Genomic DNA, 113436 nt, shown 5'->3' on the forward strand with positions numbered 1-113436 from the left:
GTCGGTCAGCGCCTTCAGGTAACCGGGCAGGCCGGTGTAGCCGAGACGCTCGTTGTACGGGCCGAAGTTCGGATAACGGGCGGCCGGATTCGGCCCGTCGCGCAGCGTGAAAGTCATGTCCTTGGCGTAGGACGACAGGAGACGCGCCTGCAACCGGGAAGTGCGTACCTCTTCCATCCCGACGACCCCCAGCCCGCCCACCAAGGCCAGCGTGGAGATGCCGAGAAGCGTTCGCCGCCAGAAAGACCGTGTCATCGGGGACCAGCCACACCGCGATTTGGTTAAAATACCACCCAAACCCTTGGGCGATATGGCTGGAAAATAAGTTTCCGATGGTTAACAAGCGGTGTAGTCCACGTCCCCTTCCGGCCCAAAAATATCCGCGAAAAAGCTTTACTCATAAATTGTTGGGTGGCGTGGCAGCGATGTCACGAAATCGCGTTAAAGTGGTGGGGTCTTTCCGCCGGTGACTCGGGTGGTGATTGGGCGGCGGCGCTAGATGCGTCCGCGCGGGCTGTCCCAATTATCGCCGCACAGCCCCATCAGGTCCACGGACACGCCATGCTTTTCCAGCAGGCTCTGGGCATAAGTGGAGTACAGCCGGCCGAGCAGCATCGGCATGTCGGCCCGTGACGTGGCGGCCATCCCGGAGCATTCCTCCAGGGCGTCGATGGCGCTCCGCAGCGCTGCATGATCGACCATGGGCCCTCCCGCGCCGTTCAGTGGCGCGATTATTTAGCCTCTAACTTTACGTAATGTGCAACTTTTTGCCCTTGAAGGCAATCACCCTAAGTGGCCTATGGACAAAGGTGCGCCGCGCCGCGGCAGTAGCGGCGGGGCGCGATCGGTGTGGATTGCTGCGCCGGTTGGGCAACGAGCTGGCGTGTGACCGGCGGCGGCAGGCCCCGGCGGCAATTCTCACCCCGAGCGTTCAAGCGATCGCCTTGGGGCGCAAAGATCGAAACGGCTGTTCTCTTCATGTCGCTTTCGGGTACCTTCGGCTCCGTCGTCAACCGTTGCGTCTCCCTTTCATGACTGCCGAGCGTCTTTTCCAACGGGCGCCGTTTCTGGCCGTCGCCGTGTGTCTGGTGCCGCTGTACGCCTATCTGACGACCCTCGGCTACGGCGCCAACTATGATACCTACCGGGTCTTGGAAGCTTGGCAGAGCACGATTGAACTCGGCCGCTACGTGCCATCTCGCGGGCAGGGTTACATCATCCCGGAGTTCGCCATCGGCGCGCTGGCGGCGTGGGGCGGGTCGGTCGCGTCCAACGCGCTGTCGATGGCGTTGTCCCTTGCCGCGGTCTTGATGTTTCACGATGCGCTGCGGCGGATCGCGGGGGCGGCGGCGCTGCCCGCGGCGCTGTTCGTGATGGCGAACCCGCACTGGATCATCGCCGCGACCACGTCGATGGACTACATCTACGGTGCGTTCTTCTTCGTCCTGGGTGTCTGGTTGCTGGTGCGCGGCTGGCTGGTGGCGGCGATGCTGATGCTGGCCGCTGGAACGGCAAGCCGCATCGTCTACGGCCCGCTGGGCTTCGGCGCGCTGGCCTTCGCCCTGGCGGCCGCCCCGCCCGAGGAGCGTCGGCGGAACCTGGAATGCCTCGTGGGGTTCTGTCTGGTGTCCGGCCTGTTCTATCTGCCGGCCTTCATCTGGGCGCGAGCGACGCTCGGCTTCCTGACGCACACCGAGCCGGCCAACAACTATCTCACGGCTCAACTCGTGCGCTTTGCGTTCAAAAGTGTCGGCATGTACGGGATGGTGGGCGCGGCGCTGGTGGCGTGGGCGCTCGGCCCGCGGCTCTGGCGGCTTTGGCGCGGCGGGGAATGGCGGATGCTGCCGGCGCCGCGGCGCATCGCGGTGTCGGGCGCTCTGGCGACGCTGGCCTACAGCACGGCCATGTTCCTCTATCTGCCGGCGGAAGTGGGCTACCAAATCCCTTCGCTTTTGGCGGTGGCGGCCCTCTTGGCGCTTCTCGACGTGCCGGCTGTGCTTCGCTCCGCCCTGGTGGCAAGCCAACTGCTGCTGATGGCGGTCAACCCGGACATCCTCATGGTGCGCTACGCGCCACACGGCTGCATGGAACCGAAGAACGCCGTCGACGCCGATCTGGGGCTGTATCTCAAGCCGGGCGTCCTCGTCGAGCATGCCCGGGAGGTGCGCTTGTCGGACTGCGGGCTCGCCAAGGTGCTGCGCTTCCCGCCCCCCGATCCGTGGACGCCGTTGCCCATACGGCGTGGCCGGGGCTCCCGGGGGTGACGCCTTGACCGTTGCCGATGTTCGGCATGCCTGCTAGGATCAAAGTCCTGAGACGCGAGCGCAAGGAGTCCGCGGGTTGGCACAGGGCGGGAGTGCACCACGTTCGTACGCTGAACAATCCCGCCAAGTCGTTGACGCGTCTCGGAAAATCACTGTTTTCGGCCATTGTGCAGCCGGCGGGGTGTGCACAACGGTGCACAATGGTGCTGGGAGCTTTGATGAGACCTTGCCCCCACCCATCCTCCCCCGCCGGGGGCGGGGGAGGGGGTGTCGGCGAATGCAACGCTCAGCCAAAGAGCGTTTCATAGTGTTACATTCCGTTTCATCCGTGCCCGAGCAGCGCCTTCACCCGGTCGGCCAACTCGGCCAGCGGCACCTCGATCTGTTCGCCCTTGACGAGGTGCTTCACCGTGGCGGTGCCGCGGGCCTTCTCGTCGGAGCCCATGAGGACCACCACCGGGATGCCGGCCTTGTCGGCGTACTTCATCTGCTTGGCGATCTTGCCGCCTTCCAGCTGGATTTCGGTGTTCAGCCCCCCGGCGCGCAGGTCGGCGGCCATGCGGAAATAGTCGGGGGCCAGCGCCGCGTCCATCTGCGTCACCAGCACCTCGGCCGTGGCGCCGCCCTCGGGGAACAGGCCGGCTTCCATCAACTGGTAGAACAGCCGCGTGGCGCCGATGGAGATGCCGACGCCAGGCAGCTTCGACTTGGTGTAGTGGCTCGCCAGATTGTCGTAGCGCCCGCCCGAGCAGACCGAGCCGATGCCCTTGTGATCGTTCAGGAAGGTCTCGTAGACGGTGCCGGTGTAGTAGTCCAGGCCTCGGGCGATGGCGAGGTTGATGCGCACGAAGCCGTCCGGCACCTGGAACGCCTTCAGGCCCTCGATGACGGTGGTCAGCTCATCGACGCCCTTGGCGAAGGTCTCGTTGTCGATGCCCAGCGCGCGGAGTGCCGCCAGGGTCTCGTCGTTGGACTTTTCCTCGGCGATCAGGCCGAGCAGCGTGTCGGCGACCGCGGCCGGCACGTTCAGCGTCTCGCCGGTCAGGTTGGCGCGCACCTTGTCGCGGCCGATCTTGTCGAGCTTGTCGATCTCGCGCAGCACCAGCACGCGGACCTCCGCGTCCGACAGGCCCAGGCCGTCCAGCAGGCCCAGCAGGATCTTGCGGTTGTTGACGTTGATGGTGAAGCCGCCGAAGTCCAGCTCGCGGAACACGTGGTAGATCACCGCCGGCATCTCGGCGTCGTAGTGCAGCGACAGGCTGTCCTTGCCGATGACGTCAATGTCGCACTGGTAGAACTCGCGGAACCGTCCGCGCTGGGCGCGCTCGCCGCGGTAGACGCGCTGGATCTGATAGCGGCGGAACGGGAAGGCGAGGTCGCGCTCGTGCTCGGCGACATAGCGGGCCAGCGGCACCGTCAGGTCGAAGCGCAGCGCCATGTCGGGCTTGTGGCCCTGCGAAATGGCGCCGGTGGACTGCACGAAATAGACCTGCTTCTCGGTCTCCCCGCCCGACTTGGTGAGCAGCGTGTCCACCGTTTCGAACACCGGGGTTTCGACCGGCACGAAGCCGAAGCGCTCATAGCCGCGGCGGATGGTGTCCAGCATGCGCTGAAAGGCGACCTGCTGGCGGGGCAGCAGTTCCATCACGCCGGGGGGAGTGCGGGGGGTGATCAGGCTCATGTGATCGGACTTTCGGGGGTCAATTTCCGGTCTCGGGAGGTCGCCGTTTTTAGCGGCTTTCCCGGCGGGCGTCACGCCCCCCGTGCGGAGCGGCCATCGACGAGATTGAAGCGTGAGGGGGCGAGCGTCTACAACACGCGGGTTCACCGCGCATCCGGAGCCTTGCCGCCATGCCCAACGACCGCCTGATCCTGCGCCGCCCCGACGACTGGCACGTGCATCTGCGCGACGGCGCCATGCTGAAGGCGGTGCTGCCGTTCACCGCGCGCCAGTTCGGTCGCGCCATCGTCATGCCGAACCTCCGGCCGCCGGTGGTCACCGCCGCCGACGCCCGCGCCTACCGCGAGCGCATTCTGGCCGCGCTGCCGGTAGGGGCTGATTTCACCCCGCTGATGACCGCCTACCTGACCGACACCACCGACGCCGACGACCTGGCGCAGGGGGCCGCGGAGGGGGTGTTCACGGCGGTCAAGCTCTACCCCGCCAACGCCACCACCAACAGTGCGCACGGCGTCACTGACCTCAAGCGCGTCGAGGGTGTGCTGGAGCGCATGGCGGACATCGGCCTGCCGTTGCTGATCCACGGCGAGGTGACCGACCCGGCGGTGGACGTCTTCGACCGCGAGGCGGTGTTCATCGACACCGTGCTGGCCCCGCTGCTGGAGCGTTATCCGACGTTGCGCGTCGTGCTGGAGCATGTGACGACCGAGGAGGCGGTGCGCTTCGTGCGCTCGCACGCCGGTTCGGGCCGGCTGGGGGCGACGATCACCGCGCACCATCTGCTGATCAATCGCAGCGACCTGTTCCAGGGCGGCATCCGCCCGCACCTCTACTGCCTGCCCATTGCCAAGCGCGAGAAGCACCGCCGTGCCCTGGTCGAGGCCGCCATCTCCGGCGAGGGTCCGTTCTTCCTGGGCACCGACACCGCGCCGCACACGATCAACGCCAAGGAGGCGGCGTGCGGCTGCGCCGGCTGCTTCACCGCGGCCAACGCGCTGGAGCTGTACGCCCTGGCCTTCGACGCGGCGGGGGCGCTTGATAAGCTGGAGGCCTTCGCCAGCTTGAACGGCCCGCGTTTCTACGGCCTGCCCGTGGCGGAGGAGAAGGTGGTGCTGGAGCGGACATCCGGCCCGGTTCCCGACATCATCCTGCTCCCCGACGGAGATGGCGTCCTGCCCTTCAAGAGCGGCGAGACTCTGGGCTGGCGGTTCGAGGGGGTGGTTTAGGGGGGCTCGATCCAGGCTCGGGTGCGGGCGATAAGGCCACGGATCTCGGCGAGGTCGCCGTTCAGGGTGTCCTCGGCCGGCGGCGGGGCGAGGCGCCCGCCCGGAGCCGGGTAGCGGTATCGGGTTGCGGCCGGCGACATGCGGTCGAGCTGCATGAGCAACGGGCGCCACTCATGGTCGGCCGGGAGCGCCGCCGCCATCTGCCCGAGGTTGTGGCTGGTGCCGAACGGAATGCCTGCATGCGCCAGGACGGCGCGGGCCACTTTCTCCGCGGCTTGCTGAAGTTGATAGGCGGCCTGACGCGGGAAGGCGTCGATGAGCCGCTCGGCGGCGCCCGCCTCTTCCTCGGCGAGGATCAGGAACGCTTCGACGCGGCGCTCCATGCGTGTCTACCGCCCGCGCCGGTAGACGACCCGGCCACGGGCCGCCTCGTATGGCAATGTGCCGGGAAGGTCTCGCTCGGCATCGAAGTCGCTTTTCAGGCAGGGGACGACGTCGCAGCCGATGCCGAGCCCAAGCAGGGGGGCATAAGCCCGGTCGTAATCGAGTGCTCCGTCGCCGACCGCGTCATCGAAGACGACCAGCAGGTCGAAGTCGCTGTCGGGCCGGCTTTTTCCACGGGCTCGCGAGCCGAACAAACGAATCTCCAGCGGGTCGAGGCGGACGGCCAGCCGGTCGCGCAGAGCAGCGAGCGTCGCGGCCTCGTTGCCGAACCGCCCGTAATTGTGCTGGCCGAGGGTGCCGGCATCCGCCGGTAAAGCCGCGTGGCGCATGTCGTTCTCCGCCCCAAGGACTGCCTGACAGATACGCCTCTCCCGTGGTTGCGGCAAGCCGGCTCAGAACAGGTTCCCCTGCAACGGAGCCCGCACGGGCTTCTTCGGCTCGGCGGGCCTTGGCTTCTCCGCCTTTGGCGGCGGGGGCGGCGATTCGGCCTTCGGTGCACCACCCTCGATGACGGCCCCGGCCGAGCCGTCATGGAACTGCAAGCTGACCGGCAGCCCCGGCGTGGCCGCCCCAGCGTCGGTCAATGGCCGGCCATCGGCGCCGCGCACCACCGCATAGCCACGCTTCAGCACGCCCTCGTAGGAATAGCTCTCCAGCAACTGGCCCAGCGCCTGAACCCGTGCCGCCCGTTCGGCGAGATCCTTGCCGTAGCCGCGCTCGACCCGCGGCGCCAGATCGGCCAGACGGCGGCGACCCTCGTCGATCTTGATGACCGTCGGGCGCAGGCTGAGCCGACCGGCGACGCGCTCGAACTTGCCTTCGGCCGCCACCACGGCGTGGCGCAGCGCGCCGGCCAGCGCCCGCGACTCCGACGCCAGCCTGGTCTCTGCCTGAGCCAGCTTCTCGCGCGGGTGCCGAAGCTTGGCCCCCAACTCGCCGACACGGGTGCGCCGACGCTCGACCAAGGTCCGGGCGGCGAGGCCCAGGCGCTCGGCGCGGTCGTCCAGGCGCTGGGCATGCCCCTCCAGCAGCGAGCGCGGGTCGCCGAGGCCGCGCGCCAACCCTTCCACCCGCGTGCGCCGCTCGGCGATCCCGCGGTGGGCGCTGGCCAGCAGGCGCCGCTCGTCGTCGAGCACCTGCGCCAGCAGTTCGGAGCGCACCGGCACGGCCATCTCAGCCGCTGCGGTGGGGGTGGGGGCGCGCTTGTCGGAGGCGAAGTCGATCAGCGTGGTGTCGGTCTCGTGCCCGACCGCCGAGATCAGCGGGATACGGCTGCTTGCGGCGGCGCGCACCACCACCTCCTCGTTGAAGGCCATCAGGTCTTCCAGCGAGCCACCGCCGCGCGCGACGATGATCAGGTCCGGCCGCGGAACGCGCCCGCCGGCTGCCAGCCGGTTGAAGCCCTCGATGGCGGCGGCCACCTGCGCCGCGGCGCTGTCGCCCTGCACGGCCACCGGCCACAGCAGGACATGCCGCGGGAAGCGGTCCGCCAAGCGATGCAGGATGTCGCGGATCACCGCTCCGGTGGGCGAGGTGACGACGCCGATGACCGCCGGCAGGAAGGGCAGGGGGCGCTTGCGACTCTGGTCGAACAGGCCCTCGGCGGCGAGGCGCCGCTTGCGCTCCTCCAGCATCTTGAGCAGCGCGCCCTCGCCGGCCAACTCCATCGACTCGATGATCAGCTGGTACTGCGAGCGGCCGGGGTAGGTGGTGATCCGGCCGGTGACGATGACCTCCAGCCCCTCTTCGGGCTGTACGGCCAGTTTGGACACGATGCCGCGCCAGCACACCGCCTCGATCACCGCGGTCTCGTCCTTGAGCCGCAGGTAGCAGTGGCCGGAGCTGTGCCGCTTGGGCTGCGAGATCTCGCCGCGGACGCGCACGAAGCCGTAGGAGTCCTCGATGGTGCGCTTCAAGGCGCGGGCTAAGTCGCCCACCGAGAATTCCGGCAGGTTGGAGCCGGGACGTGGCGGCTCGGCGATCAGCGGGGTGCTATCAACGTCTTGAGTCATGGTCGCGCCATGATACAAGGCTGCCCGTCGGCAACAAGCATGGAAGGACGGGGTCCCATGAAAGTCCTGGTCGTCGGGTCGGGTGGGCGCGAGCACGCGCTGTGCTGGGCCATCAAGCGCTCGCCGCTGTGCGACCGGCTGTACTGCGCCCCCGGCAACGCCGGCATCGCCGAGGTGGCGGAATGCGTCGCCATCGGCGCCGAGGACGTGGACGGCCTGCTGCGCTTCGCCCAGGACAACGCCATCGACTTCGTGGTCGTCGGGCCGGAGGGGCCGCTGGTCCTCGGCCTCGTGGACAAGCTGGAGGCCGCCGGCATCAAGGCCTTCGGGCCGAGCGCCAAGGCGGCGCAGCTGGAAGGCTCCAAGGGCTTCATGAAGGACCTGCTGGCCAAATACGAGGTGCCGACCGCCTTCTACCAGCGCTTCACCGACGCCGACGCCGCCAAGGCTTACGTCCGCACGCACGGCGCCCCCATCGTGGTGAAGGCGGACGGTCTCGCGGCCGGCAAGGGCGTCACCGTGGCGCGCACCCAGGAGGAAGCCTTCGCCGCCATCGACGAGGCGCTGGTGGGCGGCCGTTTCGGCTCGGCCGGCGCCGAGATCGTCGTCGAGGAGTTCCTGGACGGCGAGGAGGTCAGCTTCTTCGCCCTGGTGGACGGCACCACCGCGGTGCCGCTGGCCTCGGCGCAGGACCACAAGGCGGTGGGCGACGGCGACACCGGCCCCAACACCGGCGGCATGGGCGCCTACTCGCCGGCTCCGGTGCTGACGCCCGAGCTGGAAGCCCAAGTCATGCGCGAGATCGTCGAGCCGACGGTGCGCGGCCTCGCCGCCGAAGGCTGCCCGTTCAAGGGCGTGCTGTTCGGCGGCCTGATGATTTCGACAGCGTCGGACGGGACCAAGGTGCCGAAGACGCTGGAGTTCAACGTCCGCTTCGGTGACCCGGAGTGCCAGACGCTGATGATGCGCCTGAAGTCCGACGTGCTGGCCGCCCTGCTGGCGTCCTGCGACGGCACGCTGAAGCCTGAGGACGTGCAGTGGCACGACGCGGCGGCGCTGTGCGTGGTCATGGCTGCCAAGGGCTACCCCGGCGACTACGTCAAGAACACCGAGATCAAGGGCTTCGCCGAGGCCAACGCCGTGGAGGGCGTCACCGTCTTCCACGCCGGCACCAAGCGCGACGCTGGTCGCGTCCTGGCGACCGGCGGGCGCGTGCTGGGCGTGACCGCCATGGCGCCGACCGTCAAGGAGGCGCAGGCGCGGGCGTATCAGGCGGTGGACCGGCTCGATTGGCCGGAAGGCTTCTGCCGGCGCGACATCGGCTGGCGGGCGGTGGAGCGTTAACCCCGCCGCTCCTTGAAAAACCCCTTCAGCAACGCCGCCGCCCGCGTTTCGTCGATGCCTCCATACACATCCGGGGCGTGGTGGCAGGTGGGTTGGCCGAAGAAGCGCGGGCCGTGCTCCACGCCTCCGCCCTTCGGGTCGTAGGCGCCGAAATACACCCGGCGCAAGCGCGCGAAGCTGATCGCCGCGGCGCACAGCGCGCAGGGCTCCAGCGTCACGTACAGGTCCAGACCGGGCAGGCGCGGCTCGCCGACTGCGGCGCAGGCCTGGCGGATCGCCAGAACCTCGGCGTGCGCGGTGGGGTCGTTCAACTCCTCGGTGCGGTTGCCGGCGCGGCCGAGCACTGCGCCGGTCGACGGGTCCACCACGACGGCGCCCACCGGCACCTCGCCGCGCGCAGCGGCGGCTTCGGCTTCGGCCAGGGCGAGGGCCATGGGGGATACGCTGGACATGGCGGCGAGCCTGCCCCGCGGCATTCTGCCGGTCAAGGTCCGGTTGATCCCGGCGGCGTTCGGGGTCAAGCTGGTGGAGGAAACGCCACCAACCAAGGACTCGCGCCATGGAAAACCACGTCTACAAGAAGGTCGAGATCGTCGGCACCTCGGAGACCACCATCGACGACGCCATCAAGAACGGAATCGAACGTGCCGCCAAGACGCTGAAGCACGTGGACTGGTTCGAGGTCACCGAGACCCGCGGCAACGTGCGCGGCGGCAAGGTGGCGCAGTTCCAGGTGGTCATGAAGGTCGGCTTCCGCCTGGAGGAGTGACCCTCCCTCGTCACCTCCCTTCTGCCGTTGCGGGCGGGCACGGCAAGCCCTATGGTCCGCCTATGGACATCACTTCCGATAACACTTCCGACTCTGGCGCGCCGCCCGAGGGATCGGGCGGCGAACGCATCGCCAAGCGTCTGGCGCGCGCCGGCCTGTGCTCGCGCCGCGACGCCGAGCGCTGGATCGCCGAGGGCCGCGTCGCCGTCAACGGCAAGCTGCTCGACAGCCCGGCCTTCGTGGTCAAGCCCGGCGACGACGTGGTCGTCGACGGCAAGCCCGTGCCCGAGCCCGAGCCGACGCGCCTGTGGCGCTACCACAAACCGGCCGGGCTGGTCACCACCGCCCGCGACGAGAAGGGCCGCGCCACCGTCTTCGACAGGCTGCCGGCGGACCTGCCGCGCGTCGTCTCGGTCGGCCGCCTCGACCTCACCACCGAGGGGCTGCTGCTGCTGACCAACGATGGCGAGCTGGCGCGCTTCCTGGAACTGCCGGCCACCGGCTGGACCCGGCGCTACCGCGTGCGCGTGCACGGCACGGTGGACGAGGCGCGGCTGGCCGGGCTGATGAAGGGCGCCACCATCGACGGCGTCCAGTACGGTCCCATCGAGGCGATTCTCGACCGCGTCCAGGGCTCCAACGCCTGGCTGACGGTCGCCATCAAGGAAGGCAAGAACCGCGAGATCCGCAAGGTCATGGAAAGCCTGGAGCTGTCCGTGAACCGGCTGATCCGCACCGCCTATGGCCCCTTCCAGCTCGGCAAGCTGCCGGAGGGCGAGGTCGAGGAGGTGCCGAAGCGCGTGGTCCGCGACCAGATCTCCGGCTTCTTCACCGAACGCGACGGCGTGGCTGAGACGCCGAAGTCGGCCGGCGGCACCGCCAAGGCGGCGCCCAAGGCGGCCAACCGCGGCCCGCACAAGGCCGGCCCGAAGCCGGAACCCAAGCCGCCAAACTCGCCGATCCGCGCGCCCAAGCCGAAGCCCGAGGCCAAGGCGGCCGACGCGGCGGCCCATGCAGTGGACGAACGGCCCGCCCGGACCTTCCCGGCCCGGCGTTCCGAGGAACGCGGCGACCGGCCGTTCGGAAAGGCCCGCACCTCGGCCCGTCCCTCGGCCAGGGCTGAGGCCGAAGCGGCCGACCGGGCGGCGCGAGCGCCCGGCGGTCGGCCCAAGCCAAACCGGCGTTCCGAAGAGCATGGCGACCGGCCCTTTGGAAAACCCAACGGCGAGCGTGCCGGCAAGCCCGCGGGCAAACCGGGCCGTGCCGAAGCGGCCCGTGCCGAAGCAGGACGGCGCCCGGACGAGCGCGGTGACCGGCCGTTCGGCAAGCCGGCGGGCAAGCCCACGGGCGGCAAGCCGGCCGGGGCGGCACCGGGGCGGCGCTCCGAGGAGCGCGGCGACCGACCCTTCGGCAAACCGACAGGCGAGCGTTCCGCCAAGCCGGGAGGTAAGCCGCCGGTGAGCGGCAAGGCCGGCGCCGGTCCAAAGAGCGCTGGTCCAAAGGGCAGCGGTCCGAGGGGTGACGGCCCCAGGACCGCCGGGCCGGGGGGCGCCGGCCGTGCGGATCGTCGCCGGTAAGCACCGGGGGCGGCGGTTGCAGGCACCGGCCGGGCGCGACACCCGGCCGACCACCGACCGCACCCGCGAGTCCATCTTCAACATCCTCGCGCACTCCGGCTGGGGAGCGGACGGCGGCTCCCCGGTGGAGGGCGCTGTGGTGCTCGACGTGTTCTGCGGCACCGGGGCGCTCGGGCTGGAGGCGCTGTCGCGCGGCGCCGAGCGCGCGCTGTTCTTCGACCTCGGGCGCGCCGCCCTCGACACCGTGCGCGCCAACATAGCCGAGCTGGGCGAAGGCGGGCGGACGGCCGTGCTGCGCGCCGACGCCACCAAGCCCCCGGCGGCGCGCGAGGCGGCGAGCCTCGTCTTCCTCGACCCGCCCTATGGGCAGGATCTGGCGCCCAAGACGTTGGCGGCGCTGGTCCGTGCCGGCTGGCTGGCGCCCGGCGCCGTGGCCGTGGTGGAAGAGGCGGCGGGGGCCGCCATCGTGCCGCCCGATGGCTTTGCGGAACTGGAAGACCGCCGCTACGGCGACACGCGCGTGCTGTTCCTGATGTACGAGGGCTGAATGGCCTGGGTCTATCTGCTGATCGCCGGCCTGTTCGAAACGGGCTGGGCCATCGGGCTGAAATACACCGAAGGCTTTTCCCGGCTGTGGCCGTCGCTGCTGACGCTGGCCGCCATGGCGGTGAGCTTTCTGTTCCTGTCGCTGGCACTGAAGACGCTGCCGGTGGGCACCGGCTACGCGGTGTGGACGGGCATCGGCGCGGTCGGTACGGTGATCCTCGGCATCGTCCTGTTCGGCGAGCCGGCGTCGCTGGCCCGGCTGGCCTGCATCGGTCTGATCGTCGCCGGCATCCTCGGGCTGAAGCTGGTCAGCGCCGACTGAGGCGGGGTGGCCGTTGTGCTTCGCGTGCGAAGCGCTCCTGCCTGCCGCCAAATGGAACGCCGTGAAACACTATGGAACAGTGTGCAGGGCGTGTTCCGTTCGCATCCCCGGCGACCATGAACCCTGAACGCACCTCGGGCGTTTAAGGACTATTATCCTATTTCATAGCCCTGCGTTCGTCAAGCGCTCAGGCCGTGCTGCGGCGCAGGCCGTGGACGATCTCCAGATAATCCGGTTCCTCGGGCTTCAGCCAGCCGTGGCGGACCAGGAAATCGATGACCACGAGGTTGACGTTGAACTTCCAGTCCAGCGTGTCGCGCACCGATGCCGCCACCTTGTCCAGCGGCCAGCGCTCGAACGACTCGACTTCGCCGTCGGTGTTCTCGGGGACGAAATCGGCGTCCAGTTCCAGGTCGTAGAGGAACAGCGTGTCCGGCTTCAGGCCGTGCTTGCTCTCCATCAGGTAGGTCACGGCGCCGACCGGGACGGCCTGGCCGATCAGTTCGGGGCCGATGTCGGCCTCTTCCTTGGCTTCCTTGATCAGGTTCTCGGCCAGCGTCAGGCCGATGGGCTGGCCGCCGGCGATCAGATTGTCGAACTGCCCCGGCGCCACCCCGCGGTCGCGGGCGCGGCGGCCGACCCACATCTCGATGCCGTTCCCGGTGCGCACGAAACCGTTGACGTGCAGGCCGTAGGCGGCGACGCCGAAATGCGACACCGCGGCGCGGTCGATGCGCATCAGCGGTTCGGCCCCCCATTTCGGCAGGACGGGGTAGAACTCGCCGCGCAGCTTGCGGGCCAAGCCCCGCTCGACCACGTATGCGGCGGCGTGCTCCAGCACCGCCGAGCGCGCCTCGAAGTCGCGCACCTCCGGCGCCAAGGTGACCCGCTCGCGAGTCACCACGAAGCCGGGATCGACGCCGGGCAACTCCTCGGCCAGTGCGTGGCGAATCCAGCCGATGCGGATGCCGTCCACCTCGAACGGGCGGTAGGCGCTGAAGTCGTGCGCGTTGCACGCGCGGATGCGGTCGAGGAAGGACATGGCAGCGAGTTTAGGGCTGGCGCGCCGCCGCGCAATAGGTCTTCCCGCCGCAGGCCGTATGCCGCAGGCGCCGATGGTTGCATTGCCGGCCGTGCGCGGCGTAAACACAGCGGAACGTGCTGGAGGAGAGCGGGTATGGCGTCCAACGGGTTCGGTGACTTTTCGGTGCTCGTCATCGAGGACGAGGCGTTCACCCGGATGGTGCTCGCCAAGATGCTGTCCACTTTAGGTTTCAAGGCCGTGCATCAGGCGCAGGACGGTGAGAGCGGGCTGGCCGCCGTGCGCGCCCATGCTCCCGACGCGGTGCTTTGCGACGTCGAGATGGCGCCGGTGGACGGGCTGGGCTTCCTGCGGGCGCTGCGCGCCAGCGACGACCCGCGCCACAAGGTGTTGCCGGTGCTGTTCATGACCAACCGCGCCGACCCCGCGCGCGTGGCCGAGGCCGGCACGCTCGGCGTCAACACCTTCCTGGTCAAGCCGGCCACGCCCGAGGCGCTGCGCGAGAAGCTGGGCGAGCGCTTGGGCTGATCCCCGGCGCCGGGCGCGAAGGCGGTTTGAACCACGGCGGTTTGAACCACGAAAGCATGGTTCATCACGGGGATGTGTTCTCCCGTGTGTCCGAAATGCACCGGCTTCCGGGTGTGGCGCCAATCACATACCCGGAGATAAAAATGTGGCCTGCTGCAGGTGCGCTTGGGTAACCCCGAAGGAGACCAAACGCCACCTCGGCCTTCACCTTTGGCATGCACCCCAATGCGCCCCCTGCCGTCGAGTTGATGGTGTGGGATAAGGCTCCCCATCTCTCTTAGGGATGGCCGGATCAATGGGCGGCGTCCGTGCGTTTATGTCGGTGGAGGCGTCAGCGCTTAGGCGCGGCGGCCGGTGATGTGGCAGGGAGTTGTTAACACTTGGGTTCCAAGCTGGGATTAACCCGAGCGCATCCGTCGGATGATGGCGCGGGGGAACGTTGGAGGATGATGGCGTGAGACGCGGCGTCAACCTTGTTCTGACGGAGCGGCAGGCGGGGAACCTCCCCGGTGCCGATGAGCAGGATCTGCCGCATTTCATGGGGGCCTCGGCCGGCGGGCCGGGGATTGGACGAACGGCCTATGGGCCGGGTGTCGGAATGGCCGAAACGGGGAGAACTCCCGAATGCCTGGAAAGACTTGAACCGGGCATTACATTGAAAACTGGCGCCCCTGCGGGTTCGCCGCATTTTACAGGCAATCTCATTCGTTTGGGCTTCGATGGTGAGAGGGGTCGGTACGGGGCTTGTCCACCCGTGCCAGCCCTTGGAACGCGGTGTCTTCCGCCTGCGCCGAGTCACGGCCGCATCGGCAGCGCCGACGCATCGGACTAAGGAATACGGAGCGAGGCATGTTCCCGAGCGACGAACTGTTCAGCCGATACACGCAGTCCTACGAAGGCCGCCGTGAGAGCGAGATGACCCTCACGGAGTACCTGGAGGGTTGCCGCAACGATCCGATGATGTACTCGACCGCTCCGGAGCGGATCCTGGCCGCCATCGGCGAACCGGAGGTGGTCGACACCGCGCGCGACCAGCGCCTCGGGCGGATCTTCATGAACCGCACGATCAAGGTGTACCCGGCCTTCTCCGACTTCTACGGCATGGAGGAAACGATCGAGCGGATCGTCGGTTTCTTCCGCCACGCCGCGCAGGGGCTGGAGGAGCGCAAGCAGATCCTGTATCTGCTGGGTCCGGTCGGCGGCGGCAAGTCGTCGCTGGCCGAGCGGCTGAAGTCGCTCATGGAGAAGTGCCCGGTCTATGTGCTGAAGGCCGGCAAGGACATCTCGCCGGTGTTCGAGAGCCCGCTGGGCCTCTTCAACCCGGAAGAGATGGGCGAACTGCTGGAGGAGCGCTACGGCGTGCCGCGGCGCCGGCTGACCGGGCTGATGAGCCCGTGGGCGGTCAAGCGCCTGGACGAGTTCGGCGGCGACATCTCCAAGTTCCGCGTCATCAAGGTGCATCCCTCGAAGCTGCGGCAGATCTGCGTCACCAAGACCGAGCCGGGCGACGAGAACAACCAGGACATCTCGTCCCTGGTCGGCAAGGTCGATATCCGCAAGCTGGAGGTCTTCAGCCAGAACGATCCCGATGCCTATTCCTTCTCGGGCGGCCTGAACCGGGCGTCGCAGGGCATCATGGAATTCGTCGAGATGTTCAAGGCGCCGATCAAGATGCTGCACCCGCTGCTGACGGCGACGCAGGAGGGCAACTACGTCGGGTCGGAGAACATCGGCGCCATCCCGTTCCAGGGCATCATCCTGGCGCACTCCAACGAATCCGAGTGGCAGACCTTCAAGAACAACAAGAACAACGAAGCCTTCATCGACCGCATCTGCGTCATCAAGGTGCCGTACTGCATGCGCGTCATGGAGGAGCGGCACATCTATGAGAAGCTGATCTCCGGTTCCGACCTCGCCACGGCGCCCTGCGCCCCGTCGACGCTGGAAATGCTGGCGAAGTTCTCGGTGCTGTCGCGCATGCGCGAGCATCCGAACTCCAGCCTGTACTCCAAGATGCGCGTATACGACGGCGAGAGCATGAAGGAGACCGACCCCAAGGCCAAGTCCATGCAGGAGTACAAGGACCAGGCCGGCGTCGACGAGGGCATGGACGGCATCTCGACCCGCTTCGCCTTCAAGGTGCTGGCGGCGACGTTCAACTACGACAGCACCGAGATCTCCGCCGATCCCGTGCACCTGATGTACATCCTGGAGCAGTCGATCAAGCGCGAGCAGTTCCCGGAGGAGACCGAAAAGAAGTACATGGAGTTCATCAAGGCCGAGTTGGCGCCGCGTTACGCCGAGTTTATCGGCAACGAGATCCAGAAGGCTTATTTGGAATCCTACAGCGACTACGGGCAGAACCTGTTCGACCGCTATGTGGATTACGCCGACGCGTGGATCGAGGACCAGGACTTCAAGGACCCGGACACCGGCCAGCTGATGAACCGCGAGTTGCTGAACCAGGAACTGACCAAGATCGAGAAGCCCGCCGGCATAGCCAACCCGAAGGACTTCCGCAACGAGGTCGTCAAGTTCGCGCTGCGCGCCAAGGCCGCCAACCAGGGCCGCAACCCGTCCTGGACCAGCTACGAGAAGATCCGCGAGGTCATCGAGAAGCGGATGTTCAGTCAGGTCGAGGATCTGCTGCCGGTGATCTCCTTCGGCTCGAAGAAGGATGGCGAGACGGAGAAGAAGCACACCGAGTTCGTGTCGCGGATGATGTCGCGCGGCTACACCGAGCGGCAGGTTCGCCGGCTGGTCGAGTGGTACATGCGCGTCAAGCAGGCCGGCTGAGGCTTTTTACCAGACCCGCCGGAAACGGTTCGGTAGCGTGAGGGCTTCCCATTGATGAACATCATCGACCGCCGCCTGAACCCGCAGGGCAAGAGCCTGGCCAACCGCCAGCGTTTCCTGCGCCGTGCCAAGGAGCAGGTGATCAAGGCGGTGCGCGACGCCTCATCGAAACGCTCGATCCAGGACGTCGAGAGCGGCGACAAGATCTCCATCTCGACGGGCGGCGTGCGGGAGCCCTCGCTCCACCGGGCCAACTCCGGCGGCCTGCGCGACTACGTCGTGCCCGGCAACAAGGAGTACGTGGAGGGCGACACCATCCCGCGCCCCGAGGAGCAGGGCGGGCGCGGCAACGAGGGCTCGCCGGACGGGGAGGGCGACGATGATTTCCGCTTCGTCCTCTCCCGCGAGGAGTTCCTCGACATCTTTCTGGAGGATCTGGAGCTTCCCGATCTGGTGAAGCAGAAGGTCAAGCAGTCGGAATCCTTCTCGCTGACGCGGGCGGGGTTCACGCCGAACGGGTCGCCGGCGAACCTCAATCTGGTGCGCACCATGCGCAACAGCCTGTCGCGGCGCATCGCGCTGAAGCGCCCGAAACCGGACGAGATCCTGGAGCTGGAACGCCTGCTGGCCGAGGCCGAGGCGCGCGGCGAGTCCGAGGCCGAACTGGAGGAGATGCGCCGCGAGCTGGAGCATAAGCTCCTGCGCTCCAAGCGCATTCCCTTCATCGACCCCATCGACGTCCGCTACAATCGGTTCGAGGCGGTGCCGAAGCCCATCGCGCAGGCGGTGATGTTCTGCCTGATGGACGTGTCCGGCTCGATGACCGAGCACATGAAGGACCTCGCCAAGCGCTTCTTCATGCTGCTGTACCTGTTCCTGAAGCGGCGGTACCGCTCGGTGGACATCGTCTTCATCCGCCACACCCACGAGGCCAAGGAGGTGGACGAGGACACGTTCTTCTACTCCACCGAGACCGGCGGCACGGTGGTGTCCACGGCGCTGGAGGAGATGCAGCGCGTCGTGCAGGAGCGCTATCCCGAGAGCGACTGGAACATCTACGCGGCGCAGGCCTCGGACGGCGACAACATGTCGTCGGACAATGGCCGCTCGGCCGGCCTGCTGCGCGAGGTGATCCTGCCGCTGTGCCAGTACTTCGCCTACATCGAGGTGGCGGCGGAGCACAACATGGGGCTGTCGGCGCTCGGCCGTGAGACCGAGCTGTGGCGCACCTACAAGGCGGTGCAGCGCCCCGACCTGCCGCTCGCCATGCGGCGCGTGCGCTCGCGCCGCGAGATCTTCCCCGTCTTCCGCGACCTGTTCGCCCGCGACAAGGTCGCGGCCCCTTAGAGAGTTTTGGTCAAGGAGCCCCGCCGCATGACCGCCGTGATCTCCAAGCCGGAAGGCCTGCTCTACGACGGGGCAGACTGGGACTACGACAAGATCAAACGCGTCTACGACGCCATCGAGGACATCGCCATCGGCGAGATGGGCCTGGACGTCTACCCCAACCAGATCGAGGTCATCACGGCCGAGCAGATGCTCGACGCCTATTCCTCGATCGGCATGCCGTTGATGTACAAGCACTGGTCGTACGGCAAGCACTTCGCCCGCGACGAGATGATGTACCGCAAGGGCTTCCGCGGTCTGGCGTACGAGATCGTCATCAACTCCAGCCCCTGCATCAGCTACATCATGGAAGAAAACACCATGACGATGCAGACGCTGGTGATCGCCCACGCGGCGTTCGGGCACAACCATTTCTTCAAGAACAACCAGCTGTTCCAGCAGTGGACGGACGCCAAGGGCATCCTCGACTATCTGGAGTTCGCCAAGTCCTACATCGCGCATTGCGAGGAGCGCCACGGTCTGCCGGCGGTGGAGCGCGTGCTGGACGCCGCCCACGCGCTGATGAGCCAGGGCGTGCACAAGTACCCGAAGAAGCGCTCGCTCGACCTGCGCGAGGAGCAGAAGCGCGAGCGCGAGCGCCAGGAGTACGAGGAGCAGACCTTCAACGACCTCTGGCGCACGGTGCCCAAGCCGGTCGGCGGCCAGCGGCCGTCGCGCAGCATCTCCGAACGCAAGAAGCTGCTGGGGCTGCCGGAGGAGAACCTGCTGTATTTCCTGGAGAAGAAGGCGCCGCGGCTGGAGCACTGGCAGCGCGAAATCCTCCGCATCGTCCGCCGCATCAGCCAGTATTTCTACCCGCAGAAGCAGACCAAGCTGATGAATGAGGGGTGTGCGACCTACACCCACTACACGATCATGAACCGCCTGCACCAGAAGGGCATGATCAGCGAAGGGGCGATGCTGGAGTTCCTGCACTCGCACACCTCCGTGGTCTTCCAGCCGGAGTTCGACGACCAGCGCTTCTCGGGCATCAACCCGTACGCGCTGGGCTTCGCCATGATGCAGGACATCCAGCGCATCACCGAGAACCCGACGGAGGAGGACCGCGCGTGGTTCCCCGGCCTCGCCGGCTCGGGCGACGGCATGGCGGCGCTGCGCGAGGCGTGGGCCAGCTTCCGCGACGAGAGCTTCGTGCTGCAGTACCTCAGCCCGCACCTCATTCGGAAGATGAAGCTGTTCAGCGTGCGCGACGACGCCGAGGACCCCTACCTGCTGGTCGAGCACATCCACAACGAGCGCGGCTACCGCCACATCCGCAAGCTGCTGGCCCGGCAGTACGACCTGGGCTACCTGGAGCCGGACATCCAGATCGTCGACGTGGATCTGGCCGGCGACCGCAAGCTGATCCTGCACCACCGCGTGACCAACGGCGTGCTGCTCGACGAAAGCGACGCCAAGGCCGTGCTGCGCCACATCGCCAACTTGTGGGGCTACGAGGTGCAGTTGGTCGAGGTGTCGGCGGTGTCGGAGGCCATCCTCAAGGAGCACGCGGTGACCGCACCGAGCGGGGGGTGAGGCTATTCGCCGAACGCTTTCGAAATGTCGAGGGCCGAATGAAGGACGCGGGCAACGATGATCCCGTCCTCGGCCGGCCAGTAGAAAATGACGTAGCGGTCGACCGGGGTGCTGCGCAGACCGGGCTTCAGTTCATGCCTGGGGCGCCCCAACGTCGGACGCTCCGCCAGCAGCGAGCATTTCCTGAGCAGCCGTTCCGCAAGGCGGGAGGCCGCAACCGGGCTGTCGGCGCCGATGTGCGCGGTGATGCTTTTGAGGTCGGCCCTTGCCTCCCGCGCAAACCGGAGTCGGCCCATCAATCCTCGGAAGGCGGCTTGCCGTAAAGGCTGAAGAGTTCGGCGAAGACCTCCTCGCCGTCCACCAGATCGCCGGCCAGAACCTGCTGGTAAGCAATCTCGATGTCCGCGCGCAGCGCGTCGAGCTTGGCTTCATCCTCAAGAGTGAGGGGCGGCTGTTCTGAGATGCGGTTCGGCTTGGCCATGGCCTTAATGTAGCACGCGCACCCCGCCGTTTCCACGCGCTCCGGTGGAGCACGCCCGCGCCATCGATCCACCCCCTTCTCCGAAAGTTCATGGAAGCGTCATCGCGCCGACGCCCCGCGGGCATTACGGAGTCGTCCGTACGCCCTCACACGAGCCGGACGCCATGACCTCCCAGGACGCTCCCCGCCGTTTCGGCATCAAGGCGAAGATGCTGCTGGCCTTCGCCGTCGTGGCGGCGCTGCCCGTGCTGGCCGCGGTGATCGGCTGGCTGTCCTACGCCGCGGTCCGCGAACGCGTCGCCGACATCGCCGAGACGCAGATGCCCGTGCTGGGTGCCGCCCAGGGCATGGCGACGGCGACCGCCCGCATCCTGGCGCTGGGGCCGCTCATCGACGCCGCCAAGGCGCCGGCCGATCTGCGGCCCCTGGCCTCCGAAACCGACGCCCGGCGCGCCGAGCTGACCCGCCTCATGGACGTGCTGGCGCGCGGACCGGTGGATTCGGCCCAGGTCGGCGTGCTGCGCACCGCAGCCGGGTCGGTGCTCACCAACGTGGACGCGCTGGCGCAGGCCAGTGCCCGCCGCCTCGGCCGCCGCGAGAGCCGGACACGCCGTCTGGCCGAGCTGAACGCCGTGCACGCCCAACTGCTGGAGGTTCTGGCGCCGGCCATGGCGCGGTCGGGGCATGATCTCGCCGGGGCCATCGGCACCATGGCCGAGGCGGCCTCGCGCTCCTCCGCCACCATCGGTGAGGAACTGGGGCAGGCGGTGCTGCCGCTGTTCCAGTTGCGCGGCGCCCTGTCGGCGCTGACCAAGGCGCTGCTGATCGGCGCTTTCGAGACCGATCCGTCCAAGGTGATGACCGCCTCGGCGGACTTCGATTCGGCGGTGTCGGACGTGCAAGGCGCGCTGCGCCCGCTGACCGGCGACGCGGCGGCGGCACCCGCGGTCGCCGCGGTGCGGGCGCTGGAAGCGTTCGGCGACGGGCCGACGAGCATCTATCTGCGCCGTGTCCGCCAGCTCGATCCCGCCACCGAGCCGGCGGTGGCCCGCGCGCTGGGTCAGGAGATCGCCCGCAACGTCGCGGAGATCGTCCGCCTGGACGGCGAAGCCAACGCCCGCATGCTGCCGCTGATGCTGAACGCGCGCGGCCGGATCGCCCAGGCCGGCGGCGACATGGAGCAGCGCGTGCAGGAACTGGCGACCTCCACCGTGCCCGAGGCGCAGCACGCCTACATGGCGCTGAGCGGCCTGCTGGCCGAGACGAACTTGCTGGCCGGCCTTCTCGCCGAGGCCGGCAACGCCGACACCCCCGAACGTCTGGCCGAGGCGCTGCGGCCGCTGGAGGCCGGCGCCAAGGCGATCCGCATTCTCGCCGCCGACCTGAACGGAATGGAGGCGCAGGCGGCGGTGGGGCCGCTGGTGCAGCGCCTGCTCGATCTGGGATTCGGCGCCGATGGCATCCTGGCGCTGCGCCGGGGCGAACTGGACGCCTACGCCGAGAACGCCGCGCTGATCGAGCGCAACCATGCCCTCGCCGGCACACTGTCGGCGGCGGTGGAGTCGCTGGTCGCCAGCGCCGCCGACGCGGCGACGCGCGGGGCCGGCGACGCCCGCGCGGCGCTGGAGCGCACCAGCACCATCCAGATCCTGCTGGCCTCGGCCGGCGTGCTGCTGTCGGTGCTCATCGTCTGGCTGTATGTCGGGCGCGGCATCGTCGCGCGGCTGGAGAGTCTGGCGGCGGCCATGCAGCGGGTGGCGCGCGGCGACCTGTTGGTCACCGTGACGCGCGGCGGCACCGACGAGATCACCGAGATGGCGGGGACGCTGGACGTCTTCATCGCCACCGCCCGCGCCATGGAGGAGGCCCGCCATCGGGTCGAGGAGGAGCGCGCGCAGGCCGCCCAGGTGCGCCGCACGGGCATGCTGGAGATCGCCGCGCAGTTCGAGCGCAACGTGCTCGCCAGCGTCGACACGCTGGCCGAGGCGGCGCGCTCCATGCACGACCGCGCCCGCACGCTGACCGGCATCGCCACCCACGCCAGCGATCAGGCGCACGCGGCCATGGAGGTGTCGGCCGAGACCTCGGCCGGCATCCAGCAGGTGGCGACGGCGGCGGCGGAAATCTCCACCTCCATCGCCGAGATCTGCCGGCGCACCTCGGAGTCGGCGCGCATCATCGGCGAAACGGCGGCCGGGGCCGAACAGGTCAAGGCGGCGGTCGGCCAGCTCTCCACCACCACCGAGTCGATCGGCACGGTGATCGGCGTCATCGACACCATCGCTGGGCAGACCAACCTGCTGGCGCTCAACGCCACCATCGAGGCGGCGCGGGCCGGGGAGATGGGCAAGGGCTTCGCGGTGGTGGCCGGCGAGGTCAAGCACCTGGCCACCCAGACGGTGCGGGCGACCTCCGACATCGCGCGCCAGATCACAGCCACCCAGACCGCCAGCCAGGAAACCGCCGCGGTGGTGGAGATCATGACCAGCAGCATCCAGCGCATCGAAGGCAACGCGTCGGCCATCGCCAGCGCGGTGGAGGAGCAGTCGGCCATCACCGAGGGGATCGTCGGCAGCTCGCATCAGGTGGCGCAGGGCACCCAGCGGGCGTCGGAGTTCGTCGCCGACCTGTCGGACGCCGCCGCCCGCGTGCGCAGTCATGCGCACGAGGTGCTGGGCGTGGCCGAGAGCCTGTCGCACGAAGCCACCGCATTGGGCAGTGCGGTACACCTGTTCCTTCAGGAGATCCGGGCGGTTCGGTAGTGGCTTTTCTCCCTCTCCCTGCTCGGCAGGGGAAGGATTACCGTTCCATCTCCGGCTGGATGCCGGCGTTCTTCATGGCGTGGCAGAGGTCGATGATGGCCTCGCTCATGTCCGGGAAGGTCACCGCCAGCGCGTTGCGGTCCTTGTCCACGCGCACCACGTGGGCAATCGCGCGGGCGACGGGGTGGTCGGGGATGTCCTCGCAGCGGATGTCCAGCTTGAGTCGGGTGCCGGCGCTCACCATCAGCTCGCCCCGATAGGTCTCCAGCAGCATGCCGCGGATCGACCAGTTGACCGTCCGGTAGCGGCGTCCGCCGACCTCCACCGTCAGCACCGGGTCCATGTAGCGGATGGCGCGCCGCCGCTCGACGCCGCCGGGCGGCTTCGGGCCGCCACCCTCGCGGATCTCCAGCTTGCGGGCGTTGGCCTTCTTGGTGCGCTCGTCGACGCCGTCCGCGGTGGTCATCAGCGCCGCCTGCACCCGCCGCTCGACGCCCGAGCGGAACTCGTCGCTGGCGCCGAAGCGCACGGCCTTGCCGAAGTGGATCTTGGCCTTGTTGAGAACCTCGTTGCGGCCCTTGTCGTCGCCGGCGTGCCCCTTGCGCTCGGCGTCGCGGATCAGCGTGTCGACGCTGAGCTCGAAAGCGTTGCACTGGATGGTCTTGGCGACCTCGCGGAACTCGGTGGCGCGTTGGCTGGGGAATTCCTTCGTCTTGAGAAGCTCCGCCAGCGTGTTGGCCTGCTGCTCGACGACGTCCGGGTCGCTGCCCTCGGCCATCCGGCGCATCGCGCGGATGTGCTCTTCCGCCTTGCGGAGCAGGGCGTCTTCGAGCTTGCGGCGCTGGTCGGCGTCCATGACGGCAGCCATCGGGACCTCGGCGGAATTTCCGCGACAATGCTACAGTAGCTCTTCCGTATTTAACAAACCTTGAACGCGGCTATGGTGCGCTGCACCTAGGTTTTGTCGGGTCCAAACGTTTCCGCGGTGAATCGAAATGCCTGCATTGTCCCGGTTTCCACAGTGGGATCGAGCCCGGCCTTTGCCTTGAGGTGATGCAGAAAGGTGTGTTTCTCGGCCAGTACGTCCCAGACCTTGGGCAGGAACAATGCACTGCGGCCATGGTCGCGGATGATCAGCCCGTCCACATCGGGCCGGAGCTGGCGCAGCAGGTCCGCCTCGTCGGTGAACGCCATCGGCCGGTTGTGGCTGAGGATCGAGACGGTGATGTCCACCTTCGGCAGTTCGGCCGCTGTGAGCGGCCCGAAGCGCGGGTCCTGCGTGGCCGACTTGCAGGCGTTCTCCACCACGTCGCGGACCAGCGGGTTCACCGGCTGCACGGTGCCGATGCAGCCGCGTAGGGCGTCGTCGATCTCCAGCGTCACGAAGGTCTTGCGCAGGGCGCGCAACGCCATGGGGAAGCTCTCCACCGCCACCTCGGGCGGGCGGCCGGTACGCACCACGTGCTCCAGCGCCTGATGCGCGGCGTCGAGCAGCTGCGCGCGCTCGCCATCGGTCAGGCGGGCCTCGTTGGCGTATTCGAAGGTGTAGGCGCCGTAGCCGACGACGCGGCCCTTGTCGCCCGCCGTGTCGCCGGAGTTGCGCAGGTCGCGCGTGGTGGCCCGCAAATCGAGCGCCTGGGCGCGCAGCAGCAGGCCGGAAATCGGCTTGAAGCCGCAGGCGGCGTCGCCGGTCAGCGTCTCCGGCTCGGCCGCCTCGATGGCCTGCGAGGCGGCGAGGTCGAGGCCGCGGGCGGTGTCGTAGTCGTGGAAATGGCTGAGGTCGGAGGAGATGACGATCATCGTCTCCGGCCCGCCCCACAGGCGTTGCAGCACGGTATCCACCGCCTGCGGCGCGCACGAGCCGACCACCAGCGGCACCACCGCGGCGTTGGGGAAAACGCGCTGGATGAAGGGCAGGTGGACCTCGAGGGAATGCTCGCCTTCGAAGGCATCGTCTAGGATCTGCACGTCCGCCAGGCCGAGGATGGCGTCGATGCCGGCGCGGTCCACCGGCACCACGCCCAGCGGCGTCACCATGCCATCGGCGCTGGGCGCCGCCAGTCCGCGGAACGGCCAGCGGTGCGCCGGACCCAGCAGCACGACGCGCCTCACCCGGTCGCCGAGGTGCCGCACCGACGCGTAGGCGGTGCCGGCGATGGGGCCGGAATAGACGTAGCCGGCGTGCGGCGCGATGATCGCCTTGGCGGGCACCGGCTCGACGTGGGCAGCGGCCAGACAGTCGCCCACCATGCGGTCCAGGGTGGCCGGGTCGGCGGGGTAGAAGGCGCCCGCCACGGCCGGCGCGCGCAGGGTGGTCATGGTGTTGGACATGGTTCGCGCAATGCCCATCTAAGCTGTCGGGGATAGGCCGAATGTCGGTAGCCCCATCGTAAATTTCCAGGGGCGGCGATCTCCAGGAGTGAACCTCTCAGCACGTTTTGGTGCCAGCATGACCCAGATGTTTCCCGCCCGCTATTGGCACGCGCTCGACGACGGGCGCATCCAGTGCGATGTCTGTCCGCGCGCCTGCAAGCTGTCCGATGGGCAGCAGGCGCTGTGCTTCGTGCGCGAGCGCCGGGGCGACCAACTGGTGCTCAGCACCTACGGGCGCTCGTCGGGTTTCTGCATCGATCCCATCGAGAAGAAGCCGCTCAACCACTTCCTGCCGGGCACGCCGGTGCTGTCGTTCGGCACGGCCGGCTGCAACCTGACCTGCAAGTTCTGCCAGAACTGGGACATCTCCAAAAGCCGCGAGACCGACACGCTGGCCGACTCCGCCTCGCCGGAAACCATCGCGCGGGCCGCCGCGGACACGGGGTGCCGCTCGGTGGCGTTCACCTACAACGACCCGGTCATCTTCCTGGAATACGCGGTGGACGTGGCGCAGGCCTGCCACGAGCGCGGCGTGCATACGGTGGCGGTCACAGCCGGCTATATCTGCGCGGAGCCGCGGGCGGAGTTCTACCGCCACATGGACGCCGCCAACGTCGATCTGAAAGCGTTCACGGAAGAGTTCTACCACAAGGTAACCGGCGCCCACTTGGCGCCGGTGCTGGACACGCTGAAGTACCTGAAGCACGAGACGAACGTCTGGTTCGAGATCACCACGCTGCTGATCCCCGGCGAGAACGACTCGGATGCCGAACTGCACGCGATGACCGACTGGATTCGTGAGAACCTGGGCACCGACGTGCCGCTGCACTTCACGGCGTTCCACCCCGACTACAAGATGCGCGACAAGGACTGGACCCCGCACGGCACGCTGACCCGCGCCCGCGAGATCGCGCGCAGGAACGGGTTGCGGCACGTCTACGTCGGCAACGTCAGCGACCCGGAGCGCTCCAGCACGTGGTGCCCGTGCTGCGGCCAGAAGCTGATCGGGCGCAGCGGCTACACGCTGTCCACCTGGAACCTGGACGGGGCGGGGGCGTGCACCCGGTGCCGCACGCCGCTGGCCGGCGTGTTCGAGGCGCAGCCGGGCGTTTGGGGGGCGCGGCGGCAGCCGGTGCGGCTGCGGGATTATGCCGTGGCGTGATGTCTGCGCTCACCGCCGCGGCTTGGCCCGCGCGGTGGGTTCGGCCTGCATGGGGTCGTCGGGCCAGTAGTGCTTGGGGTACTGGCCGCGCAGGTCGCTCTTCACCGCCTTGTAGGCGTTGGCCCAGAAGCTCGCCAGATCGCGGGTCACCTGCACCGGGCGGCGGGCGGGGCTCAGCAGGTGCAGCAGCAGCGGCGCACGGCCGTCGGCGATCAGCGGCGTCTCGGCCAGCCCGAACATCTCTTGCAAGCGCACGGCCAGCACCGGCTCGTCGCCCGTGTAGTCGATGGGCACGCGCGAGCCGCTGGGCACCGTCGCGTGGGTCGGCGCCTCGTCGTCCAGGCGCTTCTGCATCGCCCAGGGCAGCAGGGCGCGCAAGGCGCTCGACAGGTCCACGCGTTCCAGATGCGCGCGGCGCGACACGCCGGACAGGGACGGCGTCAGCCAGTCCTCCAGGCTGTCCAGCAGGGCGGCGTCGGACACGTCCGGCCACTCCTCGCCCTCCATGCGGCGCAGGAAGCCGACGCGCGCCTGCCATTTGCGCAACTCGTCGGTCCATGGCAGCGCCGCGAGGCCCATCTCGCGGATGCCCTGGAGCATCGCCGTGGCCAGCGCCTCGGCCGGCGGGCTGGTCAGCCGCTCGTCCTTGAGGATCAGCGCGAACAGCATGCGGCGGCGGCGCGCCAGGACGAGTTGCTCGCGGCTGTCCCAGGCGACGATGGTCTCGGTGCGGATGTGGTCGGCGAACACATCCTCCAACTCCGCCAGCGTGACCGGGGCGGCCAGGAAGATGCGCGATTCGCGCGCGGCTCCGTCCAGGTCGGCGACCGCCAGCCAGTCCTCGGCGGACAGCGGCTCGGGCTCGGCGAAGAAGGCGCCGCGGCCGTTGGACAGGCGGTATTGCGTCGCTGGGCCGCCCCCGCTTGAGCCGGACCGGCGCTGGCCGATGCGGTCGGGGTAGGCGAACGCCACCAAGAGGCCGGTCGAGCCGACGTCACCCTCGTCCTCGCGCACGCGGAGCTGGCGCATCCACTGGCGCGACTGCTTCAGCGCCTGCTGGGCGCCGGCGCGTTCCACCGTCAGGCCGCGGCCGGTCCGCATGCGGCCCTCGCCGTCGAGGCTGCGCAGCAGCTCGACGCGCAGGCGCAGGTCGCCGTCGCGGAAGCCCGGCTGCGCGCGGACGATGTCGCGCTCGCCCAGCAGCGCCGCCACCTGACAGGCCAGCCCGCCGAGGCCCAGATCCTTGCCGGCCAGCATCATGTGCGCCAGACGCGGGTGCACGCCGAAGCCGGCCATGCGGCGGCCATGCGCGGTGATGGCGTTGGCCGCGTCCAGCGCCCCCAACTCGCGCAGCAGCTCGCGCGCCTGCGCCATCGCCGCGGCCGGCGGCGGGTCGAGCCACGCCAGATCGTTGGGCTCGGCCACGCCCCACATCGCCAGTTCCAGCGCCAGCGGCGCCAGATCGGCGTCGAGGATCTCCGGCGGCGTGAAGGGGGCCAGCGCCCTGTGCGTTGCCTCCGGCCACAGGCGGAAGCAGATGCCCGGCTCCAGACGGCCGGCGCGGCCACGGCGCTGCTCGGCCGAGGCTTGGGAGACCTTGACGGTGACCAGCCGCGTCATGCCCGAGCGCGGGTCGAAGCGCGGCACGCGCATCAGCCCGCCATCCACCACGACGCGGATGCCCTCGATGGTCAGGCTGGTCTCGGCGATGGGGGTCGCCAGCACCACCTTGCGCGTGCCCGGCGGGGTCGGGCCGATGGCGCGGTCCTGCGCGTCGGCCGGCAGGTCGCCGTACAGCGGGGCGAGGTGCACACCGGCCGGCACCGCGCCCTCCAGCAGGCTCTGCACGCGGCGGATCTCTCCGGCACCGGGCAGGAAGACCAGCACGTTGCCGGGCTCCTCCGCCAGCGCGCGGCGCACGGCGGAGGCGACCGCATCCTCGATGCGCGTGCCCTGCGGCGGGGCGTCGAGGTGGCGGGTCTGGACCGGGAAGGCGCGGCCTTCGCTGGTCACGATGGGGGCATCCAGCAGCGCCGCCACCGGACCGCCGTCCAGCGTCGCCGACATCGCCACCAGCCGCAGATCGTCGCGCAGCGCGCCGCGCGCCTCCTGGCACAGCGCCAGGGCCAGGTCGCTGTCGATGCCGCGCTCGTGGAACTCGTCGAACAGTACGGCGCCGACGCCGGACAGCTCCGGGTCGTCCTGGAGCTGGCGCAGGAACAGGCCGTCGGTGACCACCTCGATGCGGGTCTTCGGCCCGATTTTGGTGTCGAGGCGCACGCGGTAGCCGACCGTCTGGCCCACCCCCTCGCCCAGCATGGACGCCATCCGCCGCGCCGCGGCGCGGGCAGCGAGCCGGCGCGGCTCCAGCACGATGATCTTGCGGCCGGCCAGCCACGGCTCGTCCAGCAGGGCCAGCGGCACGCGCGTGGTCTTGCCGGCACCCGGCGGCGCTTGCAGAACGGCGACGCCACGCTCCTTCAGCGCGGTCAGCAGCGCGGGCAGGACGGGGGCGATGGGCAGTGCGGGCAAGGTAGGAATCGCCATGCCCTCTTGCTGGCCCGCGGCGGCCCAGAAATCAAGAGGCGGGTGTGGGCCGGCGCAGCATGGACAGCGGCCGGCCGTCGATCACCGCCAGCCCGAGGCCGATCAGCGCCATGCCGGCCAGATGGCGCGGCTCGATGGGCTCGTCCAGCACGACGGCGCCGAGCAGCAGGGCGCTCACAGGGATTAGGAAGGTGACCAACAGGGCGTTGGTCGCCCCGGCCGTCGCCAAAATGCGGAAGTAGAGGACATAAGCACCCGCGGTGCCGAGCAGCGCGATGCCGGCCAGCGCCCCCCAGGTTGCGGCGCCGGGCATCGCCCCTTCCCAGGGGCGGTCCACCAGCAACGCCACGGGCAGGATCATCAGCGCCGACACGGTGACCTGTCCGGCGGCGGTGATCAGTGGTGGCGTGCCGCGGAAGCGGCGGCCGTAGATGCCGGCGCAGCCGTAGGACAACGCGGCGCCGAGCACCGCGAGCTGCGCCAGCAGAGTGAGTCCGGCCCCATCGAACGCCAGCCCGCCCAGCGCCGCCGGGCCGACGATCACCACGACCCCGGCCAGCCCCAGCAGCACGCCGCCCAGCCGCGCGCCGGTCATGCGTTCGTCCGGCGTCAGCAGATGGGCGAGGACGACGCCGAACAGCGGCGTGGTCGCGTTTAGGATGGCGGCGAGGCCGCTGGGGATCTGCGTCAGTCCCCAGAAGTTCAGGCTGAACGGGATGACGTTGTTCAGCAGCCCCAGCACGATGAACGGCCCCCAGGCGCGCGGCGTCGCCGGCAGGGGCAGGCGCGCGGCGCGGACGATGACCAGCAGAACCGCCGCGGCGAGAGCCACCCGCCCGAACACCACGGTGAAGGGGCGCAACTCCGCCACCGCCACCTTGCCGAACAGGAAGGCGCCGCCCCACAGCAGGGAGAGCAGGATCAGCAGCAACCACTCGGTGGTGCCCATGCGCGGCGCGGTCATGCGGGAAGCATCTTCGGTTGCGGTCGGTTTCGAGGATGACGGCGCCCGGCGCCGGACGCCACCCGGTTCTTGCGCGGTTGCGGGCCTAGACCTTCCTGGCCGCCAGCAATTCCTCGACCAGCGCGGTCAGGCGGGCGATCTCCTGCTCGCGCAGCAGGTCGAGCTTCTGGTGCACCAGTTCGATCTCCAGCTCGGCCTTGAGGTTCACCTGATAGTCCTGCTCGGCTTTGCGGCGGTCGATGTCGGCCAGACGGTTCTGGCTCATCATGATGATGGGCGCGGTGTAGGCCGCCTGAAAGGACAGCACGAGGTTCAGCAGAATGAACGGGTAAGGGTCCCAGCGGTAGGCCCAGGCCAGCGCGTTGGCGACGATCCACAGCGTCAGCAGCACCGACTGCGTGATGATGAAGCGCCACGAGCCGACGGTGGCGGCAACCCGGTCGGCGATCCGGTCGCCCAGCGACCGCGGTTCCTCGTGCACCCGCCGGTGGGCCGGGCGCAGGTGGCGCAAATGGTGCAGATGTTCGAGGTCGGTGATGGGGGCCGTGGCGTCTGCGGTGCTGTGCTGGTTCGGCATGGCGGCGCTCTCCCGAGGCGGCGCGAGGGGGCCGGACGGCCCCCTCGCGTGCATTCCACCCGCTTACCCCTTCAACGCGGCCCAGTCGATCTCGTACACCTTGTCGACCGTCTTATAACCCTTGAACGCCGCGATGACCTCTTCGTCGGAGACGCCGGCCGGAATGTTCTGCACCTCGTAGACGACTGAATAGCCGGTCGTCGGGCCAACGTCCGCGTTGCGGTGAGCCTTGGCGATCAAGCCCTCGCCCGCCACCTTGATCATAATCGATGCCATGTCCTACTCCCGTGGATTGATCAATCCCCGGAGCGATTCCCAGTCCGGCGGGCGTTGGCCGCCCGTCCGCTGTTTTGACCGACGATATAACCTCAAAGTTCGTATGGTTTCCAGCGGATCGTGATGCCGGAGCTACTCCGGCGCCGCTTCGCCCCACGGTCCGGCGGCGGGCGGCTCGACTGGCGCGGGCGGCGCGGGCGGGGGAGGGGGGCGGCGGATGGCCGGGGGAGCGGGCGGCTGCGGCTGTCCGTCGCCTCCTTGCCCGCCGCCCTTTGGGAAGGCCTCGCGGGCGATCTCGGCGATGCCGCCGATGGCGCCGATCACGCCGGCCGCGTCCAGCGGCAGGAACAGCACCTTCTGGTTCGGTGCCGACGCCATCTTGGTCAGCGCGTCCACATAGCGCTGGGCGACGAAGTAGTTGATCGCCTGCACGCTGCCGGAGCCGATGGCCTGCGACACCATGGTGGTGGCGCGCCCCTCGGCCTCGGCCTCGCGTTCGCGCGCCTCGGCGTCGCGGTAGGCGGCCTCGCGCCGGCCCTCGGCCTGAAGGATGGCCGCCTGCTTCTCGCCCTCGGCGCGCAGGATGGCGGCTTGGCGCAGGCCCTCGGCCTCCAGGATGACGGCGCGGCGGTCGCGTTCGGCCTTCATCTGGCGGCCCATGCTGTCCACCAGATCGCGCGGCGGCTGAATGTCGCGGATCTCGATGCGGGTGACCTTGATGCCCCACGGCGAGGTCGCCTCGTCCACCACCGACAGCAGCTGCGCGTTGATCCGGTCGCGCTTCGACAGCAACTCGTCCAGGTCCATCGAGCCCATGACCGTGCGGATGTTGGTCATGGTCAGGTTGAGGATGGCGCGTTGCAAGTCGTTGACCTCGTAAGACGCCTTGGCGGCGTCGACGATTTGGAAGAAGACCACGCCGTCGGCCGTCACCATGGCGTTGTCCTTGGTGATGACCTCCTGCGAGGGAACGTCGAGCACCGTCTCCATCATGCTCTGGTGCCGGCCGATCCGGTCGACCACCGGCACCACCAGATGCAGCCCCGGCCCCAGCGTGCGGGTGTAGCGGCCGAATCGCTCGACCGTCCATTCCTCGCCCTGCGGCACCGTTTTGACGCCCAGAAGCACCAGCACCAGCGCGAACACCAACAGCGCCAGCACGAACAGCGTAAAGCCACCCGCAGCAATCATCGTTCCTGCCCCTGCTCAATCCCCCAGCAAGGCGCCGATCGCCTTCAGCGGTTCATGAGCATCGCACAGGATCTTGAAGATGGCGAGGATCGGTACCGCCAGCAGCGCACCGGGAATGCCCCACATCCAGCCCCAGAACAGGATCGAGACAAACACCGCGATGGGGTTCAGCGACAGCCGCCGGCCGATGATCATCGGCGTCAGGAAGTTGCCCTCCAGCACGGTGAGCGCCACGAAGGACAAGGGCGGCATCAGAATGGTGGACAGCCCGTCGAAGGTCAGCACCGAAACCAGGAACAGCACCACCGTCACCACCGCCGGCCCGATGAACGGGATGTAGTTGAGCACGGTGGCGAGCGTCCCCCACAGCGTCGGGTTGGGCATGCCCTCCGCCCACATGATGCCGGCGGTGGCGAAGCCCAGGGCGATGTTGATGCCGGTGATGGTGGCGAGGTAGGCGGCGATGTTCTGCTGCACCGTGCCCGCCACCATGGCGTAATGGACGCGGTCGTCGATGCTGGTCATGGTGCCGATCAGCGCCTCCAGGCTCTGCCGGCCGCGGGCCAGGAAGAAGTACAGCAGCACCATCAGGATCACCACGTTGGCGATCACCGCCTCGGTCTGCTTGAGGAACTGGTCGGCCAGCGACGGCCCGCGCAGCACCACCTCGTGCGACGGGCCATCGCCCGGACCGGTGATCTGCTCGATCTGCTGCGAGGCCTTGCGGGCGCGCTCCAGCCCCTGGCGCAGGTCGCTCAGCTTGAACTCCAGCTCGTGCACGACGCGCGGCACGCGGTCCACCCACTCCGTCGCCGGGCCGGTCAGCGTGTAGATGCCCAGCCCCACCAGCACGAACACCAGGACCACCATGATGGCGGCGCCGATCCCCTCGGGGATGCGCAGGCGGTACAGCCCGCGCACCAGCGGGCGCAGGAGGAAGCTGAGAATCAGCGCCAGACAGATCGGCAGCAGCACGTCGCGGGCGAAATACACCGTGTATAGCGCGGCGAGGACGAACAGCCCCATCGTGGCGACGGTCATCGGGGTGCGAGGATGCTTGGCCGGGGGCAGCGGTTCGGTCACCGGCGGCGGGGTGTCCAGGGTGGAATCGGCGATGCGGTCGGTCATGCGGCGGCGAACCCCCGGCTCGTGGATCTTGGGCTTGGCATCCTTGAAGGCGGCGCGCGCGGGGCCAGATGTTGCGGGTCGGTTCCCCATCACGCCGCCCGGAGACACCCAGCGATGCGCGCTCGCCTTCTCGTCCTAAACGCTCTGGCCAGCTTCTTGGTTCTTGCCTTGGTCGGGGTGGCCCGGCCGGTGCTGGCGCAGGAGGTCGGCCGCTTCAGCAACGACTGGACCGGCAACGGCCTGATCGTCCAGGCCATCGAGGACCCAAAGGTGAAGGGGGTGACCTGTCATCTGGTGGATTTCGACCGCTCGCTGATCGACCGGCTGTCCAAGGGCAACTGGTTCGAGGACCCGTCGAACGCCTCCATCGCCTGCCGGATGACCGGACCCGTCACGGTGGGCGACATCGAGATGTCCCAGAAGGGCGAGGAGGTGTTCTCCGAGCGCAAGAGCCTGATCTTCAAGTCCATCGCCATCCGCCGCATCTACGACCGGCCGAACGACACGCTGGTCTACGTGGTCTATTCGCGGCAGGTGAAGGACGCGTCGGCCAAGATGTCGATCTCCACCGTTCCGCTGTTCCAGGCCAACGCCCAGTGGGAGAAGGGGCGGCCGATGGCGAAAAAGTAGGGACGGCGGCGCAGGGCGTTAGGGAAGATTTTATACACTTGCGAAACAATACTCGGCAGGAGACGCTGGAGGAGCTTTGCCGATGGAAAAGGACCGTATGGCACTGCTGCGCGAATTGAGCGCACACATCGGCCGGCCCGACTTCGATCAACTCGTCGAGCGCGTCACCCGCGAGATGCAGCCGGTCGTCGAACCCGTCAAGACTCCGCCGAAGATCGTCGGCGCCCCGCGCCGTCCGGCCCGGTTGTCGCGCGGCCCCTGACCAAGCGTTCAGTCGCGGCGGATCGTCCCGGCGTCGCGCCGGATGTCCCAGAGGAAATGGAAGCGTCGGTTATCAGCCGACCAGACGCCCGAGGCGCACCGCCGTCTGCCCGGCCTTCACCCGGCGCGCCGGCATGATCAGCACGCAGTCGTCGTACGGCGTGAGCACCGGCCGCTCTCCATCGTGGGCGATGGCCGTGCCGGCGCGCGGCAGCACCTCCAAGCCATTGAACGCGTGGGTGAAGGCGAAGGAGTCGCTGCACGCGGTGACCGCCTGGGTCACCTCGACCACGCGCAACGGCTCGTCGCGCTTGCGCAGGCGGGGCAGGGCTAGCGCCGGGTCGATCATGTCGGCCATCAGCAGAAAGCGCAGGCAGGTCTCCACCGCCACCGTCGCCGTGTCGGCCTTCCAGTGCTGGCCGCACTCCACCAGCAGCGCGGTGCGCTCGCCGCGCGGGTCGGCGAAGCTGTCGTAATCCAGCAGGCGCCGGCCGGACGCGTGCCCCTCGTCGGCGACGATCCACGACGGGTGGCCAAGGCGCTTCGCCAGCTCCCGTCCGCGCGCGGTGCGGCCGCACAGCGTCAGCGGTGCCGTGTCGTTGGTCATGGAATGGACGTCGAGCAGCAGGTCGGCGGCTTCGAACACCGGGCGGAGCTTGCGCGCCCGGCGCAGTTCGACGGAGTCCCGGCGGCTGTCCAGAATGTCCGGCGACCACAGGCGGTTGAAGTCCTCCTCGATGTAGCGCGAGGCGTAGGGGTTGTCCAAGTCGAAGGCTTGGTAGGCGTCGACGTTGGACAGCGCCAGCGTCAGCCGGCCGCGCGCCGGCCGGACGCCCAGGCGGAACAGCGTGTCGATGGCGATGGCGCCGCAGATCTCGTTGCCGTGGGTGAGCGCGTTGACGACCACGTGCGGACCGGGGCGGCCGCCGTCCAGCGTGGTGACGTAGTCGATCCCGGTGTTGCCGCGCCGATAGGGCGTGATGTCCGGCGGCATGAGGTCGAGAGGGGAACGGGACTCGGACAATGAAGGCTCAAAGGTTGCGGGTCCGGTTGTGCGGCAGTATGGCCGAGAGCGTCCCGCCGCGCCAGCCCCGGTGGACCGGCGGCGAGGCCGCCTTATATGACAGTTTTCGGTCGACGGACGGCTGCTGCCTCGTTTATACGCACACGATCGAGAAACGGTTGCTGGGAATCGGTTGCGGGATGCCATGAGCGTCGTGATCGAGGATGTGCTCGTCCGTCATGACCCGGCTGGGCGGCGCCTGCCGGTGCTGTTCGATTCGCCGCACAGCGGTGCGGTTTATCCGCCGGATTTCGGCTTTGTCTGCCCGCTCCCCATTCTGCGCCAAGCCGAGGACACCTACGTCGACGAACTGTTCGGCGCGGCCCCCGACTATGGCGCCACGCTGCTGTGCGCGCTGTTCCCGCGCACCTACATCGACGCCAACCGCGCCGCCGACGACCTCGACCCGAGCCTGCTCGACGGGGCGTGGCCGGAACCGCTGCGGCCCAGCGAGAAGAGCGCCGGCGGCCTCGGGCTGATCCGCGCGCTGTGCCGGCCGGGACTGCCGCTCTATCACGGCAAGCTGACGGTGGCCGAGGTGGCGTCGCGCATCGGGCGCTGCTACCGGCCCTACCACGCCCAGGTCGGCGGGATCATCGACGCGCACATGGCCGAGTTCGGGGCGGCTTGGCACGTGGACTGCCATTCCATGCCCTCAGCGGGCGACGGCGGCGGTGCGGATTTCGTCGTCGGCGACCGCGACGGCACCACGTCGGAGCGCGGCTTCGTCGAGTTCGTGGTGCGCGCGTTGCGCGGCTACGGCTATGCGGTGGCGATCAACCATCCCTACAAGGGGGTGGAACTGGTCCGCCGCTACGGCGACCCGGCGCGCGGCCGGCACTCGATCCAGCTGGAGGTCAACCGGCGCCTCTACATGAACGAGGAGACGCTGGAGAAGCACGCCGGCTTCCTGGTGGTGCAGCGCGACCTGACCGCCCTGGTCCGCCAGATCTGCGCCTACGCCGAAAGCCGCGTGGAGCGCCGGGCGGCGGAGTGACGCCGGGCGTTACGGCTCGAACTGTTCCTTGAGGATGCGTTCCTCGAAGTTGAACTCCGGGTCGAACAGCAGCGTGATCGACACGTCGCGCGCCTCGGTCACCTCGACGCGTTCGACCTCGCGCACCTCGGTGAAGTCGGCGACGGCGCTGACCGGGCGCTTGGGCGTTTCCAGCACGTCGAAGCTGATGTGCGCCGCGTGCGGCAGCAGCGCGCCGCGCCAGCGCCGCGGGCGGAAGGCGCTGATCGGCGTCAGCGCCAGGATGCCCGCCCCCAGCGGGATGATCGGCCCGTGGGCGGACAGGTTGTAGGCGGTGCTGCCGGCCGGCGTGGAAACCAGCACGCCGTCGCAGATCAGTTCCGGCAGGCGGGTCTTGCCGTCCACCGTGATGCGCAGCTTGGCGGCTTGGCGCGTTTCGCGCAGCAGCGACACCTCGTTGATGCCGAGGGCCTCGACGGTCGGGCCGCCGACGCGCGTCGCCTTCATGCGGAGCGGGTGAAGCGTCACGTGCTGGGCGCGCTGCACGCGCTCCATCAGATCGTCCTCGCGGTAGGCGTTGAGCAGGAAGCCGACCGAGCCGCGGTTCATGCCGTACACCGGCTTGGGGCTGCATCCGCCGCGCCCCAGCGCGCGGTGCAGCGTCTCCAGCAGGAAGCCGTCGCCGCCCAGCGCCACGATGACGTCGGACATGCCGATGGGCACGTTGCCATAGCGGTGCACCAGCCGCGTGCGCGCCGCGCGCGCCTCGTCGGTGTCGGCGCACACGAAGGCGATCTGTGGCGGATTGTGGCGGAAGGGCGGGGGGGCGGTGTCGGTCATCGTCCCCCGACCATAGCGCAGCTTGGGCGCGTGGGGAAACTCCGGCGAGGGGCGGCTTCGTGTGGGCTCAGCCGCCGGTCACGCTCATGTGGCGCGGCACCGCGGCGCCGTCGTGCTGGCGGTCGATGATGAAGTCGTGGCCCTTGGGCTTGCGCTGAATGGCGGCGCGCACCGCATCCACCAGCAGGCCGTCGTCGTCGCTCATGCGCAGCGGCGTGCGCAGGTCGGCGGCGTCCTCCTGGCCCAGGCACATGTACAGCGTGCCGGTGCAGGTCAGCCGGACGCGGTTGCAGCTTTCGCAGAAATTGTGGGTCAGCGGCGTGATGAAGCCGACCCGGCAGCCGGTCTCCTTGACACGCACGTAACGCGCCGGCCCGCCGGTGCGGTAGTCGCTGTCCTCCAGCGTCCAGCGGGTCTCCAGCTCGGCCCGCACCTGGCTGAGCGGGAGGTACTGGTCCAGGCGCGAGACGTCGCCCAACTCGCCCAGCGGCATGACCTCGATGAAGGTCAGGTCGAAGCCGTGCTCGCCGCACCATTCCACCATGCGGTGGAACTCGTCGTCGTTGACGCCCTTCAGCGCCACGGCGTTGATCTTGATGTGAAGCCCGGCCTCCTTGGCCGCGTGGATGCCCTCCACCACCTTGCCGAACTTGCCCCAGCGGGTGATCGCCTGGAACTTGTGCGGGTCGAGGGTGTCGAGCGACACGTTGATGCGCTTCACGCCGGCGTCCACCAGCCCCTCGGCGTACTTGAACAGCATCGAGCCGTTGGTGGTCAGCGTCAGCTCATCCAGCGCGCCGGACTTCACGTGCCGGCCCAGGCCGTGGATCAGGTCGATGATGCCGCGGCGCACCAGAGGCTCGCCGCCGGTCAGACGCAGCTTGCGCGTACCCAGGCGAACGAAGGCGCTGGCCAGCCGGTCGATCTCCTCCAGCGTCAGCACCTCGGCCTTGGGGAGGAAGCTCATGTCCTCGGCCATGCAGTAGACGCAGCGGAAATCGCAACGGTCGGTCACGGAAACGCGCAGGTAGGTGACGGCCCGGCCGAACGGGTCGACCAAGGGCGCCGGCAGGGAAGCGGCGGGGCGCGCGTGGGGCGTCACGTCGGTCATCGGAAAAGCTCCTCCCAGGCGTCGGCGCCCTGCTTGTCGGTCTTCCAGGGTAACGCGCCGTTCGTTCATCCCAATATAGGACTTTGGATGGACGAATTCTCCCCCTGGCCGAGTGGGGGTATCTTGACCCCGATCAAGCCTCCTTGCGCGCGGTGGTGCGCAGCCCGCCCAGGAACTCCTCGAGCTGCCGTTTGAGCGCCTGCGCCTCGCCGTCCAGGCCGTGGCTGGCCTCGGCGATCTCGCGGGCGGTGGACAGCGTGCCCCGCGCGCTCACCGACACCTGACCGATCTCCGCGGTGATGCGCTGGGTGCCGGTCGCCGCCTCCTGAACGCTGCGGGCGATCTCGCCCATGGCGGCGTTCTGCTCCTCCACGGCGGCGGCGATGGCGGCGGCACCCTCGTTGACGCCGCGGATCGTCTGCTCGATGCGGCCGATGGCCTGCGCGGTCGTCTGGGTGCCGGTCTCGACGGACTGGATGATGCGGGTGATCTCGTCGGTGGCGGTGGCGGTCTGGGTGGCGAGGTTCTTCACCTCGGACGCCACCACGGCGAAGCCCTTGCCGGCCTCGCCCGCCCGCGCCGCCTCGATGGTGGCGTTCAAGGCCAGCAGGTTGGTCTGGCTGGCGATGGCGTTAATCAGCCCGACCACCTCGCCGATGCGCTTGGTGGCCTCGGCCAGTTCCCTGACGGCGCCGGAGGTGTGTTCGGCCTCCTCCTGGGCGCGGCGGGCGACGGCGGCGGACTGCTCGACCTGGCGGCCGATCTCCTGGCTGGAGCTGGCCAACTCCTCGGTGGCGGCGGCGACGGTCTCGACGTTGCGGCTGGTCTGCTCGGTGCTCGCGGCGACCGAGGCGCTGCGCGCCTGCGTCTGCTCGGCCGAGGCCGACAGCGTGCGCGAGGCCCCGCCCAGCCGTTCCGTCTCGGTGGCGACGTGGCCGATCAGCGTGTGCACCCGGCTCTCCACGTCGTCGGCCATGCGCAGCAGCGCCTGGCTCTCGCGCTCGCGGGCTTCGCGCTTCAGGCGGTCCTGGTCGGCGAGAAGGCGGCGGTTCTCGGCGGTGCCGTCCTTGAAGACGCGCAGCGCCTCGGCCATGGTGCCGAACTCGTCGCGCTGGCCGACGGCGGGGATGGCGATCCCCAGGTCGCCGCCGGCCAGCCGCCGCATGGCGTCGGCGAATCGGTTGACGGTCCCCGTCACCTGCTGGCCGATCAGCAGCGCCGCCCCGGCCACCACGGCGACGATCAGCAGCGACACGCCCGCCAGGGTGGTGGCGTTGCGCCAATAGGCGGCGTCCACATCGTCGATGTAGACGCCGGTGCCCAGCATCCACTGCCACGGCTCGAAGGCAACGGCGTAGCTCAGTTTCGGCAGCGGCTGGTCGGTGCCGGCCTTGGGGAAGCGGTAGGCGACATAGCCGCCACCGGCCCGGCCGGCCTTGATCAGCTCGCGCACGAACGGCACACCGTCGGCGTCCTTGATGTCGGCGAGCTGCTTGGTGCCCTCCACGGCCGGGCGCGGGCCGAGCACCATCGAGGTGCCGTCGTAGTCGTAGGCGAAGAAATACTCCGACCCGGCGTAGCGCAGGCGGCGCACCGCCGCGCGGGCCTGCTCCTGCGCCTGCTCCGGGGTGAGGCGGCCGGCCGTGGCCTCGCCGTGGTAGTGATCGAGAATGCCGCGCGTCGCCTCCACGGCGTTGCGCAGCATGATGCGGTGGCCGTCCATCTGCGTGTCGCGCAGGTGCATCAGCGCCACCGCCGCTAAGACGAGGAGCCCGCCGGCCGTCAGGGTGGTGAGGAGGACGAGGCGCAGGCGCAGGGACAGCGCAGGCAGCATGGCGGTTCACCCGAAGGACGGAGTCAAAGCAAAGGCGTGGACGCAATTCGTTTGCATACGTCCATATTCAGACTGCCTTCGAGACTCTTTCCAATCGGTGAACGGTAGCGCCTTGACCGGTGTCAAGCCCCGTCGTCGCTTCCTTTCGCCGCCAGGGCTGCGGCACGTTCGCGCAGGTCGTCCTCGGTGGTGCGGGTCACCGGCCGCGTGCCCATGGCGAACGGGTCCTGGCCGCGCTCGACCTGATCGATGACGCGGCAGTCCTGGCACATGCGGATGCGGTTGGCGGCCTCCGGCGTGGCGAACATCCAGTGCTTGCCGCCCAGCGCGGCGACGATCTTCTCGATGGAGGACTTGGAGGCGAAGGGCGTGCCGCAGCGCACGCAGCAGAACGGCTCCTCCTCCTTGATGGTCACGGCGCCGCGGGCGCTGTCGCGGAAGTCGATCTGCGGGACCAGCGCGATCACCTTCTCCGGGCAGGTGGCCTTGCACAGGCCGCACTGCACGCAGGCGTCCTGGGCGAAGCTCAGCATCGGCTTGTCGGGGTTATCGAGCAGGGCGCCGGTCGGGCAGGAGCCGACGCAGGACAGGCACAGCGTGCAGCCCTCGACGTTGACCTCGACCCGTCCAAAGGGGGCGCCCGGCGGCAGCGGCAGCACGTCCAGCGGCGTCGGCGCCGTCCTGTGCAGGTGGCGCAGCGCCAGCATGACCAGCGTGCGCTTGCCACCCATGGGCAGGAACAGCCCCGGCGCCGGTGCGGCCTCGCGCGGCAGGGTCCACAGCTCGGCGTCCACCGCATCGGGGTCGCGCGCGTCGATGACGCCGACCCGGCCGGAGCCGTAGCCGAGCCCCGCCATTGCCGTCTCGATCAGCCCGACTTGGGAGGCAAGGCCGGCGGTCTCGCCCTGGTTGGTCGGGCCGGTCAGCACGCGGATTTGGGAGGCCCCATAGGCCAGCGCCGTCGCGAAGAAATCCAGGCCGAGCTGCGTCACCTCGTGCACCGCGAAGGGCAGCACGCGGGCCGGCAGGCCGCGGCCGTGCTGCGCCATCAGCGCCAGAACCTCCTCGCCGTGGCGGGGGTCGTGCACCAGCAGCACGGCGTCGCTGCCGCCGGCCTTGGCGTAGGCGTCCATCAGCGTGCGCAGCCGCTCGAACACCGTCTGCACGGGCGGCAGCGCGTAGGTGCTGGCGCCGGTCGGGCACACCGCGGCGCAGGAGCCGCAGCCGGCGCAGACGTGCGGGTCGATCTGCACGGTGTCGCCGGCCGGGGCGACGGCGCCGGTCGGGCAGACGTCCAGGCAGCGCGTGCAGCCGGTCTTGGCGTTGCGGGCGTGTGTGCAGAGGTCGGCCTTGAAGTCGATGAAGCGCGGCTTCTCGAACTCGCCCACGAGGTCGGCGGCGTCGAACAGCGCCTTGGTGACCTGGCCAGGGCTGTCGGGGTCGGGGCGCAGATAGCCGTCGCGCCTGGTGTGCGCCGGGAACAGCGGCGCGCCGCCGGTCAGGTCGAGGATGAGGTCGCAGCGCGACGACGCTCCGTGCCGCGCCGGTTCGAACGCCAGGGCGCCGCGCGAGGACGGCAGCGCGTAGGCGTAGTCGTCCACGACGATCTCGAAGGCGCCCAGCCAGCCTTTGGCGGCGCGGATGGTGCCGCGGAACACCGGCACGTCCATGATCCGCGGCGGCAGGATGTCTTTTGGGTTCTTCAGCAGGACGGTCACGTCGAGCTTCGATGAGAGCTGGCGGGCGGCATCGATGGCGCGCTCGTCGGTGCCGTAGACGAGGCAGGTGCCCTCGGACGTCAGCGTGATCGAGCCGGTCGGCGGCACGGTGAGCGTGGCTTCGGCCAGCAGGGCGGCGATCTTCGGCAGCGCCGAGGCGGCCTCGTCGGACCAGCCGGCGCGCTCGCGGACGTTGGTGAAGGACAGCTCGGCCTGCGGGGCGGTTTCCGCAGCGATCTCGGCGAACAGCGGGGCTTCCTGGGTGCAGGCGACCAGCAGCGGGCCGGATGCGCCCTTGGCGGCGGCCTCGAAGCGGTCGAGCTGGCTGCGGCAGAGCTGCGTGTGCACCGTGGCGGCGCCCTCGGCCCCGCAGGCGCGCGACAGCGCCGCGCCATCGAGCGGCATGGAGTGCGCGCAGTCGCAGACCAGGACGGTGCGGCCGTTGAGCTTCATGGATGGTAACCTTCCCTGCCGGGGCGCGGTTCTGTGTTTGTGCGCCCCCTGATACAGTAAATATCGGCATCAGGGGAGGTTTGCGACCCCCGACTTTGTGGGGATGTTTTGGGTCAAGGGCAAGGCAACCGAGGGAAAATGGCGATGTCGGACAACAAACGCGAGCCTACAGGCTCACCGGAGGCCGCCGATGCAATTCGGAACGGTGGTGTGGCTGCGGAGTGGAAGAAGGCGAACCGGGATGCGCTCGACTATGCGCGACGGTTCGTGGAGGAGAACGGCGTTCCCTTTGCGCGCCATCGGCGGATAGCTTTGTAGGTTAGGGCTGAGTCGCAGGCGAAGCCCAACGTGCGCGCGATGCGGAATCCGTTGGGCTTCGTTGCGCTCAACACCAACCTACGGGACACGGCTTCCTGATCACGCCCCCGGCTGGTCGGCGTTCGGGAAGAACAGCGGCTCGCCGTTGATCTTGTAGTCGGCGATGGCCTTCTGCCCCGCCGGCGAGACCACCCAGTCGATGAAGGCTTGGCCCTCGGCCGCCTTGATGTGCGGGAACTTCGCCGGGTTCGCCAGGATCACCCCGTACTGGTTGAACAGGCGCTTGTCGCCCTCGACCAGCACCTCCAGCCCGGCGCGGTTCTGGAAGCTCAGCCACGTGCCGCGGTCGGCCAGCGTGTAGCCGTCCAGCGCCGCCGCCGCGTTCAGCGTCGCCCCCATGCCCTGGCCCAGCGACTTGTACCAGCCGCCCTCCTTGGCCGGATTGAGGCCGGCGGTGGTCCACAGCGCCTGCTCGGCCTTGTGGGTGCCGCTGTCGTCGCCGCGCGAAACGAAGGCGGCCTTGGCCTCGGCGATGCGGGTCAGCGCCTTCGTCACGTCCTTCTGCCCGCGGATGCCGGCCGGGTCGCTCTTCGGGCCGACCACGACGAAGTCGTTGTACATCACCGGCAGGCGCTGCACGCCGAAGCCCTCGGCGACGAACTTATCCTCGGACGGCCTGTGGTGGACGAACAGCACGTCGGCGTCGCCGCGTTTCGCCAGATCGATGGCTTGGCCCGTGCCCTTGGCGACCACGCGCACGGCGATGCCGGTCTTGGCCGTGAACAGCGGCAGGATGTGCTTGAACAGCCCGGAGTCCTCCGTCGAGGTGGTCGAGGACACGGTGATGAACCGTTCCTCCGCGGCGGCGGCGGGCAGGGCGATGGAGACCGCCAGCGCGGCGGCGGCGACGGTCAGCAGGGTACGGCGGAGCATGGTCGTTTCTCCTTCAGGTGTCTTCCGGCATTGATCAGGCTCTTACGCGGTCGGCGGCGTGGCGCAGCGTCGTCACCGTGGCGTTCACCGCCAGCGACAGCGCCATCAGGATCACCCCCAGCCCGAGCGCCAGCGGTAAATTGCCCTTGCTGGTCTCCAGGGCGATGGCGGTGGTCATGACGCGGGTGACGTGCTCGATGTTGCCGCCGACGATCATCACCGCGCCCACCTCCGCCGACGCGCGGCCGAAGGCGGCCAGCACCGTCGTCGCCAGACTGAAGCGCGCCTCGGCCAGCAGCGTGCCGATGGTGTTCACCGGGCCGGCGCCGAACACGTGCAGCATGTCGTCGTACTCGTGCACCAGATCCTCGACCGTCTGGCGGGCCAGCGCGGCGATCAGCGGGGTCAGCAGCACGGCCTGGGCGATGACCATGGCGGCGGGGGTGAACAGCAGGCTCAGCACACCCAGCGGGCCGGAGCGCGACAGCATCAGGTAGACGATCAGCCCGACCACCACCGGCGGCAGCCCCATCAGCGCGTTGAGCGCCACCGTCGCCACCCGCTTACCCGGAAAGCGCAGCGCCGCGACCGCTGCCCCCAGCGGCAGGCCGATCAGCGCCGCCACCAGCACGGCGCTCAGGCTGATGCGCAGCGACAGGCCGACGATCTCCAGCAGATCGGCGTCCATCGACGCGATCAGGTGGAGGGCGGTGGCGAAGGCTTCGGAAACATCGTGCATTCCGTTTCCGTTATGCCTGCGCTGTCATAGCGTCGTCCAGAGGAACCGGCGCTTGCTCGACGAAGGGAGGAGGGCCATCCTTGTTGCCATGATGCTCGAAGAATTCGCCGTGCGGCCCGACCCGGCCGACCCCAAGCTCACCGAACGCGTGTCCGGCCTGGATCAGGACGGGCGGGCCATCGAGACCTCCGTCACCGTGGAGCGGCCGCTGACGCTGTTCCTCAACGGGCAGGAGGTCGTCACTATGATGACGATCGCCGATTACCCGGAGTATCTCGGCGTCGGCTATCTGCTGAACCAGAACATGCTGAAGCCGGACGACACGATCACCGGCATCGACTTCGACGAGGAGACGGACGTCGTCGTCGTCCGCACCGAGCGGCGCACCGATTACCAGGAGAAGCTGAAGAAGAAGACGCTGACCTCGGGCTGCGCCCAGGGCACCGCCTTCGGCGACGTCATGGAGGTTTTCGAGACGGTCAGGCTGAACCCCGACATCCGCCTGCGCACATCGTGGATCTACGCGCTGTCGAAGAAGATCAACCTGACCCCCAGCCTGTACCTTGAGGCCGGCGCCATCCACGGCTGCGTGCTGTGCCAGGAGGACCGGCCGCTGGTCTACATGGAGGACGTCGGCCGTCACAACGCGGTGGACAAGGTGCGCGGCTACATGCACCTGAACGGTGTCGACCCGGAGGACAAGATCTTCTACACCACCGGCCGGCTGACCAGCGAGATGGTCATCAAGACCGTGCAGATGCGCATCCCGATCCTGGTCTCGCGCTCCGGCTTCACGGCGTGGGGCGTGCAACTGGCGCGGCAGGCGAACCTGACGCTGGTCGGGCGGGCCAAGGGCAAGCGCTTCATGGCGCTGGCCGGCACCGACCGCCTGATCTTCGACGCCGACACGGCGGCGGTGGGCGACGAGGGCAAGGAACACCAGCGCAAGGGAAGCCGCGATGAGGACTGATATTGCCCCCGGTCGAATTGCAGGGGTGCTGCTGGCCGGCGGGCTGTCGCGCCGCATGGGCGGCGGCGACAAGAATTTGCGCACGCTTGGCGGGCGCAGCATCCTGGAGCGGATCGTCGCCGTGGCGCGCCCGCAGGTCGGGCCGCTGGTGCTGAACGCCAACGGCGACCCGGAGCGTTTCGCTGCTTTCGGTCTGCCGGTGGCGGCTGATGTGGTGGAGGGCTATGCCGGGCCGCTGGCCGGTGTGCTGACCGGGCTGGAATGGGCGAAGGCCAACGCGCCGGATGCGGTGTGGCTGGCGAGCTTCGCCACCGACGCGCCGTTCATCCCCGGCGACCTCGTCGCGCGGCTGGTGCGGGCGGTGGAAGCGGAGGGCGCGGACCTCGCCTGCGCGCGCTCGGGCGGACAGGACCATCCGGTGTTCGGGCTGTGGCCGCTGCGGCTGGCCGACGATCTGCGCCGCGCCATGGTGGAGGAGGGCGTGCGCAAGGTGGACGCCTGGACCGGCCGCTACAAGCTGGCGGTCGCCGAGTTCGGCGTCGATCCGGTCGATCCCTTCTTCAACACCAACCGGCCGGAGGATCTGGACGAAGCGGAGCGGCTGCTGGCGGCGGGGGTGGTGCGGTAACGCCGCCTTCTCAATGCACCAGCGCGCTGCGGGCGACGCTGCGGATCATGAAGCGGGAGGCGTCCTCGGCGGGAATCGGCGGGCTGAACAGGTAGCCCTGGCCGCTGTGGCAACCGGCGTCGCGCAGGAAGTCCAGCTGCTGCTCGGTCTCGACGCCCTCGGCGATGATGTTCAGGCCGAGGCTGCTGCCCAGACCGATGATCGCCTTGACGATGGCCGCGTCGTGCTGGTCGTTCGACACCTCGTTCACGAAGGAACGGTCGATCTTCAGCGTGTCCACCGGGAAGCGCTGCAAATAGCTCAAGCTGGAATACCCGGTGCCGAAATCGTCGATGGAGATCTTGACGCCCATCTCCTTCAGCGACTTGAGGATCAGGATCGCCATGTCGACGTTGCGGATCAGCGCGCCCTCGGTGACCTCGACCTCCAGGCACCAGGGCGGCAGGCCGTGGCGCGACAGCGCGGCGCTGACCTGACCCGGCAGGTCGGCGGTGCGGAACTGCAGGGCCGAGATGTTCACCGCGACGCGCTGGATGGGCAGCCCTTCGGCCTGCCAGAGCTTGGCCTGACGGCACGCCTCGTCCAGCACCCACAGGCTGATGGCGGTGATCTGCCCGCTCTCCTCGGCCACGGGGATGAAGCGGGCCGGCGGCACCATGCCCAGTTCGGGGTGCGCCCAGCGGATCAGCGCCTCCAGCCCGGTCACCCGGCCGCTGCCCAGCTCGATCTGCGGCTGGTAGTGCAGGCGGAATTCGCCCAGATCGAGCGCGCGGCGGATGTTGGCCTCCAGGTTCAGGCGCTCGTTGAGCTGCGCGTCCATGGAGGGGGTGAAGAAGCGGAACGCGTGCCGGCCGGCGGCCTTGGCCTGATACATGGCGGCGTCGGCGTTCTTGATCAGCCGCTCGCCGTCCTCGCCATCGGCGGGGAACAGGCTGATGCCGATGGACGGCGAGATGGTGAAATCGCGCTCCTTGATGCGCATGGGTTCGCACACGCAATCGAGAATGCGGGCGGCCGTGCGGGCCACGTCGGCGGCGGTGCCGGCGTCGGGCAGGACGATGATGAACTCGTCGCCACCCAGCCGGCCGACCGTGTCCACCTCGCGCAGCGTCTGCTGGAGGCGGCGCGCCACGTCCTTCAGAACCGCGTCGCCGGTGGTGTGGCCGAGCGAGTCGTTGATCACCTTGAAATGGTCGAGGTCGAGGAACAGCACCGCCACCGTGCCGTTCGAGCGCCTGGCGGCGGTGATGGCCTGCTCCAGGCGGTCCTGCAACAGCGTGCGGTTCGACAGCCCGGTCAGCGTGTCGTAATGCGCCAGATAGTGGACGCGCTGCTCGGCTGTCTTGCGCTCGGTCACGTCGTCGACGAAGGCGAGGACGAACATCAGCGACTCGTTGCGGTACACCGGCTGGAAATGGATGTGGTAGAAGCCGGCCTTGTCGCCGAGCGTGGAGATGTACTGCGTCTCGATCTCGACCGCTTCGCCGGTGGCGGCGCGGCGGATCGCCGGGGCGAGCGACTGGTCGCGCGCGTCGGTGACCATGTTGAAGCCGATCACCCGCTCCGCCGGCACGCCCATGAAGCGCCCGACCATCGGGTTGCAGTCGAGCACCGCCCCCTCGGCATCGAGGATCAGGATGCCGACCGGCGCCTGGGTGAAGAAGTAATGCAACTCCGCCTCGCGGCGGCGCAGCGACAGCGTCATCTCCGACGCCAGCCGCGTGGCGCGCGCCCGCGTCGTCGAAAGCGACCACACCACGCTGAACAGCAGCAGCGAGATCAGCCCGCCGGACGCCAGAACGATGGCCGGCTTGTCGCTGTGGAGGCTGCGCTCGAACTTCGGCGTCGAGCGGTAGGTGGCGGTCAGCATGCGGCCGTAGAAGGCGATCGGCCGGGTTTCCGACAGCTGGGGGGATTCGGGATAGGCGGCGCTGCGGTACATCTCCTGCTCGTCCGCGGCGACGTGGCCGTCGTAGACGCTGAGCGCCACGTCGTTCACGTCGTGGCTGAGGATGCCCTCGATCAGCGGGTAGGTGCGCAACGGCGCCAGCACCATGCCGTGCAGCGCGCCGCGCCGCCCGGTGCCGGCATCGGTGGGCGAGCCCGGCCGATAGACCGGGTAGTACATGATGAAGGCCGGCTGCGGCGCCCGGTTCTCGTCGATCTTCAGGGTCAGGCGGGACGTGATGGCGGGCTCGCCGCTGGAGGCGGCGGTCAGGATCGCGGTGCGGCGCACCGGCTCGCTCAGCATGTCGTAGCCCAGCGCCGCGCGGTTCAGCGGCGTGACCGGCGAGGAGTAGACGTTCACCAGATAGGCGTCCCGCCGGCCCTGCGGCCGGATGGTGAACTCGGTGATGCCGTCGGCGCGGGCGGACTCGGCGGTCCCCTCCAACTCGCCCTCGGTCAGGTGGCGGGCGAAGGCCACCGCGGGGATGCCGGGGAACTGGCGCTCCAGGTCGAGGCTGTGCACGAAGGCGTCCCATCCCTCGCGCGAGACGACGGGCGCCACCTTGAACAGGCCGGCGGCCGAGCGCAGCACCTGCGAATAGGCCTGCATGCGCTCGCCGATGCGGGAGTGCAGTTCACCGACACGGGCGGAAAAGCGCTCGCTCGCCTCGCGCTCGACCACGGCCGAGGTCCACAGGGACAGCGCGACGGTGGCCGTCAGCGCCACGGCCAGCGTCGCCAGTGCCAGCCATTTGCCGCCTTTCTCCAGCCGGTCGACCGCGATGTCCGCGTGCGCTCCGGACGAAAGGTCCGAGAAAATGCGGCGCTGTCGCGGCGGTGCGTCGTCGGACTTTGCCATGAAGGGTGTAACCGCTTCGATCTGTGCCGGATTCCAGCTAATGACCATCGGCCACAAAGGTCAAAGAAAAGTTGACGAGCGCGCCATCGGGAAAAATGCGCCGCAATGGGGTTGTCACGGGGCTTCGCTCGCCACGATACTAAGAGGACGAAACATTCGCGAAGAAGCGCACGGAGCCCGCGGTGGTCCCGGAGTGGATCGCCGTTCACCGCGGCCGGAGGGGATATGGCGGAAACGCTGGATAAAATGGAGACGATGGCGCTGGGGATCGTGCTGGAGCGGCGGCGCAGCCGGAGCCCCTGGCAGGACTGGACGTGGAGTCCGGTCGCCGTCATCCCCGGCGCACCGGCGGTCGAGGGCGGCTGGCGCCTGCTGCGGGAGGGCGACGATTGGGCGCACTTCCACGCCGCGACGCTTCCGCTCGAACTGTATCGCAGCGACACGGACGGCTATCGGCTGAACTTGTCACAAGAGCCGCCGCGACTCTGGGTGGCCCTGCGCCCGGACGACGAGGGCGAGCCGGGCACCATGGTGCCGTTCTTCGTCACCGCCTCGGCGCACGAGTGCGAGGTCTATCAGGTGAGCGGCCAGGAAACCGTCGAGACGGTGCCGGTGCCGCCGGAGGTTCTGGCGCTGCTGCGCGACTTCGTCGACCAGCACCACGTGGACGTTCCCTTCGAGAAGCGCGAGCGCAAACGCCACCACCCGGACGGCCTCGGCGGGCCGCCGCGTCCGGGCCGTCGGCCATGACCGGCGAATCCTTCCTGTCCCGCTGGTCCCGCCTGAAGCAGAAGGAGGCGGAGCCGCGCCGGCCCGAGCCCGAGCCCGAGTCGGCACCGCCGCTGCCCGCCGTGGCGGAACCGGAGGCGCCGCCGGCCGAGGTGCTTGACGACAAGGCCGGCGAGGATGCGCTGGCGGACCTGCCGCCGGTGGACAGCCTGACGGCGGAGTCGGACTTCACGCCGTTCCTGCGCGCCGGTGTGCCGGAGGATCTGCACCGGCAGGCGTTGCGCAAGCTGTGGACCTCCGACCCGGTCTTCGCCAACGACGATGGATTGAAAGACTACGCCGACGACTACACCGGCCTGTTCAAGGGCGCCGGCATCGTCAAGACCGCGTACCGTGTCGGCAAAGGATTCCTCGACGCCGCGGAAGAGGTGGCAGAGCGTGCCGAGGAGGCCGCCGCAGCATCGGTCGATGAGAGCGGGACGCCATCGGAACTCGTGGAAGACCCCGATGGCGAAAGGGATATGGCAGAGAAATCATAGCCCTTTCGGCCGAGCGGATACTTGCCATTTCATCGACGCTGTCACGGATTGTTGACAAGTTGAAGCATAAGGCATTCAATGCCAGGACGGTGCGACGTAAGCCTCTGTGACAACGTGGTTTTTCGCAACCGCAGCATTGGCCGGGGATGATGTTCCGTTCGGAATGTGCATCGCGGAACGGTGTCTGAAGACGAAAAAGGCGGCCGAAAGAGCTGCCGCACGGCGGTCCTCATGCTCTAAGAAGGGCTGGGATTGTCGCAAGGGAGGAATGCCACGTGTCGCCAATCGGTGACGATGAACCGTCCGCGCTGCCGGACGAAGAGATTCTGCGGGCTCAGGCCTACGGATTGCTGGCTGCTTTGCTGTCTCGGGCCCCGGATGCCGATGCGCTGACGGCGCTCGCCGCCATCGACGGCGACGACAGTCCGCTCGGCACCGCCTACACCGATCTCGGCCTGGCCGCCCGCGAGGCGACGCCGCGCGGCGTGGCGGACGAGTTCGCCGCGCTGTTCATCGGCGTCGGCGGCGGCGAGTTGACGCCGTTCGGCTCGTACTACCGCACCGGATTTCTGCACGAGAAGCCGCTGGCCGAGCTGCGCGGCGACATGGCGCGCTTAGGCATCGCGCGCGCCGACGACGTGACGGAGTCCGAGGACCACGTCGCCGCGCTCTGCGAGATGATGTCCGGCCTGATCACCGGCGCCTTCGACGCACCGGCCAGCCTGACCGAGCAGCGCGCCTTCTTCGACCGCCACATCGCCAGCTGGGCGCCGCGCTTCTTCGCGGACCTGGAGGCATCGCCGACCGCAATCTTCTACCGGACGGTCGGCACGCTGGGGCGGCGCTTCCTGGACATCGAAGGTCAGGCGTTCGCCATGGCCGTCTGAGGACCGTGTCACCAAGAGGGGGCGACGATGACGGACACGAAGGGTTGGGGGACTCTGGCGCGGCGTGACCTGTTCCGCGCCGCCGGGCTCGGCGCCGGGGCGCTGGGTGCCGCGGTGGCCGGCCTGCCCACGGCGCCAGCCGAGGCCAAAGCGGGGGACGAATTGACCCGCCAGCGCTACCGCGAGACCGAGCACGTCCGCAAAGCCTATGAATCGAGCCGGTTCTAGGAGGTCCCCCCGATGCTGATCAAGACGTCCACCGCGTCCGCGTCCGGCAAGCACCTCGTCCGGGCGCTGACGGGCCTCACCGGCGCCACCGTCGACCGCCGCACCTTCCTGCGCGCCTCGGGTCTGGCGGCCGGCGGGGCTGCCCTCGCGGCGAACCTGCCGGGCACCGTCCGCAAGGCCGGTGCCGCCGCGGTCGCCGCGCCGGCCGGCGACATCAAACAGGTGAAGGCGATCTGCACGCACTGCTCGGTGGGCTGCACGGTGGTGGCTGAGGTGCAGAACGGCGTGTGGATCGGCCAGGAGCCGGCCTTCGACAGCCCGATCAATCTGGGTGCGCACTGTGCCAAAGGGGCCGCGGTGCGTGAGCATGCGCACGGCGACCGCCGGCTGCGCTACCCGATGAAGCTGGTGGACGGCAAGTACACCCGCATCTCCTGGGAGCAGGCGCTCAACGAAGTCGGCGACCGGCTGCTGAAGATCCGCGAGACGTCCGGGCCGGATTCGGTGTTCTGGCTCGGCTCGGCCAAGCACTCGAACGAGCAGGGCTATCTGCTGCGCAAATTCGCGGCGCTGTGGGGCACCAACAACATCGAGCATCAGGCGCGCATCTGTCACTCGACGACGGTGGCCGGCGTGGCGAACGTCTGGGGCTACGGCGCCATGACGAACAGCTACAACGACATCGGCAAGTCGCGCTCGATGTTCTTCATCGGCTCCAACGCCGCCGAGGCGCATCCCGTCGCCATGCTGCATGTGCTGAAGGCCAAGGAACAGAACAACGCGCCCTTGATCGTCGCCGATCCGCGCTTCACCCGCACGGCGGCCAAGGCCGACGAGTACATCCGCTTCCGCCCCGGCACCGACGTGCCGCTGATCTGGGGCCTGCTCTGGCATGTCTTCGAGAACGGCTGGGAGGACAAGGACTACATCGCCAAGCGCGTCTACGGCATGGACGAGATCCGCGCCGAGGTGAAGAAGTGGACGCCCGAGGAGGTCGAGAAGGTCACCGGGGTTCCCGGCAGCCAGCTGAAGCGCGTCGCCCGCACGCTGGCGTCGAACCGGCCGGGCACGCTGGTCTGGTGCATGGGCGGAACCCAGCATCATGTCGGCAACAACAACACCCGTGCGTATTGCGTGCTGCAACTGGCGCTCGGCAACATCGGCGTGGCCGGCGGCGGCGCCAACATCTTCCGTGGCCACGACAACGTGCAGGGCGCCACCGACTTCGGCGTCACCTCCGACACGCTGCCGGGTTACTACGGGCTCGCCGAAGGGGCATGGAGGCACTGGGGGCGCGTCTGGGATCTGCCCTACGATTATTTGTTGAGCCGCTTCAAGGACAAGAAGCTGATGGAGGCGTCGGGCATCACCGTGTCGCGGTGGTTCGACGGCGTGCTGGAGCCCAAGGAGAACATGGACCAGCCCGACAGCATCAAGGGCATGGTGTTCTGGGGCCATGCGCCCAACAGCCAAACCCGTCTGCCCGACATGCAGAAGGCGATGGACAAGCTGGACATCCTGGTCGTCATCGACCCGTACCCGACCATGACCTCGATCCTGCACAATCGGAAGGACGGGGTGTACCTGCTCCCCGCCGCCACGCAGTTCGAGACGGACGGCTCGCGCACCGCGTCCAACCGTTCGGTGCAGTGGAGCTTCAAGGTCATGGAGCCGCTGTTCGAGGCGAAGGCCGACCACGAGATCATGTACCTGTTCGCCAGGAAGTTCGGCTTCGCCGGCGAACTGTGCAAGAACATCAAGGTCCAGGGGAACGAGCCCTTCATCGACGACATCACCCGCGAGTGGAACCGCGGCATGTGGTCGTGTGGCTACACCGGCCAGTCGCCGGAGCGCATGAAGCTGCACATGCAGCACCAGCAGACCTTCGACCGCACGACGCTGCGCGCCAACGGCGGCCCGGCGGACGGCGACTTCTACGGTCTGCCGTGGCCGTGCTGGGGCACGCCGGAGATGAAACATCCCGGCTCGGCGAACCTGTACGACAACTCGTTGCCGGTGGGGGAGGGCGGCGGCGCGTTCCGCGCCCGCTTCGGCGTCGAGCGCAACGGCGTCACGCTGCTGGCGGAGGGGGCTTATCCGGTCGGCTCCGAGATCAAGGACGGCTACCCGGAAGTCACCATGGCCATGCTCCAGAAGATGGGCTGGGACAAGGATCTGACCGAGGCCGAACTGGCAGTGATCCAGAAGATTGGCGGCGAGAAGATCGGCGCGGTGAGCTGGGTCGTCGACCTGTCGGGCGGCATCCAGCGCGTGGCGATCAAGCACGGCATCGCCCCGCCGGGCAACGCCAAGGCGCGCTGCGTCGCCTGGAACTTCCCCGACCCGGTGCCGGTGCACCGCGAACCGCTGTACACGCCGCGCCGCGATCTGGTGGCCGAGTACCCGACCTACAAGGACACCAAGGCCTGGCGTCTGCCGACGCTCTACAAGTCGATCCAGGACCGCGACGTGTCGAAGGACTACCCGATCATCCTCACCTCGGGCCGTCTGGTCGAGTACGAGGGCGGTGGTGACGAGACGCGCTCCAACCCGTGGCTGGCCGAGTTGCAGCAGGACATGTTCGTCGAGATCAACCCGACCGACGCCAACAATCTCGGCCTCAGGGACGGCCAGATGGTCTGGGTGGAAGGCCCGGAGCGCGGCAGGGTCAAGGTCAAGGCCATGCTGACCGAGCGTGTCGGCAAGGGGGTGGCGTTCATGCCCTTCCACTTCGGCGGCTGGTTCCAGGGCGAGGACCGGCGCTCGCACTACCCGAAGGGCGCCGATCCTATCGTGCTGGGCGAGGCGGCGAACACCGCCACGACCTACGGCTACGATTCGGTGACGCAGATGCAAGAGACCAAGGTCACGCTCTGCCGCATCTCCGCGGCCTGACGCAGGGGATTGAATCATGGCTCGCATGAAATTCCTGTGCGACGCGGACCGCTGCATCGAGTGCAACGCCTGCGTCACCGCCTGCAAGAACGAGCATGAGGTGCCCTGGGGCATCAACCGCCGCCGCGTCGTCACCATCGGCGACGGAAAGCCGGGGGAGCGCTCGATCTCGGTGGCGTGCATGCACTGCTCGGACGCGCCGTGCAAGGCGGTGTGCCCGGTGGACTGCTTCTACCAGACGGCCGAAGGCATCGTTCTGCACAACAAGGACCTGTGCATCGGCTGCGGCTACTGCTTCTACGCCTGCCCGTTCGGCGCGCCGCAGTATCCGCAGGCTGGCAACTTCGGCAGCCGCGGCAAGATGGACAAGTGCACCTTCTGCAACGGCGGCCCGGAGCCGGTGAACTCGGATGCCGAGTTCAAGAAGTACGGTCGCAACCGCATCGCCGAGGGCAAGCTGCCGCTGTGCGCCGAGCTGTGCTCGACCAAGGCGCTGCTGGCAGGCGACGGCAACGTGGTGTCGGACATCTACCGCGAGCGTGTGGTGGCGCGCGGCTTCGGCTCCGGAGCGTGGGGCTGGGGCACGGCGTATCAGATGAAGTCGGGGCAGTAGGAAGAAACCCTCTCCCGTCCCGGGAGAGGGTGGCCGCGCAGCGGCCGGGTGAGGGTGCAGGCAAGGATCCTTGCGCTACCCCCACCCTAACCCTCCCCCGGGGCGGGGGAGGGGATTTGACCGGAGGGCACGACATGACGTCCTGGTGCAAGGCGGCGCTCGCCGCGCTGATGGTGACGCTGGGCCTCGCCACCAGCCTGCCGGTTCTGGCGACCGAGACGGCCCCGGTGGCCAACCAGCAACTCGACACCTCCGCCAACGCCGCCAACGCCGATGTCTGGCGCAGCATCCGCCATGGCGTCCAGGGCACGTCGAGCCTGCCCAACCCGCGCGCGGGCGTGCTCATCCAATCGGAAGGCCAGAGTTGGCGGACGCTGCGCAATGGGCCGATCGCCACCTACGGCTCCTGGGCGCTGGCCGGCATCTTCGGCGTGCTGGTGCTGTTCTTCCTGTTCCGTGGACGCATCCGCCTGGACGCGCCGGCCACCGGCCGCACCGTGCAGCGCTTCAATACGCTGGAGCGTGGTGCCCACTGGCTGACCGCCGGCAGCTTCATCGTGCTGGCGCTGAGCGGGCTCAATGTGCTGTACGGCCGTTACGCGCTGCTGCCGCTGATCGGGCCGGAAGCCTTCGCGGCGCTGACCGGCTGGGGCAAGCTGGCGCACCATGTCCTGGGCTTCGCCTTCATGCTGGGCGTGCTGACGATCTTTGTGCTGTGGGTGCGCGACAACATCCCCGACCGCGGCGACGTGGACTGGATCGCCAAGGCCGGCGGCTTGTTCAGCAAGAACGTCCACCCCCTGGCCAAGAAATTCAACGCCGGGCAGAAGCTCATCTTCTGGTCCACCGTCGTCGGCGGCGCCGTTCTGGGCTTCACCGGGCTGCAACTGCTGTTCCCGTTCTCCTTCGGCAGCTTGCAGGACATGCAGCTCTACCAGTTGATTCACGCGGTGACGGCGCTGGTGATGGCGGTCATCATCATCGGCCACATCTACATCGGCTCGGTCGGGATGGAAGGCGCCTTCGACGCCATGGGCTCGGGCCAGGTGGAGGAGGAGTGGGCGCGCGAGCACCACGCGCTGTGGCTGGCCGAGGTCAAGGGCGAGCCCCGCCGTTCGCCCGCGGAGTGAAAAGGAAACGGACCGGCGTTGACAGGCGCCGCCGCTCCGTGGCCCCCTTGGCGGAGGAACCGCCGGAGTGCCTGTCATGAGCCTTCCCCACGCCGACCTGCGCCGCGCCATCATCGACACCTGCCTCGCCATGAACCGGCTGGGCGTCAACCAGGGCGCGTCGGGCAACCTGTCGGCGCGGGTGGGGGAGGGCTTCCTGATCACGCCGTCCGGCCTGCCGTATGACGAGACGGAGCCCAAAGACATCGTCGAGATGGGCTTCGACGCGACCTATGTGGGCGAGCGCCGGCCGTCGTCGGAGTGGCGCTTTCATCGCGACATCCTCGCGGCGCGCAGCGACGTGCAGGTGGTGCTGCACGCGCACCCGACCTTCGCCACGGTGCTGGCCGTGCACGGCCGGCCGATCCCGAGCTTCCACTACATGGTGGCGCTGGCCGGCGGCGACACGATCCGCTGCGCTCCCTACGCCACCTTCGGCACGCAGGAACTGTCGGACCACGCGCTCACGGCGCTGGAGGGCCGGCGCGCCTGCCTGCTCGCCAACCACGGCATGATCATCCTCGGCAACGACCTGAAGGGGGCGCTGGCGCTGGCGGTGGAGGTCGAAGCGCTGGCACGCCAGTACGTCCATGCGCTGATGCTCGGGTCCCCGACCATCCTGCCGCCGGAGGAGATCGAGCGCGTATCCTCGAAGATGCGCAGCATGAAGTACGGCCAGGGTGGCGGGGGCGAGCCGGATCCCGACGCGCCGCGGCGGCGGGAGGTTTGATCCGCGATGGGAGGCGTCAGGCCACCATTCTTCACGGATTTCACGGATTGAGGCACGGATTACACGGATTTCGATGATCGTGCGCAGCATCGGCCTTCGGGATGGCCCGACGCGCCGCAAGCATTAAAAAAAATCCGTGTAATCCGTGGGAAAATCCGCGAAATCCGTGAAAACCCGGTTCTTCGTAGGAGGGCGTCACTCCGCCGGCTGCGGCAGCGCGCGGTGCTCGGCGACGGTCAGCAGCGGGCGCACGCCACGCGCTTCCTCTTTCCCGAGCAGCGGGCGGTCCTCGGCGGGCGGGTCGTAGGTGGCGGGCAGGGTGAGCGCCACGCGGGTGCCGTGGCCGGGCTCGCTCGCCAGTTCCAGGTCGCCGCCGAGCATCGCCGTGTAGTGGCCGACCAGCGTCAAGCCGAGGCCTGCGCCCGGCACCTTGCCGCCGCCCGGCGCCGCACCCTGGTAGAAGGGCTGGAACAGGCGGCCGGCCTGCGACGGCGCGAAGCCGGCACCGGTGTCGGTCACCACGAAGCGCACGCAGGCGCGGCCGTCGCGGTCGGCGCGCTCGGCCGACAGGGTGATGGAGCCCTGGCGGGTGAACTTGCAGGCGTTGTCCAGCAGGTTCAGCAGGATCTGCCGCACCTTGCCGAAGTCCTGGTGCATGCCGCCCAGCGCCGCCGCACCGGACACCATCAGCGTGTTGCCGTTGAGGTCGGCCTGCGGCATGACGCGCTCGCGCACCTCGGCCATCAGGCGGGCGACGTCGAAATCCTGCAATTCGACGTCCACAGTGCCGGCCTCGATCTTGGCGTAATCGAGGATGGCGTCGACCAGCCCGACGATCTGCTCGCCCGACCACTGGATCATCTCCACGTCGGTCGCCAGCTCGCCGGCGCCCAGGCGGTGCAGCTCGCCCATCAGCGACTGGCTGTGGTGGATGATGTCGCTGAGCGGCCGGTGCAACTCCTGCCCCATGTTGACCAGGAAGTTGGTCTTGGCGAGGTCCTTGGCCTCGGCGCGCTCCTTGGCCTCGATCAGTTCGGCGTGCGCCACGGCGGCGTCGCGCTTGAGCTGCTCCGTCTCCGTGGCGTTGGCGCGCAGCGTCTCGACCGCGCGCGCCATGGTGGACAGTTCGCCCGTGCCGGTGACGGCCGGCAGCGCCGCCGCCTCGGTCTTCCCCGCCGCCAGCGCGGCCATGGCGTTCGCCATGGCGTCCACCGGCCGGGCGACGCTGCGCACCACCAGCCACGTGGTCAGGATGGCGACCAGCAGAAGGATGCCGCCGGCCCACGGCGCGATGTCGATCCAGTGCGATGTCCGCTCGGCCAAGCCGCGGCGCAGGGACGCGGCGAAGGAGTCGTTGCGCTTGCGCACCTCGGCGGCGCGGGCGCTGATCACCCCGGCGTTCGGATCGAGCGCCTGGAAGCGCAGCTGGTCTTCCTGGTTCAGCAACTCCTCGACCCGGTCGAGCACGCCGTTGCTGGCGGTGAGCATGTGGCGGGTGTCGAAGATGAGCTGGCGCGTGCCCTGCACCCAGACGTACCGGTTGATCTCCTGAAGCCGGTTGCGCACGGTGTCCACCGCCTCGCGCAGGGCTTCGGCGTCCTTGGGGTCGCGGTTGGCGGCGTAGCGCACCGCGTGGTCGTGCATGGCCTGCACCGCGGCGGCGGCATCCGCCGCCAGCACGCCCGAGTCGATCCCGCCGGCTTCCTTGAGCTGGCCGAGCTTGAGCTGCATCTGCTCGGCCATCGGCCCCAGCACGCTGTTCAGCAGGTGCGTGCGCTCGCCGCGCAGGGTGACCAGCTGTTCGAAGCCGTCCCAATAGCCCTCCAGCGCGGTGCGTGCCTCGGCGACGGACGGGGCGTCCGGGGTGCCGGCCGTGCCGTCGGCGAGCGCGCTCAGCTTGTCCCGCAGGGCCTCGTGCTGGCGCCGCGCCTCGGTGAGGCTGTCCTCGTCAGCCATGCCCAGATGGTCGCGCACGGCGACCTCCAGGTCGCGCATGCCGATGTCGACGTCCGCAGCGATCTGCGCGGCGCCCGTCGAGGCGGAGTAGGTGCCGACGTTCTGCGTGACGTCGCGCAGCGACAGCAGCCCCGCCACGGCCAGGACAAGGACGAGCCCGAAGGCGATCCCAAAGCCGATGGAGATCCGAGTCGCCACCTTGAGGTCGCTCAGCCGAGACAGGGCGCCGAACCGATTCACACCAACTCCCGCGCGGGCAGTCATAAAACGCAGCGGGGAGTGTAGCGGTATGAAGGCGGTTAAGAAACAGACAAGTACGGGACAATCCCTGCCTGTGCCGAAACTGGTCAGGAACTGTGGAAGGCGTACGCCTGCATCCCGATGCTGCCGTGCTCGAAGCCGGTGTGCAGGCGCTCGGCCCGCGGAGTCGGCCCCGCGGCGCCGAGGGCAACCGGCAGCGGCAGGAAATGCTCGTCGGTCGGGTGGGCGAGGCGCGCCTCCGGGCAGCGCTCCTTCCAGTGGGCGACGGCGTCCACGTCACCGGCGGTCAGCGCAGTGTCCAGCCAGCGGGCGAACGCGTCGGCCCACGGGGCGGCATCGGTGGCGCCGAAGCGGAAGTCGCGCAGATTGTGGACGGCGCCGCCGCTGGCGAGGATCAGCACGTTCTGGTCGCGCAGCGGCGCCAAGGCGCGGCCCAGCGCGATGTGGTCGGCCGCGCTGCGGCGCGGCTGCACGGAGAGCTGCGCCACGGGGATGTCGGCCTGCGGGTACATCAGCATCAGCGGCACCCAGGCGCCGTGGTCCAGGCCCTGCTCCGGGTCGGTGCTCCCGGCGATGCCGGCGTCCCGCATCAGGCCGAGCGCCGTGTCTGCCAGCTCCGGCGCGCCGGGGGCGGGGTAGCGCATCTCGTAGAGCGCGCTGGGGAAGCCGTAGAAATCGTGCACCGTCTGCGGTTGGGTGGCGCCGCTGACCGCGGGCGCCGCCGTCGTCCAGTGCGCGGAAACCGCCAGCACCGCCGAGGGTCGGCCAAGCCGCTCGCCCAAGCCGGCGAGGAAGGCGCGGCCGGGCGAGTCCTCGATGATCAGCGTCGGCGCGCCGTGCGAGACGAAAACGGTGGGGAAGGGGGCGGTCATGGCGAGTCTCCGTTACGGGCCCCTGCGCAACAGGGGGCAATCTCGAAGACGAATATGGGCAAAGAAAAACCCCGGCACAAAGGCCGGGGTTCTCGAAACACCGTTGCCTGAGGGGCAACGATCAGTGCAGATGCCGGGGCAGGTCGGCGATCGACGCCTCGATCAGCTTGTCGGCCTGGGCGGGCTGGATGCCCTGGCTGAGCAGCTGGCGGCTGGCGGCGATGGCGATGTCCACCGTCAGGTTGCGGACCTCGGCGATCGCCTGGGCCTCGGCCTGGGCGATGCGGTCCATGGCCTGCTTCTCGCGGCGCTTGAGGGCGCTGGCCAGATCCGTGGTGGACTGGGCGCGGATGCGCTCGGCCTCCTCACGGGCGTGGGCGACGATGGCCGCCGACTCGCTCAGCGCGTCGGCCTGACGCTTCTGGTAAGCGGCGAGGGTGGCCTGGGCGTCCTCGCGAAGGCGCTGGGCCTCGTCGAGTTCGGCGCGGATCTTCTCGGCGCGGGCGTCCAGCATCGAGCCGATGGCGGCCGCTGCCTTCTTCCACACCAGCGCCATGAAGACGACGAACGCGATGGCAACCCAAAATTCAGGGGCTTTGAGCATCAGCGGCGCTCCTCGATGACGGCGGCGACGGCGGCCTCGGCCTGGGCCGGGTCGGCGTCGATGCCCGCCAGCTTGGAAGCGATCTCGCGGACGATGCCGGCGGCTTCACCGCGGACATTGGTCAGCGCCTGCTCCTTGGCGGCGTTGATGCGCGTCTCGGCCTCACGCAGGCGGTCGGCGATCTGCGCGTTCAGCGACGACTGCTTGGCCTGGTTGTCGGCTTCGATGGCGGCGACGGTCTCGGCGATCACCGCCTGGGCCTGCGTGCGGGCCTCGGCGAGCGCCTTGTCGACGGTCGCCATGACGCCCTCGGCCTCTTCCTTGAGGCTGGCGGCCTTGGACAGGTCGCGGGAAATGCGCTCCTGGCGCTCTTCCAGCACCTGCGCCACGACCGGCAGAGCCTTCTTGGACAGCAGGTAGTAGAGGGCGCCAAAGCTGAGCGCCAGCCAGAAAATCTGGGTCGGGAAAGTGGCGGGATTGAGCTGAGGCAGGCCGCCAGCGGCGTGCTCGCCCCCGTGTTCGGCCGCGTTCTGCGCGGTCGCCGCGAGGACGGGGGCGGCCATCGCGGTCAGCGCAACGAGCGAGGTGCCCGCAACGCCCGACCAGCGGGCCAGCCGTCCCTTGGCCAACAGGTTCGACATGATCGGTCCCCCAAGGCAAAGGTACGACGCCGTCATGCCCCTTGGTAACAGGCCCCGTATCAACGGAGACTTCCGTGGGCCGAAGCCCACGGAAGTCCGTCGATCCGGAACTGGAGCCGGCGCCGCTTCAGAAGCGAAAGTCGCGTCTGGACGAGCCTTAGGCGAACAGGATCAGGAACGCGATCAGCAGGGCGAACAGCGCGACGGCTTCCGTCAGCGCGAAGCCCAGAATGCCGATCGGGAACACCTTGGGCTGCACCGCCGGGTTACGGGCGATGGCGCCGATCAGCGTCGAGAAGATGTTGCCGATGCCCATGCCGACGCCAGCGAGGGCGATGACAGCCAGACCGGCGCCGACGAACTTTGCGGCTTCAGCTTCCATGATACTCATTCCTCTTCTGAAGGGTGAACTGTGATGAAGGGTAAAGGGATGACCGCTCGGCTCTCAGTGCAGTTCGAGAGCGTCACGGATGTAGAGGCAGGTCAGGATCGAGAAGACGTACGCCTGCAGGAACGCGACCAGGAATTCGAAGCCGGTGAGCGCCACGTTGATGGCGATCGGCACGATGCCCGCCAGGAAGCCGACCGCGCCCAGGCCGCCGATCATCATGACGGTGAAGCCGGCGAACACCTTCAGCATGGTGTGGCCCGCCATCATGTTGGCGAACAGTCGGATGGACAGGCTGACCGGGCGCATCACGTAGGAGATCACCTCGATCGGGATGAGGATCGGGGCAAGCGCCACCGGAGCGCCGTGCGGCATGAAGAAGGAGAAGAAGTGCAGGCCGTGCTTCATCAGCGCCAGCACCGTCACGAACACGAACACCGTCAGCGCCATCGCGAAGGTCACGATGATGTGGCTGGTGAAGGTGAAGGTGTAGGGGATCATGCCCAGCATGTTGCCGAACAGGATGAACATGAACAGCGTGAACACGAACGGGAAGTACGGCTTGGCGTCGTGCCCGGCGTTCTCGCGGACCATGCCGGCGACGAACTCGTAGAACATTTCGGCCAGCGACTGCAGGCGGCCGGGGATCAGCGCCCGCTGCTTCATGCCCGTGGTCAGCAGGTAATAGACCAGCGCCGACGCGACAACCATGAACAGCGCCGAGTTCGAGAACGACACGTCGTACCCGGCGATGACGAGTTGCATGATGGGGTTGATCTGGAATTGGTGCAGCGGATCCACAGGTCGTCCTCGCTCAATGTCCGTCGCCGTTGGGGCGCTCTGGGTCTTCCTTGTCGACCCGGCGGTAGCCGGGAGCTAGCCCGAGCCCTGAGACGGCCCGGTAGACGTTCAAAATTCCTGCCGCAGAGCCCAAAAAGAACATAACCACCAGGCCCCACGGTGCTGTACCAAGCCAGCGGTCGATCAGCCAGCCGCCGCCGACGCCAACAATCATCGCAGCGACCAACTCCACGCCGATCCGCCAGGCGACCCCGATGGGGCCTTGCGGGGCACCGGCGAACCGGCTTGGCCTGGAGTGTTGCTCCTGACCTTCCCGCGCCTTGCGCAACCGTGCATCGAGCTCTTCCAGCGAGGGGGGAGGCTTCCGGTCGGTCATACCGTTTCCAGTTCTCCCATTCGCTTGCCACCATGCGAAAGCGGCGAGACCATACGGACAGGGCTCTACCCTGTCAAGAAGCAAAACCCTTATGACAAGTGCTTGAAAAAGCTGCCGTTCCCAATTCGCTGCATGGTTTCGCGCGAGGATTCGCCACGGCTGAGCCTTCGCTGCTGCGGAATCCGCCCCCCGGCGTCAATTACCGATGCGCTTCTTGATGTCGCCGGCCATCTTTTCCGGGCCGGTGCCGCCGGGGAACACGGCGACGAATTTGCCGTCCGGACCCATCAGATAGATGAAGCTGGAGTGGTCCATCAGATAGCCCTCGCCGCCGCTGCCGGGCGCCTTGGCGGCGTATACGCGGTACTCGCGCGCCACCGCGCGGATCTGCTCGGGCGTGCCGGTCAGGCCGACCAGACGGGGGTGGAACAGCGCCACGTACTCCGCCAGATGCGCCACCGTGTCGCGCTCCGGGTCGATGGTGATGAACAGCGGCTGGACGCGCTCCGCCGTCGGCCCCAGCGCGTCGAGCGCCGCCGCCATGGTGCTCAGTTCGGTCGGGCAGACGTCCGGGCAGAACGTGTAGCCGAAATAGATCAGCAGGTGCTTGCCGCGGTAGTCGGCGTCGCTGACCGCCTTGCCGGTGTGGTCGGTGAGCTGGAACGGCCCGCCGACCGAGGCGGCGGTGGTCTCCACCTGATGGGTGGCGTGCTGGACCTGCCACCACGCGATGCCGGCGGCAAGGGCGAGTCCGACGAGGGAGGCGAGCGCGATGCGCAGGAGACGGGCGTTCATGCCGACCAATGAAGGCGCTCATGCGGTCAAGGTCAAGGGGGTGCGCCGCCGGCCTCGTGTCACGCCGACTATGCCGCCTTCGGCCTCGCCGTCCGCTCCAGATACTCGCCGAAGCGTTTGTCGTGCTTCTGGATGTGCTCGCGCAGCCAGTCGCTCACCAGGCGCAGCAGGTCGTCGCCGGCCGAAGGGGCGTGGCCGCCCTTGACGCGCTCGCCCAATTCCAGCCCGCGGGCCTTCAGCGCCTCGTGCTGCGCGATGTGCTCGGCTAGGGCCGGGTAGGCCGTGTCCCGCATCATCTGCTCCTCGTGGCCGAAGTGCAGGGTGGTGTAGGCGAGCAGCTGCTCGACCACCTCGCCGACCACGCCGGACGAGCGGCCCTTGCGGACGTTCTCGTGCACGCGGTTGAGGAGGCCGACCAGGATCATGTGGTCGTTGTCGATGTCGTCGTTGCCCATGGCCAGATCCTCGGTCCAGGGCATGTACAGTTCGGAGCCGGAGCTGGCGTACAGATCGGCGATGCCGGCGGCGTTCACCGCCTCGACGCTGATCAGGAAGCTGTCCACCACCGACTTCAGGGAGTCCGCCTGCGCCGTCAGGCTCTGCGCCGCGGTCAGCACGTGCTTGGCGGCGTGTTCGGTCTCCAGCGCCGCGTCGGAGACGTTGCCGATGCTGGCCGACACCTGCTCGGTGCCCTGCGCCGCCTCGTTGGCGGAGCGGGCGATTTCGCCGGTGGCGGCACCCTGTTCCTGCACCGCGGCGGCGATGGAGGTGCCGATCTCGTCGCTCTGGCCGATGATGCCGGTGATCTCGCGGATCGCCGCGACCGCCGACGCGGTGGCCTGCTGCACGCCGGCGATCTGCTGGGCGATCTCCTCGGTGGCGTGGGCGGTCTGGGTGGCGAGGTTCTTCACCTCGCCGGCGACCACGGCGAAGCCCTTGCCGGCTTCCCCGGCGCGCGCCGCCTCAATGGTGGCGTTCAGCGCCAGGAGGTTGGTCTGGCTGGCGATCGAGGTGATGAGGTCGGCCACCTCGCCGATGCGCCGGGTGGCGTCGCCCAGATTGGCGATCTGCGTGTTGGCGCGCTCCGACGCCTCGACGGCCTGACCGGAAATCTGCGCGTTCACCGTCACCTGATGGCTGATCTCTGAGATGGCGCCGGACAGTTCTTCGGCCGCCGCTGCGACGGTGTGCACGTTGACCGTCGCCTGCTGCGAGGCGCCGGCGACCGAGGCCGCCTGCTGCATGTTGCGGTCGGCGGTGTCGGACAGACTCACGGCCGTCCGCTCCAGCCCCTCCACCGCCTCGGTGACGGCGGCGATCATGTTGGTCACCGTGTTGTCGAAATTGTCGGTCAGCCGCTCCAGCGCGCGGGCGCGCTGCTCGGTGACGCGGTGTTCGAACTCCTGGCGTTCCCAATGCTCCTTGAGCGACACCTGATGGCCGCGGAACACCTCCACCGTGCGGGCCATGACGCCCAGCTCGTCGCCTCGGTCCTGGCCGGGCACCTCGAAGTCGGTGTCGCCTTCGGCGAGTCGCAGCATGATGGCGGTGGTGGAGCGCACCGGCCGCACGATGCCGCGGCTGATGAACAGCGCCACCGAGACGCCGAGCAGCGTCACCAGCGCGCCGATGCCGCCCAGCCGCAGCGCGGCGCTCCAGAACGCCGCCTCCACGTCGTCGATGTAGATGCCCGAACCGATCACCCAGCCCCAGGGCTGGAAGCCGCGCACGTAGGTCAGCTTCGGCACCGGCGCCGAGGAGCCGGGCTTCGGCCACCAGTAATCGACGAAACCCTCGCCGTCGCGCCGCACCGTTTCGGCGAAGGCGACGAACAGCTTCTTGCCGTTGGGGTCGGCGTTCTGCGACTGGTCCTTCCCGTCCAGTTCCGGCTTGATCGGGTGCATGATCATGCGCGCGGACAGGTCGCTGATGAAGAAGTACTCATCGGCGCCGTAGCGCATGGCGCGCAGCGCGTCCTTGGCGGCGACCTGCGCCTGTTCGGTCGTCAGCGTCCCCTGGCGGGCCAGCGTCTCGTAGCGGGCGACGAGGCTGTAGACCGTCTCGACGACGCTGCGCGTCTTGTCCTGGCGGTCCTTCATCATCTCGGAGCGCAGGCTGAACAGGCTCAGTGCCAGCACCAACACCAGACCCAGCGCCGACAGGGCGAGGATGACGGAAATCTTTCCCTTGATGCTGATGCGCTCGAACATGACCGCGCTCTCCCCGACTGCGGAACGGGCCGATGTCCGGCGATTCCATAACAAATTGTTAGCAATGATTATGGGGCATACGAACCGGAAGGGAAGGCGACAGCCTGTCGCAGTGGTAGAGCGTGGATGTGGTATTACCACTCAACGGTGGCGTATGGGGCGCCGGCCGGGCTGCGCGGGGCGGCCCGGCCGGCGCCCGTCAACGGTACCTCACAGCACCGTCAGCATGCTGGCGACCAGCGGGTGGCGGACGATGTCGGTTTCGGCCAGACGGACCACCGCGATGCCCTCGACCGCTTCCAGGCGGCGCCCGATGTCGGACAGGCCGGAGAGGTTGTCCAGGAGATCTGTCTGGTCCGGGTCGCCGGTCAGCACCATGGTCGAGTGCCAGCCCAGCCGCGTCAGCAGCATCTTGATCTGCGCGTAGGTGCAGTTCTGCGCCTCGTCGATCACCACGAAGGCGTTGTTCAGCGTGCGCCCGCGCATGAAGCCGACCGGCGCGATCTCGATGGTGCCGTCCTGCATGAGCTGGCGCAGGCGCTTGCTGCCCAGCCGGTCGGAGAGCGCGTCGTAGAGCGGGCGCAGGAAGGGCGCCATCTTTTCATGCATGTCGCCGGGCAGGTAGCCGATGCTCTCGCCGGCCTCGATGGCCGGGCGGGAGAGCACGATGCGGTCCACCTTGCCGGCATCCAGGGCCTCGACGGCGGAGGAGATGGCCAGATAGGTCTTGCCGGTGCCGGCCGGGCCGAGCGCCACGATCAGATTGTGCGCGGCGATGGCGTCGAGAAGCACCTTCTGGTTCGGGCTGCGCGGCTTGACCTTGGCGAGATAGCTCTGGTCGCGGCGGTCGTCCCCGATCCCGCCCCCTATCCCCGGCCCGTTCAGCGGGTCCCAGGCGCTGTTCGGGAACAGCGGGTGGACCTTGGTGTCGGACACCTGCGCGGCCGCACTGCCCTTGCTCTGTCGCTTGGCCATGTCGCTCTCCTCAAGTCGTGGGGATGGGCGGTTCGCGCCGGGCACAAAAAAACCTCCCCATGGGGGAGGTTCGCGGTCGTGCGTGCGATGAAGCGTGCCCGGCGTAGGCTTGCCGTTGCGAGGCCGGCGCCCGGACTGTCGAGGCCGCCTGGGGCCGCGATGATGGATAAGGGCGTCGTCGAAAAGGAATGGTGCAAGCCGGAGTCCTCTTTCGGAAGCGGTGCCTCGCAACACGAACCTTACCCTTGGGAACGGCCGATGTCAGCCGAAGTTGCGGCCTACGTAAAAATTTCATACAAGATGTTGTGGATAGGACGCACGGTGCGACGTGTCGCCGCTGGTGGTGTTCCGCGGCGCAAAGGATGTGCCCGAAAGAGGCGGCGCGTGGCCTTTGTCCATCTGGATGCGGCCGGATCTGCCCGCAGGAAACCCTTTACCCACAAGATCGGGTTAAGTTACTATACTTTGTGGTGAGGAGCTTCCTCAGCCCAACACGTTGGCAGCGCCGACGGATTGCCCTGCCTGGAACGGCGGGCGGCCGGTCGGGTGCGGCCTATGACGTGTGCGCAGGGCTGATGGTTGTCACTCGCCCCGGGCACGGTGACACTTGAACCGGGCCGTCACGCATCGCTAGAAGGTGGCTGGCTCGCCGGCCGCTCGGCGGTGCTTGGTTCCGTTGGGCAGTTTTAGGATCGGCAACGCATGTCAGGATGGTGGCGGTGAGCAGCGCCAATCAGGTCACCGAACGGGACGCGCCGTTCCAGTTGCGGGGCAACTCCTTCACCATGATGGTGCTGAAGGTGCTCGACCCGGCGTCGCCGAATTTCTTTGCCGCACTCGCCGGCAAGGTGCGTCAGGCGCCCAACTTCTTCCGCCACGCGCCCATCGTGCTGGACTTCGACGAGCTGCCGGCGAACGCCGGGGCGTTCGACGTCGCGGGCTTCGTCGCCAAGGTGCGCGAGCAGTACCTGCTGCCCGTCGGCTTCCAGGGCGGCCCGGCCGCGGTGCAGGAGCAGTCCATGGCGCTCGGCCTCGTGCCGATGCCCACGGGGCGCGCCACCAAGCTGGAACTCGCCCGCCCGGTGGACAGCTCGGGCCAGCCCGTGGCGCCGCCGCCGGAGCCGGTGTACCGCCCGGCCCTGGTGGTCAGCGAGCCGGTGCGTTCGGGCCAGCAGATCTACGCGCAGGGCACCGACCTCGTCATCGCGGCGCCGGTCAGCCACGGCGCCGAGGTGCTGGCGGACGGCAACATCCATGTCTACGGCGCGTTGCGCGGCCGCGCGCTGGCCGGCATCTCCGGCGACAACAACGCCCGCATCTTCTGCCAGAGCCTCGAAGCGGAGGTGGTGTCCATCGCCGGCCTCTACCGCGTCAGCGAGGATCTGGACCAGTCGCTCATTAAGAAGGCCGTGCAGATCCGATTGGACGACGGCTTTCTTCACATCGCACCACTTTGACCCGCACGGGTCAGGCGTCGGAAACTCTAGCTTCGTAGGAGAGGCTCGTTGGGCAAGATCATCGTCATGACTTCCGGCAAGGGCGGCGTCGGCAAGACGACGTCGTCCGCCGCTTTCGCGACCGGACTCGCCTTGCGCGGCTTCAAGACAGTCGTCATCGACTTCGACGTCGGCCTGCGCAATCTCGATCTGGTGATGGGCTGCGAGCGCCGCGTGGTGTTCGACTTCATCAACGTCATCAACGGCGAGGCGAAGCTCAACCAGGCGCTCATCAAGGACAAGCGGGTCGACAACCTGTACATCCTCCCCACCTCGCAGACGCGCGACAAGGATGCGCTGACCAAGGAGGGCGTGGAGCGCATCCTGGACGAGCTGAGCAAGGACTTCGATTACATCGTCTGCGACAGCCCGGCGGGCATTGAGCGCGGTGCGCTGATGTCGCTGTACTTCGCCGACCACGCGGTGATCGTCACCAACCCCGAGGTTTCCTCGGTGCGCGACAGCGACCGCATCCTGGGCGTGCTGGCCGCCAAGTCGCGCCGCGCCGAGCAGGGCCAGGAGCCGGTCACCCAGCAGCTGCTGCTGACCCGCTACGACCCGGAGCGCGTCGAGCGCGGCGAGATGCTGAAGGTCGACGACGTGCTGGAGATCCTGGCGGTTCCGCTGCTGGGCGTGATCCCCGAGAGCCCGGCGGTGTTGCGCGCCTCCAACATCGGCATGCCGGTCATCCTCGACGAGAACTCCAACGCCGGTCAGGCGTACCTGGACGCGGTCGGCCGCTTCCTGGGCGAGGACGTCGAGCACCGCTTCATCAACGTGCAGAAGAAGGGCCTGTTCAGCCGCCTCCTGCGGAGGACCGCATGAGCATCTTCAACTTCTTCCGTACGGCCCCCAAGGCCTCGGCCGTCCAGGCCAAGGAGCGCCTGCAGATCGTCATGGCGCACGAGCGGGTCGGCCGGACCGGTCCCGACTATTTGCCGATGCTCCAGCAGGAACTGCTGGCGGTGATCGCCAAGTACGTGGACATCGACGCCAACAAGGTCGAGGTGAAGCTCGACCGCGGCGGCGACTGCTCGACGCTGGAGGTCAACATCGAGCTGCCCGGCCGCGAGCAGATCAAGGCTCCGGTCGCCAAGGCCCCCATCGCCAAGGACGCGCCCCCGTCGAAGCCCGCCAACGGCTCGGCCGGCGGTTCTGCCGGTGGTGGTTTGGCCGGCGGCGGTTCCGACAGCGACGACAAGGACCAGCCGAAGTCGGCGGCCAGCGTGCTCACCAACGCCGGCGTGTCGAAACGCCGCTGAGCGGGCGGCGGGCCGCTGGCGTCAGTGCGCCAGCGCCTCGGCCAGCCCGAGGAACGCCGGCAGCTCGTGGGTGATGACGTAGGTGGGGATGGGCGCTAGAAAGTCGTGCATCCGCCCCTTTTCGGCGAAGCGCTTGCGGAAGCGTGAGTGCGCGAACATCGGCCCCAGCTTCGGCACGACACCCCCGGCGATGTAGATCCCGCCGCGCGCCCCGAGCGTCAGCGCCAGATTGCCAGCGACGGTGCCGAGCATGGCGCAGAACATCTCCAGCGCCTCGACGCAGTGCGCCTGCGAGCCGTCCAGGCCCCTGGCGGCAACCTCGGCCGGAGTCAGCTTCGCCGGGTCGCGGCCGTCGATGATCGACAGCGCCTCGTACAGATTGACCAGACCGGGGCCGGACAGCACGCGCTCCACCGAGACGTGGTCGAACGTCTTGCGCAGTTGGCCCAGCACGGCGCTTTCGCGGTCGCTCATCGGCGCCATGGTGGCGTGCCCGCCCTCGCCAGCCAGCGCGGTCCAGCCCCGCGGTCCCGGCACCAGGGCGGACATGCCCAGCCCGCTGCCCGGCCCGAGGATGCCGATGACGGCCTCCGGCTCCGGGCTTCCCTCACCGACCTGGATGCGGTCGGCGGCGCGCAGGCGCGGCACCGACAGCGCCACCGCGGTGAAGTCGTTGATCACCCGAAGCCGCTGCAACCCCAGAGCCCCGCGCACGCCCTCCACCGAAAAGGTCCACGGCAGGTTGGTGATGGCGATGTGGTCGCCGGTGATCGGGCCGGCCACGCAGAACGCCGCCTGCTTCGGCCGCGCGTCCGGGGGCACGGTGCGGAGATAGGCGTCGGCCACGGCCTCCAGCGACGGGAAGTCGGCGCAGCGGAAGACCAGCGAGTCGCGGATTCCGCTGTCGCCGATCAGGCCGAAGCGGGCGTTGGTGCCGCCGATGTCGGCGACCAGCGCCAGTCCGGTGTCTTCCTGTTGCTCAGTCATCCATAGGGCGCTCGCGTCAGGGCGTTCACATAGGCCTCGCGCCACGCGGTGATGTCGTTGCGGCGCAGGGTCGTTATCAGGGCGGCGTGGCGCTCCTTGCGTTCCTCCAGCGGCATCGTCAGCCCACGTTGCAGCGTGTCCGCCACCCCCTCGACGTCATAGGGGTTGACGATCAGCGCCTCCGTCAGCTCCAGAGCCGCACCGGCGAACTCGGAGAGCACCAGCACTCCCGGGTTATGATGATCCTGACACGCCACGTATTCCTTCGCCACAAGGTTCATGCCGTCGCGCAGCGGCGTCACCAGCCCGATGTTGGCCTGCCGGTAGAAGGCGGCCAGGATGCGTCGCCCGAAGCTCTTGTTCAGGTAACGGATCGGCGCCCAGTCGAACTCGGCGAAGCGGCCGTTGATGCGGCCGGACAACTCGGACAGCTCGCGGCGGATGGCGATGTACTCCGGCACGTCCTCGCGCGAGGGTGGGGCGATTTGCAGGAAGGAGACCCGGTTGCAGTGCTCGGGGTAGGATTCCAGCAGCTGCTGGAACGCCTCGAAGCGGTGCGGCAGGCCCTTAGAATAGTCCAGCCGGTCGACGCCGATGATCAGCCGCCGCCCCACCAGGCTCTCGCGCAGCCGCTCGGCGTGGCGCGAGCGCGCCGCGGACTGGGCCACGGCTTCCAGGTTGGCGGTGTCGATGCTGATCGGGAAGGCGCGCGCCAGCAGCGTGCGGCCGAAGGCGCGGATGTGGCAGCCGCCGGCAAAGCCGCGGTCGTCCACCTCGCCGCGCGCCTCGTAGCGGATGTAGTTGACGAAGCAGCGCAGATCGACCTCGGTGTGGAAGCCCACCAGATCGTAGGCGCACAGCTCCTGGATCAGGTCGCGGTGGTTGGGCAGGACCTTCAGCACCTCCGGCGCCGGGAACGGCGTGTGCAGGAAGAAGCCCAGGCGGTGCCCGCAGCCGCGCGTGCGCAACTCGTCGCCCAGCGGGATCAAGTGGTAATCGTGCACCCACACCATGTCGTCGGGGTTCAGCAGCGGCGCCAGACGGTCGGCGAAGTAGCCGTTGACCCGCTGGTAGCCCTCGCGTGTGCGGCGGTTCACCGAGGTCAGGCCGATCCGGTAGTGGAACAGCGGCCACAGCGTCTGGTTGGCGAACCCGTTGTAGTATTCCTCGTAATCGCGCCGGCCGAGGTCGAGCGTGGCGTAGGTGAGGCGGCCGACGTCGGTGCGCGTCGGTTCCAGCTGCGACTCGCCCTCGGTGACGGTGCCGCTCCAGCCGAACCAGATGCCGCCGGTCTTCTTCAGCGCCGCCAGCACGGCAACGGCAAGGCCCCCCGCCGCCTGCTTGCCCTCGTCGACGGGGGCGACGCGGTTGGACACGACGACCAGTCTGCTCACGCCTGGGACTCCCGGTAGCGGTCGGCCGCCGGAACGCCGGGGTGCGCAGCGGCCGTGCCCAGGACAAACGGCGCCCCCGACCGCTTGGTTCCCCGCCGGGGCTTGCCGCCGACCTCTATCCGTTTCGAGTGCCTACTATGTCTTCAGGGGGTTGTGCGGTGCAGCATGTCCTATGTCGAGGGGCGAAGCCCCTACGCCAATGCTCCACGTTAAGCCATTGCCAAGAATGGGTAAATTTTTTTCCCCTTGATCATTTCTGGAATCGGTCTCATATTGTGCAGTGCGGCATCGGTCGTGTTTCGACGGGATCGGTGGCGTAACGCACTTCTTGGGCGTTTCCTCCCTAGACTCGGGCCGCGGGGTTTTCCCCGCGGCCTTTTTTCTTGTCCGAACGGGGGAGGGGCGGGAATCAGCGCCGGCGCAGCGCGTTGCCGTCGATCCGGCCCAGCGTGGTGAGCAGTTCCGCCATGTGCTCCGCCAGCACGTTGAGGAAGGGCAGGCGGTCGAGGGTGGCCTCGTCCATGTAGAGGTCACGGTTGATCTCGATCTGCAAGGCGTGCACGCCGGTGCGTGGCCGGCCGTAGTGGCGGGTGGTGAAGCCGCCGGCGTAGGGGGCGTTGCGGTTGACCGTGTAGCCTTTGGAGCGCAGCAGCCGTTCGGCGGTGTCGATGACGACGGGCGCGCAGGCGCTGCCGAAGCAATCGCCCAGCACGAGATCGACCCGTCGCCCGTCGCGGTCCCGCTCGGCCGAGCCGGCCGAGGGCATGGAGTGGCTGTCGATGAGGATGCAGTGGCCGAATCGCGCGGCGGTCGTCTCGATCAGTTCCTTCAGGGCGCCGTGGTAGGGGTGGTAGAAGCGGGCGACGCGCTGCACGGCGTCGGTGAATCGCAGCTTGCCGCGATAGATCTCCTCGCCGTTGGCGACGACGCGGGCGATGGTGCCCAGCCCGGCGGCCACGCGTGGTGAGCGGGTGTTGACGTAGGCCGGCAGGCGGTCGGCGAACATCTCCGGGTCGAGTTCGTACGCCTCGCGGTTGGCGTCGAGGAAGGCGCGCGGGAACAGGGCGCGCAGCAGCGGTGCTCCGAGTTGCGGGGCTGTGGCGAAGATCTCGTCGACGAAGGCGTCCTCGGATTTGCGCAAAGTCCGCCCGTCCAGCCGCGCGGCGGCCAGGAAGTCGGGCGGGTAGAGCCGGCCGCTGTGCGGCGAGGCGACCACCAGGGGCAGGGTCTGCTCCTGTGGGGCCTGAACGTCGTACACACGGTCCAGGGCGGCGTCGGCGTCGAAATGCGCATCCATGAGCATAGTGATGTAATGGACCGGCGGGCCGCTGTCACGCCGCGCCGTGGCCTGCCAAGCGACAACAGCGGCGAGGCTGTGGTGGTCCGTGGCGGGGCGCTGGGAAACGCGCTTCGAAAAAAAGTGAACGTGAGGGTTGCCTCGTCCAATGGATGATGCTAAACCCCGCGCCACCGCAGGCCGGACACGGTCGAACAGTCGGATGGGCGCGTAGCTCAGCGGGAGAGCACTACGTTGACATCGTAGGGGTCACAGGTTCAATCCCTGTCGCGCCCACCATCCTGAAGGCCGCTAACCTCAACGGGTTAGCGGCCTTCGCCATGTCTGGGGTGGCTTCTCCGGCGAGCCGGGGAAGCAGGAGGGAAGCGGCGGGTCTGAGTTCGCACGACGCCACACCGGGGCTGGAGCGACGACCTGCTGTGAGCCGAGGTTAACCACCGCCATCGTTCAACCGCCCACCAGTCACTCTGTGTGACTCGTCGCGTGCCCGCTGGTGCGGTATTGCTCAGGGGGCTGGCTGAGCCGGTGCTGCGCTTAAGAGGGGCTTGCGGGGCATAGGGAGAAGGCGCCACGCCGGTGTTGCGCCGCGGGTCCGGGTATGAGTCAACATCTCCATGACGCGCCCCGACCTGTCCCGCCTGAGTTCAAAAGAGAAGAACGCGCTGACCCTGGCGCTGCTGGAGCGTGTCGCGGCGCTCGAAGCGACGCTGAACCAGTCACCCAAGACGCCTCGGCACAAGCGCAAGGGTCCCGGGGGCGCGAGGTGGCCGCCAATGCTGACCATGTCGTGGACTGCCACGTTCGGGCTGGGCATCAGCGAGGGCACCATCGCCAACGCGCTGCGCCGGGCCGAGACCGCCCGCTGGAACGGACCGAGACGATGATCGTGGGGCGGCTGACCACGGCGGAGCAGGGAACCCGCCTGGGCTGGGAATGAGTGCTGGTCAGCAACACTGCCATCTTGCACCGTATGCCCCTCGCTGCGGCAAGGTCGAAAGTCGACGAAGGAAACCTCCCGATCACCCCTTGGTAGTCAGCGGGGCAGGGGCAATAACACCATTGCCGCCATAAGGGAGTTCTGGAAACCATGCCTAAATTGCGGGTGATCGTCTGAGGGTGTGCTCCGAAAACCTGCCGAAGCATTGGCGGCGCAGAGGACACGGCCACGCTCATCGGTAACTGCCTGAGCCTCAAACCGGTTATTCGACAAAAAAGGAGATAACCATGTTTGCTCGCTCAATGCGCATCGTTTGCGCGGCCGCTCTGCTGTCCGGTCCCGTGGGCGCCCAGGGTTACACCCCTTACGACACCTACCGGGATGCCTATGGCGGCCCGCATTACACAGGCAATCTCACCCCGGCACCGGATGACCGGACGGTCCTCGGGCCGACCGTCGCCGCGGGTGATCCATTCCTGACCCGCACCCGTCCGGCGCGCGGCTGGGGTGAGATCGAGGACCTCGGTGCTGGATTCTGGGAGCACCAAGCCGATCGTATCCGCCAACGGCAGCAGGATGCCGATGAGGCGGATGCCCGGCGGCGGCTGAACGATATGCGCGGCCAGAGCGGATTTGGCACGCCGCATCGCCCGAACTGAACAGCAGCCCTTCCAGGCTCTTCAGCAGCGTCTCGCTCCTCCGTCGCCTGCCGCGCCAGGACGGCGGCGCTGCCCGGCAGGCCTCACTCTTGATCAGCGGCAGGGCAGGGGCGATCTCGTGTCTTTCCTGCCTCGGTGAAACACCCCGGCGGCTGGCCGAAGGAAATCGACGGCCTGACGAGGCGTCGTCAAAGCCTGACGCAGCTATAGCCCGCTCTCGCGGATCAGCACGCCGACGGCGGTTCGCCAGAGCCTCATGGCGAAGCTCTCCTCAGCGCCGTCCAGCAGCACCGTGCCGCGCTCCACCCGCGCCGGGGCCTGCAACGGCGCATCGGGGCGCAGCAGCACGCGGTACACCGGCGCCTCCGGGATCAGCGTGTGGTCCCGCCCCTGGTGAACCGGCACGTTGCCGCCGTGCACGGAGGCGAGATACGGTTCGGGCAGCACGCGGCTGCTTGCCGTGGCGATGGACATGACCGTTGCCGTCACCCAGCTCCGGCCGGCGTCGGTGAGGAAGCGTCCGGTGGTGCCGACCTCCACCCGGTACAAATCCTCCTCCGGAATGTAAGCCTCGATCACGCTGGAGGCCGGGTCGATCAATGTCGCCAGCCGCGTGCTCTCGCGGAGCCATTCGCCGGTAGCCAGCGGATCGGCCATGTCCACCACCACGCCCTCGGCAGGGGCGGTCACGTCGAGGCGGGCGATCTCCATGTCCAGCGCGGCGGCCTCGGCCTGGGCGGCCTCCAGCTCGCGCCACGTCGCCTGGGTGTGCTCCATCAGGTCGCGGCTCAGGCTCTGCACCTGCGCCCGCTCGCGCAGCATTTCCACCTTGCGGCGCGCCTGGGCGAGGTCGTGGGCGAGGTCGGGCGAGTCCAGCCGGAACAGCACGTCCCCCTTGTCAATTGGCGCCCCCGGCGTCACGCGCACTTCGGCCAGCCGCGCGCCCTTCGGCACGAACAGCTGGGTCTGCTGCGCCGCCTTCAGCACCGCGGGCGCCGACACGGTCCCATGCCAGGGCACCAGCACCAGGATGAGGCCCGCCAGGACAAAGCCGGCGGTGACCAGCGCATGGCGGTTGGGCCGCAGGCGGTCCCGGCGCTTCAGCCAGTCCCGCAGTTCGCTGGTGATGGGCTTGACGATGAACCATCCGACCTCGACCGCCATCAGGAACAGCCCCAGAAGTTTGAAGAACACGTGGTAGACGAGCAGCGCGATGCCGAGGAACAGGAGGAACCGGTACACCCACGTGGCGTACGCGTAGACCAGCAGGATGCGCCGGGTCCGCGGCGCGAACACTTCCGGCGGCGGGTCGCCGAAACCGAACAGCCACTCCCGCAGCCGCCAGCGGGCGAGCGCGAAGGCGCGGTCTTGCAGGTTCGGCACGTCCAGCGCGTCGGACAGCAGGAAGTACCCGTCGAATCGCATCAGCGGGTTCAGGTTGACAGCGAGCGTCAGGACCCAGGTCGAGCTGGCCAGCAGGAAGGCGGCACTGCGCAGCGGTCCGTCCGGCAGGAAGCTCCAGGCCAGCGTGGCGTAGGCCGCCAGGACCAGCTCTGCCACCAGCCCGGCCATGCCGATGGCGAGCCGCTGCCGGCGCGAGGACAGCTTCCACGCCTCGCTGACGTCGGTGTAGAGCACCGGCCACATGACCAGGAACACCAAGCCCATGCTGGGCACCCGGCAGCCGAACCGCCGCGCCGTGTAGGCATGCCCCAACTCGTGCAGCACCTTGGCGCCGGTCAGCGCAATAGCGGCCAGCGCCGCGCCCTCCAGCGTGAAGAAGTGCAGGAAGGTGGCCTGGAACGTGTCCCACTGGCGCAGCACCAGATGCCCGCCGGCCAGCGCCACCAGCAGCGTCAGCGCCAGGAAGGCGGGGGTGTAGAGCAGGTTGACCAGCGGCAGCGTGGCGGTCAGGAACCGGTCCGGCCGCACCAGTGGAATGCGGATCGACAGATAGGTCTTCAGCAGCCACATCAGCCAGTGCGGCCGGTGCGCCGCCGCAAGCGTCTTCAGCCGCCCGAGCGCTTCCTCGCCCGTCGCCTGCAACAGACCCTGCGACCACAGGAAACGGGCGAACGCCTCGACTTGGGCGGCGGTGGCGGGGATGGTGGTCTCGGTGGCGACAGCGGCGGCCACCGTGTCCACGGTGCCATGGTGCCAGCGCGAGAGCATCTCCAGTTCCACCCAGCCGATGCGGAAGAAGCGGTGGGCGGCGGGGTCGTGCAGCGTCCAGCTCGGCGCGCCGTCGGCGGTGCGCGGGCCGGCGTGCAGCGACAACTCTTCGCGCAACGGCGGCAGCCGCATGCTACACGCCCAGCCGCTGCCGGAGCGCCGCCAGCGGCCGGTGCAGCAGCGCGAGGCCGAGCGTGCTGTCCTGGCCGTACAGCTTGGCGATCCCCTTCAAGCCGATGCGGGGCTGCGGGGCTCCTGGGTCGAACTCGGCCTTCAGGCGGTAGGCCAGCACGCCCTCGGGCGTGGTGTCGGCCTGATAGCCGGCGAAGGACAGCTTTGCCGGAATCGGGCGCTGCGGATCGACGTTGAGGAACAGCCGCACGTCCGACCCGGTGGCCAGCGCGATGGCATCGGCGACCGGCAGGCGGATCTCCAGTTCGGTTTCCTGCGGGTCGGCGACGGTCAGGATACGCTCGCCGATGGTGACGGGCTTGCCGATCCAGTCGTTGACGTCGTCGAAGATGGCGATGCCGGCGCGCGGCGCGCGGATCTCGACGCGCGACAGCAGCTCCTTCACGTAGGTCACCTCGGCCGCCTGCTGGTCGATGCGGCCCTTGAGCATGGCGAGGTTCGCCTTGCTGCGGGGATCGAACAGCGCCTGCTGGGAGGCTTGGCGGTGCTCGGCCTCGGCCACCTCCAGCGCCTTGCGGGCGACCTCAAGCCGGTTCTGCAAGCGCGTGCGGTCGAGCACCAGCAGGACTTGTCCCTCGGCAACGGCCTGGTTGGGCGTCACCTCGAAGCGGTCGACCACACCGTCGATGGGTGCCCGCACCAGGGTCGGCGCGCGGGCGATGACCTCCGCCGGGGCGAGCGCTGACTGCGGCATCGGGAACGCCAGCGCCCCGACCGCCAGCGCCAGCGCCGCCGCCATCAGCACGGCCCGGCCGCGCTTCTTCGGCAGGCGCCAGCCGCCGCGGCGCCGCTCCAGGGCGCTCCAGGCGTGGCCGTAGGCGTCGGCGACGTAGCCCAGCACGTGGGCCTCCGCGGCCCCCCACGGCTCCTCGCGGGCGAGGAGCAGCGCTCCGCTCTCCCCCAGCGGCAGCCACAGCCCGTGCGGCGGCAGCCAATCGGCCCAATCGCGGGCAAGCTCCGGCGGCAGGTCGGCGGCGGCCAGCGGCACCGCACCCCCGCCACCGTGCGCCGCCTGCGCCCAGGCCAGCGCGCGGGTCAGCCACAGCACGTAGGGCGCGTTGCGGTCGACCAAAGGCACGCCCGACAGCGCGGCGATGCGCCCATCGCGGCTCCACAGCACCGCTTGCCGGTAGCGCACCAGACCCAGCGTCTCGTTGACCGCCAGGAAGCCGAGTTCCTCCACCGTCGCGGCGGCGCGCGCCCGGCGTTCGATCTGGAGCAGCGCGGTCAGGACGCGAAGCTGGCGGGTCTCGGCGGGAGCGGCGTCGACGGTCGCGGGGGTTGCCATGGCGGCCTTTTAATTGGGTGGCTCGAAGGTGGCGTTGCCGCTCATGCCGGCGAGCAGTTCGGGAAAGCTGCCGGCGATGGTGCCGAAGATCTTGATGGATTGGCTGACCGGATCGATGCGGGCGGCCAGCCGTACCACCTTGGCCGGGTATTGCCGGCCGGTCTCGTCCAGGTGCAGGACGAACGGCGTGCCGGGCTTCAGCCAGGGCAGCCAGCGCGACGGCACCGCCAACTCGACCTCCAACTCCCGGTCGTCGAGGATTTCCAGCAATTCGTGGCCTTCGCCGACGAACTGGTGGCGCTTCACCTTCAAATCGACGACGCGGCCGGCGAACGGCGCCGGGACGGCGCAATGCTCGACGAAGCTGCGCATCATGGCGACTTCGGCCTCGGCGGCGGCGAGCTGGGCAATGGAATTCTCCATCTCCAGCGCGCTGTTGGAGCCGAGCTTGTCCAGCCGCGAATGCACCTGATACGTCTTGCGCGCGCCCTGGGCCTGGGCCTGCGCCTTGTCGAGCCGCGCCTTGTGCAGCGTGCAGTCGAGCACGACGAGCTTCTGCCCCTCGGTGAAGCGGTCGCCCTCGCGCACCGTCAGGTCGCCGATCTTGCCGGGGATCTCGGTCGAGAGCGTGGTGATGCGCACCGGGCTGAGCTGGGCGCGGATCTCCGCGGGCGCGTCGGTCTGGGCGAGCGCCGGCCCGGCCAGCACCCCGATCAATACGGCCCAGGCCGCAGGCCCGATGCGGTGGCGCTTCATGACGTCGGTTCACCGACAACGAGGGCATTCGCCGGGGGCTCGGTCGCCGGGGCGGCGGCGACCGGCGCGGGTGCTTCCACGGGGGGCTCCTCGTAATGGAGGCGGCCGGCCTGCCAGTCCTCGGCCACCTTGGCGAGGCCGGCGGTCAGGTCCTTGATGCCGTGGCTTTCCACCGTCTCCGGCAGGGCGTCGAGGCCGAGCGAGACGTACATGCTCGACATCGCGTTCTGGAGTTCGGCATAGGCGCGGTCGCGCGACAGCTGGGCGTTGACCGCCGACGCCTTGCTGCGGATGCGCTCCAGCGCCGATTCCGCATCGGCGGTGGCGGCCTGCTGGACGTTTTCGTTGATGCGCCGCTCGATGGCCTCCAGCACGCGCGCCTGCTCGAAGCCGGTCTTGCCGCGCACGTACTGCTGGTAGGCGACGTGCACCTGCGTCAGCGTCGCCACGCTGAGCGCCATGCGTCGGAAGTCGCCGGCCTCCTCCTGCGCCTCGGCGGCGCGGATGCTGGCCGGGCCGGCGAAGAGGTTCACCAGATTGTAGCTCAGCCGCGCCCCCGCCTCGGCCCACATGTTGTGGATGAGGAAGGAGTTGCTGTCGTAATTGTACGAGGTGTTCAGGCTGATGCCCGGCAGCATGCGCAGCATGGCCTTGTGCACCTCGGCCAGATTGACGCGCTTCTGGTACTGCTCCTCGCGCATTTCCGGGCGGTTGAGGAGCGCGATGGTTTCCATCTTCTCGATCGGAATGGCGATGTCGGGGATCGTCTGCGCGAAGCCCTCCGGCAGGGCCAGCGTGAAGGGCTGGCCGAGCGGGATGTTCATCAGCGCGGCCAGTTGCGCCTTGGAGATGGACAGATCCTGCTGCACCGTCTCCAGCTGCCGGATGATCTCGATCAGCGCCTTCTGGAAGCGCAACGACTCCAGCGGCGGCTTCAGCCGCTCCTCCTCGACCTGCTTGGAATCCGCCAGCGCCTTGCGCGCCTCGACCAGGATCGGCTCGATCTCGCCTTGCAGGCGTTCGGCGCCGGCGGCCAGCCAGAAGGCCGAGCGCACTTGCTGGATGATCGAGTTGGAGAGCCGCCGACGGCGCTCCTGCGCGATCAGCACGCGGTTCGCCTGCTGCTTGGCCTGATAGTAACTGACGCCGAAGTCCAGCAGGCTCCAGGTCAGCCCGAGGTCCGTGGTGTAGCGGATCCGGTCCTGGCTGATCGCCGGCTCGACGGAAGTGAAGTTGGTGATGGTGTTGCGGCTCAGCGATTCGTTCGGCTTGTCGCGCGTGGCGTAACCGGCGCCGGCCGCCAGCTTCGGCAGCATGTCGTAGTTGGAGACGTCGAGCTGACGGACCTGAAGCACCTGCTCCATCAGGGCCTGTCGCGCGTCCAAGTTGTATTTGATAGCTCGCGCCATGGCCTCGGGCAGCGAGATGGGGCCGGTTACCGGCTCCTGCTCGGCGTAGAGGCGCGTCCGGTCAGTCTGCACCTGGGCGAATCGCTCCTGCAATGTCAACGGTTCCGGCTCGATGGCACACCCCGCCCCCATCAGCCCGACCGCCGCCAGCAGAGCCAAGCGCGACACTCCCCGCCCAAGCCGGCGGCCATACCCCTGAATGCGCACGTCAGCCCCAACCATCCACCCAGCCCCTTCCTTCGCGTTCTAATCTTTGTCCGATGAGTAGACTAGCTGTTGAAAAATTCAAGTGTTTCTGCCAGCTTTGAACCATATTGTTCCCGTTGTTACAGGTGTCGACGTTAAATGCGCACGGATATTCTGGTTAATAAGTCGTATACGATGTCGCATTTTGTTTCATTCGATCGTAATGGGACTCATCGTGTTTGGTTTGTGCGGCCTTGTCTCTTGAGCGCACGGTATGGCTGTTAAGGAAGGCAGGCGATGAGCGTGTTTTTTGCTGGTGCGATGGGTTTTGCGTAGATTTGATTAGTATGCGCTTCAACCTAAGCAATCATAAGTGTGCGGACCGCCACGACGGCGTGGACCGGCTCGACGGGCGGAAGAGGGTACGGGGATGGGCATCATGAAGCGCGCCAAGGGCGATATGTCGAAGCGGATGGCGGTGCCGAACGCCTTCGGTGCAACCGCGCTGGTGCTGGAGCCGCGCTTCCTGTTCGACGCCGCGGGCGTGGCGACGGCTGCCCAATGCACGTTCACCGACACCCATGCGAACGCCATGCCCGATGGTGAGTCGCATCCCACCGACACCCATTTGATGGACGCGCTCGCCGCCACGCCGGCTCCGGCCGTAGACGGGGCACCGCCCCGGCGGGAACTGGTGGTGGTCGACCCGTCGATCGCCAACCGGGAGACCCTGCTGTCGGACCTGCGGCCCGGCACGGAGACGCTGATCCTCCAGGCCGGGCGTGACGCGCTGACGCAGATTGCCGAGGTTCTTCAGCAGCAGCCGGGCTTCAACGCCGTGCACATCCTGTCGCATGGATCGCCCGGCGAACTGGCGCTTGGGGACACGGCGCTCACGCTGAACAGCATCGCCGACCACGCGGCGGAACTGAACGCGATCCGTACGGCGCTGGCGCCGGATGGCGACATCCTGCTCTACGGCTGCGACGTGGGCGCCGGACAGACCGGCGCGGCGTTCCTGGGCCGCCTCGCCGAGGCGACCGGCGCCGATGTGGCGGCGTCGCGCGACGCGACCGGCTCGGCCGAGCGCGGCGGCAACTGGACCCTGGAGGTCACCACCGGCAGCATCGAGTCGCAGGTCTTCGTCAGCAGCCGGGCGCAGTCGGAGTACAAGGGGCTGCTGACCTACACGCTGTCCAGCGCCAGCGGCTGGGTGCCGCTGATGGGCAGCGGAACCAACGATCCGGTGGGCGACAGCCAAGCCAAGGCGGCCGACACCGATCTGGTCGGCGACGCCACCCACGCCGTGCTGTACGGGGCCTACGACGACAACGGGACGCCGAACAATCCCAACGACGACCTGATGGCGTTCCGCATCCGCATCGACAATCCGACCAGCTCGACCAACTTCGGCGGCGTTGCGGTGGTCGGCATCGACGCCAACGCGGACGGCCGGGTGGACGTCTTCATCGGCGTAGACGGGCGCAACAACACGCAGGCGATCCGGCTGTTCGACCCCGGCACCGGGCTCAACAACTCGCCCAACACCACCAGCACCTCGCCGCTGCCCATCGGCTGGCTGCCGAACAATGGCGTGTACGGGTTTACCGCGTCCAACTACGCGGTCACCGCGGTCAGCTCAGCCAACGACCCGCAATGGGACGGCACCGCCGATTTCGGCCATGACGGCAAGACGGACGTCTTCGTCAGCTTCAAGATTCCGGTTGCCGACGTTGCGACGGTGCTCGCCAAAGCGTCACCGGTCGATCGCAACGGTGTGGTCGGCCCGCGCGGCGCCACCGGCATCGCGGGATTCACCAAGGACACCTCCGTTGCGTACGTCTTGATGACGGAAACGCAGCCGGGCCCCCTGAACGGCGACCTCGCCGGCGTTGGCAGCAACTACGACAAGAACGCCACCTTCGCCTCGCTTGGCGCCTTTACGGCGACGATGACGCCTTCCAACCCGGCGGCGTCCGGGCAGTCGGTCTCCATCAACCGAGCGATCGGCGACGGCAACCTGTCGGCCAGCGAGGACAGCGCCGTGCTCATCCGCGGCACGGCGGGCACGCATATGGCCGATGGGAGTTGGACCGCGGACGGCACGTGGGTCAAGCTCACCATCACCGATTCCGCGAACAACACCGTCGTCGACTACGCTCCGATCAGCGGCGGTGCCTGGCAACTCACCAAGAATCTGAGCGGGCTGACCGACGGCACGCTGTCCGTCGGGGCGGAGCTGTGGAGCAAAGGGGACAGTTCGGGCGCGCACGTTGCGGGCTCGGTCGGCGACGCCACGGCCGTGCTGCACGACCGCACACCGCCGGTGGTCACCGTGTCGCCGCTGGCCACCACGGGCCGGCCGACGATCACCGGCACCTCGGATCTGCCCGTTGGTTCGGTCATCACGGTTACCGTCGATCCGAACGGCGACGGCATCCTGACCGATGCGGTCGTCTACAGGACGACCGTGCTCTCCGGTGGCGTGTGGAGCGTCGATACCGCCAATGCCACGCCGTTCAGCGGCACGGTGGGGGCCGGCGGCTTCCTGAGCTACGCGGGCGTCAAGGCAAGCGGCACCGACAGCGCCGGCAACACCACGAACACCGCCGCCATCGACAAGCCGATCGTCAACGGGCTGACGACCAACAGCCTGATTCCGACAATCAGCGGCAGCTGGGGCGGCGCCAGCGGCGGCACCGACAGCTTGGCGGTTCGGGTCAACAACGTCACCTACACCACGTCCAACGGCCTGATCATCTCCGGCAACGCCTGGTCCGTGGCGCTGGTGGCGAACACCGGGGTCAACGCGCTGGCGGCCGGGAACAGCTACGACGTGGTGGCGACCGTGACGCGGACGTCGCCGAGCGGCAGCACGACCGACGCCAGCACGAACGAGCTGAGCATCGTGTCCGGCCCCTCGGTCGACATCGGCGGCGACGGCGTTGGGACGGCCGGCACCACCACCCTGAACAAGCCGACGATCACCGGAACGGCCACGCCGAACGCGGTCGTCGTGCTGGTCATCGACATCGACAACGACGCCGCAACGACGAACGACCGCGTCACCTATTCGGTCGTCGCCAACGGCAGCGGCGCTTGGTCGATCAACACCGCGTCGGCCGTGCCGATCGCCGGGACGTTCCCGTCGGCGGGCCTGTCCGGGATCGTCGGGCTGACGGCCACCGTCACCGACTCCAGCGGCCGCACCGCCGTCGATACCCAGGCCCTCACGATCAGCGTACCGTCGATCTCCATCGCCAGCGTCAGCAACGCCTTCCCGGTGTCCAGCGGCATCACGGCCGACGGCATCCTCAACGGCACCGAGGACGACGCGGCGGTCATCCTGATCAGCGCCACCAACGTCGCGACCAACCAGACCATCGCGGTGAGCGTCAGCGACGGCGTGCACAGCGCCGTCACCGGGACGGCCTCGTACGATGCCACGTCCAGCAAGTGGAAGGCGACGCTGAACCTGTCGTCGCTCAACGACGGGACCAACAGCCTGACGGTGTCCGCCAATTTCAACAGCGGCCAGGCCACCGCCTCGACGACCGTCAGCCACGATTCGCAGGCCTACGCCACCGTCGTGTCGGGCGAGACGACTCAGAACAACGTCACGCTGACGGGCACCGCCGACGCGACCGCGGCCACGCTGCTCATCAAGATGGACAACTACTCGAAGAACGGGACGCTGTCGGGCACGACCTACTATTCGGTCTCCGGCGGCACCGTCAACGGGCAGGCCGGCACGACGGGCGGCGTGACGTTCACCAACGGGACGTGGACGCTGCCGGCGGTGTCGGGCAACCTGTTCAACAACACCGGCGAGGCCATCGTCCTCACCGTCTCCGGCTTCGACGCCGCCGGGAACGCGGTGAGCGCCACCGGCCGCTACGCGCAGATCGCCAACAACGCCACGGCCAAGACCGTGACGATCAGCACCATCGCCGGCGACAACGTCATCGACGCGACGGAAGACTCGGCGCTCACCATCAGCGGCACCACCAACGTCTCGGGCGGTTTCGTCAAGGTGATGCTGACCGACGGCTCGAACACCATCACCCAACAGGTGCAGGCGGGTACGACGCTGAGCAACGGCTCCTACACCTGGAGCCTCACCAACCAGAACCTGCATTCCTGGCGGACGGGCACGCTCCTGGTCGACGCGCAGCTCGTCGCCGCGAGCGGCAGCTCGACGATCAACGCATCGGCCTCCGCGACGCCGACGCACACCGCCAGTTCCACCCCGCCGACCATCGCCATCACCTCGCCCATAGGCGACGGCAATCTCTCGGCCACCGAGGACAGCTCGGTCACGGTAACCGGCACGACGACCAACGCCGTCGGTTCCACCGTCACGGTGACCGTCACCGACGGCACCCTGACCAAGACCGGCACCGCCACCGTCGCCGGCAACGGCACCTGGACGACGACGTTCGACTCCGCGCACTCCAACGTGCTGTCGGGCCTGGCGGACACCACCCTGCAGGTGTCGGCCTCGGTGACGGCGAACGGCTCCACGGTGAACGCGTCGACCACCGTCCTGCACGACCACACGGCGCCGCAGCTCGCCGTCACGCCGCTGCTCACCACCGGCACACCAGTCATCGCGGGGACGAGCGACCTCACCGCCGGCTCCACCGTCACCGTCACCATCGACCCGGACAACGTCAGCGGCAGCGCCGCCAGCGTCACCTACAAGGCCACCGTCCTCAGCAACGGGACGTGGTCGGTCGACCTGTCGTCGGCGACCCCGATCAGCGGCAACCTGCCGGTCGGCGGGCTGACCGCCTACGCCAAGATCACCGCCACCGGCCAGGACGCCGCCGGCAACAGCACGACCGCCACCGCCGTCGACAAGCCTGTGGTCAACGCGCTGCTCACCAACAGCACGACGCCGACGGTCACCGGCACCTGGGCGAACATCGCCGGCGACACGCTGTACGTGGTCATCAACGGCAAGGCCTACGCCACCACGGCCGGGCAGTCCGTCACCCTCGGCGGCACCACCTACACGACGGTGAGCGGCCTCACCGTCAGCGGCGACACCTGGTCTGTCGCCGCCCAGGCGCTGGCGGCCGGCACCTACGACGTCAAGGCGTACGCCACTGACGGCACCGCGCAGGCCCTCGACGCCACCAGCGGCGAGCTGGTCGTCGACACCACGGCGCCGACCGTGGGCATCTCCGGGATCTCCACCGATTCCGGCAGCTCGACGACCGACTTCATCACCAACGACAACACGCTGGTCTTCTCGGGCACCGCCGAGGCCAACGCCAACGTCCTGGTGACGCTGAAGGACCCCGCCGGCGCCACCGTGTTCTCCACCACGGTGGTGGCGGCCGGCGGCACCTGGTCGGTGGACCGCACCGGCCAAGCCGGCTTGGCTGACGGCACCTACACCCTGTCGGCCACCGCCACGGACGCCGCCGGCAACAGCGGCACCGCGACCAGGGCCGTGGTCGTGGACACGGCGGCCAGCATCGCCATCACCAACAACTTCAAGGTGACCAGCGCGGCGCCCATCATCACCGGCTCCAGCGACCTGGAGGCGGGCCGCACCATCGACGTCCTGGTGAACGGCGCGACCTATGCGGTCCAGGTTCAGAGCGGCGGCGGCTGGAGCCTCGACCTGTCCAGCGCGACCCCGGCCTCCGGCACCAAGGCGGCGCTGGTGGACGGGCAGAGCTACACCGTCAGCGCGACCGGCACCGACCTCGCCGGCAACACCGGCACAGGCAGCAAGTCCATCCTGGTCGACACCAGCGCCCCGAAGGTCAGCATCGCCGGTCCGCTGGACTGGGCCGGCAATTCCAACGGCACCCTGACCTTGAGCGAGGATACCGCCGTCGTCATCAAGGGCACGACGGCGAAGGGCGCTTCGGCCACCGCGCTGGCCGGCGGCCAGATCGCCGTGCTCATCACCGACGGCACCACCACCTTCAGCGACACCGCCACCGTCCAGTCCGACGGCACCTGGACGCTGAGCGCCTTCAACCTGCGCGGGCTGGCCAGCGGCGCCATCACCGTCACCGCGACCTACGTGGATTCGGCGGGGGCCAGCTACAGCGACATCGCGACGGTCGTGCACGACAAGAGCGGCCCTGTGTCCATCGACGCCATCAGCGCCGACACCGGAACACAGGGAGACTTCATCACCTCCGACACAACCCTGCTGTTCAAGGGCACGGCGACGGCGGGGCAGGCCGTTGCGGTCACCCTGACGAATTCCAGCAACGCCACCGTGTTCTCCGGCACCGTGGTCGCCGCCTCCAGCGGCGTGTGGACCTACGACAATCAGGCCAACAGCCTGCCTGCCGGCACCTACACGCTGACCGCCGTCAGCAACGGGACCACGGCGACGCAGCAGGTCGTCGTGGACACGGCGGCGCCGGCGGGCCCGGTGACCGTCGCCAACCTGACCACCAGCAGCGTCACCCCGACCGTCACCGGCACCGCAACCGTCGGCACCGGTGAAACGCTGTCGGTGACCGTCAACGGAAAGACTTACACGGTCGGCGACGGCAGCCTGAGCCTCTCCGGCGGCAACTGGTCGCTGAGCATCCCGACCAGCGACGCGCTGACGCCGGCCACCGCGGACCACGGATTCAACGGCGTCTATTCCGTCACCGCGACCATCCGCGATGCGGCGGGCAATGTGCTGAGCGATTCGACGAACAGCGAACTGACCATCGCCGACACCGTTAAGCCGGTGATCGACCTCGACAGCGTGGCGGCGGGCGTGGACCGCACGGTCACCAGCGTCAGCGGTGTGGCCGTAAGCCTGGACAACAACAGCGCGGCCGCGACGCTGGTCGAGGCGAACAGGTTGCAGAACGTCACCATCACCGTCGCAGGCCTCCAGGACGGCACCAGCGAGAAGCTGATCTTCGGCCAGACGACGCTCGCCGCCGACGGGTCGGGGGGCAGCCTGACGGGCATTCTGGTCGGTGGCGTGAGCGTCAACATCGCCTTCTCCAACGGCGTCTTCATCGTCGTCAAATCGGACTGGTCGAACATGACCGCCGCCGAGGGGCAGGCGATCATCCGCGACATCCAGTACCAGAACGCGCTCGGCAGCGGCTCGACGACTGGCCAGCGGACCTTCGCGTTCAAGACCGTCGATGACGCGGGCAACCTGTCCGATGCCGCGACCGCCACGGTGTCGGTCGCGGGCAACATGGCGACGCCGACCATCGCCTCGGCCACCGACGACGTCGCCCCGGTCAGCGGCACGCTCAGCAGCGGTGCGCGGACCGACGACACCGCGCCCCTCCTGAACGGCTCGCTGAACGCCGCCCTCAACACCGGCGAGGTGGTGGCGGTCTATCGCGACGGGACGAAGATCGGCAACGCCACGGTCTCCGGCACCTCCTGGACCTATCAGGACAGTGGCCTCTCCGATGGCACCACCTACAGCTACAGCGCGCGGGTTCTGAACGGCGCGGTGCAGGGGACCGCCTCCGCCAGCTTCTTGCTGACCGTCGACACGACGGCGCCGGCGGCGCCGACGCTGGCGCTGACCACGGCGTCGGACAGCGGCGCCAGCAGCAGCGACCGCATTACCTCCGTCACGACGCCCACCGTGCGCGTCACCTTCACCGGAACGGGCGGCACGCTGCCCGGCGTCGGCGACGTGGTGAAAGTCTATTCCGGCGGCACGCAGGTCGGCACCGCGACGCTGGTCAGCGGCAACCTCGCCAGCGGCTACGTGGACATCACCACCACGTCGCTGGGCGCCGATGGGGGCAAGTCGCTGACCGCCGACATCACCGACGACGCCGGCAACGCCGGCAGCGCGTCGAGCGCGCTGTCGATCACGCTGGACACCACGGCCCCCGTGATCAGCGGCGCCAGCATCAGCGGCAACTCGCTGGTGCTCACCTACACCGAGGCCGACAGCCTTGACGCGGCAAACGCCGCGGGTACCGGCGCCTTCACCGTGAAGATCGGTGCCTCGACCGTGGCGGTGACCGCGGTCAGTGTCGATGCCCCCAACAAGACGGTCACGCTGACCCTCGCCTCGGCGGCGACCGTCGGCCAGACGGTGACGGTCAGCTACACCGACCCGACCGCGGGCAACGACGCCAACGCCGTTCAGGACGTGGCCGGCAACGACGCGGCGACCGTCATCAATTATTCCGTGACCAACGGCACCAACAATCAGGCGCCGACCGCCGGGACGGTGACCGCCGCCGACGTCGGGCAGTCGGACAAGGCCGGGACCTCCCACAGCATCACCATCGCTTACAGCGACAGCGACGGCACCATCGATACCGCCTCCATCGGCACCGGCAACATCACCGTGACCAAGCCCGGCGGCGGCACGCTGGCGGTGACCTCGGCGACGTGGAACAACGGCGTGGCCACCTACACGGTGACTCCGCCGGGCGGCAGTTGGGACGATTCGGACAACGGCACCTACACCGTCGCCATCAACGCCAATCAGGTGAAGGACAACAACGGCTCCTACGTGGCGGCCAACAGCAGCGCCAAGACCTTCACCGTCTCCATGGACACCACCGCGCCGTCGGCGCCGACGCTGGCGCTGCAGAACGACACGGGCGGCAGCAGCTCCGACAAGATCACCGGGAACGGCGCGTTGAGCGTCGGCGGGGTCGAGACCAACGCCTCGGTCGAGTACAGCACCGACGGCACCACGTGGACCACCACCGCGCCGACCGCGGCGGAGGGCTCCAACACCGTCTATGTTCGGCAGGTGGACGCGGCCGGCAATGCTTCGGCCAGCGCGTCGCTCACCTTCACGCTCGACACCACCGCGCCGACGGTCAGCAGCGCGACGGCCAATGGCAACACGCTGGTCCTCACCTACAGCGACGCCAACGCGCTGGACGCGGTGAACAAGGCCTCATCGAGCAACTTCGCGGTGACCGTCGCAGGCCAGTCCGTGGCGGTGAGCGCCATGTCGGTGGACGCCAACGCTCGCACGGTGACGCTGACGCTCGCTTCCGCGGCGCTCGCCAATCAGGCGGTCACCGTCACCTACACCGATCCCAGCGCTTCCGACGACGGCTCCGCCACGCAAGACATCGCCGGCAACGACGCCGCGACCTACACCAACACCGTGGTCACCAACACCACCGGCGTCGCCACGCCGACGCAGACCGTCTCCATCACCAAGGCGGTGGACGACGTGGCCGCGGTAACGGGTGACCTTGCTTCGGGCGGCACGACCAACGACAGCGCGCCGGAGCTGGTCGGCACGCTGTCCGGCGCGCTGACCGGCAGCCAGGTGCTGCGGGTCTACCGCAACGGCACGGCGATCGGCACCGCGACGGTCAGCGGCACGGATTGGACCTACACCGACGGCAGCCTGTCGAACGGCCAGACCTACACCTACACCGCCCGTGTCGAGGACGGTGCCGCGCAGGGTTCGGCCTCCTCCAGCTTCGGGCTGGTCATCGACACCGGGGCGCCCTCGGCGCCGACGCTGGCGCTTCAGACCGACAGCGGCGCCAGCGCGACCGACAAGAACAGCAATGCCGGCACGCTGAGCGTCGGCGGGGTCGAGACCAACGCCACGGTCGAGTACAGCACCAACGGCACCACGTGGACCACCACCGCGCCGATCGCATCGGAAGGCTCCAACACGGTGCAGGTCCGGCAGACCGACGCGGCCGGCAACGTGTCGCCGAGCACATCCCTCACCTTCACGCTGGACACCACCGCCCCGGTGGTGTCCAGCGCCGCGGTGAACGGCTCCTCGCTGGTGCTGACCTACACCGAAGCCAACAGCCTGGACGCCACCAACCCCGCCGCCGTGGGCCGCTTCGCAGTGAGCGTCGATGGACAGAGCGTGACGGTCAACAGCGTGTCCGTGAACGCCGCCGCCAACACGGTCACGCTGTCGCTCGCCACCCCGGTGACGTACGGGCAACTGGTCAAGGTGGGCTACACCGATCCGAGCGGCAGCGACGACGCTGCGGCGACCCAGGACCTCGCCGGCAACGACGCCGCCAGCGTCTCCAACATGGCCGTGACCAACGACACCCCCAGCACGGGCCTGCCGGTCACGCCGACCGTCGCCGCGGCCACCGACAACTCCGGCACGCCGACGATCACCGGCACCTGGGGCGGCACCAACAGCGGCACAGACACGCTGTCGGTGGTGATCAACGGCAAAACCTATACAGTCGGCCACGGCCTGACCATCGACGGCACGCACTGGACGGTCTCGGTCCCAACCGCTGACCGGTTGGCCGACGGCACCTACGAGGTGACCGCCACGGTGACCCGCCAGGGTGGTGGACAGGCGGCGGACGCCACCGCCAACGAGTTGCGCGTCGATGCCACCGCGCCGGCTGCGCCGCTGCTCAGCCTGCCCGGCGCTTACGACACCGGCGTCAGCACCACCGACAAGCTGACGGCCACGCCGACCGTGCGCGTCACCTTCGCCGGCACGGGCGCCACGGCCCCGGTTGCCAACGACGTGGCGACGGTCTTCCTGAATGGCGCGGCGGTGGGCACGGCCTCCATCAGGCAATCCGACATCTCCGCCGGATACGTCGACGTCGATCTCACCACCATCGGCGCCGATGGCTTGAAATCGCTGACCGCGACGATCACCGACACGGCGGGGAACCACAGCGTCGCCTCTACGGCTCCGCTGGCGTTGGCGCTGGACCGCGCCGGGCCGCAGGTCACCGGTGCCGTGGTGAACGGGCCATTGCTGACGCTGTCCTATTCCGACGCCTCGCCGCTGGATTCGGTCAACACGGCGACGGCCGGTGCCTTCGCGGTGACGGTCGACGGGGCCTCGGTGGCCGTCACGGCCGTTGCCGTGAATCCGGGCGCCAAGACGGTCACCCTGACGCTCGCCGCAGGCGTCGGTGCCGGCCAGACGGTCGCCATCGCCTACACCGATCCGGGCGCCCAGGTGGTGACCGCCACCAGAGACGCGGCGGGCAACCACGTCGCCTCCTTCCAGGCGCAAGGGGTGACCAACGTGACCCCACCGCCGCCCGACAACAGCGGATCGACCACGACGCCGGTCACCCCGACACCGCCGGTCATCCCGACGACACCTGTCACTCCGACGACACCGGTTATCCCGACGACGCCCGTCACTCCGACAACGCCCGTCACTTCGACGCCGCCAGTGGAACCGCCGCCGGTAGAACCGCCGGTCGTAGCGCCGACCGTCACGCCGGCTCCGGCGGTGACGCCGCCACCCCCGCCGGTCACGACCGCGCCGCCGCCGCCACCCTCGACCCCGGCGACGCCGCCCGCGACGACGGCGCCCCCGACGCCATCGATCCTGTCGGTCGTGCAGAGCAATTCGACCGGTTCGTCGGTCAGCACGACGGTGCCGGTGGCGCCTTCGACGATCGTGTCCATGGTGTCGGTGATGACTCCCGTTCCCGTGGCGCCTCCCACGCCGACGCTGGTGGCTCCGGTGGTGGTGGCGCCGGCCCCCGTCGCGCCGGCTCCGGCGGCTCCCGCGGCCACACCGTCGCCGACGAGCGTTCTGGCGCCGACCGGCAGCCAGGATGCAGCGGCCGGCCGTCCGTCCGCGTCGCCGTTGACGGGGACGGACTCCTTCGCCAGCGGTTCGTCGCGGGCGAACAATCTGCCGGCGGCGGTGGTCCTGGCACCGCAGGGCACCGGCAGCGGTCCATCGCTCCAAGTGATCGGCACGGTGGGCGATCGGGCAATCAGCATCGGGCAGGCGAACAACATCCCGATCCCGGCCGGCACCTTCCAGAGCACCGACCCGCAGGCCAACGTGACGTTGGAGGCGACGCAGTCCGACGGCTCGCCGCTGCCGGTGTGGCTGAAGTTCGATTCATCCAGCGGGACCTTCACGGGCAACCCTCCAGCCGATGCCCAGGGCTCTGTCAACATCAAGGTGATTGCCCGCGACGACCAGGGTGCCCAAGCCGTGACGGAGTTCCGCGTCAACGTCGGGAAGATCACCGGCGCGGATGCGCCGGCAGGAAGCGACACCAAGCCGGTCCCGGCACCGACCCCGACACCGGCCCCGGCTCCGAACGGACAGGGCGCGGCTCCCCAGGACGGCCAGCCGTCCGAGTACGCACCCAACAAGCCCGATCAGCGGACCGATGCGGAGCCGCTACCGGTTGGCAAGCTGGCCTTCAGCCGGCAGATCGGGGCCGCCAACAGCAACAGCCTTGCCGCGGAGGCCGCCGCCCTGCTGAACAGCCTGGAGGAGATGCTGTTCGGATAATGCCGGGAGCACCGGGCGCCGTGTTGCATGGATGGGGGGCGTAGGCCCAGGCCCTGTATCTGTCGTGCTCCCCCATCAAGCGGCACTGCAACAGTAACCGGCCACGACGACAGTGGCTGGGTGGGTTGGCTATGGTGGTGGGTCGTGCTCCACGGGGTGGTGCCACCGCTCCAGAGCCTGTGTCTTGATCAGGTTGTGAAGCGGCGTCCAATCCCGGCTAGGGAACTTGCACGCAATCACCGGAGCAGGGCGCCGATCCACATTCCGGCGCCATTAGTAGAGCAAGTGCTCGTCGTCGCGAGTGGTTTTGATTCGCTACCAATTTGCATTCTGCATTTGCAATATGCATATGAACAATGGCCGACCATTAAGTCTTTTGTAATAATTCGTGTGCGTAAGTGTATCGACTCCAGCGCAATGTCATTGCCGCCCCGGCGCGGATCGCTGGTGATCCTGTCTTCGATCCGGACATGACGCCATGAAGAACCAGAACATCAGACGCCGCACGCTTCTCGGCGGATTGGCGCTCGGTGGCCTCGCCGCCTGCCCAATCTGTGCCGCCACCGTGCGTTCCGCCTTGGCTGATACGGGACAAAGCGCGCACCCCGGCGGGGCTCCACATTGGTCCTACGAGGGCGCCGGAGGACCAGAGCACTGGGGTGAGCTGACGCCCGAATTCCGGTCATGCTCGCTTGGCTTGGAGCAGACGCCCATCGACCTGAACGGCGCCATTCGGGCCCAGGTCGGTCAGTTCGACATTGCCTTCAAGCCGATGCCGCTGCGCGTGCTTAACAACGGCCATACCATCCAGGTCAATTGCGATGCGGGAAGTGGCACGACGATCAGCGGCACGCGCTACGAGCTGGTGCAGTTCCACTTCCATCATCCCTCCGAGCACCTGCTCTCCGGCAAAGCGTTCGACATGGAGTGCCATTTCGTCCACAAGGCAGCCTCGGGCGCGCTGGCTGTCGTCGGCACCTTCATCACGCCGGGTGAGGCAAACCCCGCGCTTCAACCGATCTGGGACGCCATGCCCAAGCAGGCTGGCCCTGAGAAGGCGGTCGCGAGCGTGAGCGTGGACCCCAATGGTCTGTTGCCGTCGAACCGCGCTTACTTCCGCTACGCAGGATCCTTGACCACGCCCCCCTGCTCGGAAGGGCTGACCTGGACTGTGTTTAAGGAACCGGTCCAGGCGTCCACCGAGCAGATCCGGCAGTTTGCTGCATTGTTCCCCAACAACGCCCGCCCCGCGCAGAGCCGGAACCGCCGGTACCTGCTGGAAGCCTTGTGATTCTTCGGAAGACCAGGAGATCTCGATCATGGCTCTCGCGTCATCCCACGCCGGTGCGTCGGCGTTCGCCAATCTGAGCATCCGGGTGAAGATTCTCATTGGCTTCGCCTGCGTGCTCGCCCTCCTCGTCGGATTGGCGGTGAAGGGGTATCTGTCCTTTGCCACGGTGCATGAGGAATTCGGCACCTTTTCGCAGCGCGTGGGTGTCGTCGCCATCGCACGAGACATCGACCGCAGTGTGCTCGACATGCGCCGCAACGTGCGCGAATTTGCCACCCTCGGCCTCGAAGAGCGGGCCGTGGCGGCGCAGAAGATCGCTGTCCAGCTGCGCCAGGAGTATGACAAGGGGCTGTCCACCATCCGCAACCCCGAGCGACTGGCCAAGCTCAGGGCGAGCAAGGAGCAGTTCGAGATCTACGCGAAGGATTTCGAGCGGGTCATTGGCTGGAAGCATGAGGAAGACAAGCTCATCAGCGAGGTGCTTGACCCCTCGGGCCTGAAAATTCGCGAGCTTTTCGAGAAGCTGCGCGCCGCGGCTGTGAAGGACGGCAACAGCAACGCAGCGACCCTGGCAGGCGCGGGGCTCGAAACGTCCCTGCTGGCGCGCCTCTACGCGAACAAGATGCTGGCCCGCCACGACAACGACTCCGCCACCGCGGCCGAACAGCGGTTTACCGAGCTGGAACGCATTCTCAAAGCACTCGACGGCGCGACGAGCGGCACCAGCTACGCCGAACTCGACAGTGATGTCGCGGCGCTGACGGCCAAGTACCACAATGCATTCCGCCGTGCGTCCGAGTTGAGCCACGAGCTGGACGTCCTCGTCAACATCGAGATGAGGAAGGCCGGTGACGAGATCTCGACAGACGTCGGGTTCATCCGCGACAGCGGCATCGAGGACGAGCATAAGGTCGAGCAGCAGACGGAAGCGCTGATCGGCTCCACCCAGAGCATGATTCTCATCCTGTCGGTCGCGGGCTTTGCCATGGGGCTGCTGATGGCTTTCCTGATCGGCCGGAGCATTTCTGCCCCGGTGGTGAGCATAACGGACGCCATGCATCGCCTTGCCGAGGGAGACAAGTCCACCACCATTCCCGGCGTCGGCCGTAAGGATGAGGTTGGGCAGATGGCCGAGACGCTCCGGGTCTTCAAGGACAATCTGATCGCCAACGAGCGGATGCGAGAGGAACAGGAAGAGGCCAAGCGCCGCAGTGACGAGGAACGCAAGGCGGCGCTGCGCAAAATGGCGGACACCTTCGAGGCCCAGGTGGGCTCCGTGGTGCAGGCCGTGACCTCGGCCGCCACCCAGCTTCAGGGCTCGTCCAAGTCGATGGCGGCCACCGCTACGGAAACCAGCACTCAGGCGACCACCGTGGCGAGTGCGGCGGAGCAGGCGTCGGGCAACGTCCAGACGGTGGCTGCGGCCACTGAGGAACTGGCCAAGTCGATCAACGAGATCGCCAGCCAAATGGAACGCTCGCAGTCCGTTGCCGACCAAGCCAACTCGGAGGCGCAACACACCACCGAACTCATCCAGACGCTGTCGGGAAACGTCGACAGCATCAGCGAGATCGTTGAACTGATCAACTCCATCGCCAGTCAAACCAACCTGCTGGCCTTGAACGCCACCATCGAAGCGGCGAGGGCCGGTGAGATGGGCAAGGGCTTTGCCGTGGTGGCATCGGAGGTGAAGAACCTCGCCAACCAGACCGCCAAGGCCACGGACGAGATCTCGTCCAAGATCTCGACCGTGCAGAGCGGCACCTCGGACGCCGTGCAGGCCATCGGCTCGATCACGCAGGTGATCACGCAAATGAGCCAGATCAGCTCGGCGGTGGCCTCGGCGGTGCAGGAGCAGACGGCGGCGACCGGCGAGATTGCGCGCAACGTCGAGCAGGCGGCGCTCGGCACTCAGGAGGTGTCGCGCAACATCGGTGAAGTGGAAGCGGCGTCGCGCGAAACCGGTCGGGCGGCCGAGCAGACCAACGAAGCGGCGGGCGAGCTGTCGCGCCAAGGTGACGTTCTGAAGAAGGAGGTGCGGCGCTTCCTCGATCAGGTGCGGTCCGATGAGAAAAGCATGCGCTTGATCGAATGGGATGAGTCGCTGCGTGTCGGCATCCCCGAGGTGGACCGGCACCACAGTGACGTGATCGAGCAGATCAACACCTTCTACGGCAAGATGATGTTCGGTGAAGGCGAGGCCGGGGCGGCCGATATCGCAGCCGCGCTGGAGCGGACCATGAAGACGCATTTCGCTGAGGAAGAGCGCGAGATGCAGAAGGTCAGCTATCCCGACCTTTCGACTCACCGTTCGGCCCATGAGGGCTTCTTCCGAACCTTCGACGCACTGAAGCGGCGGGTGGAGGCGAAGGAGAAGAACGCCAGCACGGCGCTGTTCGAGTTCCTCTCCACGTGGCTGAAGGAACACATTCTGAAGCACGACAAGGAGATCGCCTTGTACATGCGGAACCGCCGCGCGGCTTGATTCGGCTGATGAAAGGGCGGGTCCTTCGTGGCCCGTCCGTGAATCCGCATCGGCTCGAAATCCACAGTTACCCGAGGTGATGTCTCCTCGCGGGTAGCCCGAGGAGGTCCTGCCCGACACCCGCGAGGTGCTCTTCAACGAGCGCTTTCATGCGTTTGCCTGCGGGCATCATTCTTGCCCGCCATGTTCATGCACCCTTTCCGATCCGGTGCACAGCGAACAGGACGACTGCTGGCCGGTTCCTCGCCATGGGTGGCGTGCGCATCTGGTCCTTCGGGGTAGAGCCGATGAACCCGGACGCACGATTGCACTGCGAAAAGTGAAGCTTGTTGTTGTCTGGCAGAGGGCAGGCCGCGACATCCGATTCCGGGGAGCGGCCGCCGTGACCGGGACACCTCCATGAAACGCCTGCTTCTCGCCCTGGCCCTGCTGGTCGCCATTGGCGCGGCTGGTTTCACCGCGCTGGCGTGGCGCCCCGCCGCCGATCCCATCGATCCGGCGAAACGGCCGGACTTCATCCCCGCCCAAGTGACCAAGGGGGCGCAACTGGCGCTGATGGGCGACTGCGCGGTCTGCCACACCAAGCCGGATGGCAAGCCCTATGCCGGCGGCGCGCCGTTGCCGACGCCGTTCGGCATCATCTACGCCACCAACATCACGCCCGACCCCGACACCGGCATCGGCCGCTGGTCGGAGGATGCGTTCCGCCGCGCCATGCGCGACGGCGTGGACCGCGAAGGCGACCACCTCTACCCCGCCTTCCCTTACGACCACTTCACCAAGCTGACCGACGAGGACATCGGCGCACTCTACGCCTTCCTAATGACGCGCGAGCCGGTGCGGCAGGAGACGCCGCGCAACGATCTGCCGTTCCCGCTGAGCTTCCGGCCGGTGCTGGCCGGCTGGAAGCTGCTGTTCCTCGACAAGGGGCCGGTTCAGCCGGCGGCCGGCAAGGACGCGGAGTGGAATCGCGGCGCCTACTTGGCCGAGGCGTTGGCGCATTGCGGCGCCTGCCACACGCCGCGCAACCGGTTGGGCGCGGTCGAGCGCGACAAGCCCTTCGCCGGCGGCAGCGCCGAGGGATGGCATGCGCCGGCACTGAATGCCCAGGCGCCGGCCCCGGTGCCGTGGACGCCCGACCGCCTGTTCACCTACCTGCGCTCCGGCCAGGAAGAGCGGCACGGAGCCGCCGCCGGGCCGATGGCGCCGGTCGCGCACAATCTGGCGCGGGCACCGGAGGCGGACGTGCGGGCGATCGCCGCCTATGTCGGTTCCTTCGCCGGTCCCGCCACACCCGACCACATGAAAAAGGCCGAGGATCGGGTGGCGAGCGCCGGCCACCCGCCGGACACCGCCTCCGAAGGCGGTGCCATCTACGCTGCGGCTTGCGCGACCTGCCATCGCGGCGGGCAGGCGCTGGCTTCGGGTGGCGTGCCGCTGGCGTTCAGTTCGGCGGTCACCGGACCGGACCCGCGCAACCTGATCCACATCGTCCTCGACGGGGTTCACCCCACCGGCAGCGATGCCGGCCCGATCATGCCGGGCTTCGCCACGGTGTTGACGGATCGGCAGATCACGGCACTGGCCGCCTACCTGCGCGGCACCTTCGGCAATGGACCGGACTGGAGCGACGTCGAGGCCACGGCGCGCCGCATCCGCCAGGGAAAGGAGACGTCCTGATGGTCACCCTCACCGTCAACGGCAAGGCCCAGCGGGTCGATGCCGACCCGGCGACGCCGCTGCTCTATGTGCTGCGCGACGACCTTGGGCTGAACGGCGCCAAGTTCGGTTGCGGGCTGGGTCAGTGCGGGTCCTGCACGGTCCTGGTCGATGGCAGGGCGGTGTTTTCCTGCGTGACGCCCATCCTGCTGCTGGAGGGCCGCAAGGTCACCACCATCGAGGGGCTGGGCAGCGCGGAGAACCCCAGCCCGTTGCAACGCGCCTTCATCGAGGAACAGGCGGCGCAGTGCGGCTATTGCATCGCCGGCATGGTGATGCGCGCGCAAGCGCTGCTGCAAAGCAAGCCCAACCCCTCGGACGCCGAGATCCGCGAGCACATGAAGACGAACCTCTGCCGCTGCGGGACCCACATGCGGATTCTGAAGGCGGTCAGGCGCGCCGCAGGATCGGTGCAGACCGCCGAGGCGGTAGCCGGAACCGAGGGAGGCCGGCGATGAAGGGGCTGTCGCAACGTGGCGTCACCCGCCGCGGCGTGCTGGCGGGCGGGGCGCTGGTGGTCGCCTTTACCATGACGCCGTTGTGTCACCTGCTGGCGCAAGAGGCGCAGAACGTCGGCAAGGAGCCGAACAAGGCGCCGCAATTGCCGGGCAGCCTGAAGGACGCCCCGATGCTGGATTCCTGGATCCGCATCGGCGCCGACGGCAAGGTCACCGTCTTCACCGGCAAGATCGAGTTGGGCCAGGGCATCAAGACCGCGCTGATCCAGGTGGCGGCGGAGGAGTTGTCGGTCGATCCGAAGCGCCTCACGCTGATCACCGCCGACACCCAGACCACGCCCAATGAGGCCTACACCGCCGGCAGTCATTCCATGCAGGACAGCGGCACGGCGCTGCTCAACGCCGCGGCACAGGTCCGCGGCATCCTCACCGATCTGGCGGCACAACGTTTGGGCGTGCCCGCCGACCAGCTCGAAGTGAACGACGGCGCGGTGAGCGCGCCGGATGGCCGCCGCGTCGGCTATGGCGAGTTGGTGAGCGGGCAGGAACTGCACCGGGAGGCGACGCCGGCCTCGCCGCTCAAGGACCCCGGCGCCTACACGGTGATCGGTCAGGCGATGCCGCGCGTGGACATCCCGGCCAAGGTGACGGGCGGGCCGGCCTATGTGCAGGATCTGCGGCTGCCGGGCATGGTGCACGCCCGCGTGGTGCGCCCGTCCACCCGTGGCGGCCGCCTGCGCGCCGTGGATGCCGGCGCGGTCGAGCGGATGCCCGGCGTGCTCAAGGTGGTGCGCGACGGCAGCTTCCTCGCCGTCATCGCCGAGCGCGAGTTTCAGGCGGTCACCGCCCGGCAGGCGCTGGCCGAGGCGGCGCAATGGGACGCCGGACCCGTGTTGCCCGAGCGCGCGGATATCTACCGTTTCATCGAGGCGCAGCCGGCCGAGATCCGCCCGATCCGTGACGATCATGGAGCGCCGCCAGCGGGGGCGAAAACGGTGGAGGCGACCTTCCACCGGCCTTACCAGATGCACGCCTCCATCGGGCCGTCCTGCGCGGTGGGGCTGTTCCAGGACGACAGGCTGACGGTGTGGACGCACAGCCAGGGCGTCTACCCGCTGCGCAAGGCGCTGGCCGAAATGCTGCGCATGCCGGCCGACAGCGTGCGGTGCGTGCACCTCGAAGGCTCGGGGTGCTATGGCCACAATGCCGCCGACGACGTGGGTGCCGACGCCGCGCTGCTGGCGCGCGCCTTTCCAGGCCGGCCGGTGCGCGTGCAGTGGATGCGCGAGGACGAGCACGGCTGGGAGCCCTATGGCCCGGCCATGGTGTCGAAGGCGCGGGCGTCGCTCGACGCGTCGGGGCGCATTGTCGACTGGCAGTATGATGTGTGGAGCAACCCGCACAACGCTCGCCCCGGCGCTGCCGGCAACCTGCTGGCCGCGCAGTTCCTGGAGGCACCGTTCCAGCCACCGCCGCCCAAGCCGTTGCCGCAGCCGGAGGGCGGCGGCGACCGCAACGCCATCCCGCTCTACGCGCTGCCCGCCGCACGCGTCGTGCACCACTTCATCCCGGTGGCCCCCATGCGCACGTCGGCGCTGCGGGGGTTGGGCGCTTACATGAACGTCTTCGCCATCGAGAGCTTCATGGACGACCTCGCCGCCGCGGCCGGCGCCGATCCGGTGGAGTTCCGCCTGCGCCACCTGGAGGACCCGCGCGCCCGCGACGTGGTGACCACGGCCGCCGAGCGCTTCGGCTGGGCGCAGGCGGCGGCCCTGCCCAAGGGACGCGGGCGCGGCTTCGGCTTCGCGCGTTACAAGAACCTCGCCGCCTACGCCGCAGTCGCCGCCGAGGTGGAGGTGGAACATGAGACCGGCCGCACGCGGCTGGTGCGTGCCGTCGCCGCGGTGGACAGCGGGCAGGCGGTCAACCCCAACGGCATCCGCAATCAGATCGAGGGCGGCATCCTCCAGTCCATGAGCTGGACGCTGTTCGAGGCGGTGGACTACGGCCCGGAGGGGATAAGGAGCCTGGATTGGAGCCGCTATCCGATCCTGCGCTTCCCGCAGGTGCCGGACAGCGTCGAGGTGCACATCCTCGACCGTCCCGGACAGCCCTTCCTGGGCACGGGCGAGGCGAGCCAGGGGCCGACCTCGGCGGCGGTGGCGAACGCCGTTGCCAACGCTGCCGGCGTGCGCATTCCCGATCTGCCGCTGTCCGCCGACCGGATCAAGGCGGCCATCGGGGTGTGACGGCATCGATCCGGGCTGAGGGTCGCCGCCACTGCGCCCGGCCAATGGCCGGCGGACCGCGGAGGTGAATGGTCCCCTGCGCCGGCACCCGCCATGGCCATCCTCGAAGAAGAGCCGGGGTGGCGTGGGGAACGCGGACTTGGCCCGGCAAGGCATGGCGGGACAACGCCGCCAGGCACGCCGGCAGCGCGGAGGGACGCGGCCGGCGCACGGTCGGCGCGGTGGGAGGCTCAGTGGGAGTTGGCGTCGCCGGCGACACCGATGGTTTTGACCCGCCGTGAGGGAGGGGCGGAGCGGCGCGCGGTGCAAGGGGACGTTCGACGCGCCGTCGCCGCTCCATGTTGTGGCGGATCTGCTCCCTGGCGCGGGAGAGGCGTGAGCGGATGGTTCCCACCGGCACGCCCAGGCGCTGCGCCGCCTCCTGGTACGACACGCCGTCGATACTCACCAGTTCGATCAGGCCGCGCTGGCGCGGCGGGAGGGCTTCGATCGCCTCTCCAACCTCGTCGAGGGCGATCCGCGCGATTTGCGGTGCGGGAACAACGCTGTCGTGTTCATCCAATTCGACATGCGGACGCCGCTGGTTGCGGCGGCACTCGGTAAAGAAGAGATGCTTTAGGATGGTCATCAGCCAGGCTTCCAGGTTGGTGCCCGGCGCGAACTTGTCCGCGTTCCTCAGCGCGCGTTCCAGGCAGTCCTGGACCAGATCCTCGGCGGCTGCGTGCTCGCCCGCGAGTTTGTGGGCGTAGCGCCGCAGCTCCGGGATGCACTCCACCAACTCCCCATCGAAGGATGTGGGCATGCCGGAATCCTGCTTTTTGCGGCGGTAACCGTGCGGGAAACGTCATCGTCTCCCTTCAGCGACTCCAACCGGTCTCAGAGGAGCCGGTTCCGCAGTTCGGCACATATGTTCGCGATTTAATGATTGCGGTCATACGGCCGGCGCATGGATGCTTCCATGATCGGCCGGCCGTATGCCCCTCTCGCACATTGCCTAGCGCGCTTTCGTTCCGAAAGCGCTGGCGGCAGCCCTTTGCCGCTGGCAAAGGGCGAGAGCTGCGCAATGTGCTGCCGGGTTGTATCGAAGGCGCTTGATGGAAGACATCAAGCGCCTTCGGTATCAGAGGATCAGCCGCTGGATCTGCTGCCCCAGGGACGTGTAGCCGGCGAAGCCGGCGAGCTGCTCGCGGTCGAGGATGGTGAGCCGCCCACCCTCGACATGGGCGAGCCGCCGTTCGCGCAGCTCGGCGAGCGAACGGTTCACATGCGTGCCCGACAGGCCGGTGGCGTCGGCAAGGTGCCGGCGGCGCAGCGGGAAGTCGCAGCACCCGTCGCGCAGTTCGCCGGCCTCTTCGAGCCGCTCGGCCAGTTCCAGCATCAGGTAGGCGATGCGCTGCGGCCCCAGGGTGCGGCCCAGCACGGCGAGCCGGCTGTCGGCGCGCCGTTTGTCCTCGGCCAGCGTGTGGATCAGGGCCCGGTTGAGCGCTGGACAGTGGGTGCACAGGTCGTCCAGCGACGGCGCCTTCAGCCGGCACAGCACGACGGGCGTCAGCGCGGTGACCTCGTAGTCCCAGTCGCCGAGCATTGCCACGTGCAGTCCGAAGACGTCGCCCGGCAGCAGGATCTCCACGATCTGCCGCGAGCCGTCGCCCAGCCGGATGGAGCGGAACGCCCAGCCCGTGTAGAGCGTGAAGATGAAGCCGCAGGCGGGCCCGGCGTTGAGCAGCCGGGCACCGGCGGGCCGCACGATCTGGCGGTCCCGGAGCTTGGCGACATAATCCAGCTCATCCTCGCCGAGCGGCTTGAACAGGCGCGACCGCCGCAGGGTGCAGTCCTGGCAGGCGACGTTGGGGGCGCCCCGCCGGGCTGGCGACTGGTTGCCGTGTTCGGACGCCTGATCCATGACCCGCTCGCACGAGGCCGCATCCACGAGAAAGGCTTCGGGCCGCTCCGGACCGCTCAATGGTTCCCGTCGCGTCCGTGCCGCCGGCTGGCCGGCATGTGGTCCTTGCGCAGGCGCCGCGCCGCGTCCTCGTCGCCGATCAACGCGAGGAAGGCGTCGGCGGCGCGGTCCCAGGCGTCGCGGTCCTCGCCGGGCTGCGGCTCCCAGCCCGGTCCGTGGTGTCCGCCGAAACCGTAGGCGCCGACCCAGTCGTTCTCGTTGGTTTCAGCGGGGCGACGGTCGGAATGGTCGGTCTTCATCTCGTTCTCCCTGGCCGGGGAGGAGCCCGGCGTTCGGTGGCGTCCTCGATTTGCCAACGACGGCCCGGCTGGGGGGTTCCAGCCCCGGTGTGTCCGGTCAGCCGAGCCGGATCCGGGTGTCGGTCAGGAACGCGTACTGCGGCACGACGAGGTTGGCGGGGGCCGGGCCTTTGCGGATGCGCCCCGACGTGTCGTATTGCGAGCCGTGGCAGGGGCAGAACCAGCCGCCGTAGTCGCCGCGCGGGTCGGTCGGCTTCTGGCCCAGCGGCACGCAGCCCAGGTGCGTGCAGACGCCGACGACCACCAGCCACTCCGGCTTCTCGACGCGCTTTTCGTCCGGCTGCGGATCGGGGAGGTCAGCCACCTTGACCGAACGGGCGGCCTTGATCTCCTCGGGCGTGCGGTGACGGACGAACACCGGCTTGCCGCGCCACGTCACGGTGATGGACTGTCCGACCGCAACGGGGGCAAGGTCCACCTCGATGGAGGCGAGCGCCAAGGTATCGGCCGCTGGATTCATGCTGTCGATCATAGGCCACAGCGAGGCGGCGGTGCCCAGGACGCCGACGGCTGCGGTGGCCAGATAGAGGAAATCCCGACGCGTGCCGGGCGGGGTGGCGATGCCGCCGGTGCTGGTGCCGGTGGCGGGATCGGACTGGGTCATGGCGGCTCTCCCGGGTGATTGCTCCCATCCGCCGTCGTTTTCGATGGCTCCTGCCAACGATGCCCCTCTCGTGGTGGTTCCTTTCGGGAATGGGACAAGTCACCGCGCCGGGCGTTGGCGCGGCGGAGCCGGCATCCGGCCGGCGTCATTCCAAGGGAGACAAACCATGTCCGATGCGCATGAACCGCGCGTTCGGTTGGCCGGCGCGGTCCGTCTGGGCCTGCTCGCGGCGGGGCTGGCTGTGTGTCCGCCTCTCGTCCCGGCGGCCCTCGCCCAAGCGCCGGCGCTCAACCAGGGGCCTGCGGCCGGGACGGCCATCGACCGCTTGCCCAGCTTCCGGCCGATGGTCGAAAAAGTGATGCCGGCGGTGGTCAACATCTCGGTGATCGAGCGCGTCGATGCCGCTCAGACCGCCGAAGCCGGGCCGGGCGTGCCGGAGGGAGTGCCCTATGACGAGATGCTGCGGCGCTTCTTCGGCGGTCCCGACCAGACGCCGCGCGACATGGGCCCGCGGATGGCGCTGGGCTCGGGGTTCATCATCAGCGCCGACGGCTTCGTCGTGACCAACAACCACGTGGTCGGCGATGCCGACAAGGTCACCGTCATCTTCCAGGACGGCTCCAAGCACCCCGCCAAGGTGATCGGCACCGACGACAAGACCGACCTGGGGCTGCTGAAGATCGACGCCGCGAACCCGCTGCCGTACCTGAAATTCGGCGACAGCGACGACGCCAAACCGGGCGATTGGGTGATCGCCGTCGGCAACCCCTTCGGCCTTGGCGGGTCGGTGAGCGCCGGCATCGTCTCGGCGCGCGGCCGCGACCTGCACTCCGGCCCCTACGATGACTTCCTCCAGCTCGACGCGCCGATCAACCGCGGCAACTCCGGCGGGCCGACCTTCAACACCCGCGGCGAGGTGATCGGCATCAACACCGCGATCCTGTCGCCGAGCGGCGGCAGCATCGGCATCGGCTTCGCCATCCCCTCCAACCTTGCCAAGTCCGTGGTGGCGCAATTGCAGGCCAACGGCAAGGTGACCCGCGGCTGGCTGGGCGTGGCGATCCAGGAGGTGACGCCCGACATCGCCACCGCGCTCGGGCTGAAGGAGCCGCAGGGGGCGCTGGTGACCGACGTGACCGAAGGCGGGCCGGCGGCCAGGGCGGGCCTGCACCCCGGCGATCTCATCGAATCCTACAACGGGCAGCCCATCCGGCAGGCGCACGACCTGCCGAAGCTGGTGGCGGACACGGGCGTCGGCCAGCCGGCGCAGCTCGCCGTCCGCCGGCAGGGCAAGGAGGAGACGCTGAAGGTGAGCATCGCCGAGATGCCAACCGATAAGGTCGCCACCAGCGGCAACTCCGGCGAGGAAAAGGACGGGGCGGCGCTCGGTTTGGCGCTCGGCGACCTGACGCCGCCGGTGGCGCAGCAGCTTCATCTCGCAGACGGGACCAAGGGAGCCGTGGTGGTCGCGGTCGAGCAGGACGGCATCGCCGCCGCCGCCGGCATCCGTCCGGGCGACGTGATCGAGCAGGTCAACCAGGAACCGGTGCGCGATGCCAGGTCGGCTGCGAAGCGCCTGTCGGCGGCGCTGGAGCACGACAAGCGAGCCCTGCTGCTGCTCGACCGCGGCGGCCAGCGGCGCTTCCTCGCCGTGTCGGCGGAGGCTGGGCGGGGTTGAGGAGATGGAGGAGGCCCCGTTCCGCGATCGGACGCGGGACGGGGCTTTCCGCCCGATCAGTGCTCCGTCTTGTTCTGCCGGCCGCCCTGCTTGACTTGCTCCGCCTTGGCTTGGTCCGCGGTGAGCAACTGATCCTCGGTGATCCGGGCGCCCTTGTCGCCGGGACGGTTGAGGTTCTGTTCTTCGGTGCCGTCGCCCAGCATGCCGGGCTGATCCTTGCCTTGCAGGTCGGCGGGCGTGGGCTTGGTGGTCTGCTCGTTCTCGGCCATGACGGGTCTCCATCTTGGGGGATGCACAAGCCCAACCGATCCGGGCGGAACGCGTTCCTTTCAATCGGCATGATCCGCGCGCCTATGGCCGCTTGGCCGCCTTCTGCTGTTTGCGCAGCCGCGCCAAATCGTCGTCGCACAGCATCCGCCCGAGTTGGGCGACGGCGTCGAGGTCACCGTCGATGAAACGACCCTGGCGGTCTCTCCGGCGGATCGCCTTGATGGCTGGAAAGCCCGCGGCCTCCGCCGCGTCGTCCACGCCGAACTCGATGTCCCTCGCTGTGAAGGTCACGATGGGAACGGCCCCCTTGTGCAGCGTGCAGCGGAGCGTGCCGTGCGTGACGGTGAACGGCCAGCCGCCTTCCCAATCGTCCTGGGAGATCGCCTCCTCGTGGAGGGAATCGCCGCATCCGGTCAGCACCGCCGCGGCCAGGAGCGGAATCAACGCGATGCGCATCGTCACCGGCCTCATCGGGTGAAATAGTCGCTCAGCGCCAAGCCGAAGAGGATCGCCAGCCAGAGCGGCGCCGTCGCCCCGGCCAGCCGCACCAGCGGCCGGGTGCGCCGCATGTGCATGTAGAACCAGACGATCAACGCGGTCTTGGCGACGGCGATGCCGAGGTTCAGCACGGTGTTCCAGCCCCCCTGATGCAGGAAGGAGATACCCGCCGTGGCCGCCAACAGCACCAGCAAAGCCGCCCACACCAGAACGAAGGTCGCGTTCTCTCCCCTGGGCATGGTGTCACCGTGAAACGAGGTAGAGGGCCGGGTAGAGGAACACCCAGACGATATCGACGACGTGCCAGTACAGGCCGGGCAGTTCCACGGTGATCGCGCGCTCCGGCAGCCGCAGGTAGCCGCCTAGCACCCGCGCGGACAGCCCCAGCATCAGCAGCACGCCGATGGTCAGGTGCACCGCGTGCAGCCCGGTGGCGGCGTAGTAAAGGTTGAAGAACAACTCCGCGCCGGGCTGGTCGGCCAGCCGGAAACCCAGGCCAGGCATCAGCCCCTCGCGGAATTCCTGATGGTACTCGACGCCCTTGATGGCAAGGAAGACGACGCCCAGCCCCGCCGCGCCGGCCAGTAGGCCGGCGGTGCGCTGTTGTCTGCCTTGCCGCGCCGCGGTTACCGCCAGCGCCACCAGCAGCGAGCTGGTCAGCAGCACCCCGGTGTTGAGCGTGCCCAGCAGCTTGTCGAGGTGACCGCTCGCGAGGCGCACACCCTCCGGCACGCGCAGGCGGATCACGGTCAGCGCGAAGAACAGCGCGCCGAACATCATCGTCTCGGTGGCGAGGAACAGCCACATGCCGAGGTGGTCGGCCTCCTCGCGCCGTTGGGTTTGGACGAAGGGGGCGGCCGTCATCCCTGCTGCTCCTCCTTCTCCTCCTCCGGCGGCGGGTAGTCGTAGGCTTCCCAGGTCACCACCGGGATCTCGTCGAAATTGTGCTCCGGCGGCGGCGAGGGGACGCGCCACTCCAGCCCGCTGGCGCCCCATGGGTTGGCCGGCGCGCGCGGCCCGTAAAGGAGCGACCACAGCAGGTAGACCAGCGGCAGCAGGTAGCCCACGCCGAGCATCACGGCACCCGCGGTGGACAGCACCTCCCAGCTCTGGAACTCCGGCGGGTAGGAGTGGTACCGGCGCGGCATGCCCAGCCAGCCGAGGATGTACTGCGGGAAGAAGGTGACGTTGAAGCCGAAGAAGATCAGCAACGCGGCGATGCGGCCCCAGAACTCCGAATACATCCGCCCGGTCATCTTCGGCCACCAGCAGTGCACCGCGCCCAAGTACGCCGTCACCGCCCCGCCGACCATGATGTAGTGGAAGTGCGCCACAACGAAGGCGGTGTCGTGCGCGTGCACGTCGAGCGCCAAACTGGCCAGGATCAGCCCGGTCAGGCCGCCGAAGACGAACAGCCCGATGAAGCCCAGGGCGTAGATCAGCGGGGCGCGCAGGTCGAGCTGGCCTTTGTAGAGCGTCGCCGTCCAGTTGTAGACCTTGATCGCCGAGGGCACGGCGACGAGGAAGCTGAGGAACGAGAAGACCATGCTGGCGTACATGGACTGTCCGGCCACGAACATGTGGTGGCCCCAGACCAGGAAGCCGATGATGGCGATGGCGATGGAGGCGAAGGCCACGAAGGCATAGCCGAACACGCGCTTTTTCGAGAAGGTCGTCACCAGCTCCGTCACCACGCCCATCGACGGCAGGATCATGATGTAGACGGCCGGGTGGCTGTAGAACCAGAAGAGGTGCTGCCACAAGAGCGGGTCGCCGCCCAGGTCGGGATCGAACACGCCGATGCCCAGCGACCGCTCCAGCGCCAGCAGGATCAGCGCCATCGCCAGCACCGGCGTGGCCAGCACCAGGATCACGCTGGTGGCGTAGTGCGACCACACGAAGATCGGCAGCCGGAACCACGTCATGCCCGGTGCCCGCAGCGTGTGGATGGTGACGATGAAGTTGAGCCCGGTGAGGATCGAGGAGAACCCCACCACGAAGATCGCCGCGGCCGCCATGACGGTGTGGCCCGGCGCGTACTTCGTGCTGAGCGGCGTGTAGAGCGTCCAGCCCGTCTCCACCCCGCCGGTCACCAGAACAGTGGCGGTGAACAGCCCGCCCAGCACGTAGATGTACCAGGACAGTAGGTTGAGGCGCGGGAAGGCGAGGTCGCGCGCGCCGATCATCAGCGGGATCAGGAAGTTGCCGAACACCGTGGGGATCGACGGGATCAGGAAGAACCACACCATCACCACGCCGTGCAGCGTGAAGGCGCGGTTGTAGCCGTCGGCGCTCAAGAGGTCGAGCTTCGGGGTGAGCAGTTCCAGCCGCACCGCGGCGGCGCCCAGGGCTCCCAGGAAGAAGAACCCGGTGATGGAGATCATGTAGAGGATGGCGATGCGCTTGTGGTCCGTGCTGAGCAGCCAGGAGCGCAGCGTGTAGCCCGCCTCGATGTAGGTGCGCGGCCGGGCTGCGGGGGTGTCGGCATCGGGGGCGTAGACGGTCATGGCGGCGTGCTCCCCTCGCGCTTCAGCGACTTGACGTAGGCGATCAGACGCAGGATGTCCTCCTCCGACACTTTGCCGGCGAAGGAGGGCATGATCGGCGCGTAGCCGGCGACCACTTGGGCGCCCGGCATCAGGATGCTGTCGCGGATGTAGCGGTCGTCGGCGAACGCGAAGCTGCCGTCGGACAGCGGCTGCTGCGTGCCGTAGATCCCCGCGAGGTCCGGCGCGTGCACGGCCGAGCTGGCGCCGTGGCAGCCGGAGCAGCCGAGGCGACGGAACAGCCTCTCGCCCTCCTGCGCCAGCGTGCCGTCCACGGTCGAGGAGGTGAGCCACGCCTCGTAGTCCCTGGGCTCCTGAACGATGAAGCGGCCGCCCATCAGCGCGTGGTCGGTGCCGCAGAACTGCGTGCAGCGCAGCGCGTAGGTGCCCGGCCGGTCGGCCTGGAACCAGAGGGTGGTGTAGCGGTCGGGCAGCACGTCCATCTTGAGGCGCAGCTCCGGCAGGAACAGGCTGTGGATCACGTCCTGCGAGGTCATGGTGAGCTTGACCGGCTGGCCGGTTGGTACATGCAGTTCGTCGATCTCGCGCTGGCCGCCGGGGTGCTGGAACTTCCACATCCACTGCTTGGCGACGACGGCGACCTCCAGGGCGCCGTCCGGCGGGGTGCGGTCGAAGGCGTAGAGGCGCGCCGCCCAGACGTAGAAGACCATCGCCAGCAGGAAGGGGATGACCGTCCAGCCGGTCTCGACCCAGAAGCCCTTGCGCGGCGCGTGTCGGCGGTCGGCCGGCGAACCGCGGCGGTACTTGGCGGCGAACCACACCAGGGCGAGGATGACCGGGGCCGCCAGCGCGATGATCAGCGCGCTGAACGCCCAGACCAGAAGGTCGATGCGGTCGGCGTAGGCGGATGCCGAGGCGGGCCAGAACGGCAGCCAGGAACTTATCGTTCCGGTGTTCATGGCCGCCTCCGCTCGCGCAGCAAGGCCCAGCCGATGCCCCCACCCAGCCCGAACACCGTCAGCAACCCGGCGACGCGCAGCGCGTTCAGGACGGTGGCGTCGTAGGTCCCGCGCACGGGGTCGTAGTGGTAGCAGAGCAGCCGCAGCCGGTCGGTCAGGCTGCCGACCCGCCCGCCGCCGGCCTCGGTGAGCGCCAGCCGCAGATCCATGCCGTCGAACCCGGCACCGGAGATCCAGCGCGACACCCGGCCGTCCGGCGTCAGCACGAAGGCGCCCACGGGATGGAGGAACTGCTTCAGCTCCGCGTCCCAGCGGTAGCGGAAGCCGACCGCATCGGCCGTGCGGCGGATAGCGGGTTCGTCGCCGGTGAGGAAGCGCACGCCGTCCGCGGAGCCGATGCGGCCGGTGGCCTTCTCCTTGGCGGCGGCGGCCTCGGGCGCACCTTCCGCCGGGTTGATGCTGAGCGCGGTCAGGCTGTAGTCGGCACCGGCGCGCAAGCCGGATTCCTTCAGCGCCGCCGCGATGCCGCCGAGCGTCACCCCGCACAGGTTCGGGCAGGTGTAGTAGGCGAGCGCCAGCACGACCGGCGGGCCGCCGGCTTCTTCCGCCAGAGACGCTGTGCGTCCCTCGGCATCTCGGAACGCGGCGTCGGCGGGGATGCGCGCGCCGGGCGGCGGCGCGGCGGCGATGTCGGAGAGGTCGGGCGCCGTTGCGGCAGGGGCGGGCAGTGGAGCGAGCAGTGGAGCGGGCAGTGCGAGGAGGAGGGCGGCCGGCAGGACCAGGAAGCGCATCACTCCCCCTCCTCATTCCACCCGCGCTTCGCCAGCAGCGCCATCGCGTCCTCGATGGTGATGCGGGCGATGCCGGCACCGCGGTCCACCCAGCCGAACGCGTGCAGTTCCTTGTCCTCAGCGGCGCGGAAGTCCTGAAGATCGCGGGCTGGCGACGCCTGGAGGCGCGGCGGCGGTGTTTCGATGGGCGCGCGGGCGAGCGCGGCGGGCGGCGGCCGGTCGGACGCGCCGAAGAGCGCCGTCTTCATCCCCCAGACCAGCAGCAGGACCAACCCGACGCACATCAGCGTCAGCACCCCCGCCACGAACAGCCGCAGGGGCGGCGCGTCGGCCGTCTCGTAGCCGCGTTCCACCGGGGTGCGGTCCACGTCAGCCATGGCCCGACACCTCCACGAACCGGCGCGTCCGGCGCAGCAGTGCCCGTCCGAGCAGGCCAAGACCCCCGCTGAACAGCAGCGCCAGCAGCAGATGCCCCGCCACGTGCTGCTTGAAGGCCGGCAGCACCAGCCAGAGCATGTCCACCGCGTGCCCGGCGAGGATCAGCGCGCACACGGCACCGAGCACGCGCGGGCTGCGCCGGGCCGGTGGAAACAGCAGCGCCAGGAACGGCAGCACGCCCTTCAGGATCACCAGCGCCCAGGCGAACCAGCCCCACGGCGGCTCTCCGCGCGCCAGATACCAGGAAGCGAGGTGCGGCTTGTTGCCCGACCACGCCACGAGGTACTGCATGAAGGCGATGTAGGCCCAACTGAGCACCAGCGTCAGCAGAAGCGAGCCCATGTGGCCCAACGGCTCGGGCTCCGGCGGCGGACCGTCGCGCAGGCGCAGCCACAGCGCTGCCGCGAAGCCGGCCTGCGCCGCCGCGGTGAGCACCAGCAGCCCGTAGGCGGAGGAGGCGAACTCCGGCTCCAGCGACATCATCCAGTCGATGCCGGCGACGGTGACGGTCAGCCCGAGCACCATCAGCCCGGCTGCCGCCGCGCCACGCCCCATGTCCGGCCGCGCCGCCAGCCAGCCCAGCAGTCCCCACACCAGCAGGCAGACCACCGCCCGCCCGGCGAAGAACCATGGCGCCAGCCAGAACGCCTGCTCCGCCTTCGCGCCGTGCATCCACGGGTACAGGATGCACGCCCCCAGCAGAACCGGCAGGAAGGCCAGCGCCGCGGCGGGCAACATGGCGGTCACCATTTTCAGCGCACCGACCAGCGGCCGGCTCCAGCCGGTGATGAACAGCCGGTCCATCAGCAGCATCGCCAGCGCGCCGACCGGCAGCCACAGCACGACCATGACGGCAGCCAGCCAGCTCTCCAGCAGGAGGCGCAGGAGCGTCATGGCCGGTCTCCCAGCTTGCGGCGCAGATCGTCCGGCAGATCGGCGGCGGCGACGTGCCGGCTGAGCTGGAGGGCGCGGATGTAGGCGAGGATCGCCCAGCGGTCGGCCGGGGCCACGCGGTCGGCGTACGAATACATGGCGCCGTAGCCGTTGCTCATCACGTCGAGGAAATGGCTGTCCGGCGCGTCCACCAGTCTCTGTTCGAAATAGCTGGGCGGACGGGGGAAGCCGCGCTGCACGATCATCCCGTCGCCCTCCCCGGTGCGGGCGTGGCAGGGGGCGCAGTTGATCTCGAAGCGCTCGCGCCCGCGCGCCAGCAGGGCGGCGCTCATCGGCGGGCGGGTGGCGAGGGTGCGCGCCGCCTCCAGTTCGTCGCGCGCCACCGTGCCGGGCGGCGGCGGCTGGTTGACGCGGCGGTCGGGCAGCCGGGCGGCGGTCTCGAAGGCCCTGCGGTTCGGCTGCTCGACCATGCGCTGGTCGCAGGCGGCCAGCAGGGCAAGGGCAAGGGAGAAGGCGAGGGCGGTTCTCATCCCGGCACCTCCGACACGGCGACGGCGCCGCAGTCCTCCAGGAAGGCGCGGGTGCGCTCGGGAAGGAAATGCGGGTCGGCGGCCTCGATGCACAGGAAGAAGCGGTCCACCTCGGCGAGCGAGAAGCGCGGTGTCTCGAACACCGGGTGGTTGAGCCGCGGCAGGCGGTTCAGCACCAACATGGAAAACACGGCGCACAGCGTCGCGCCCAACACGGTCAACTCAAAGGCCGGCAGCACGAAGGCCGGCCATGCCGCCTCCGGCCGGCCGCCGATGTTCAGCGGATAGCTGACGACGTTGGCGTACCACTCCATGAACAAGCCCCCGCCGCCGCCGAACACGCCGCCGGCCAGTGTCCACCACGCGACCGGCGCGGTGCGGGTGCCCAGCGCTTCGCCCAAGCCACCGACCGGCATCGGCGTGTAGGCGTCGAGCCGCCGGTAACCATCGGCGCGCGCCCGCTTCACGGCGTCGACCAGCCGCCCGGAATTGTCGAACTCGGCCATTAGACCGTAGAGGGGGAGCGGTTGCGCCATTCACGACTCCCGTTCCTCGTGCAGCACCTCCTTGACCTCGGCGATGGGGATCGCGGGGAGGAAGCGCACGAACAGGGTGAAGGCGAAGAGGAAGAAGCCGACCAGGCCGAAGAACAGCGTCCATTCCCAGACGCTAGGGGTGTAGGCGCCCCAGGATGAGGGCAGGAAGTCGCGGGACAGCGCGCTCTCCACCAGCATGTAGCGCTCGAACCACATGCCGATGGTCACCGCCAGGGCGACGGCGAACATCACCGGCATGGTCCGCCGCAGCCGCGGCAGCCACAGCAGTTGCAGCGGCACGAAGTTCAGCACCACCGCCGACCAGTAGGACACCGCGTACGGCCCGGCCACGCGGTCGAGCAGCGTGCCGCGCTCGAACGGATCGGCGCTGTACCACGCGGTGAAGGCGTCCATGACGTAGCCGTAGGAGGTCATCAGCCCGGTGGCGAGCAGCCATTGCCCGAGCAGGTCCATGTGCCGGTCGGTGATCAGGTCCTGGAACCCGAACGCCGCGCGCAGCACGATGGCGAGCATGATCACCACGGCGAAGCCGGAGAACACCGCGCCCAGCACGAAGTACGGCGGGAAGATGGTGCTGTGCCAGCCGGGGATCGGACCCACGGCGAACAGCATCGCCACGCCGGAGTGCACCGACACCACCAGCGGCACGGCGATGGCGGCGACGATGACGTAGGCGCGCCGCCAGCGCGCCCAGTGCGCCGCCGAGCCGCGCCAGCCCAGCGCCAACAGCCCGTACACCACCTGCCGCCGCCGCGATGTGGCGGTGTCGCGCAGCGCCGCCATGTCGGGGATCATGCCGACGTACCAGAAGAGCAGCGACACCGTCAGGTAGGTGAAGAAGGCGAACATGTCCCATTCCAGCGGGCTGCGGAACTGGGGCCAGAGGTGCATGACGTTGGGGTAGGGGATGACCCAGTAGAAGTAGAAGGGCCGGCCCAGGTGCAGCACCGGGTACATGGCGGCGCAACTCGCCGCCAGCAGCGTCATCGCCTCGGCGAAGCGGTTCAGCGAGTTGCGCCAGTGCTGCCCGGTCACCAGCAGCACCGCCGAGATGAAGGTACCGGCGTGCCCGATGCCGATCCACCAGACGGTGTTGGAGATGGCGATGCCCCAGTTC

At 68.6% G+C, this 113436-nt stretch carries 98 protein-coding genes and 1 tRNA gene (2 of these 99 running past the window's edge); 40 read left to right on the forward strand and 59 right to left on the reverse strand.

Annotation, left to right across the window (positions count from 1 at the left end; all coding sequences use genetic code 11):
* Both ACSVDD_RS07290 and ACSVDD_RS07295 read right to left on the reverse strand, forming a co-directional pair.
* Positions 1-255: the 5' end (the start) of a transglycosylase domain-containing protein gene (locus tag ACSVDD_RS07290; protein ID WP_448188664.1), read on the reverse strand. It extends 2787 nt beyond the left edge of the window; the window shows 255 of its 3042 coding nt (coding positions 1-255); its start codon is at positions 253-255; its stop codon lies beyond the left edge, outside the window.
* A gap of 240 nt (positions 256-495) precedes the next feature.
* On the reverse strand, positions 496-702 hold the full coding sequence (locus ACSVDD_RS07295; RefSeq protein ID WP_448188665.1) for a hypothetical protein: 207 nt from the start codon (positions 700-702) through the stop codon (positions 496-498).
* Positions 703-1031: 329 nt separating this feature from the next.
* On the opposite strand from ACSVDD_RS07295, the gene ACSVDD_RS07300 reads away from it, so the two are divergent.
* Positions 1032-2264: a hypothetical protein gene (locus tag ACSVDD_RS07300; RefSeq protein WP_448188666.1), complete on the forward strand. Its 1233-nt coding sequence runs from the start codon at positions 1032-1034 to the stop codon at positions 2262-2264.
* Between the two features lie 322 nt (positions 2265-2586).
* Here ACSVDD_RS07300 and hisS read toward each other — a convergent pair whose 3' ends face one another.
* Entirely contained in the window at positions 2587-3945 is a 1359-nt protein-coding gene (gene hisS, locus ACSVDD_RS07305) for a histidine--tRNA ligase (RefSeq protein WP_448188667.1), read from the reverse strand.
* Between the two features lie 170 nt (positions 3946-4115).
* Between hisS and pyrC the strand changes: the two genes are divergently transcribed.
* Positions 4116-5171 (forward strand): dihydroorotase, encoded by a 1056-nt coding sequence (gene pyrC, locus ACSVDD_RS07310; protein ID WP_448188668.1) that lies wholly within the window; start codon positions 4116-4118, stop codon positions 5169-5171.
* Here the strand turns inward: pyrC and ACSVDD_RS07315 are convergent.
* The 3 genes from ACSVDD_RS07315 to xseA form a co-directional block, all read right to left on the reverse strand.
* Positions 5168-5554: a HEPN domain-containing protein gene (locus ACSVDD_RS07315; protein WP_448188669.1), complete on the reverse strand. Its 387-nt coding sequence runs from the start codon at positions 5552-5554 to the stop codon at positions 5168-5170. The genes pyrC and ACSVDD_RS07315 overlap by 4 nt on opposite strands.
* Positions 5555-5560: 6 nt before the next feature.
* On the reverse strand, positions 5561-5944 hold the full coding sequence (locus tag ACSVDD_RS07320; protein ID WP_448188670.1) for a nucleotidyltransferase family protein: 384 nt from the start codon (positions 5942-5944) through the stop codon (positions 5561-5563).
* Positions 5945-6007: 63 nt separating this feature from the next.
* Entirely contained in the window at positions 6008-7627 is a 1620-nt protein-coding gene (xseA, locus tag ACSVDD_RS07325; protein ID WP_448188671.1) for an exodeoxyribonuclease VII large subunit, read from the reverse strand.
* A gap of 57 nt (positions 7628-7684) precedes the next feature.
* Between xseA and purD the strand changes: the two genes are divergently transcribed.
* Entirely contained in the window at positions 7685-8971 is a 1287-nt protein-coding gene (gene purD / locus ACSVDD_RS07330; RefSeq protein ID WP_448188672.1) for a phosphoribosylamine--glycine ligase, read from the forward strand.
* Here the strand turns inward: purD and ACSVDD_RS07335 are convergent.
* Positions 8968-9423, reverse strand: a complete 456-nt coding sequence (locus ACSVDD_RS07335) for a nucleoside deaminase (RefSeq protein ID WP_448188673.1) — start codon at positions 9421-9423, stop codon at positions 8968-8970. The two genes, purD and ACSVDD_RS07335, sit on opposite strands and share 4 nt — an antisense overlap.
* Before the next feature lie 107 nt (positions 9424-9530).
* On the opposite strand from ACSVDD_RS07335, the gene ACSVDD_RS07340 reads away from it, so the two are divergent.
* The 4 genes from ACSVDD_RS07340 (at position 9531) to sugE (ending at position 12185) form a co-directional block, all read left to right on the forward strand.
* Positions 9531-9740, forward strand: a complete 210-nt coding sequence (locus ACSVDD_RS07340; protein WP_448188674.1) for a dodecin — start codon at positions 9531-9533, stop codon at positions 9738-9740.
* 62 nt (positions 9741-9802) lie between these two features.
* On the forward strand, positions 9803-11317 hold the full coding sequence (locus tag ACSVDD_RS07345) for a pseudouridine synthase (protein WP_448188675.1): 1515 nt from the start codon (positions 9803-9805) through the stop codon (positions 11315-11317).
* Complete coding sequence (rsmD, locus tag ACSVDD_RS07350; RefSeq protein ID WP_448188676.1) at positions 11298-11864, forward strand: 16S rRNA (guanine(966)-N(2))-methyltransferase RsmD; 567 nt, start codon at positions 11298-11300, stop codon at positions 11862-11864. Before ACSVDD_RS07345 ends, rsmD begins: the two co-directional genes overlap by 20 nt.
* A complete protein-coding gene (sugE, locus tag ACSVDD_RS07355) occupies positions 11865-12185 on the forward strand; it encodes a quaternary ammonium compound efflux SMR transporter SugE (protein WP_448188677.1) in 321 nt (106 codons plus the stop codon).
* A gap of 187 nt (positions 12186-12372) precedes the next feature.
* Here sugE and ACSVDD_RS07360 read toward each other — a convergent pair whose 3' ends face one another.
* The gene (locus ACSVDD_RS07360; RefSeq protein WP_448188678.1) at positions 12373-13227 is read right to left on the reverse strand and encodes a DUF4743 domain-containing protein; all 855 of its coding nucleotides are present in this window, start codon (positions 13225-13227) and stop codon (positions 12373-12375) included.
* 135 nt (positions 13228-13362) lie between these two features.
* On the opposite strand from ACSVDD_RS07360, the gene ACSVDD_RS07365 reads away from it, so the two are divergent.
* From ACSVDD_RS07365 to ACSVDD_RS07380, 4 genes are all read left to right on the forward strand, one after another.
* Positions 13363-13755 carry a response regulator gene (locus ACSVDD_RS07365; protein WP_448188679.1) on the forward strand — a complete coding sequence of 131 codons (393 nt, stop codon included), beginning with the start codon at positions 13363-13365 and terminating at the stop codon, positions 13753-13755.
* Positions 13756-14604: 849 nt separating this feature from the next.
* Positions 14605-16551: a PrkA family serine protein kinase gene (locus ACSVDD_RS07370; protein ID WP_448188680.1), complete on the forward strand. Its 1947-nt coding sequence runs from the start codon at positions 14605-14607 to the stop codon at positions 16549-16551.
* A gap of 54 nt (positions 16552-16605) precedes the next feature.
* Positions 16606-17898: a YeaH/YhbH family protein gene (locus ACSVDD_RS07375; protein ID WP_448188681.1), complete on the forward strand. Its 1293-nt coding sequence runs from the start codon at positions 16606-16608 to the stop codon at positions 17896-17898.
* Positions 17899-17925: 27 nt separating this feature from the next.
* Entirely contained in the window at positions 17926-19473 is a 1548-nt protein-coding gene (locus tag ACSVDD_RS07380; protein WP_448188682.1) for a SpoVR family protein, read from the forward strand.
* Positions 19474-19475: 2 nt separating this feature from the next.
* Here ACSVDD_RS07380 and ACSVDD_RS07385 read toward each other — a convergent pair whose 3' ends face one another.
* Positions 19476-19769 carry a type II toxin-antitoxin system RelE/ParE family toxin gene (locus ACSVDD_RS07385; protein WP_448188683.1) on the reverse strand — a complete coding sequence of 98 codons (294 nt, stop codon included), beginning with the start codon at positions 19767-19769 and terminating at the stop codon, positions 19476-19478.
* Entirely contained in the window at positions 19769-19954 is a 186-nt protein-coding gene (locus ACSVDD_RS07390) for a hypothetical protein (protein ID WP_448188684.1), read from the reverse strand. The genes ACSVDD_RS07385 and ACSVDD_RS07390 overlap by 1 nt, the downstream gene beginning before the upstream one ends.
* 164 nt (positions 19955-20118) lie before the next feature.
* Between ACSVDD_RS07390 and ACSVDD_RS07395 the strand changes: the two genes are divergently transcribed.
* A complete protein-coding gene (locus tag ACSVDD_RS07395) occupies positions 20119-22716 on the forward strand; it encodes a methyl-accepting chemotaxis protein (RefSeq protein ID WP_448188685.1) in 2598 nt (865 codons plus the stop codon).
* 37 nt (positions 22717-22753) lie between these two features.
* Here ACSVDD_RS07395 and ACSVDD_RS07400 read toward each other — a convergent pair whose 3' ends face one another.
* Both ACSVDD_RS07400 and amrB read right to left on the reverse strand, forming a co-directional pair.
* Positions 22754-23584 (reverse strand): hypothetical protein, encoded by an 831-nt coding sequence (locus ACSVDD_RS07400; protein ID WP_448188686.1) that lies wholly within the window; start codon positions 23582-23584, stop codon positions 22754-22756.
* An 86-nt stretch (positions 23585-23670) separates the two neighbouring features.
* Positions 23671-25047: an AmmeMemoRadiSam system protein B gene (gene amrB / locus ACSVDD_RS07405; protein WP_448188687.1), complete on the reverse strand. Its 1377-nt coding sequence runs from the start codon at positions 25045-25047 to the stop codon at positions 23671-23673.
* Positions 25048-25165: 118 nt separating this feature from the next.
* Between amrB and amrS the strand changes: the two genes are divergently transcribed.
* Positions 25166-26251: an AmmeMemoRadiSam system radical SAM enzyme gene (gene amrS, locus ACSVDD_RS07410; protein WP_448188688.1), complete on the forward strand. Its 1086-nt coding sequence runs from the start codon at positions 25166-25168 to the stop codon at positions 26249-26251.
* 9 nt (positions 26252-26260) lie between these two features.
* Here the strand turns inward: amrS and hrpB are convergent, their stop codons facing one another.
* The 6 genes from hrpB to ACSVDD_RS07440 form a co-directional block, all read right to left on the reverse strand.
* Positions 26261-28798 (reverse strand): ATP-dependent helicase HrpB, encoded by a 2538-nt coding sequence (gene hrpB, locus ACSVDD_RS07415; RefSeq protein WP_448188689.1) that lies wholly within the window; start codon positions 28796-28798, stop codon positions 26261-26263.
* A 31-nt stretch (positions 28799-28829) separates the two neighbouring features.
* The gene (locus ACSVDD_RS07420; RefSeq protein WP_448188690.1) at positions 28830-29762 is read right to left on the reverse strand and encodes a DMT family transporter; all 933 of its coding nucleotides are present in this window, start codon (positions 29760-29762) and stop codon (positions 28830-28832) included.
* Between the two features lie 85 nt (positions 29763-29847).
* Positions 29848-30339, reverse strand: a complete 492-nt coding sequence (locus ACSVDD_RS07425; protein WP_448188691.1) for a DUF1003 domain-containing protein — start codon at positions 30337-30339, stop codon at positions 29848-29850.
* A 63-nt stretch (positions 30340-30402) separates the two neighbouring features.
* Positions 30403-30615, reverse strand: a complete 213-nt coding sequence (locus tag ACSVDD_RS07430) for a hypothetical protein (RefSeq protein ID WP_448188692.1) — start codon at positions 30613-30615, stop codon at positions 30403-30405.
* 132 nt (positions 30616-30747) lie between these two features.
* Positions 30748-31806: an SPFH domain-containing protein gene (locus ACSVDD_RS07435; protein WP_448188693.1), complete on the reverse strand. Its 1059-nt coding sequence runs from the start codon at positions 31804-31806 to the stop codon at positions 30748-30750.
* 15 nt (positions 31807-31821) lie between these two features.
* Complete coding sequence (locus ACSVDD_RS07440; RefSeq protein ID WP_448188694.1) at positions 31822-33024, reverse strand: AI-2E family transporter; 1203 nt, start codon at positions 33022-33024, stop codon at positions 31822-31824.
* A gap of 24 nt (positions 33025-33048) precedes the next feature.
* On the opposite strand from ACSVDD_RS07440, the gene ACSVDD_RS07445 reads away from it, so the two are divergent.
* Both ACSVDD_RS07445 and ACSVDD_RS07450 read left to right on the forward strand, forming a co-directional pair.
* The gene (locus tag ACSVDD_RS07445; protein ID WP_448188695.1) at positions 33049-33564 is read left to right on the forward strand and encodes a CreA family protein; all 516 of its coding nucleotides are present in this window, start codon (positions 33049-33051) and stop codon (positions 33562-33564) included.
* Between the two features lie 82 nt (positions 33565-33646).
* Positions 33647-33826 carry a hypothetical protein gene (locus ACSVDD_RS07450; protein WP_448188696.1) on the forward strand — a complete coding sequence of 60 codons (180 nt, stop codon included), beginning with the start codon at positions 33647-33649 and terminating at the stop codon, positions 33824-33826.
* A gap of 72 nt (positions 33827-33898) precedes the next feature.
* Here ACSVDD_RS07450 and ACSVDD_RS07455 read toward each other — a convergent pair whose 3' ends face one another.
* Complete coding sequence (locus ACSVDD_RS07455; RefSeq protein WP_448188697.1) at positions 33899-34849, reverse strand: M14 family metallopeptidase; 951 nt, start codon at positions 34847-34849, stop codon at positions 33899-33901.
* Between the two features lie 184 nt (positions 34850-35033).
* Between ACSVDD_RS07455 and ACSVDD_RS07460 the strand changes: the two genes are divergently transcribed.
* Positions 35034-35885 carry an N-formylglutamate amidohydrolase gene (locus ACSVDD_RS07460; RefSeq protein ID WP_448188698.1) on the forward strand — a complete coding sequence of 284 codons (852 nt, stop codon included), beginning with the start codon at positions 35034-35036 and terminating at the stop codon, positions 35883-35885.
* Between the two features lie 9 nt (positions 35886-35894).
* Here the strand turns inward: ACSVDD_RS07460 and ACSVDD_RS07465 are convergent, their stop codons facing one another.
* The 4 genes from ACSVDD_RS07465 to ACSVDD_RS07480 all read right to left on the reverse strand — a co-directional run bounded on the left by ACSVDD_RS07465 (position 35895) and on the right by ACSVDD_RS07480 (position 41820).
* Positions 35895-36704, reverse strand: coding sequence for an NAD kinase (locus ACSVDD_RS07465; protein WP_448188699.1), 810 nt, complete (start codon positions 36702-36704; stop codon positions 35895-35897).
* A 67-nt stretch (positions 36705-36771) separates the two neighbouring features.
* A complete protein-coding gene (moaA, locus tag ACSVDD_RS07470; protein WP_448188700.1) occupies positions 36772-37815 on the reverse strand; it encodes a GTP 3',8-cyclase MoaA in 1044 nt (347 codons plus the stop codon).
* Between the two features lie 133 nt (positions 37816-37948).
* Positions 37949-39649 carry a methyl-accepting chemotaxis protein gene (locus tag ACSVDD_RS07475; RefSeq protein WP_448188701.1) on the reverse strand — a complete coding sequence of 567 codons (1701 nt, stop codon included), beginning with the start codon at positions 39647-39649 and terminating at the stop codon, positions 37949-37951.
* A gap of 122 nt (positions 39650-39771) precedes the next feature.
* The gene (locus tag ACSVDD_RS07480; RefSeq protein ID WP_448188702.1) at positions 39772-41820 is read right to left on the reverse strand and encodes a 4Fe-4S dicluster domain-containing protein; all 2049 of its coding nucleotides are present in this window, start codon (positions 41818-41820) and stop codon (positions 39772-39774) included.
* Between the two features lie 144 nt (positions 41821-41964).
* On the opposite strand from ACSVDD_RS07480, the gene ACSVDD_RS07485 reads away from it, so the two are divergent.
* Entirely contained in the window at positions 41965-42138 is a 174-nt protein-coding gene (locus ACSVDD_RS07485; RefSeq protein ID WP_448188703.1) for a type II toxin-antitoxin system CcdA family antitoxin, read from the forward strand.
* Between the two features lie 99 nt (positions 42139-42237).
* Here the strand turns inward: ACSVDD_RS07485 and ACSVDD_RS07490 are convergent, their stop codons facing one another.
* Both ACSVDD_RS07490 and ACSVDD_RS07495 read right to left on the reverse strand, forming a co-directional pair.
* Positions 42238-43071: an ABC transporter substrate-binding protein gene (locus ACSVDD_RS07490; protein ID WP_448188704.1), complete on the reverse strand. Its 834-nt coding sequence runs from the start codon at positions 43069-43071 to the stop codon at positions 42238-42240.
* A gap of 34 nt (positions 43072-43105) precedes the next feature.
* Positions 43106-43810 carry an ABC transporter permease gene (locus ACSVDD_RS07495; RefSeq protein WP_448188705.1) on the reverse strand — a complete coding sequence of 235 codons (705 nt, stop codon included), beginning with the start codon at positions 43808-43810 and terminating at the stop codon, positions 43106-43108.
* 88 nt (positions 43811-43898) lie between these two features.
* On the opposite strand from ACSVDD_RS07495, the gene fdhD reads away from it, so the two are divergent.
* Both fdhD and mobA read left to right on the forward strand, forming a co-directional pair.
* A complete protein-coding gene (gene fdhD / locus ACSVDD_RS07500) occupies positions 43899-44780 on the forward strand; it encodes a formate dehydrogenase accessory sulfurtransferase FdhD (RefSeq protein WP_448188706.1) in 882 nt (293 codons plus the stop codon).
* Positions 44770-45408, forward strand: coding sequence for a molybdenum cofactor guanylyltransferase MobA (gene mobA / locus ACSVDD_RS07505; RefSeq protein ID WP_448188707.1), 639 nt, complete (start codon positions 44770-44772; stop codon positions 45406-45408). The genes fdhD and mobA overlap by 11 nt, the downstream gene beginning before the upstream one ends.
* Before the next feature lie 10 nt (positions 45409-45418).
* On the opposite strand, the gene ACSVDD_RS07510 is transcribed toward mobA, so the two are convergent.
* A complete protein-coding gene (locus ACSVDD_RS07510) occupies positions 45419-48214 on the reverse strand; it encodes a bifunctional diguanylate cyclase/phosphodiesterase (protein WP_448188708.1) in 2796 nt (931 codons plus the stop codon).
* A 225-nt stretch (positions 48215-48439) separates the two neighbouring features.
* Between ACSVDD_RS07510 and ACSVDD_RS07515 the strand changes: the two genes are divergently transcribed.
* From ACSVDD_RS07515 to ACSVDD_RS07550, 8 genes are all read left to right on the forward strand, one after another.
* The gene (locus ACSVDD_RS07515; protein ID WP_448188709.1) at positions 48440-48964 is read left to right on the forward strand and encodes a DUF3305 domain-containing protein; all 525 of its coding nucleotides are present in this window, start codon (positions 48440-48442) and stop codon (positions 48962-48964) included.
* The gene (locus tag ACSVDD_RS07520; protein ID WP_448188710.1) at positions 48961-49482 is read left to right on the forward strand and encodes a DUF3306 domain-containing protein; all 522 of its coding nucleotides are present in this window, start codon (positions 48961-48963) and stop codon (positions 49480-49482) included. The genes ACSVDD_RS07515 and ACSVDD_RS07520 overlap by 4 nt, the downstream gene beginning before the upstream one ends.
* A gap of 275 nt (positions 49483-49757) precedes the next feature.
* A complete protein-coding gene (locus ACSVDD_RS07525) occupies positions 49758-50369 on the forward strand; it encodes a TorD/DmsD family molecular chaperone (RefSeq protein ID WP_448188711.1) in 612 nt (203 codons plus the stop codon).
* A 27-nt stretch (positions 50370-50396) separates the two neighbouring features.
* The gene (locus tag ACSVDD_RS07530; protein WP_448188712.1) at positions 50397-50597 is read left to right on the forward strand and encodes a formate dehydrogenase; all 201 of its coding nucleotides are present in this window, start codon (positions 50397-50399) and stop codon (positions 50595-50597) included.
* Positions 50598-50609: 12 nt separating this feature from the next.
* On the forward strand, positions 50610-53492 hold the full coding sequence (locus tag ACSVDD_RS07535) for a formate dehydrogenase subunit alpha (RefSeq protein ID WP_448188713.1): 2883 nt from the start codon (positions 50610-50612) through the stop codon (positions 53490-53492).
* Positions 53493-53508: 16 nt separating this feature from the next.
* Complete coding sequence (gene fdh3B, locus ACSVDD_RS07540) at positions 53509-54105, forward strand: formate dehydrogenase FDH3 subunit beta (protein WP_448188714.1); 597 nt, start codon at positions 53509-53511, stop codon at positions 54103-54105.
* A gap of 134 nt (positions 54106-54239) precedes the next feature.
* Entirely contained in the window at positions 54240-55235 is a 996-nt protein-coding gene (locus ACSVDD_RS07545) for a formate dehydrogenase subunit gamma (protein WP_448188715.1), read from the forward strand.
* A 76-nt stretch (positions 55236-55311) separates the two neighbouring features.
* Complete coding sequence (locus ACSVDD_RS07550; protein WP_448188716.1) at positions 55312-56004, forward strand: class II aldolase/adducin family protein; 693 nt, start codon at positions 55312-55314, stop codon at positions 56002-56004.
* Positions 56005-56199: 195 nt separating this feature from the next.
* Here ACSVDD_RS07550 and ACSVDD_RS07555 read toward each other — a convergent pair whose 3' ends face one another.
* From ACSVDD_RS07555 to ACSVDD_RS07600, 10 genes are all read right to left on the reverse strand, one after another.
* Positions 56200-58200, reverse strand: coding sequence for a sensor histidine kinase (locus ACSVDD_RS07555; RefSeq protein ID WP_448188717.1), 2001 nt, complete (start codon positions 58198-58200; stop codon positions 56200-56202).
* 107 nt (positions 58201-58307) lie between these two features.
* A complete protein-coding gene (locus tag ACSVDD_RS07560; RefSeq protein ID WP_448188718.1) occupies positions 58308-59093 on the reverse strand; it encodes a DODA-type extradiol aromatic ring-opening family dioxygenase in 786 nt (261 codons plus the stop codon).
* Positions 59094-59214: 121 nt separating this feature from the next.
* Entirely contained in the window at positions 59215-59697 is a 483-nt protein-coding gene (locus ACSVDD_RS07565) for a F0F1 ATP synthase subunit B family protein (RefSeq protein ID WP_448188719.1), read from the reverse strand.
* Positions 59697-60338, reverse strand: a complete 642-nt coding sequence (locus ACSVDD_RS07570; RefSeq protein WP_448188720.1) for a F0F1 ATP synthase subunit B family protein — start codon at positions 60336-60338, stop codon at positions 59697-59699. Before ACSVDD_RS07570 ends, ACSVDD_RS07565 begins: the two co-directional genes overlap by 1 nt.
* Before the next feature lie 157 nt (positions 60339-60495).
* Positions 60496-60720, reverse strand: coding sequence for an ATP synthase subunit C family protein (locus tag ACSVDD_RS07575; protein WP_448188721.1), 225 nt, complete (start codon positions 60718-60720; stop codon positions 60496-60498).
* 63 nt (positions 60721-60783) lie between these two features.
* Positions 60784-61527, reverse strand: coding sequence for a F0F1 ATP synthase subunit A (locus ACSVDD_RS07580; protein WP_448188722.1), 744 nt, complete (start codon positions 61525-61527; stop codon positions 60784-60786).
* Positions 61528-61540: 13 nt separating this feature from the next.
* Positions 61541-61903, reverse strand: coding sequence for an AtpZ/AtpI family protein (locus ACSVDD_RS07585; protein ID WP_448188723.1), 363 nt, complete (start codon positions 61901-61903; stop codon positions 61541-61543).
* Between the two features lie 195 nt (positions 61904-62098).
* Positions 62099-62698 carry an SCO family protein gene (locus tag ACSVDD_RS07590; protein WP_448188724.1) on the reverse strand — a complete coding sequence of 200 codons (600 nt, stop codon included), beginning with the start codon at positions 62696-62698 and terminating at the stop codon, positions 62099-62101.
* 68 nt (positions 62699-62766) lie between these two features.
* Positions 62767-64908, reverse strand: a complete 2142-nt coding sequence (locus ACSVDD_RS07595) for a bacteriohemerythrin (RefSeq protein WP_448188725.1) — start codon at positions 64906-64908, stop codon at positions 62767-62769.
* A 210-nt stretch (positions 64909-65118) separates the two neighbouring features.
* Positions 65119-65883 carry a PhoH family protein gene (locus ACSVDD_RS07600; RefSeq protein ID WP_448188726.1) on the reverse strand — a complete coding sequence of 255 codons (765 nt, stop codon included), beginning with the start codon at positions 65881-65883 and terminating at the stop codon, positions 65119-65121.
* Between the two features lie 710 nt (positions 65884-66593).
* On the opposite strand from ACSVDD_RS07600, the gene minC reads away from it, so the two are divergent.
* The 3 genes from minC to minE are packed head-to-tail and all read left to right on the forward strand — an operon-like array spanning position 66594 to position 68641.
* Positions 66594-67340, forward strand: coding sequence for a septum site-determining protein MinC (gene minC, locus ACSVDD_RS07605; RefSeq protein WP_448188727.1), 747 nt, complete (start codon positions 66594-66596; stop codon positions 67338-67340).
* A gap of 48 nt (positions 67341-67388) precedes the next feature.
* On the forward strand, positions 67389-68204 hold the full coding sequence (gene minD / locus ACSVDD_RS07610; protein WP_448188728.1) for a septum site-determining protein MinD: 816 nt from the start codon (positions 67389-67391) through the stop codon (positions 68202-68204).
* A complete protein-coding gene (gene minE / locus ACSVDD_RS07615) occupies positions 68201-68641 on the forward strand; it encodes a cell division topological specificity factor MinE (RefSeq protein ID WP_448188729.1) in 441 nt (146 codons plus the stop codon). Before minD ends, minE begins: the two co-directional genes overlap by 4 nt.
* Before the next feature lie 21 nt (positions 68642-68662).
* Here the strand turns inward: minE and ACSVDD_RS07620 are convergent, their stop codons facing one another.
* The 3 genes from ACSVDD_RS07620 to ACSVDD_RS07630 form a co-directional block, all read right to left on the reverse strand.
* The gene (locus ACSVDD_RS07620) at positions 68663-69628 is read right to left on the reverse strand and encodes a glucokinase (protein WP_448188730.1); all 966 of its coding nucleotides are present in this window, start codon (positions 69626-69628) and stop codon (positions 68663-68665) included.
* Complete coding sequence (gene otsA, locus ACSVDD_RS07625) at positions 69625-71022, reverse strand: alpha,alpha-trehalose-phosphate synthase (UDP-forming) (RefSeq protein WP_448188731.1); 1398 nt, start codon at positions 71020-71022, stop codon at positions 69625-69627. Before otsA ends, ACSVDD_RS07620 begins: the two co-directional genes overlap by 4 nt.
* A gap of 409 nt (positions 71023-71431) precedes the next feature.
* On the reverse strand, positions 71432-72319 hold the full coding sequence (locus ACSVDD_RS07630) for an N-formylglutamate amidohydrolase (RefSeq protein WP_448188732.1): 888 nt from the start codon (positions 72317-72319) through the stop codon (positions 71432-71434).
* 204 nt (positions 72320-72523) lie between these two features.
* Here ACSVDD_RS07630 and ACSVDD_RS07635 point away from each other — a divergent pair.
* The 3 genes from ACSVDD_RS07635 to ACSVDD_RS07645 all read left to right on the forward strand — a co-directional run bounded on the left by ACSVDD_RS07635 (position 72524) and on the right by ACSVDD_RS07645 (position 73915).
* Positions 72524-72598: transfer RNA gene (locus ACSVDD_RS07635), tRNA-Val, on the forward strand.
* A 335-nt stretch (positions 72599-72933) separates the two neighbouring features.
* Positions 72934-73203 carry a hypothetical protein gene (locus ACSVDD_RS07640; RefSeq protein WP_448188733.1) on the forward strand — a complete coding sequence of 90 codons (270 nt, stop codon included), beginning with the start codon at positions 72934-72936 and terminating at the stop codon, positions 73201-73203.
* A 340-nt stretch (positions 73204-73543) separates the two neighbouring features.
* Positions 73544-73915 carry a hypothetical protein gene (locus tag ACSVDD_RS07645; protein WP_448188734.1) on the forward strand — a complete coding sequence of 124 codons (372 nt, stop codon included), beginning with the start codon at positions 73544-73546 and terminating at the stop codon, positions 73913-73915.
* Positions 73916-74119: 204 nt separating this feature from the next.
* Here ACSVDD_RS07645 and ACSVDD_RS07650 read toward each other — a convergent pair whose 3' ends face one another.
* Genes ACSVDD_RS07650 through ACSVDD_RS07665 form a run of 4 tightly spaced genes read right to left on the reverse strand, consistent with a single transcriptional unit; the run spans position 74120 to position 79954 of the window.
* Complete coding sequence (locus ACSVDD_RS07650) at positions 74120-76219, reverse strand: site-2 protease family protein (RefSeq protein ID WP_448188735.1); 2100 nt, start codon at positions 76217-76219, stop codon at positions 74120-74122.
* A 1-nt stretch (position 76220) separates the two neighbouring features.
* Positions 76221-77567: an efflux RND transporter periplasmic adaptor subunit gene (locus ACSVDD_RS07655; RefSeq protein WP_448188736.1), complete on the reverse strand. Its 1347-nt coding sequence runs from the start codon at positions 77565-77567 to the stop codon at positions 76221-76223.
* A 9-nt stretch (positions 77568-77576) separates the two neighbouring features.
* The gene (locus tag ACSVDD_RS07660) at positions 77577-78323 is read right to left on the reverse strand and encodes an efflux RND transporter periplasmic adaptor subunit (protein ID WP_448188737.1); all 747 of its coding nucleotides are present in this window, start codon (positions 78321-78323) and stop codon (positions 77577-77579) included.
* Positions 78320-79954, reverse strand: coding sequence for a TolC family protein (locus ACSVDD_RS07665; RefSeq protein WP_448188738.1), 1635 nt, complete (start codon positions 79952-79954; stop codon positions 78320-78322). Before ACSVDD_RS07665 ends, ACSVDD_RS07660 begins: the two co-directional genes overlap by 4 nt.
* 403 nt (positions 79955-80357) lie before the next feature.
* On the opposite strand from ACSVDD_RS07665, the gene ACSVDD_RS07670 reads away from it, so the two are divergent.
* The 6 genes from ACSVDD_RS07670 (at position 80358) to ACSVDD_RS07695 (ending at position 100331) form a co-directional block, all read left to right on the forward strand.
* On the forward strand, positions 80358-92129 hold the full coding sequence (locus ACSVDD_RS07670) for a SwmB domain-containing protein (protein ID WP_448188739.1): 11772 nt from the start codon (positions 80358-80360) through the stop codon (positions 92127-92129).
* 478 nt (positions 92130-92607) lie between these two features.
* Complete coding sequence (locus tag ACSVDD_RS07675; RefSeq protein WP_448188740.1) at positions 92608-93420, forward strand: carbonic anhydrase; 813 nt, start codon at positions 92608-92610, stop codon at positions 93418-93420.
* A gap of 28 nt (positions 93421-93448) precedes the next feature.
* The gene (locus tag ACSVDD_RS07680; RefSeq protein WP_448188741.1) at positions 93449-95905 is read left to right on the forward strand and encodes a bacteriohemerythrin; all 2457 of its coding nucleotides are present in this window, start codon (positions 93449-93451) and stop codon (positions 95903-95905) included.
* A 399-nt stretch (positions 95906-96304) separates the two neighbouring features.
* Positions 96305-97585: a c-type cytochrome gene (locus ACSVDD_RS07685; protein ID WP_448188742.1), complete on the forward strand. Its 1281-nt coding sequence runs from the start codon at positions 96305-96307 to the stop codon at positions 97583-97585.
* Positions 97585-98082 (forward strand): (2Fe-2S)-binding protein, encoded by a 498-nt coding sequence (locus ACSVDD_RS07690; RefSeq protein ID WP_448188743.1) that lies wholly within the window; start codon positions 97585-97587, stop codon positions 98080-98082. Before ACSVDD_RS07685 ends, ACSVDD_RS07690 begins: the two co-directional genes overlap by 1 nt.
* Positions 98079-100331, forward strand: coding sequence for a xanthine dehydrogenase family protein molybdopterin-binding subunit (locus tag ACSVDD_RS07695; protein WP_448188744.1), 2253 nt, complete (start codon positions 98079-98081; stop codon positions 100329-100331). The genes ACSVDD_RS07690 and ACSVDD_RS07695 overlap by 4 nt, the downstream gene beginning before the upstream one ends.
* Here ACSVDD_RS07695 and ACSVDD_RS07700 read toward each other — a convergent pair.
* From ACSVDD_RS07700 to petA, 4 genes are all read right to left on the reverse strand, one after another.
* Complete coding sequence (locus ACSVDD_RS07700) at positions 100309-101133, reverse strand: RNA polymerase sigma factor (protein WP_448188745.1); 825 nt, start codon at positions 101131-101133, stop codon at positions 100309-100311. The two genes, ACSVDD_RS07695 and ACSVDD_RS07700, sit on opposite strands and share 23 nt — an antisense overlap.
* Before the next feature lie 318 nt (positions 101134-101451).
* Positions 101452-102234, reverse strand: a complete 783-nt coding sequence (locus ACSVDD_RS07705) for a Crp/Fnr family transcriptional regulator (RefSeq protein WP_448188746.1) — start codon at positions 102232-102234, stop codon at positions 101452-101454.
* Between the two features lie 56 nt (positions 102235-102290).
* A complete protein-coding gene (locus ACSVDD_RS07710; RefSeq protein ID WP_448188747.1) occupies positions 102291-102533 on the reverse strand; it encodes a hypothetical protein in 243 nt (80 codons plus the stop codon).
* A 97-nt stretch (positions 102534-102630) separates the two neighbouring features.
* Positions 102631-103197 carry a ubiquinol-cytochrome c reductase iron-sulfur subunit gene (gene petA / locus ACSVDD_RS07715; RefSeq protein ID WP_448188748.1) on the reverse strand — a complete coding sequence of 189 codons (567 nt, stop codon included), beginning with the start codon at positions 103195-103197 and terminating at the stop codon, positions 102631-102633.
* A 166-nt stretch (positions 103198-103363) separates the two neighbouring features.
* Between petA and ACSVDD_RS07720 the strand changes: the two genes are divergently transcribed.
* Positions 103364-104875 (forward strand): DegQ family serine endoprotease, encoded by a 1512-nt coding sequence (locus tag ACSVDD_RS07720; RefSeq protein ID WP_448188749.1) that lies wholly within the window; start codon positions 103364-103366, stop codon positions 104873-104875.
* 56 nt (positions 104876-104931) lie between these two features.
* Here ACSVDD_RS07720 and ACSVDD_RS07725 read toward each other — a convergent pair whose 3' ends face one another.
* The 12 genes from ACSVDD_RS07725 to nrfD all read right to left on the reverse strand — a co-directional run.
* Positions 104932-105144, reverse strand: coding sequence for a hypothetical protein (locus ACSVDD_RS07725; protein WP_448188750.1), 213 nt, complete (start codon positions 105142-105144; stop codon positions 104932-104934).
* 82 nt (positions 105145-105226) lie between these two features.
* Positions 105227-105601, reverse strand: a complete 375-nt coding sequence (locus ACSVDD_RS07730; RefSeq protein ID WP_448188751.1) for a hypothetical protein — start codon at positions 105599-105601, stop codon at positions 105227-105229.
* A gap of 11 nt (positions 105602-105612) precedes the next feature.
* A complete protein-coding gene (locus ACSVDD_RS07735; RefSeq protein ID WP_448188752.1) occupies positions 105613-105882 on the reverse strand; it encodes a cytochrome C oxidase subunit IV family protein in 270 nt (89 codons plus the stop codon).
* Between the two features lie 4 nt (positions 105883-105886).
* Complete coding sequence (locus ACSVDD_RS07740; protein ID WP_448188753.1) at positions 105887-106507, reverse strand: cytochrome c oxidase subunit 3; 621 nt, start codon at positions 106505-106507, stop codon at positions 105887-105889.
* On the reverse strand, positions 106504-108150 hold the full coding sequence (gene ctaD, locus ACSVDD_RS07745) for a cytochrome c oxidase subunit I (RefSeq protein WP_448188754.1): 1647 nt from the start codon (positions 108148-108150) through the stop codon (positions 106504-106506). Before ctaD ends, ACSVDD_RS07740 begins: the two co-directional genes overlap by 4 nt.
* A complete protein-coding gene (gene coxB, locus ACSVDD_RS07750) occupies positions 108147-109109 on the reverse strand; it encodes a cytochrome c oxidase subunit II (protein WP_448188755.1) in 963 nt (320 codons plus the stop codon). The genes ctaD and coxB overlap by 4 nt, the downstream gene beginning before the upstream one ends.
* Positions 109106-109900, reverse strand: a complete 795-nt coding sequence (locus ACSVDD_RS07755; RefSeq protein WP_448188756.1) for an SCO family protein — start codon at positions 109898-109900, stop codon at positions 109106-109108. The genes coxB and ACSVDD_RS07755 overlap by 4 nt, the downstream gene beginning before the upstream one ends.
* Positions 109900-110277, reverse strand: coding sequence for a hypothetical protein (locus tag ACSVDD_RS07760; RefSeq protein ID WP_448188757.1), 378 nt, complete (start codon positions 110275-110277; stop codon positions 109900-109902). The genes ACSVDD_RS07755 and ACSVDD_RS07760 overlap by 1 nt, the downstream gene beginning before the upstream one ends.
* On the reverse strand, positions 110270-111232 hold the full coding sequence (locus tag ACSVDD_RS07765) for a hypothetical protein (RefSeq protein WP_448188758.1): 963 nt from the start codon (positions 111230-111232) through the stop codon (positions 110270-110272). Before ACSVDD_RS07765 ends, ACSVDD_RS07760 begins: the two co-directional genes overlap by 8 nt.
* Positions 111229-111762: a c-type cytochrome gene (locus ACSVDD_RS07770; RefSeq protein ID WP_448188759.1), complete on the reverse strand. Its 534-nt coding sequence runs from the start codon at positions 111760-111762 to the stop codon at positions 111229-111231. The genes ACSVDD_RS07765 and ACSVDD_RS07770 overlap by 4 nt, the downstream gene beginning before the upstream one ends.
* On the reverse strand, positions 111759-112298 hold the full coding sequence (locus ACSVDD_RS07775; protein WP_448188760.1) for a DUF3341 domain-containing protein: 540 nt from the start codon (positions 112296-112298) through the stop codon (positions 111759-111761). Before ACSVDD_RS07775 ends, ACSVDD_RS07770 begins: the two co-directional genes overlap by 4 nt.
* Positions 112299-113436 carry the 3' portion of an NrfD/PsrC family molybdoenzyme membrane anchor subunit gene (gene nrfD, locus ACSVDD_RS07780; protein ID WP_448188761.1) on the reverse strand. The gene runs 206 nt beyond the window's last position, so 1138 of the gene's 1344 nt are visible here — the last part of the coding sequence; the start codon falls outside the window, past its right edge; its stop codon occupies positions 112299-112301.

The organism is Azospirillum terrae (assembly GCF_053470425.1).

Bases quoted from the DNA above. Each gene is read 5' to 3' on its own strand.
- ACSVDD_RS07430 (WP_448188692.1), bottom strand. From the start codon at position 30,615: ATGGCATCGATTATGATCAAGGTGGCGGGCGAGGGCTTGATCGCCAAG.
- ACSVDD_RS07640 (WP_448188733.1), top strand. From the start codon at position 72,934: ATGACGCGCCCCGACCTGTCCCGCCTGAGTTCAAAAGAGAAGAACGCG.
- ACSVDD_RS07465 (WP_448188699.1), bottom strand. From the start codon at position 36,704: ATGACCGACACCGCCCCCCCGCCCTTCCGCCACAATCCGCCACAGATC.
- ACSVDD_RS07495 (WP_448188705.1), bottom strand. From the start codon at position 43,810: ATGCACGATGTTTCCGAAGCCTTCGCCACCGCCCTCCACCTGATCGCG.
- ACSVDD_RS07450 (WP_448188696.1), top strand. From the start codon at position 33,647: ATGGAAAAGGACCGTATGGCACTGCTGCGCGAATTGAGCGCACACATC.
- ACSVDD_RS07650 (WP_448188735.1), bottom strand. From the start codon at position 76,219: ATGCGGCTGCCGCCGTTGCGCGAAGAGTTGTCGCTGCACGCCGGCCCG.
- ctaD (WP_448188754.1), bottom strand. From the start codon at position 108,150: ATGACCGTCTACGCCCCCGATGCCGACACCCCCGCAGCCCGGCCGCGC.
- ACSVDD_RS07520 (WP_448188710.1), top strand. From the start codon at position 48,961: ATGACCGGCGAATCCTTCCTGTCCCGCTGGTCCCGCCTGAAGCAGAAG.
- ACSVDD_RS07425 (WP_448188691.1), bottom strand. From the start codon at position 30,339: ATGCCGAACCAGCACAGCACCGCAGACGCCACGGCCCCCATCACCGAC.
- ACSVDD_RS07475 (WP_448188701.1), bottom strand. From the start codon at position 39,649: ATGCTGCCTGCGCTGTCCCTGCGCCTGCGCCTCGTCCTCCTCACCACC.
- ACSVDD_RS07315 (WP_448188669.1), bottom strand. From the start codon at position 5,554: ATGGAGCGCCGCGTCGAAGCGTTCCTGATCCTCGCCGAGGAAGAGGCG.
- ACSVDD_RS07700 (WP_448188745.1), bottom strand. From the start codon at position 101,133: ATGCCCACATCCTTCGATGGGGAGTTGGTGGAGTGCATCCCGGAGCTG.
- ACSVDD_RS07770 (WP_448188759.1), bottom strand. From the start codon at position 111,762: ATGAGAACCGCCCTCGCCTTCTCCCTTGCCCTTGCCCTGCTGGCCGCC.
- ACSVDD_RS07490 (WP_448188704.1), bottom strand. From the start codon at position 43,071: ATGCTCCGCCGTACCCTGCTGACCGTCGCCGCCGCCGCGCTGGCGGTC.
- ACSVDD_RS07735 (WP_448188752.1), bottom strand. From the start codon at position 105,882: ATGCCCAGGGGAGAGAACGCGACCTTCGTTCTGGTGTGGGCGGCTTTG.
- amrB (WP_448188687.1), bottom strand. From the start codon at position 25,047: ATGTCCAACACCATGACCACCCTGCGCGCGCCGGCCGTGGCGGGCGCC.
- ACSVDD_RS07560 (WP_448188718.1), bottom strand. From the start codon at position 59,093: ATGACCGCCCCCTTCCCCACCGTTTTCGTCTCGCACGGCGCGCCGACG.
- coxB (WP_448188755.1), bottom strand. From the start codon at position 109,109: ATGAACACCGGAACGATAAGTTCCTGGCTGCCGTTCTGGCCCGCCTCG.
- ACSVDD_RS07510 (WP_448188708.1), bottom strand. From the start codon at position 48,214: ATGGCAAAGTCCGACGACGCACCGCCGCGACAGCGCCGCATTTTCTCG.
- ACSVDD_RS07690 (WP_448188743.1), top strand. From the start codon at position 97,585: ATGGTCACCCTCACCGTCAACGGCAAGGCCCAGCGGGTCGATGCCGAC.
- mobA (WP_448188707.1), top strand. From the start codon at position 44,770: ATGAGGACTGATATTGCCCCCGGTCGAATTGCAGGGGTGCTGCTGGCC.
- ACSVDD_RS07545 (WP_448188715.1), top strand. From the start codon at position 54,240: ATGACGTCCTGGTGCAAGGCGGCGCTCGCCGCGCTGATGGTGACGCTG.
- minC (WP_448188727.1), top strand. From the start codon at position 66,594: ATGGTGGCGGTGAGCAGCGCCAATCAGGTCACCGAACGGGACGCGCCG.
- ACSVDD_RS07440 (WP_448188694.1), bottom strand. From the start codon at position 33,024: ATGGGGAACCGACCCGCAACATCTGGCCCCGCGCGCGCCGCCTTCAAG.
- ACSVDD_RS07365 (WP_448188679.1), top strand. From the start codon at position 13,363: ATGGCGTCCAACGGGTTCGGTGACTTTTCGGTGCTCGTCATCGAGGAC.
- ACSVDD_RS07400 (WP_448188686.1), bottom strand. From the start codon at position 23,584: ATGGCTGCCGTCATGGACGCCGACCAGCGCCGCAAGCTCGAAGACGCC.
- ACSVDD_RS07530 (WP_448188712.1), top strand. From the start codon at position 50,397: ATGACGGACACGAAGGGTTGGGGGACTCTGGCGCGGCGTGACCTGTTC.
- ACSVDD_RS07345 (WP_448188675.1), top strand. From the start codon at position 9,803: ATGGACATCACTTCCGATAACACTTCCGACTCTGGCGCGCCGCCCGAG.
- ACSVDD_RS07570 (WP_448188720.1), bottom strand. From the start codon at position 60,338: ATGTCGAACCTGTTGGCCAAGGGACGGCTGGCCCGCTGGTCGGGCGTT.
- ACSVDD_RS07300 (WP_448188666.1), top strand. From the start codon at position 1,032: ATGACTGCCGAGCGTCTTTTCCAACGGGCGCCGTTTCTGGCCGTCGCC.
- sugE (WP_448188677.1), top strand. From the start codon at position 11,865: ATGGCCTGGGTCTATCTGCTGATCGCCGGCCTGTTCGAAACGGGCTGG.
- ACSVDD_RS07655 (WP_448188736.1), bottom strand. From the start codon at position 77,567: ATGGCAACCCCCGCGACCGTCGACGCCGCTCCCGCCGAGACCCGCCAG.
- ACSVDD_RS07390 (WP_448188684.1), bottom strand. From the start codon at position 19,954: ATGGCCAAGCCGAACCGCATCTCAGAACAGCCGCCCCTCACTCTTGAG.
- ACSVDD_RS07695 (WP_448188744.1), top strand. From the start codon at position 98,079: ATGAAGGGGCTGTCGCAACGTGGCGTCACCCGCCGCGGCGTGCTGGCG.
- ACSVDD_RS07385 (WP_448188683.1), bottom strand. From the start codon at position 19,769: ATGGGCCGACTCCGGTTTGCGCGGGAGGCAAGGGCCGACCTCAAAAGC.
- fdh3B (WP_448188714.1), top strand. From the start codon at position 53,509: ATGGCTCGCATGAAATTCCTGTGCGACGCGGACCGCTGCATCGAGTGC.
- ACSVDD_RS07670 (WP_448188739.1), top strand. From the start codon at position 80,358: ATGAAGCGCGCCAAGGGCGATATGTCGAAGCGGATGGCGGTGCCGAAC.
- ACSVDD_RS07380 (WP_448188682.1), top strand. From the start codon at position 17,926: ATGACCGCCGTGATCTCCAAGCCGGAAGGCCTGCTCTACGACGGGGCA.
- ACSVDD_RS07295 (WP_448188665.1), bottom strand. From the start codon at position 702: ATGGTCGATCATGCAGCGCTGCGGAGCGCCATCGACGCCCTGGAGGAA.
- ACSVDD_RS07675 (WP_448188740.1), top strand. From the start codon at position 92,608: ATGAAGAACCAGAACATCAGACGCCGCACGCTTCTCGGCGGATTGGCG.
- hrpB (WP_448188689.1), bottom strand. From the start codon at position 28,798: ATGGCGATTCCTACCTTGCCCGCACTGCCCATCGCCCCCGTCCTGCCC.
- ACSVDD_RS07485 (WP_448188703.1), top strand. From the start codon at position 41,965: ATGTCGGACAACAAACGCGAGCCTACAGGCTCACCGGAGGCCGCCGAT.
- ACSVDD_RS07725 (WP_448188750.1), bottom strand. From the start codon at position 105,144: ATGGCCGAGAACGAGCAGACCACCAAGCCCACGCCCGCCGACCTGCAA.
- xseA (WP_448188671.1), bottom strand. From the start codon at position 7,627: ATGACTCAAGACGTTGATAGCACCCCGCTGATCGCCGAGCCGCCACGT.
- ACSVDD_RS07765 (WP_448188758.1), bottom strand. From the start codon at position 111,232: ATGACGCTCCTGCGCCTCCTGCTGGAGAGCTGGCTGGCTGCCGTCATG.
- ACSVDD_RS07755 (WP_448188756.1), bottom strand. From the start codon at position 109,900: ATGCGCTTCCTGGTCCTGCCGGCCGCCCTCCTCCTCGCACTGCCCGCT.
- ACSVDD_RS07445 (WP_448188695.1), top strand. From the start codon at position 33,049: ATGCGCGCTCGCCTTCTCGTCCTAAACGCTCTGGCCAGCTTCTTGGTT.
- ACSVDD_RS07550 (WP_448188716.1), top strand. From the start codon at position 55,312: ATGAGCCTTCCCCACGCCGACCTGCGCCGCGCCATCATCGACACCTGC.
- fdhD (WP_448188706.1), top strand. From the start codon at position 43,899: ATGATGCTCGAAGAATTCGCCGTGCGGCCCGACCCGGCCGACCCCAAG.
- ACSVDD_RS07320 (WP_448188670.1), bottom strand. From the start codon at position 5,944: ATGCGCCACGCGGCTTTACCGGCGGATGCCGGCACCCTCGGCCAGCAC.
- ACSVDD_RS07435 (WP_448188693.1), bottom strand. From the start codon at position 31,806: ATGATTGCTGCGGGTGGCTTTACGCTGTTCGTGCTGGCGCTGTTGGTG.
- ACSVDD_RS07630 (WP_448188732.1), bottom strand. From the start codon at position 72,319: ATGGATGCGCATTTCGACGCCGACGCCGCCCTGGACCGTGTGTACGAC.
- ACSVDD_RS07340 (WP_448188674.1), top strand. From the start codon at position 9,531: ATGGAAAACCACGTCTACAAGAAGGTCGAGATCGTCGGCACCTCGGAG.
- ACSVDD_RS07565 (WP_448188719.1), bottom strand. From the start codon at position 59,697: ATGCTCAAAGCCCCTGAATTTTGGGTTGCCATCGCGTTCGTCGTCTTC.
- ACSVDD_RS07585 (WP_448188723.1), bottom strand. From the start codon at position 61,903: ATGACCGACCGGAAGCCTCCCCCCTCGCTGGAAGAGCTCGATGCACGG.
- ACSVDD_RS07705 (WP_448188746.1), bottom strand. From the start codon at position 102,234: ATGGATCAGGCGTCCGAACACGGCAACCAGTCGCCAGCCCGGCGGGGC.
- ACSVDD_RS07685 (WP_448188742.1), top strand. From the start codon at position 96,305: ATGAAACGCCTGCTTCTCGCCCTGGCCCTGCTGGTCGCCATTGGCGCG.
- ACSVDD_RS07395 (WP_448188685.1), top strand. From the start codon at position 20,119: ATGACCTCCCAGGACGCTCCCCGCCGTTTCGGCATCAAGGCGAAGATG.
- ACSVDD_RS07460 (WP_448188698.1), top strand. From the start codon at position 35,034: ATGAGCGTCGTGATCGAGGATGTGCTCGTCCGTCATGACCCGGCTGGG.
- ACSVDD_RS07360 (WP_448188678.1), bottom strand. From the start codon at position 13,227: ATGTCCTTCCTCGACCGCATCCGCGCGTGCAACGCGCACGACTTCAGC.
- ACSVDD_RS07590 (WP_448188724.1), bottom strand. From the start codon at position 62,698: ATGAACGCCCGTCTCCTGCGCATCGCGCTCGCCTCCCTCGTCGGACTC.
- ACSVDD_RS07730 (WP_448188751.1), bottom strand. From the start codon at position 105,601: ATGCGCATCGCGTTGATTCCGCTCCTGGCCGCGGCGGTGCTGACCGGA.
- ACSVDD_RS07335 (WP_448188673.1), bottom strand. From the start codon at position 9,423: ATGTCCAGCGTATCCCCCATGGCCCTCGCCCTGGCCGAAGCCGAAGCC.
- ACSVDD_RS07665 (WP_448188738.1), bottom strand. From the start codon at position 79,954: ATGGTTGGGGCTGACGTGCGCATTCAGGGGTATGGCCGCCGGCTTGGG.
- ACSVDD_RS07600 (WP_448188726.1), bottom strand. From the start codon at position 65,883: ATGGCCAAGCGACAGAGCAAGGGCAGTGCGGCCGCGCAGGTGTCCGAC.
- ACSVDD_RS07420 (WP_448188690.1), bottom strand. From the start codon at position 29,762: ATGACCGCGCCGCGCATGGGCACCACCGAGTGGTTGCTGCTGATCCTG.
- minE (WP_448188729.1), top strand. From the start codon at position 68,201: ATGAGCATCTTCAACTTCTTCCGTACGGCCCCCAAGGCCTCGGCCGTC.
- amrS (WP_448188688.1), top strand. From the start codon at position 25,166: ATGACCCAGATGTTTCCCGCCCGCTATTGGCACGCGCTCGACGACGGG.
- petA (WP_448188748.1), bottom strand. From the start codon at position 103,197: ATGACCCAGTCCGATCCCGCCACCGGCACCAGCACCGGCGGCATCGCC.
- pyrC (WP_448188668.1), top strand. From the start codon at position 4,116: ATGCCCAACGACCGCCTGATCCTGCGCCGCCCCGACGACTGGCACGTG.
- ACSVDD_RS07595 (WP_448188725.1), bottom strand. From the start codon at position 64,908: ATGTTCGAGCGCATCAGCATCAAGGGAAAGATTTCCGTCATCCTCGCC.
- ACSVDD_RS07720 (WP_448188749.1), top strand. From the start codon at position 103,364: ATGTCCGATGCGCATGAACCGCGCGTTCGGTTGGCCGGCGCGGTCCGT.
- hisS (WP_448188667.1), bottom strand. From the start codon at position 3,945: ATGAGCCTGATCACCCCCCGCACTCCCCCCGGCGTGATGGAACTGCTG.
- ACSVDD_RS07710 (WP_448188747.1), bottom strand. From the start codon at position 102,533: ATGAAGACCGACCATTCCGACCGTCGCCCCGCTGAAACCAACGAGAAC.
- ACSVDD_RS07645 (WP_448188734.1), top strand. From the start codon at position 73,544: ATGTTTGCTCGCTCAATGCGCATCGTTTGCGCGGCCGCTCTGCTGTCC.
- ACSVDD_RS07375 (WP_448188681.1), top strand. From the start codon at position 16,606: ATGAACATCATCGACCGCCGCCTGAACCCGCAGGGCAAGAGCCTGGCC.
- ACSVDD_RS07480 (WP_448188702.1), bottom strand. From the start codon at position 41,820: ATGAAGCTCAACGGCCGCACCGTCCTGGTCTGCGACTGCGCGCACTCC.
- ACSVDD_RS07760 (WP_448188757.1), bottom strand. From the start codon at position 110,277: ATGGCTGACGTGGACCGCACCCCGGTGGAACGCGGCTACGAGACGGCC.
- moaA (WP_448188700.1), bottom strand. From the start codon at position 37,815: ATGACCGACGTGACGCCCCACGCGCGCCCCGCCGCTTCCCTGCCGGCG.
- ACSVDD_RS07680 (WP_448188741.1), top strand. From the start codon at position 93,449: ATGGCTCTCGCGTCATCCCACGCCGGTGCGTCGGCGTTCGCCAATCTG.
- ACSVDD_RS07535 (WP_448188713.1), top strand. From the start codon at position 50,610: ATGCTGATCAAGACGTCCACCGCGTCCGCGTCCGGCAAGCACCTCGTC.
- ACSVDD_RS07575 (WP_448188721.1), bottom strand. From the start codon at position 60,720: ATGGAAGCTGAAGCCGCAAAGTTCGTCGGCGCCGGTCTGGCTGTCATC.
- ACSVDD_RS07740 (WP_448188753.1), bottom strand. From the start codon at position 106,507: ATGACGGCCGCCCCCTTCGTCCAAACCCAACGGCGCGAGGAGGCCGAC.
- ACSVDD_RS07775 (WP_448188760.1), bottom strand. From the start codon at position 112,298: ATGGCGCAACCGCTCCCCCTCTACGGTCTAATGGCCGAGTTCGACAAT.
- ACSVDD_RS07620 (WP_448188730.1), bottom strand. From the start codon at position 69,628: ATGACTGAGCAACAGGAAGACACCGGACTGGCGCTGGTCGCCGACATC.
- ACSVDD_RS07660 (WP_448188737.1), bottom strand. From the start codon at position 78,323: ATGAAGCGCCACCGCATCGGGCCTGCGGCCTGGGCCGTATTGATCGGG.
- purD (WP_448188672.1), top strand. From the start codon at position 7,685: ATGAAAGTCCTGGTCGTCGGGTCGGGTGGGCGCGAGCACGCGCTGTGC.
- ACSVDD_RS07370 (WP_448188680.1), top strand. From the start codon at position 14,605: ATGTTCCCGAGCGACGAACTGTTCAGCCGATACACGCAGTCCTACGAA.
- ACSVDD_RS07515 (WP_448188709.1), top strand. From the start codon at position 48,440: ATGGCGGAAACGCTGGATAAAATGGAGACGATGGCGCTGGGGATCGTG.